Source organism: Sporomusa acidovorans (genome assembly GCF_900101845.1).
Lineage (GTDB): Bacteria > Bacillota > Negativicutes > Sporomusales > Sporomusaceae > Sporomusa > Sporomusa acidovorans.
In genome coordinates, this window is sequence record NZ_FNAM01000006.1 from 57,672 (window position 1) to 157,782 (window position 100,111).

Genomic DNA, 100,111 nt, shown 5'->3' on the forward strand with positions numbered 1-100,111 from the left:
CAAAAACTTCTGGTTAAGCCACGCATCCATGTATTTGAGAACTAATTCCCGCCGATAACAGGAAAGCGGTCCTGACAAGCAGGTGACAGCATCAAAATAGCTTTCAGCCGCCTTCATAATCCGAAAAGCAATATAATAGCGGACAGCCTGCATTTTTGTAAGTGAATTGGTGTAGGTATTGGCCACATCGGTTCTGCCGGAAACGCCTCCCATTTTTGTATCTCTAAAAGGTTGGACGATATTTCTAATGGCAAAAGGATCCAAAAAGCTGTCAGAATCAACAAATACCACCAGTTCATGCTGTGCCAGCTTTGCACCTGTAGCCATGGCTTCCCGTTTGCCTGCGTTCTGCGGCTGCCGGAAATAATGAAGCCGCATTTCCACCTCATAGCGTTTTTCTTTAACCCTTAACTCTTCCACTATTTCTTTAATTTTGGCAAAAGACTTGTCATTCGAACAATCGTCGACAACGATAACTTCCAGTTTATCAATAGGATAATCCTGATTGATGCAACTGATAACCGTTCGCTGTATCCATTTTTCTTCATTAAAACAGGGAATAACAATGCTGACACCGGGAGTAAAGTCATTATCAATAGTGACGGGCCGGTAAAAGGTCGCAAATAAATAGCGGCTTAATAGAAAGGTGGCTGCAATCATACTATACAGGTATAAGATTCTATTAAACTTAAAGTATAGTACGCTTTCCGCCCGCATGAGGATGACACAGGCACAAATGATAAACAGGAAGAATGAGGCTATCGACAGCAAATACCAATTTTTTTTCTTGGTTGCAAACTGCGCCAGCGATTCTGAAAAAGCAACCCCGCAGCGAATCGTTCCCTCGGCAGTTTTTTCAAGCCGGATATATTTTGCCCCAATGTCAACGTTCATTTCATACCCTTCCGGCATTGTGCCGGGCGCAATCGCAAACTGCAGACGAATATGTTTGGCTTGACTCAAATCCTGCGCCACTGCGTGAGAAACCTCCAGCAGCATCCCGCTTGTCGAAATATCCACTCCTTTCCCGGAGCGTTTGATTTTTTTTCTTCCTAAAACATAAATAATAGCAACCTCATAATTAACCAAATATCGCCGGCCTAAATTTTCTGCTTTTATCCGGCTTGTAAAATCATTCTTCTCTTCCTGGCGTCCTGTAAGCCGGCGCCTGTCCACATTGGTACGCAGTTCCTCTTTGTCCGGTACTTTTGAGAGCAGTCTGCGGTCAGGCTTGGCGGCAAGCAGGATATCTTCTTCCGTTTTATTGACTTGTTCCGCTATTGTCTCCATAGCCCACCTCCCTGCAAGTTGATGATAGTGCGGCAGCTACTTCTGAAGATTCCCGGAGCTATGTACAAGCTGTAATGTTTTCTTACGATCTATTTGCGAATAGCCCGCTATTAAATAATCAGACAATCTGCCCACTTTAAATTTCGACGGATCAGAATCCGGTTTGGCTTCATTGGCTGTTAATAAAATATCTAAAGACATTGCCGTATAAGCGGCCCTATCCGTCATATGCATGACCAAAACGGCCCCCTTTTTAACTTCACCGTTTTCTGTATATACACCGTCTTTCATTATTTTCACAAGCTGGGGGACACTTTCGGCCTTATAATCATTGGTGCTGCAGGAACCGGAAACACTATATTCATAACCGTCTGCAAACAACGATTCCAATCCTGTCTTGCTAATTGCCAGCGCCGGCGGACGGAAGAACTTGGTCAAGGCAGGCCTGCCGTTAACGGTTGCATCGCCAACCACAGCCAGCAATTTTTGATAAGCCTCGGCTAGTTCTTGGGTATATTCTTCTTTATCCTGCGTTGCCGTTAATTTGCCTGTACGCGGATCATGAACTACCATTGGTTTATGCAGGTCCGAATGACAGCCAATGTCATGCCCTTGCATAGCAATTGTCCTGAGTAGATTGGGGTTTTGGGCTACATTATGCGTAATGATAAAAAATGTGCCCGCTACCTGATGTTTACGCAACACGTATAATATTTTATTAATGGCTGCGTCTGTCCCCCAATCGTCAAAAGTGAGGAAAATAACATTGTCTTCAGTATGGATGAAACCTTGCTTATCAAGACGGCGGACATCCATTTTGGAAAATCCAAGTATACTTGTTTCGTAAGTAACATCTTCATTGCCGATATAACGCTTTTCGACTTCGCTAAGAAAATTATGCTGATCAATAGGAAAACCACGCCCATTATTGCGTACGCGTTCCGATACATTTGACGGATCGACAGGATATTGATAAATATATTTTTTATTAGTAAGGATTTCGCCTACAGGTTTAAGCCTATATGAGGAATCATTGGCATGGTTTAGCGCAGGACTATCAAAGGATGTTGCATAGGCAATATTATCCACCTTGCGTTGTTTGACCATTTCCAGCAAGTCAGCAACTAATTTGTCATTGGTATAAAAATCCATTCTAAAGTGCACAATCTGTCCGCGCGCTAAGGAAATTTTCGATTTACCAAAGATTTCATTGATCACTTGCTCGGCAGAAGTATAATCTTTATGCTTGCTTTGGATAATATTTAACGATTGTCCAATTAATTGGCATCCCACCGCCGCAACAGCTTCCCTGGTTGTATCTGTCACAACACCCCATGGCTGTTTTACAAGACTGGTTGTCACACCAAACTGTTCTTGCAGTTGCTGACGGCTCAGAATAATACTCTTACAGATTTCATCAAAAGTTTCCCCGTTTTTCGGTACAATGGCAATACCAATTTCATGTCCGTTGGCAATGATCTTCCGGACTGTTTCGGGATACTTTCTCATTTCTGATTCTGCAACAAAAAACGTCGCTTTAATACCAAGATCATTCAACTTATTTAGTACATCGTCTACGACCGCCCTTTTGGCTAATCCTCCGAATGTATAGGAAAGCGCCGGTTCTGTGGTTGAAATCATCTTAATTTCTTGGGACTTATGATCCACCAATTCCGCCGCATAGGCTGTCCGGCAGCTCAATAAGCCCAGAACTTGTTCCTGCAGGAAAGAAGTGGCTTTGCTCAAACTGGCAAAGGCAGTCCTATTCTCCAACCTCTTGGCCGTTGTCTGATTATGGTTTGCAATATCCTCCACATAAACCGTACTATATTTCGCTTTTTGCAGCGCAATCAGCAGGTTTTCCACAGCCCTAACAACTTCTTTTTCCCCTACGCTCGGTTGGGATATTTCCTTTAAGCCCGGTTGTTTGTCAACGGCCGGCTGAACATCTTTTTTCTTTTGCTCATTGGCAAACAGCTCAATCTTGTTTTTTAGTCTGACAGACACAATACTGCCCGGCCTCAGAGACGCAACAACGGCAGCTGCACTTGCAGGGGTGGAAAACTGTTTGACATTAACTAAAACGTCACTCTGAACAACATAAGTAAAGCCAGCGGCTTTTGCGGCCTGCAGCACCTGAGCGGTATACTTGGTGTCATTGCACTTGAGCAGGGCCGGCTCTTGCCGTGTATTTTCCCTGATAATCTTTTTTGTACGGCAAAAATCATAAACTAATTTCTCGATGGGCATAGCTTCCATTTTAGACTGTCCCACAAGTGTATAGCTTTCAATTTTTTGTCCGGCATTTTGAATATCTGTCAACGTCTCCGGATACTCGACCGCCAGTATTCCATCGGCAAAAAAAGTCGCCCTGCCATTATACCTTTGTAATAATGCAATAATCTGTTGTATGGTATTCCGGTCTGTCAGTCCGTCAAAAGTCAAGGCTATCTGCCGGGAGCTACTCTTACTGCCGGTAAGAATCATGGCCGTTTCTGGGTTGTTTTTCAGTTGTTCTAAGGCTTGCGATACTTCTTCATCGGCATTATAAGGATTAGCTACGGTTATCGCACCGCGATGCTCCTGGGCTAACTGTGGTTTAAAAAAGAAAAACGCAACAATCAGGACAGCGGCTGTAAGACAAACCAGTATCATTGCTTTCGTCCAGCCTTTCACAGTACCACCTCCTCTGACTACAGGTACCAGTAATAATAAGATATTGCTAACTCCATTCCAACTCACCTGCTACTAGATTTAAAAATAATGAGTTACCTGGCCCCACAGTGTTTTCCCCTTTTCCCCGGAAACTTTATCAGTTAAATCATAATATTCAACACCCAGGACGAGATTTTGGGCCAACGTATAATTCACTCCTACTCCATAGCCTTTCATGCCCTCCATAGAGCTGCCTTGACCATTCATACCATGGTCAATATAAGTTCCCCGGGCCTGATTGTAATATTTTGCAAACAAATTATAGGTTCTCGGCCTACTGTCACGTTGATCGCCATAATTAAAGCTCAGTACATAGCCGTTGTTATCCCCGTTGCTGTCCTGCAGGCTAGACCGTAAATACATGGCGCCCAAGCTAAAGTTACTAAAATTATAATTTCCGCTAATATTCCAGATGATGTTTTGCTTGTAAGTTCCATCGTCCGGTTGATAATGATAAAATCCGCTTTCCAGATTATAGTCAAAATCATTGTATCGTGCCGCTATTATAAAAGTAGCTTTTGTATCCTTGGTTTCTCCATAACTAAGCGTGTACTTTACCGGGCCGCCAAAATCCACTCTGATCCCGTCAAACCGGCTATCATAAATATTGCCTTCCGCCATTAGATAACCAAACGATCCCGCTTTCACCGTGGATGCTCCTACTTTACCGGCTACATATAGGCGGGAAAGTTCCAATTTATTATTGTAATTGGTTATATTCTTTTGACCTTCCAGCATTGCATAGGCATGCCAATCCTTACTGATCCTGCTGTAGGCATCAAGATAAAGCCGCAGTCCTGTTACGTCTTTATTAAGTCTTGCCGCACCACTATTGGCCGCATAGTGATAACGTATTTCACCATCGATGTTGATCTTGTTATTGATAAACTTGCTGCTACTGTGGCCAACCTCCATCAGATCATCAATAAGGCCTGTGTAGGTGTCCATATCAAGTTGCGCAGCGTCATGTACTTTTGGTTCCGTACTATCATTTTTCTGTAAGACTGCTGGTTTTTCGCCGCTGATAACGCTATCAACATGATTGATTATTTTTGTTGTAAGCTGGGCAAATTCAGCCTTGGCTTTTTTTATATCTAAGTTTTGCTCGTTGATTACGGCTGACGTAATCTGCGCCATTTCATAGGAAAATTCATTTCTTTGTTCACTAGGCAAAAGCGGCATGACTTTTGCCGTAATCGTAGATATGGCATAGGCAAAATCAATTTTGAAAGTTTCGGGATTAGTAATCGGCGCAGCTAAAAACGTCGTTGCAATCTGCGCCATTTCATAGGCGAATTCTTCCTTACCGTTTACTGTGGTTGCCATTCGGCTAGATTTCTCCGGATCATCCGCAGCTAGCGATTGATTGTTTACCGCAAGGAGAGAAGGCTCTTGCGGCTTCGCTGTACTTAACACCTTGGGTTCCATTCGCGAAAAATTATCCTGCACCATATCGTTTTTCGTTCCATTATCTACATTTTTATCATTAGAGTCTAATGCAAGCGCCGCAACGGCTTTACTGCGTCCATACTTACCGGTAATCGCATCCAATGCCTTGCGGGAATTCGGATAATCACCCAGCGCCAGGGCTGTGCGGGCCATGCCGGATAACCCGGCTAATTCCCCCTCTGCTTGGTCAGCCAGTGCTTGATATTGTTTATAGGCTGCGCGATTAAGCTTTTTCTTGGCTAAAACTTCGGCATACTGCTGACGGTAAATAGGCTTGGGATATTTTTTCAGGAGTAATTCAAATAGCGTTTTTCCGGCAACATACTGATCTGTATTAATAAAAGTTTCCGCATCACCAGCCACTTCGTCCGCATGGACTGCCGCTTGGCTGATATATTTATCATAAAGACCCAGGCCTTCCATAGTCCGCCCGTTTAGCATAGCTTGAAACGCCGGCGTCCGCAGGCTGATATCGTCGCCGGGCTGCTGCTTAGCAAGCTGCCGATAAACAGCCGCTGCCTTATCCTGTTCGCCAAGGCGAATATAACTTTCGGCAAGGGACCGCAGGCCCGGCAGCGGTCCCTTATATGCCGGCCACAACCGCTCCCCCTCGCGTACCGCCAATTCGTACTGAGCGCTGTTGACCAGTGCTGTGACATAGTCACTGGCCAGTGAATCCTCAATCGGGATGGTTTTCGTATAGCTGCCCAGCAGTGACGCAGCTTTTTGGTCTTGTCCTAACTGCATGTAGGCAGTGGCCAGCTTATGTTCCACGTTAAGCAGCCTTGCGGCTCTGTCCGGACTGTCAGGCAGCAGCCTGCGCGCCCGTTCCAAATCCCAGACCGCCTGCCGGTAATCTTTTATCTCCATACTCAGCATACCGCGGCTGAGATATACTTCATAATCATTAGGATTTCCGGACAGCAGCCATTCATAGTATAATTGAGCGTTTCGGGAGTCACCGCGGCGAAGATACATCTCCCCCGCCCATAACAGCGCATCCCGTTCACCGCGCAGCACAGCCGGCTGCAGCACATCCATGGCTTTATCATATTCCTTAAGCTCAAAATAAGCCGTACTCACACTTTTTATTACCGGGAAGGGCATGGTTATACCCGTATACTGCTCAAATTGACCATTTTGGGCCATTGCTACAGCTTGGGTATGTAATGATTCCCGCTCGTCTTTAGTCATAACAGAAGTCTGTTGCGTACCGGGTGCGGGTGAATCTGTGCCCGGCGACACTGCGCTATCATCTGCTATCCGATACAGCCGCAAGCTTTTCTGATACAACTGGCGATAATATTGCTGATCAGGACTAAAATCCATGACCATTTTAAACAACGCCTTGCCGCCGCCAATATTGCCCTGAGACAAAAGGGCCACAGCATCTTCCGCCGCTCCTGCCAGCAATCCCCTGTTCTCCGCCAATACCTGGTGATACAGGCTTAAGCCTCTCTCCAACTCACCACCATACAGCAGGGTGTATGCCAACCCGGCACGATAACTTTGTTTTTGTGAATTTCTGGCAATAAGCAATTCAAATCCCTTTTTTGCCGCCTGCACCCGGCCTGCCCGGATAGAACTCTCCGACACGCAATACAATACTCTCTCCGGCATAGCGTCTAATCGTGGCCATGCCGCACTGGCCGTCTCGATAACTTCTTCATATCTGCAATCATCAAACAGCGCAACAACAGCCTCTTCCTCTACCACAGTAGCATGACCGCGAACAGGATTGGCGCGGTCTGTGTCCGTCCCGGCAGCTACTGCGGCTTCACCCGGATGATGCTGTGTAGCGATTAACGCCGAAACCACCGCCAGCCAAAACCGTCTATCCTTCATTTGTTACCCCTCATCTCCCATGTAACGATGTAAGTATTGGTCTGAATTGCAGAATAGCTATCTTATCAAGATATATGTTAAATTAACTAATACCCAAATAGGTGAAAAATAAAAAAACTGTCGGTTTACTCCCAAAATCATTTGTAAGAGCAACCAGGCAGTCATAGGTAAAAGTCCCGTTAGACCCACGGCTTTGCGTCCCCGCCTTTCAGCGGGTATGCCACATGTATTGGCTTGTTTATCTGTATTTTATCTTGGTAACGCGTATATTGTCAATTTAAATTTTAGTTTACAAAAATTTAACATTTGATAATAAAAGATCTCGGCGGCTCCTAGGATTATTACAACCGCAGTCTTTGAGAGAAACAAAAAAAAAAGGCTTTCTCGCGCAATGACAGCCTTCTTTAATAATATTGTCTTAATACATGATTTTTCAAACAGAGACCTCTCTGAACCAACCAAGAGCTAGCAATATCGCGACGCATACCCCTAAAAATTCTTTCTCACTAACATTCCGGCCTTATCTTTATCTATGAATGGCTGTATTTTTGTATTAGATTTCGGGCTTGTGTTCAACTTAATTATTGTTTTAGCCGTGTAGTATCCAATTAATCCTCCTGCAACTACGTCTGATGACCAGTGGCGATTATCATATATTCGTGAAAGTCCGGTAACCGTCGCAAGTCCGTAAGCGACAGATCCGGCATGCTTGTCGTCCTTATACTCATTGGCGATAACAGTGGCTAACGAAAACGCTACAGCCGTATGTGTAGATGGAAATGAATCATGTCCCGTGCCAGACGGTCTTTTACGCGATACAGCATTTTTTAATGTTTCAGTTATAATTAAAGTACTGAATGCACTTTCCAACCCGACTTTAGAAACTTGTTTTTGTTTTTCATTACCCCAGAAATACGTTCCACCCATATAAATTACTCCTGTTAAGGGTAATGCGTTGCCCAATCTTGCTATTCTATTGCCATCATTACTATGCCTATCTTGAAACCAGTTACGAATATGATTGTCGTTTTTATAGATAAGATATGTTCCTCCACCATATAGGAAAAAACTTTTCCATTCGGAATTATCCCAGTGCATAGGTCCCGACAATACATAACCAGTATCTTTACAAAGCTTTCTAAAATTTAGCTGATTATTCTCTGATAATTCACTCTCGGCTTTACTTGATGACAGACTAGAAGCATTTGCTGTGTTCAAATCATTTAGAAGAAGTATACATAAAAAAAGGAAACCACAAACCAGCAGTATAAATTTTTTCAACGTTTCATCTCCTAGGGATGCTTGTAGTATACATCTTCGTTTATTCGGTATACGGATAACAAAAACCTCTGAAATAATAATTTATTTCTGCAATAAAATTAAGGACTTACAGCCGCTTGAATGCTAGCAGCTTTGTCATGTCCTGATGTATTGTAAACATCAACCGAAATAGGTACCATTTGCCCCGGCAGGCATAATTGGGGACATAAAAAAAGAGCCCTACCGGGGACTCACTAACTGTTTACTTTTTCTTGCAAAAGAAAATTCCTTTGCATTTATCAAATTCACGAGCTCAGCACTAATAAAATTATGATAATTTCCCAATTTTGATAACATCCGTAACAGGCTAAAGTATTATACAACCTTGTAAATGAGTCAGGAAACCATTAACCATTCCTTTACTCACAATAGGATACCCCCCCGCTGTGAACAGGAGGGTATTTTTACATTTACTCACACCCGCATTTATGTCCGTGCCAAACATGTTTGGCCTTGCACATCCATTCCTGCACATCATTCAACGTCTCGCCAAAACGTTGGAAATGAACCACTTCCCGTTGCCACAGGAAACGAAGGGTATCTTTCACACACGGGTCATCGGTACAGGCAATCAAATGCTCATACGTACTCCGTGCCTTTTGCTCGGCGGCCATATCTTCAGTAAGGTCTGTTATCGGGTCACCAAGAGCCGCAATATATTTGGCCGACCAAGGTATCCCGTTGGCATCGGTATAAAATAAGGAACAATCATGCTGAACAAACTGTCCTTCCCAGCCTGCCGCTTTAAAATCTTCGCAGTTAGCGCCTTCCGTGAGCTTATGCACGATAGCAGCAATGATTTCCATATGGGCAAGTTCTTCAGTTCCAATATCTGTAAGCACAGCTTTAGCCTTGTCTGTCGGCATGCCGTACCGTTGATTCAAATAGCGCAAAGACGCGGATAATTCCCCGTCAGGACCGCCGTATTGCGTAATAACCATTTTGGCGAATTTCACGTCCGGGCAGGTGACACGTACGGGATGTTCAAGCTTCTTCTCATAAATCCACATATTCTCTGCTCCCCTTTATCAAAAAATTAAAGCTCCCACGGCCAAGGCCCCTGCACCCATTGCCAGGGTTCCCCGGATGTACCGCCAAAACCAAAGTTTAAGAGTGGGCCATATTCACATTCATACTTTTCTTTTAATTTTCTCAGCATATCGGCTGCACAATTAAAGTCATTAAGGGCATCCTGATCACAAGGATGCGTGTCAAGATATAAATTAAGTTCAATGGCGACAAATTCCATCTCTTGAATCTTTCTAAGTAAGGCTAGCTGTTTTTCACATTTCACTGCTGTACACCTCCTAACCTAATCTATTTAGGAATTCTATAGACACCCCAAAGTTCCGGGAATAAGGTACCCTTCATCAGTGCTTCCGGCGGTGTAAATGCTTTCTCATAAGTTTGCCATGGCACATAAGAATGGGCTAATTGAATACATTCCGGAAAAGCGTCACACATATCTTCCATATCGTTCTCCATATCATTCATAGTCCCCATACAGCACGATTTTGAAGATTCCATATCCTCCTCCATGTCTTCTTCCATATCGTCTATGTCACACATATCTTCCATGTCGTGAGAATCCTCTTGCATTTTCATGACTTTACTTTTGTCTGATTTAGTATACATCGCATGTCTGGTCTTTTTACCCACAACAAAGCCTCCTCTCATTGACTTACTGTATTTTATGTGAATCCTAATGCAAATGCCACCTTACCCGCATAAAAAAAATTCGATAGGTGAAAACCTACCGAAGGAAGCATATACATACTATATAAGTCTGTTACGATACAGGCATAATTAAAAAGGCAAGAATATATAAGGCCAGCCCTGCGCCACGGTACAATACCGCCAACGCCCACGCCAATCTGATTAAAGTAACATCCAGTCCGGTATAGGTGCTAAAACCTGCACAGACACCGAAAATCATGCCATGAGCCTGATCAAGGGCTAGATGCCGGTGAAACATAGCCATATCGGCCGGGTTGGCTCCCTGAACAAACTGCCAGATTGCCAAACCGCTAAATAGATAGGCGCCTGCCCGAATAAGCCAAATCATAAGAGAAGGCCTCCCTTAGAAATTAGCTAGTAGCCTAATTTCCTGATAATGAATTACTAAATACAATTTCATTAGTAATTATTACCCTTAAGAGAGACCTTTAAACATCGCCTTTTATACGCTGGCTGGACGTGGCCCCCTTTTGACCAGCTTAAGCCTTGGCCGATCGGAGCCGAAACGTCTTTCGCCCGGCCTAAAGACCTTTGCCGTCATTCGACGTCCGACACTAATTAAAAGACCGATTGCCGCACAATTAACAATCAGCGAAGTACCGCCAAAACTAATAAACGGCAAAGGCACACCCGTGACCGGAATAACTCCGGATACCATGGCAATATTGCCGACGGCCTGTCCGACAATCAAAGCCGTTATCCCGGTCGCCAGCATAAAACCGTAACCGTCTGCCGCCCGGCTGGCAATTTGAATACCGTACCAAGCCAAAGCACCAAACAGCAATAAGACCAGCACAGCCCCAACAAACCCCATCTCCTGGGATAATACCGCAAAAGCAAAATCCGTATGAGCCTCCGGTAAATAATGAAATTTACTGGCACCCATTCCCAGTCCTGAACCCCAAAAACCGCCTGAACCAATTGCAAGTAGCGACTGGACTGTCTGATACCCGGTAGTCTGTTGATAGGACCAGGGATCCAGCCAGGCCCAAATACGTTCCGCCCGGTAGGCTGCCGCATAAACTAAATAGACTGTCATCCCTACGCCTGCCATACCCAGCACATATAATTCACGCCTTGGTATACCGGCTAACACATACAACATCAGGCTTATGCCGACAATGACGGCAGCAGTACCCATATCCGGCTGTTTCAGTACAAAAACGCCGAATATCAGCGTTACAAACAATGGCAGGGAATACAAAGTTATCATTCGCCCCCGGTCCAGTTTTGCCCCCAAATGAGCAGCCGTTACCATAATAGCCGTAAGCTTGGCTATTTCGGAAGGCTGAAACTTAAACCCCGCAATACTAAGCCAGCGCCTTGCCCCGTTAGCATCTGCACCGGCGACATGAACGGCTACCAACAAGCCAACTGTCATTATAATCGCCAGAAACAACCAGCCGCGTTGCAGCTTGCGGTAATCGGTAAAAGCAAATACCAGCATAACAAAAAAGCCGATACTAAAAGAAATCAAATGCCGAATGACAAAGAAATAACTATTTTGAAACAACTGTCCCCCCAATACAAAACTGGCACTAAAAACATTTACCGTTCCAATCAAAAATAATATACCGGCAATAGAAAATACCGCTTCTGCCGGGCTGACCCACAATTTAGGGAAGGTTCTGATCTTCCTCTCACTCACAGGCTGACACTCCCTCCAAAAAACTCATTAACCAAAAAGGATTAAAGCCAATAATATATAGTAGCATGCAAACAAATGATAACCTTCGGGTAAAAAAAAAGAGGTGATCGCATGGGGTAAAGACGTACAAAATACTTGCTGTGGATCTTACCACCCCTGCCATAATCCTTGCAGACGGACCCAGCGGTAAAATTCTTAATGAGTTAAGCTTTCCACCTGAATTAACTCCGACTGAACTTGCCGTTACCCCGGACTATACCAAAGCCTATTTGCCCTGTACCGCTACCAACGGTAAAAACAGCATATTGGCAATCAATCTAACCAATCTGTCTCTCTACAGCCTGCCAATGGCTATTCCCTATCCCGCTCAATTTGTCCTGTCGGAATCTGATCATGCACTTGCCTATCTTGCCGAGCCGGGCGGCAATCTGCACCGAGTCAACCTGACGACAATGTCGCTGGAACTATTGGGTACACCTGCCGTTAAAGCAAGCTGCGTTGGTCTGGCAGCCGACAGTGAGTCTATTTATACGGCTTGGGAACACAAAGCAGGCGGAACCATCATGGAGCTAAAAACAGATGGCACGATCACCTGGCAATATGACATAGCCGGTATCCCGACCAATATTATCTTAGCCGGCAAACGCCTGATTGTGCCGTTTACCAACACAGCTTTTACCGGTGAAGGAATTGCTTTATTTAATTTAAATAAAAAATGCTCTTCTCCAGTCGTAGTTACCATCCAATGCCCCAGTTGCCCCAACGGGCTGGCTACCTATCCATGCCATGCCGCACTGGCGGCGGATAACCGTACCGCCTATATTGTCAATGAAGATGGTGCGTCAATCTTTATTATTGACTTGGAAGCTGCAAAGATAGTTGACCGGTTGACAATCGGACGCTCGTTATCCCGCTTGTACTTAATTCCTGACAGCCAATTAGCCATTGGCACCAGCAATTTATTTGCCGACTTATGCTTAATTGATTTAACCAGCGGCCCCCTGCTGGCCGTCACTAATACCAATCGTCAATTACTGTCAACCATTGCTATCCTACCGTAATAAATTCGCTGCAAAGGCACCAAACCCCTCCCGCAAAAGCGGGCGGGGTTTGGTTTATCCATTGATTATTATTTAATTTTTCCAAGTTGCCGCGGCCAATTGCCGCCCCATTTATATTTGCCCTGTTTCCTCTTTTCCGGCTTAGCAGACGGCTTAGGAGGCAGCATTACCTTTTCGGGTTCTACGACATTAGCCGTAATAGCTACCTCATCCGGCTCCTGTGTTTTTACATTATCTTCAATAGCGACCAGTTCTGCTTCATTGTCCTCCACATTCTCCCATTTCGGGCTAATAGGAGAAACATCACTGTCCGGTAATTCTTCCCGTTGGCTGCTAGGAGTATAGTCAAGCTCCATATCGTCAATCGGCTCATCAACCTGAGGTTCACGTTCGGGGAAAACGAAGCTGTCCGGCAATTCATCACAAAGTTCTTCTTCCATCGTACTCAATGCGGCAATCTGGTTATTTTTAAACGCGGCAACATCCTTTTCCACCTTAACAACGCCTTTTTCCATCATTGCCAGCACCAGTAAAAAGTGATCGGCTTCCCGGCGAAAATGGTCCGCCATCATCGCCGGAATCGTACTTAGCATTCTGTCTTTTTCAATCATATCATACGCTGCTTGTTTAAAGTCACGTAAACGCACGGTAGCTGCCCGGCTATCTTGCAGAAAACGGTCAAAAGCCGGCAAGTCCATCGGCTTATGCTCAAAGAAACTAACATAGTCCCGGCTCTGCTGTGATAAATTATCAAATTCCGTCTCATAATCGCGAACAACCGCCAGCAAACTGCGCTCAGAGGGATCCAGCCTGCTGTCAATAAAATTAGTATGTTCTTCCATAATCCGTAGCCAAAAATCAGCTTCCAGCGCTTTAACCACGGCTAGCTTCTTGCCGGCACGAAACTTCTCCAAAATAGCCAAAAAATATTCGGCTTCGCGGATAATATGATCAAAAAACAGCGGCGGTAATGCACTTCCTAATTGATTGGTCATTGACAAACCTAGTAAAAGCTGTTTATAACGTATGAATTCCTTAACAGAATTGATACTGTCGGCAATAAGTTCAGTGAACTTTTTCTCACCTGAAATCTTCTCAGCCCGCACACGCAAGGCCTTGAATTCCCGTTCAAAAGCAGTAGCTTCTTCAATCAAATCTGGTTTATCGAAAGGTAACCCGTTCTTAATGAACAGTGCATGTTCCTCCATTATATGCAGCCAAAACCGGACCTCCTCCAAGTTAAACGGCGGCACGGGTAGAACATTGCCTGTACCAAGCGGATGACGCGGCATAGCAACACACTCCCATCCAAATAAGGATTTTAGTGTATTGTATGCGCTCTGAGCCTGAGAGTGACATTAAAAATTTACTTCGCAACGGCAGATGGGCTGTCCCAATGAACTGAATTTCGTCTCATACTCTGTCATAACATTTCCTTCAAACCCACTATGCAGCAAATCGTAGGTAACCGAGTTCACCGTAAGGCCAAATTCGTTAAACTGATCTAAAGAAAACTCAAACAACGGACGGTTATCTGTTTTAAACCACAGTTGCCCGCCTGGTTTTAAGATGCATTGATATTTCTTTAAGAATTCAATATGAGTAAGCCGCCGTTTGGCATGCCGGTTTTTAGGCCAGGGATCACAAAAATTAATATAGAGTCTGTCCACTTCTCCCGGTGCAAAGATAGTTAGAATATGATTCACATCAAAAACCAGCAGGCGGACATTAATCAGTTCCTGCTCGCAGACCTTTTGTGCAGCATAATACACAACATCCCGCTGAGCCTCCATACCGACAAAGTTAACCTGCTGCCGGTACTCGTCAGCCATGCCGGCAATAAATCTGCCTTTGCCGGTACCTAATTCAGCATGCACAGGCAAATCGTTGCCAAACAACCCTTTCCATTTTCCTTGTAATTCTTCTCCGGGATTTTGTAGTACGATATCACTAAAGCCGGTTATCGCCTTGGCAATCCATGGCTTTTTTCGCAGTCGCACCAGGCTTCCTCCTCTAGTCTTTGTCCAAGCCGTATTTTTTTAAATAACGGTACAGTGTTACCCGGCTAACGTCAAGCATATTAGCCAGACGACTGATATTGCCGCCGGCAGCTTTCCAAACTTCAATAAACGCCGCCTTGTCCTCTTTCCAGGCCTTACTTAATCCACGCTCGCCCGGCATGACAATATCTGCACGGGTAATTGTCGTGCCCGTCGTACGGAAAAAGGCCTGCTCCATAACTCCCTGAAGCTGCTTAATATTCCCTGGCCAGTCATAGCTCATAATAAGCTCTGCGGCCTCCGGTTCCAGGTATTTGGCGGGTAAATTATGCAATGCGGCCAGTTCTTCAATAATATGATTAGCCAGGCCGGGTACATCGTCTCTTCTCGCCCTAAGCGGCGGAACACGAACAACCGCATGCGAAATAATTTCATAAAATCTGGCCGAGAATACGCCTTTTTCCACAAGTTTCTTCAAATCGCTGTCACAAGCGGCAATAACCCGGACATCAATCGGGCGGGCTACTGTCTCGCCGGAACGGGACATTTCATTGGCCTCCAGGGCATCTGCCAGTTTTTCCTGCAATGCGGCCGACAACTTTTCAACTTCGTCCAGAAACAAAGTACCACCATTGGCGAGTTCCAGCTTACCTGGCCGGCGCTCGGCTTCACTGCCTCCCCGTCCAAACAAGTCCATTTCCAGGACATCTGACGGCGTATCCCCGATCCTAACCGCAATCAGCGGACCGGCCGCCCGTGAACTTGCCTGATGAATGCCGTGAGCCAGTCGCTGTTTGCCTGTTCCTGGTTCTCCCTGCAATAACAGATGATAGTCATGCCTGGCCATCCGGCCGGCCTTATCCAACATAGAAGTAAAAGTATTGCTGACACCCACCAGGCTGGATAAACTGTACCGGGCCGTATAGCCTGCGGTATGGGCTACCAATGTACGCAAATCCTCTATCGGCAATGATACGGCCACAATACTGTCCACATCATTATCATCACCCCGCAGCGGTACCACCGTCGTAATGTCTTCATACGTTTTGCGGGGCGTTATCCACGTTACTTCGCGGTTATAGGACGGTACTCCCAGAAAACCTCTATAAAGCGGAGTATGACGGTAATTTAACAAAACATTGCTTAAATTTGGGCCTTCCTCCCGGTCCTCATTCCCCGGCGGAACAATACCGGATAAACGGCTTTGCCCCAGCTTATTGGCATAGGCCACTTCGCCGCCCGGAAAAATATGATAAACGGCCAGGGGCACAGCATCAAGGATAGTATGTGTGGCCGTAAGGCTGGCCATTACCTTCAGATGCTGCTCCATCGCATATTTAATACTAAGCACCATCGCCACCATAGCGCTGTAAGGCAGCTCATCCTGTTGAACAGACACTACGGTTACCATAAACTTCACTTGATTATCCACAATAATAGGAACTGTGCAGGCATCCCCGCTCTGGCAGTCCCGAATCCACATTTCCGGCCCGAACATCAAAAAGGGAACTCTGTGCTTATAAGCAATGCTTACACTGGAAGTCCCGACATCCTCTTCCCCTAATCGCGCACCTTCAAGCTCGCCGGCGGTTTTTTGATAAAATGGCATGGCATAATTTTTCAGCACATAAATATTCTGATCCAAAAGCAGCATACTGAGATTATACGTAGTGAAATGCTCCTTAATTTCCTCATATAACCCGTCCAGGAAGCTTATCGCTGTGCCGTATTTCTCCCGTCGGCCGGCTAGTTCTTGCTCAGATAACTTCGCCTTCAGGCAAAAAGTCTCTTTCCCTACTCCCAGGTTTTCACTTCGTTGCCAGGACTCGGCGACCCATGGATGAACATTGGGGTCAATCACGCCCTCCTTGACGAATTTATCATAATATACCTTCAATTTTGTTTTATTGCGACGCTCACGAATCATACTGTACCTCCCACTGGTTTCCTAAGAATAATATCACAAATACCGGGGAATTTCATTCTTCTGGCTATCATTGATTTTACACAGACAAGGCGGGGTTTTCCCCCCGCCTTTGCTGTGACTTATTATTTAGGTGCGATAGGTATTAATATCCTCACTAAAATGCTGAATCACTTTCTTGAATTCGGTAATCTTACCCATCATATCATGCAGCTTTTCATTATAGACATGCACCGACGCGCTTACCTCCTCACTGGCCGCTGAATTTTCCTCAGAAATGGCGGCGAGTGATTCAATCTTGCCATATACCTCGTTGAGGCTGGTCATTTCGTGTTCCAGTTTGGTAACCATATCAACAATGTTATCGGCTACCAGATGAATATTATCCACATGCCGGGTATTACCGGTTACCACTTCATTCATTTGCCGGCTCTCGCTGGCAAGAACATCAAACTCAACTTCAATGGCCCGAACAACATTACCAATAATATCAATCAGTATCTTTAAGTCACTTGAGATACTTTCCGAGTGCTGCTGCGATTGCTCCGCCAACTTCCGGACTTCCTCAGCCACCACCGCAAAGCCTCTCCCCTGTTCACCTGCACGGGCCGCTTCAATGGCGGCGTTTAACGCCAGGAGGTTGGTCTGTCCGGCAATAGCGGCTACCATCCCGGTAATTTCATTGATCTTGGAAGCCTGTTCCTGCAAATGTTCGGCCGAACTCTTAACTTCGGCAAACTTGTCCAGGCTGTGCTCCAGCTTAGTGCTTGACGCCTTTATCTCGGCAAACCCTTTATTAATTTCATCCACCGCGGCCTCCAGCCGTTCCTTGTTGCGGCTCTGTTCCGTCACTACCGTTTGCAGTGTCTCCAGATTGCCGTTTAAAATACCGACGGCTGATTCCGTCTCCATGGCTTGATTGGTGGCGGCAGTAGCCACATCATGCACAACCCCTGAGATTTCGTCCGAAGTGTCCTGCATGCGCGCAGCCAGTCCGTTAAAGTCATCGCCATATGTATTCATCTCATCGGTTATCCCTTTAAAACCGATAAATTCGCTTTTTACCCTGAGTTTATATTCGGCCAGCCGATTCATAATATCCTCGAACTCATCATTGGATTCCAGCTTGGTCTCAGTATAATATTTGCGGGCCATGATCTCATTTAGTTCGTCTTTAATGGCGGCAAACGGCCGTAATAACAGCCCGGCACCACCGGCGGCAACCGCACCGTTTAGCAGAGCGGTCCATAAGGGGGCCGGTACACCCACGACAGCCAACAGACCGTTGACGATTAGGGAAATAGCGGCAACCCCTATGCCGATTTTAGCCGGAATGCTTTTTAGTACCCCGAAAGCCAGCAGTTTATTCAGGCGGTAAACGCGGGTATAACTAATCGGTTGGGGGAAAGTAATCAGCATTTTAAGATGCTCTGCGGAAGACTCGATAATCTCAGTCTTTATATCTTCCTTAAAAAATTCGGCCGCCCCGGCGAGCAAACCTTTCATATAACCGAACATACCGCGCTTGGAACGATAACTCAATACCGCTTCATATTCGGCTACCGGCTCAAGCAGCAATTCAGGCGGCTTAGCCCCGGGTATTCGTTTTACCATTACAATATGGACATTATACATCGAGCGCAGAAAAGAATACAAACTCTCCTGACGGAAAAAGGCCGGATAAGCCTGCGAGAACGTTTTAATATTATCCTTACCAATATTTAACCAAATTTCATCTTGGTTTTTACCGGTTCGTTCCGCTAAAGATTTCACAAATAACTTAGGCTTGTTATCATCGATTTCCTCAGTGGGTAAAAACATTTTATCGGGTTCCCAGCCAGCGTTCTGCATAGCCTCTGCTGTTAATGATTCACCCCATATTTTACGGGCTGTGTTGACCCAAGTCCCAACAACTGTCCCTTTCATAAGAATCCACTCCAATATTATAAAAAATTATTGTGTTTTGTTGGAAATCATTCTCCTCGTATATTCTCGCTTATAGTATTATTTTCCTCTATTATTTTTGCAAAGCGTATGACTTTTTACAGATAATACACTCACTAGGTACCCCCGCTGCCGTGAGGTAAATCACGGCCAGAATGACTCAAATCCTTTATACTTAAGAAAACGCTAAGGGAGGATATTATGACGCTTCGCTCTACATTACCCCTCGCCCCCTACCTGCCGGGCGGCCTTGTTGCACCGGCCCAGCTATATCGCATCGCCGAAATTGGTGAAAAATATGGAGCCACCATTAAGCTTGCCGGCAATAGTATTGTCATTCTCGGCCTAAGTCCGGAGGACCGCGCTCTGGCTTTGGCTGAACTCGGCCTTAACGATCAGTCGCTGTCTGCCAAGGCCATACGCAGTGTGGCCATATGTGCCGGTAAACCCTTTTGCCCCCGCGCCCTGCAGGACAGCACCGCGCTTGGGCTGGCTCTGGAAGACAGGCTTTACGGAACAAAGCTTCCCGGTAAATTGCGCATCGGGGTCAGTGGCTGCCCTAATGCCTGTTCAGAAATATTTATTAAAGACATTGGTCTGTACGGAGTTGCTGCCGGCTATACCCTGGTCGTAGGCGGCAGCGCAGGACGCAACGCCCAGGCCGGACGTATGATTGCCAATAAAGTACCGTCAGCCGAAGTCTTGTCCCTAATTGGCCAAATACTTGACTATTATAAAAAATACGGACAACCGGATGAACGGCTGGGAGAACTGATCAGCCGGCGCGGCTTCGAGGATTTTGCCGTACATCTCGGGGCAGACTAACACCATCACATAAGTGGGAGGTGGTAGTTTGTTCAGTAAAGAAGATTGCCCGGTTTATAGCTTTTGGAACGGCAAAAATTTAAATGGAAACAATCAGGTTTTTGATTACCACAGCAGCAGCGAAACCTGTGACCCAAACGAGTTCAAATGTGTTGAAGGCACAGAAACCATCTGTGCCGATGAACTGTAACCATCAAAAAATCCGCACAAGTTGTGCGGATTTTTTGATAGTTGCCTACCGGCCGCCAAGCAGCGAAGTTGTAATAACTACCGGTTCAAGTGACTGAAAACGTGTATTTTCCAGTGTCTGTAAGGCAGTAGTTAGCTTGGCAAGCTCCTCTTTAAGTACTGTTTTGGTATAACCAAATTCATCAAGCTTATGCAAGGCTCCGTTAAGTTCATTGATTTTGTCCACATACTCCTGGTGGCTACGTACAATTTCCATACCCGTTTTTACGTTCATGCTACTCATCACCATTGCTTAGAGATTCTGTATTTACATTATGCCCCATTAGCAATGTACTAACTCAAAAAATTAGATTTTCCGTTAATTATCGTTTTTTAACCCCGGACAACGCCTGGGAAAAGACCTCTTTAAAAGTTATCTTCTGCTGGGGCTTTCTTCTCGCACCGGTCGTGGCGTCGCGCTGGTCACGACTGACAAACTCCATACGATAAACAGGCATTATTTTTGTTATCATCTATGACCGCCCCCCTTTGCTTTAAAACTTCTATTTACTTAATTTATCGAAAAAACAAAGGCAGTTATTAAGTGGCCGTTAAATTTTATTGGCTCTCCATCCAATACTTACTTCGTGTTGCCCTAGTAGATCACGGTTAAACTATCAATTGAGGAGGTGGTGAATATGTTTCATAGAAAAAAACGTAAATCGATGCTGGGCATGGACATGGACATGGATTTTGACATGACTTCGATGCTAAAAGTCGTGGCAGTCGGCGCGGTTATTTACCAGGCCGCCAAATTCATGATTAATGAAATGACCAGCGACTAAAAATCGCCTCCATCTAAAAAGAGGAGGTGAAACAATGGCCAAAAAACAAGAGCAATGCAAAAATTGCAAACAGCAAAAAAATGTCGAGTTTGGCAAAGAAATTTGCCCAGCTGACAAACAAGCCAAAAAACAGGAAAAATGCTGCAAATAGTATCCGGGAGGGTGGAAAAAATTCCACCCTCTTTATTTATTTTTCCTATAAATTGCAATAATTATTATGGTATATTTAGCCAAAATAGGGAATACTAAGTTTGGAGGTGAGTGGAATGGGATTTAAAGATCTACCAGGCGGGGCAGCCGCCCGACAAGGCCAGTCCGCTGCTGACAAAATTACAGCACAACAAAACTCAAATGCTAGTAATACCCTGTCAAAACAGAATTCTCTTACCAGCGCACAATCTCCCAAATAAATCCCCTTTATTATAATAGAGCGGCACCATGCCGCTCTATTATTCTTTGAAACTCTTATTCATTTTCCGGGATTCTGCGTTTGCAACGCATTTTTGCGCCACATAAGTTCACGATAAATCTCAACAATATCGGCATGCAATCCCGCTAAAATGCTGGGGTCGGCATTTGGCGACAGCTTATACCGCTGTTCCATCATGGTCAACAACTCATTCAGCCTGTCTATATTATCATCGGCTCTTTCCATGGCCTCCCGATACCAATTCATTCCGCACATTGGACAATCCCCCTTTTAATTACTACTTCGCGGGGAAAAAACGGATTCCTTTAAAAATAAAAAAACCTCCGGTTTCGCCGAAGGTCAAAAATTTTATCCGAGCAACGGAGCTCCTCCCAATCCGTTAGGCTTTCCCTTAACCTAACAGACCCCCACCACTCCGTTGCACCAATTATGATTATACTACAATTGTAAGAGAAAAAACAAGCAGATTTAACAAATACCATACTGCCTGCAGCCTTCGGCATGGAGAATATATTGCCGGCAAAAATTGTCCATCTAAGTTGGCGGTAGCAGCAAAGGCTTTGCTAGCAACATAAAAATACTCAGTAACCGACCAGTCACTGAGTACTTTTATAAGGAGAGAGATGGAGATCATCTATATTGAATAGAGAGGTTTTTTTCCTCTCTATAATTTTTTCTATGGTTTGCATTATATATTCCTATTTTTAGAATTTGTTTAGAAAAAATTGGCCATTACTGTATTGCTGAGGAATTTATAATAGACATAATGGAAAATACAGAATATAATGAAAATAGAAATAGGAATGGGAGGCTGATAATATGCTTAAAAATTATCCTGCTACTCAATTATTTCTACTAACATTAGCCGTGTTAGCAGTTCTTACCTTTATTTCTCCATTCATAAAGGTCTGGAACGTCTACTTATTTCCTATACTAGACAGCCTAACTTTCGTAGTTAAAGTTATTTGCGGTTTTCTCTTTTACTTTACAATGATAGATATCATTGATGGCATTAATCTTCAAAGGCATAAACACATCCGCTGATTTAATTAGCACAAATTAAAAAGACAGAGCGAATTCAAGAATTCGCCTGTCTTTTCTTTTTTCCGGGCATTGTCTCTCATCGCGGGAACACCCTTGCAAGTTAGCCTGCACCTCCTCAGCTAATTTGAACATTTGCACCTACTAAACATAAAATACAATATAACAATAGGGGGAGGGCTATTATGCTTCTCTGGCTACTTATCGCGATTATAATTCTTTATCTGGTATCAAAACTACTACCGTTCATCATTGTCGCTGTCGCGTTTTGGTTTTTTTTCATAAGGTAGCGGTATAGCCGCCTACCCTTTTTTTGATGCTTACCCAATAAAAAACCGTCCTAGCGGACGGTAATGTGACCTTATTTACTTTCCTGATCCCGCATACAAAAAACTTTTTCTTTGCGCCCCCGGTGAAAATTGATACATTCACAACACTTACCATGCCGCTCACAAGTAGTTTTGGGACAAATACAGTTTTCCTCATTGCAATTAGTATTAGCCATAATTCTTTCCCCCCATTTTCTTATAAGAGGTTATTCGGCTTTATCACATTGAATTCCTGCAAAATTTAGCTGCGTATGGCTTATCATTTCATTGCTGGCTTTAATTCTCAAAAATTCATTGCCGTATTTAATCTTAACTTGGAAATACTAATCGGGGAGGTGTGGATTTTATGAATAGAAAACATCCTGATCGAACCGACGAGTGGCAAAAGCAGCAGCAGATTTTAAAAGAATATAGGAATAAAAAATTATCATCAAAAAATTTGGCTGACCCGGATAAAAAAGCGGACTGATTTCAATCCGCACCAAAATAGGTAGTCAAGGGGGGGCTTGCATGATACAACTATTAATTGCGGCCTTAGTTGTATTGGGCGTATGCCTTATATCTATAGCCTACTTCAAACTAGTATCCTATCCCTGGCAATAACAATAAAACTCACTGGGGGGCTTTAAGCCCCTCATTTTTTTAATTTGACAATTACGCAAATATCCCGGCACCTTACAGGAGAAAGATCTTCAACATCAATGCAGCCACTACTATTAGGTAAGATATTATTATTATTGCCAGCAATACTATCAAATACCTTATTATCTGATTTGTTTGCATAACCATAACACCTTTCCCTCTATATTAGCGTTCTCGCGATCTTATATCGACCATTTATATGTACGGCACAACTTGAATATTCGCAAACCCGGACACTAAACTGCTGTTGCTGGCAGTTATTTTACGAAAGCATAAAAAAAAACCGCACCCCAAAGTGCAGCTACATTCATAGTATTCTCGGCAAACGTTGATGGATAAATATTAGCAAAAAGAAAAGAGCTCCAAGGCTCTATTGGTTAAGCTTTTCATTCAACATTCGCTGATATTCGATTAATAAAACGTCAAGCATCTGACTTGCACGTATAACTTCCGCATCAGTTAATGCCTTGCCTTCCGAAACCTGGTGTAACTTCTCACGCAACTGTTCAATCATATTCTGAATCTCAATTAGATCCGCCATTTCACTCCTCCTAGTTGGAACTAACCATATTGTTTCCAACTGGAGGTGAAAATATAGGGCCCAAAAATGATTATTAGTGTTTTTCCTTGTACCAAAGGATTAGCAGCATAACATAAATGGTAAGCAGAACACCAACCAAAGTATAATTCACATCATCACCTCAGGATTAGAATACCCGGTTAGTGATTAAATAAAAATGGCCGTCCTGTTAAAACAACGTCCTTTCTCTTGCAAAAAAATCCCCGGACTTAAGCCGGGGAATGTCGAAGAACGAAAAAAATGTCCGATAATTTAATTGTAAATCGATTGCTGGACAAAATAAACCGTTTGGTAAATATAGTAAATAAAACAAATTACAATTCTAAAATAAAGCTTTCCTCTCCGGGCCAGCGGCTGAGTCCCAAAAGAAAGGCACCCAGCAGTATGCGTTGCTGGGTGCCTTTCTTCAACTTTTTGACTTTCATTAGAAAAGGTTAGAAAGTTTAACTATCTTAGTTAGTTGGCTTAAGGAAAAATGATGGAATCAGTGTCACTTATTTTCCGATATAGACATATTATGCAATGTAGATATCTAATTCTGTAAAGGAGGTTTATCTATGGACGGTTTTGGGCTATCGTCTATTAGTGGCACACGAAGCATTATTCGTGAATTATGCCAGGAAATAGGGCTTAATGTAGTTCTGTTTACAGCTGACGGTACAACTTTTTTTGGTTTATTACAACGTATAGAAGATGGTCGGTTTGCCAGGTTGACCCCTGCTGGCGGACAGCGACATGTAATCGTTATACCGCCTAATGGCGTAGTCTACCTTGAAGACTTTACACTTATTGACTTATGCACGCTTGTAGCTAAATCAGTAAATGCAAATACCTTTCCATTTGAAGACTTAGAAATTGCCGGAGGAGGATCAATATGACTGACGAGGCTCGCCAAGGAAATGACTTTATAAAACAACTATGTTTTTTCCAAGGACAACAAGGTGTAAATATTAGAACGTGGGGCGGTTTTCAATTTACTTGTGGACGCTTAATGGATATTGACGATTGTCTGGCAACGTTAACCGATGTTTCCGTCGTTATTCCAGGTTCGTCTGAATGCTTTAAGTTCAATTTTGTTACCGTTAATCTTTCCTGGTTGACTTCTTTTGGTATTTCCGATCGTAAGAATTGCCCCGATTGTGATGATTGTTAAAAAAAATAGACTTTCTCGAATAGAATAGTTCGTAAGCGTAAAAAAATGCCGTCACTGATTGATATGATATCAATGTGACGGCATTCTTAGGTAATCGCCTGCTTGCTCATGCCGTAGAATCGTTATGATTTTTGTTGTTATCACCTACCTTAACTTCACTTAACATTTCAACATAATCGTACATAAAATAAATAGGAACCAGAAAAATTTTTGGAGGTATAAAAATGAATTGCTGTAAACCACGGAAGGAGTGTATGCCAACACATGAGTGCATGCCTTCATGTGAGCCTATGCCAAAATCTGGGCAAAGGTGCCTTGGAACCTATTCGATGAAGTATAGGGTTTACGAAAACTGCGATTGTGATTACGACATACGTAGAATATGTGCTTACTGTGGTGGTGAATATGACGATCAACAAGATGAATGCCCAATGTGCGGTGCTCCATCCGATATGGGTTCAATGGATAATCCTAACGACGATCCTCCCTTTAATCCTGATGGATTCGGAAGGCGGAGGTTTAGATTTTTCCCGCGGTTTAGATTCTTCCCATTCTTCCCGTTTTTCTTTCCGTTCTTCCTCTTCCGACGCCGCCGTTTTTAAGATGTACTATAGCAAGTAAGTAAAAATAAAAGCACCCAGCGTATGGCAATTGCTGGGTGCTTTTATTTAGAAATGATGAAATTAGTGTCACTTATTTGCAAATATAAACATATTATGCAATATAGATATTTAAAACTATATATAAAGGAGGTTTATCTGTGGATGTATTTGGGCTATCGTCTGTTAGTGGCACACGCAGCATTATTCGCGAGTTATGCCAAGAAATAGGAGTTAACGTAGTTCTATTTACAACTGACGGTACAACTTTTTTTGGTTTATTACAGCGTATAGAAGATGGTCGGTTTGCCAGATTAACTCCTGCTGGCGGACAGCGACATGTAGTCGTTATACCACCTAACGGCGTAGTCTACCTTGAAGACTTTACACTCATTGACTTATGCACGCTTGTAGCTAAATCAGTAAATGCAAATAGTTTCCCATTTGAAGACTTAGATATTGCCGGAGGAGGATGTATATGACTGACGAGGCTCGCCAAGGAAATAACTTTATAGAACAACTATGTTTTTTCCAAGGACAACAAGGAGTAAATATTAGAACGTGGGGTGGTTTTCAATTTACTTGTGGACGCTTAATGGATATTGATGACTGTCTAGCAACGTTAACCGATGTTTCCGTCGTTATTCCAGGATCACCAGAATGCTTTGAGTTAAACTTTGTTACAGTTAATCTTTCATGGTTAACCTCGTTTGGTATCTCCGATCGTAAGAATTGTCCCGATTGTGATAAGTGTTAAAAAGAAAGAAAGGCACCCCGCAGGCACAAATAAAAAATCCCATTCCCTGAGCTATGGAATAATATCGTTAAAATAAAAGTATCCAGCAGTATGCATTGCTGGCTACTTTTACATAGGAAGAGGAATAGTGTATTAAAAATAAAGCCGCTCACAGTAAACGACCAATTGTTTAGTGATGTAATACAGAATGAGGCATTCTTGTCAGTAATGCCTCATTCTGTGTTTCCTACTATCTTGCTGTGGTTTGGCTTTAAGTAAAATTACTTAACAGGTCGGGCTAAAATCATCTTCAAAACAACAGAACAGTAAGATAATAATAATGATTATTATGATCCAACTGAAACCACCTCGACCCCCACAGCCACCGAATCCTCCAAAGCCCATAAGCTAGCTGGCCTCCTCATTGTATAGAGTAGTGGTACACTATAATCTATGAATCATTGAGCAATTTTGCGACAGATGCTACCTATTTGTTATCATCCTCTTTATCGAATTGCTTCAGTGCTGGTTGTAAATTAGGAAACATGCTCTCCCGCCTGGACTGTATCGCATGTTTTTGTTCAATGTTGGTCAACCAGATGACCACTGCTCTGGAAAAAAATGTAATACTCATCGTGGCAATAAAAGAGTAAAGGTATGTCCAGCCTCCAAGCCATAAAATCCCTGCCCAAACATAGAAAGGCTGAATAACGAAACAAAAAAATAATGACATGGTTGAACCGCTTTTAGTATGGCTAGATATATATAAACTTATTGCATGGAAGTATTACTACGGTTTTCCGATTTATATTGCAATTGGAATAATTGCCAGACTCATAGTTGAAAAAGTTGGATCCATGCAGCGGTAAACTAAAAAAGCGCCCCTTCGACCGCTATGTATTAAGAAACTAGCCCACCATCAAAATGAGGGTGGGCAAAAATAAGAATACCGCTTGGTGAATGTCGAGTACTGTACATTATTGTTAATCTCCAATTGGGTTTTCGATTAAAGTAGCAAAAACAAATTCATGAGCATGATCTTCGTCTACAGTAGTCATACCAGCTACAAAATGCACGTGTTTGCCATTACCTACGCATATGGCAGGACATGATCTAACACAAATTGCATGAAGATGATCTTCATAAAAGTCTGTCCTTGTAATTATGTCGTGTACATGACTATTTCCCATTGGAATGGCTTCACCGGAAATTCCAGCGAAACGGTGATTATGCGGATCCTCTTCTAATTCTGCTAGTTTTGTACTCCCTAAAAATTCGTGTACATGCGTCTGTTTTGGTTTCCCACAATGACCGCAACAAGTTCTATCATCATCGTCCACAGAAACACCTCCTTTATCCTTTTATGTTTCATAATATGTTACATAACATATTATGGTTACATTTTTACTCTGCATATTAATAAAAAAAATGTTTGGTTATGCAGAAAGAATGAGGCATCCTTGACATGTGATGCCTCATTCTTTCGTTTATAATTCTTTGTGGTTTGACTTTAAGTTAAAATTACTTAACAGGTCGGGCTAAAATCATCTTCAAAGCAACAGAACAATAAGATAATAATAATTATTATTATGATCCAACTAAAACCACCTCGACCTCCACAGCCACCGAATCCACCAAAACCCATAAGCTAACTGGCCTCCTCATTGCATAGAGTAAGTGGTACACTATAATCTATGTACCGCCATTGTTTTTTGCTACAGATAGGAAATTGTCCATATCTTTATAAAAAAATAGCCCAGCCAACTAGTGTGCGGCCCAGCTTCGCTGGACGCACGGCATAACAAAAGCGTCCCGAAGGACGCTAAAATTAACAACACCAGTCATACTTAAATTTGGAATATCTTTAAAATGTTATGGCTTTCATAAATTTCTTTTCCTGTATAAAAATCCCCAATTCTGCATATAGTAACTTAGGCGGCAATCTCCCTGTTATATGCCAGGGTAATGTTCGGAATTAATTACCCTGGCGTAACCTCCTTATACTTTTCTAACTATTCCTCACCCTGGCGACATTTGTCGTCTTTTTTATTGTCCCCCGCACAGGTTGCTTTCATGTTATCTTATCTCCCCTTTCGTTAGGTATTAAAACTACATTCTTAGGCTACGCTATTTTTAGGTGGTTAACAGTGTTTTATGTTGTACGGTTCATAATTGTTTGGATCATTTGGTTTGTATATGCGGATAAAAGACGCTGGAAGGAAATACTTCCGGTGTGCGTGTTTGCGTCTTTTCTCGGTGTAATAGCAGACACACTTATTGAATATTACCCGCGTTGGGAGTATGTTGAAGAAAGCATGCATCCCCTTTTTTTGGAATTAGGTGATGAATTTGAGATTTTCCCGGTCGTAACCTATCTGTTTATTCAGTGGGTTCCAGCAAATCAAACTTTGAGAAATATGTTCCTCTACTTTTTTGGTTGGACAGGACTCGCAATTCTTATTGAGTATATTCACTTAGTTACAGACCATATGGAATATTTAAACGGCTGGAGTATATGGCATTCCTATATAGCTGATTGGATACTATTCTGGTTGTTTTATAAGTTTCATAAAGTATTGGGTCTTAGAAAATTATCCAGATAAGAATTATTGCACAAGCATCGAATAATACCCTATCCTGTTTCGCTTATCTTCCATCGCCTTGAAATATGAACCAACAAATTAATTCCAGCATAAACTGTAAAAAAGCCATGGAGCAATAGATATGGAACGGAGAATTAGTCAATTAGAAAAATCTTAGAGTTTATCCCCCAGGCTCAGCAGCTTTAATCTGCAGCGTTAAAATAGATATTTCCCGGCAAACCGGCATGTATCTTATGTCAAAATTCGCATATAATTGGAGTTTTAATTTCGTTACATAATGAAATCCTAAAAGATTCAAATATATGATAAATAAAACCCAGGTATGCAGAAAAATCAACATACTTGGGTTTTATTACATAGTAAAGTTTATTTGGGATTATGAACAAGCTACTTCTACTGGAAGAATCAGTATAACAAAGTCTAGCTGAATTGCTACATCCCCTGCTGTAAGCTGCGCAATAGTTAATGGGAAATCTTCTGGAAGTATAGCATTCGTAACATCCATAATAAGAAATTCTTCTCTTTCACGGACATTAACTGTTCCTAGAACAATTACTTTTTCTGTATCATCTTTTCTTTCTAAGTGTTCGAGTACTGTAATTTTTTTTATTGTTCCAATTAAAGCTAAAGGTGTTTCACCAACATTTACTAAAACAGTGGCAGATCCTATAATAATATGGTCATTATCAGTATGGTTTCTCAAAATTTTCACTCCTTATAAAAATTGGGGTGGTGGGGTTTTATATGATATATTATTCAGATATTATTGCATAGGTGATATGTAAGCAAAAAAAGCTTCATTCAGTCTTCCGTACTTACATAATATCCTGCTGCCCAAAAGTGTCATACCCATGCAAGCCATTTATTGGCCGCTGGTAATGGTGAAGAGGAGTGTTTTTGGGTGGGTTACAGTGCTTTTATTGCGTAACATTTTATTTTCTGGCTACCGTGGAGGACGAGTTGGCGGAAAAACAATAAAAAAACGGGCTGCAGAAATCTGCAAACCCGTGAATTTTCTGGAGCCGATAATAGGATTCGAACCTACGACCCACGCTTTACGAAAGCGTTGCTCTACCAGCTGAGCTATACCGGCGTGTTGGACATTATTATTTTACCCGCTGTCGGCAAAAAAGTCAACATCAATACGATTCTTCTTTGTGCCAATTCATTTGGGAAATTCATCCAACCAAAGTATTGAGCTTATCGCTATCATGAAATAAATCAGCAACCACACTGCTGTCTAACTTACGGTTATTCGCCATATCCTGCATAATCTTTTGGACTTCACTCAATGCCAGCGGCTGGCGATAGGGCCTGTTTTCGCTTAACGCCATAAAGACATCAGCTACACTGACAATGCGTGATCCCAGTTTTAAAGAAGGCTCAGCAATATGAAACGGATAGCCCATACCGTCCAACGTTTCATGGTGAAAAGCGGCCCACTCGGCAACAAGGGAAAAGCCGTCAATTTGTTCAAGAATCCGATAGGTATAGTACGGGTGCTGTTTGATTGTTGAAAACTCCTGATCTGTCAATCGTTCGGGTTTTTCCAGTATTTCATTGGGTACGGACAGCTTCCCTAAGTCATGGAATAACCCGGCAATTTTCATCAGCTTAATTTCATCCTGACTATAGCCTCTGGCCTGCGCCAAAAATGCCGAAACCTCAGCAACCCCACGGGAGTGCAGGCCGGTAAAACGGCTGGTCCGGTCGATGATGGTCGCAAAAATTTCAGCAATATTGACAATATCATCAATGTTAAATACCATGCGCCCGTAGGCATCAATCTGCCGGAAAAAGTTTTGATAATAATGCGGATTCGTCAGATCCAGCCAAAAACTTTCCTGACGGGCAAACTCATGCAATTCCCGGACCAGGTCGGGATCAAAAGTAATGCCGCTTAATTTTCTGATTGCCGATAATACTTCGGGGCGCTGCTCAAATATGTAAACATTATCTCTCAGCAATATTTCCAGACGGTCGGCCAGATTGATAATCCGGCTGCCTATAGGGATATCCCGGCCCGCCAGGCCTGTCGGATTCGATCCATCCCATTTATCATGATGATGACGGATTACGTCTGCCAGCATACCCAGTTGCTGAGAGTCTTTCAACAATTCATACCCGGCCTCGGCATGCCAATAGACGTCCTCTGACACCTTAAACCTTTGCAACTTTCTTTTTTCAGCCCAATTGGACGCTGCTCCGATATCATGCAGCAAGGCGGCGTACACGACAAGCTGCTGCTCACCTTCAGCCATGCCGATATGCTCCGCAATCCGGCCGGAAATTAGCGCTGTTCGCCAGTGATGCTTTGATAAACCATTTGTCGACAATTCCAAGGCAATGGATAATGCACTTACCAAATTACTCGGATGAATCGAAAATAGCATGATTCTCCCGCTCCCTATACGAAAAATTATCCGCGGCATAGCCCTGACAGCCTATGCCGCGGACCTCAATGTGCTACATATGTGCCCATCGGTCAGTCAATTCCGCCTGCTTAGCCGAATTGAAACGGATATGTTTTACACCAAGCTCATGCCAACCGCAAGCGCCTTGAGATTAAGTTCGGCAAATTTAGGCTTGACATTATCGCGGATAATCTTTTCCCAATGAATAGTTTCCAGTCCCATGGATTTAATAATTGTACCCAGCAATATAACATTCATCACCTTGGGGTTGCCAAGCTCGGTGGCATGCTTAGCCGCATTCACTACGGTAGTTGGCACCTTGTTCGCCAATTCTTCCAGAATTCCGTCCGGATAATCAAATTTTCCCGCAAGAATCGGCATGGAGTTGATCTGATAATCATTTACCACAACTTTACCTGTTGGCTTTAGATACTTAAGCCAACGCCAAGCCTCCATCTTTTCAAAAGACACCAAAATATCGGCACCGCCTACCTCAATAACCGGCGCTTCCACCTTGTCACCATAGCGAACTTGCGACGATACGGACCCGCCCCTTTGGGACATTCCGTGAATTTCGCTCATTTTTACATCATAGCCGGCTTCCATAAGACCGGTAGTCAGAAGCTTGCTGGCAAGTATGGTGCCCTGGCCGCCTACGCCTACTAACAGTATGCTCTTCACCATCTCATGCTTCCTCCTTATGAATTGCGTTTTTAGGACAAACCTGAAGGCATACTTCACAGCCCACACAATCTAAGCCAATATTTGCCTTTTTGCCGGTTTTATCAAAAGATACCGCCGGACAGCCTGTTTTTAAGCACATTCTGCAGCCGACACACACCTCCGGATCAACCGCACAGCGCTGCGTAAAGCTGCCTTTAAACTCTTCCTTGTCTTGCGGGGAGAATTTCTTTAACACACAAGGCCATCTTGTGATAATGACCGACGGTTCATTCAGGCTTAACGCCCAGTCCAGAGCCTCTTCCACAGCTTTCAGATCATTGGGATTGATGACTCTAATCTGGTTTATGCCACAAGCCCGTACAAGTTTTTCAATATCTACCTGAATCGTTTCTTTACCCTGTAACGTATAGCCTGAGCCCGGATTTTCCTGATGGCCGGTCATACCGGTAATCCGGTTATCCAGAATTACCGTAATGGTATTGCTTTGATTATAGGTCACATCCAAGAGCGAGGTGACACCGGTGTGGAAGAAGGTAGAGTCGCCAAGAACAGCGACAACCCGCATCGGCGAATCCTTTTGCATGCTGAAGATTTGCTGCGCTCCATGGCCGGCGCTGATGCTGGCCCCCATGCAAATATTGTAATCCATAGCATTGTAGGGCTCGGCAAATCCCAAGGTATAGCAACCGATATCCCCGGAGACCAAAATGTTTTTCCGCTTACCCAGCGTATAGAAAAACCCCCTGTGCGGGCAGCCGGCGCAGAATGTCGGCGGCCGCGGAACAACCTTATCCGCATCATAATCGATCGACGGATTCTCCTTGCCGTAGACAGCTTTCCGGATCACATCGGGCGTCAATTCCCCACAGAAAGGAAATAGATCCTTGCCGCTGCACGCAAATCCTAACAACCGCACCTGCTCTTCTATATACGGATCATTTTCTTCAATCACATAAACCTTTTCGACCTTATGGCAAAATTCCTTGATCTTCTCGGTTGGCAGCGGGTGGGTAAAGCCTAATTTTAAGTAGGAGGCACTGTCTCCGAATACCTCCCTGGCATAATTGCAGCAGCCCCCGGAGGCAATTACGCCGATTTTTGTGCTATTCCACTCTATATAGTTGAGCTCGGTGGTATTGGAGAATTCCTGCAGTTTTTTCAGGCGCTCCTCCACTTTTACCCGCAGCACCCTGGCGTTAGCCGGCACGGTTACATACTTCCTGACATTTTTGACATATTCTTTGATACCGACTTCCTCACGGTCTTTACATTCGACAATTCCCTTGGAGTGGCATACCCTTGTGGTCATGCGCACGAGTACGGGAGTATCGAATCCTTCACTGATCGTAAAAGCGGTTTTGATCATATCCTTGGCTTCCTGGCTGTCAGCTGGCTCCAGCATCGCTATTTTCGCAAATTTAGCGTAATTACGGTTATCCTGCTCATTTTGCGAGGAATGCTGGCCTGGCTCGTCGGCGGTAACCAGAACCATCCCGCCGTTTACACCGGTATAGGCATAGGTAAACAACGGGTCCGCCGCCACATTTACCCCCACATGCTTCATGGAAGCCATGGCGCGCGCTCCCGCAATCGATGCACCAATAACGGCTTCCAGAGCGACCTTTTCATTTGGTGCCCATTCCGCCAGTATATCCTCTTTGTAGGTGGCAATATTCTCGAGTATTTCCGTACTTGGCGTTCCCGGATAGGCGGAGGCAAATTTTACACCTGCTTCATAGGCTCCGCGGGCAATAGCCTCATTTCCGGTTAATAATTTCTTCATCTACAGCTCTCCTTTACCTTTCTGAATGGTTAGCAACAAAATTAAGCACCCGTTGCCGGTATTCATCTTGATGGTTAAAATAGGACATCGCATGAGGAACATTGGGAAAAATTCGTTTTTCTTTATCCCCTTTGGTGGCAGCATACAGTTGTTCACACATGGCCGGCGGCACCAAAGCGTCCGCCCCGCCATGCAGATATAAAACAGGGGTAGTCACTGTCTGGACAGCATGGACAGGTGAAACGTCCTGAAAGCGGAAGCCTGCTTGCCAGTTAGCCGCCAGACTGGCATACCAGAGTAGCAGTTTCACCCAGGCCGGGTTATGCAGCCTGACTGTGGCGTCAATCTGCTGAATCAACAATGTCTCCAGATCGGCATAGGCGCTGTCGGCGATATAAAAACGGACTCTATGCGTGGCTTCATTCATTTCCGCATGCAGCAGCGCCGTTGCCGCCCCCATGGACATACCGTGCACCCCGATAATGCCACCCGGGTTATGCTGTTCTACCCAGTCGACCCACTGATCAAGATCATACCGTTCATAGAATCCCCATGTTACCGAGCTTCCGCCACTGTCGCCGCTGGCGCGCGAATCGTACACTAAAACGTTATAGCCGGCTTTCCAATACATAGGAACATACCAAAGTCCGACCAAACGGGTGCCGGCAATGCCATGCACAAAAATAACCGTATTATTGGTTGGCTTGGGATTCGGCAGATAAGTTCCCTCCAGCCGGTAGCCTAAACGTGATTCAAGACTCACAGCCTGCCAACGCCCGGAATGGATTCCTTCATTCAGAACCTTTTGCAAAGGCTGTAACCGTTCTATGCCAAACCGGGTATGCCTGATACAGAACTCTTGATAAAATGCATTGCCGGCCACAAGCCCCACCGCATTAATGATAACAAAAAGAACCACCAAAACCGCCAGCATCACGACACCGTTCTGCCGCCAGGCCCGCCGCTTTAATGCTCTAAGTTCAGAATCCCGGTACATACAGCTCTCCTCAGACTTATATAAGTAGCAGGAACGCCGGCAGTGTAAGCCAACCTAAGTATTCCTGCAAGGGTTACCCGCGTTACGCGTCAATATCGATTAATCCTTCTTGCTGACGCTTGCCTTTTACAGTTTCTTTCTCCGCTTGCCGGTTATTCGGCCTATTTTTCTTGCGCAGTTCCCTTTCCCCGGGTAAGGGGTTAAAGTAATAAATGGGACGTACAGGTGAGATTTTCCCCAGCTTTTCAACGGGCTCAACAGCCGTCGGTTTTCTGTCCATTAACTCACTCCCTTTACTGCGGTTACTTTAGGCCAACGTGTTTTCCAGGGTACCAATCTTTTCAATGGTAACCGAAATTTTATCCCCGGACGTGAGCCAGTGCTGCTTATCTTCCGGATAACCCAGTATAACTCCGCCCGGAGTTCCGGAAAAGATAAGATCGCCCGGTTTTAGTGTCATATGCTTCGATAAATAACTGATGATTGTCGCACAATCAAAGATCATATCCCGTGTATTTGCCGATTGGCGAACCGTCCCGTTAACCTTGCAGCTGATGTCCAGATTTTGTGGATCCAGCTCATCGGCAGTCGCAAGGTAAGGTCCGATAGGGGCAAACTGATCACAGGTCTTGCCCAGCAGCCATTGCCCTGTGCGGAACTGGAGGTCCCTGGCACTAAGATCATTGCCAACCGTGTAGCCAAATACGTAAGACAAAGCTTCTTTCACTGGCACATTTACAGCTTGTTTACCTATAACAATAACCAATTCTGCCTCATAGTCAAATTTCACCGCCGCTTGGGGAAGGGAAATCGTCTCCTGATGAGCCGCCAAGGCGTTGTTAAACTTACTAAATAATACAGGTGCTTCCGGAACCTCTATATCACACTCATCCCGGTGACTGATATAATTGAGGCCGACACAAATAATCTTTTCGGGACGGGTAACGCAAGGAGCGAATGTAATGTGCTCTTCGGCAATGGATTGGACATTTCTCTTCAATAACTCAGCCAATTGCGCCTGTCCCTTTTTGCCTGTGGCAATAACCTGTTCGATCGTTTCCGGGACTTTAACGGAATAAGCGGCAGCCGCCTCTTTCACGTCAATAACCCCGCAGTCACTTTTAATCCCCAGGCGAATTTGGTCGTCAACTTTAAAATTGACCAACTTCATATCGGTTCCATCTCCTTTATATGAATATGAATAATCCATTTCTGTTTATCCTCACCGGTCTGCAGATTATCATTCGATACAACTGTTCTGTTTTCCTTTATCCGTTCCGCATCACCTTTGATATAGGTTCCTAAAGATTTTACAGGCAAAAAATAAACCCCCAGGCTATCGTGCGGTTGCTGGGGGAAGGCGGCAAGCAGGCCTCAATCACCTGAAGCGGAATCGGTTACCAGCCTGATGGCTGCCTCTGCCGCAAGGGGTTTACTGAAAACATAGCCTTGAATCCGGTCGCATCTGTATTCCGACAATATTTTGAGCTGCTTCTCAGTTTCCACCCCTTCGGCGACTAAAGACAGCCCCAAATTATGACCCAAATTAATCATGGCGCCGACCACATGCAATTGTGCCTGATCACTCACAATCTCGTCAATAAATGATTTATCAATCTTCAATACCCCAACCGGCAAACTTTTCAAGTAGGTCAGCGAGGAATACCCTGTACCGAAATCGTCCAACGAAAGAACAACTCCCAGCTCCCGCAACTGACTTAACTTGAAAATTGCGTCTTCTACCGACTCAATAAAAATACTTTCCGTAATTTCAATCTCAATCTGGCCAGGGCTGATACCGGCAGCCTCAATACAACTGCGCACTGTCGCTACAAAACCGTCGGCTACCAACTGCCGGGGCGAAATATTCACCGCCACATGAATAGCCGCTTTCCCCATATCCGCTAATCGCCTGGCAAAAAGGCAGGCCTCCTTGAATACCCATTCGCCGATTGGAATGATCAGACCGGTTTGCTCAGCCAGCGGAATAAAGCGGTCAGGCGGCATAAAGCCATGTTCGGCACTATTCCACCGCAGCAAAGCCTCAAAGCCGATCAACCGCTTCCCCGCAGCATCATATTGCGGCTGATAATTGAGTAAAAACTCTCCTCGCTCCAATCCACGCCGCAGACCATTTGTCAGTACCATCTTTTCGTTGGTCTCCTGGAGCAGCACCGGTTCATAAAAACGCCAGCAGGCCTTGCCTGCCTTCTTGGCGGCGTACATGGCAATATCGGCCTTCTTAACGAGATCCTCCGCCATATCACTGTCTCCCGGATACATGACGACCCCCACACTGGCCGATAAGTGTACCTGCTCCAAAGCCACTTGGTACTCCCGGCAGAGTTCATCAATAAGGTGATCAGCCATGCCGGCGGCTTGGCCGCGGGTTTTTCCGCCCGGAATTACCACAACAAACTCGTCGCCACCAATGCGGGCGACAAAAGCGGTTTTATCCACTGCCGCCACCAAATACCGGCTTACGGTGACCAGAACATGATCGCCGAAAGAATGTCCGAAATTATCATTTATCTCCTTAAATTCGTCAATATCAATAAACAAAATAATGCCGCTTGCCTGTCCAAGATGACTGCGCTCCATTTCTTCCTTAAGATATAAATTTAAACTCACCCGGTTAGGCAGCCCGGTCAGCGTGTCATGAAATGCAATCTCACTGATTTTCTTCTGGGCCGTGTCCCTTTCCAAAGCGACAGAAGCCAAATCGCCAAACTGGCGCAAACTATCCAAGTCCTCTTTCTTAACCGGCGTAGTGACCTCGCTCCAGCAAATGGTAAGGACGCCGCTGACTTTACCCGCTTGTATCAGCGGAATGGTAATCACACTGCTTGTTGAAGCATCCAACAGTTTGTCAAAAACACGATAGGCATAAACCCGATAGTCGGCAATATAAAACATCTTGCCTGTAGAATACACATGCCGCAGTATCCCGGACTCGCCTGCCTGAGGTGTCCTAATGGTTACCTTATCGATTCCGATACTGTGATGAATATAAAACTTTTTCCCATCCTCACTGAACAAGCCGATATAACCCGCTGCCGCGTTCAGCATTGCAACCGCATTATGGAGAATGGTTTCCAGAATATCTTCCATGCCGGCGGCATGCGGCTGCGTCAACAGGCCGGTGATCGCCCTGTATTGCCGTTCACGGAATAGGAGCTTTTCCTCCGTTTGGCGTCTGGCTGAATTTTCATCATTCAGGCGTTGATTCGTATCCTCCAGGGTTTCATTCATAGCAGTCAATTCTTCGTTCAGAGCCAGCATTTCCTGATTGGCGGCTTCCAGTTGAGAGGTCCGCGCTTCCACCAGGCTTTGCAAACGTTTCCGGTGCTGACGCAGTTCATCAACCATTTGGTTAAAATTTATCGCCAGGATACTATATTCGTTGGCAGACTGAACAGCCAGGCGTACGGCCAAATCGCCTTCCTTGATTTGGTTGGTTGCCTGCACCATATCCTGTAGAGGCCTGGTCAGCCTGCGCGAAAACCATAGCGATAAAAATATCGAAAACACAATCACCAACATTCCTACAAGGGTGGTTTTTACCGTCACATAGTCCATAAACGCCATCACAGTTTTCTTCTCTTGCACGACGATCAGGCTCCAGGGTTTGGTCGTCCCCGGTAAAGCGATCGTCCTGTAGGCACACAGGTACTTCTCGCCGTTTATGCCTGTATATTCCCCTACACCGGCCTCGCCTGCCGTAACCCTGGCGACAAGCGTTTGCAGAGAGGGCGTAAGCGCAAAGGGTACTTCCTCGGTGAAGTGATTTCCTTTGTCATCCTTCAGGGTCTTGCCATTGGCATCCCGCAGCAATACAGTTTTCTTCAGGGTTTTATAATTATATAGTTCGGCAACCTGCTGCCTGTCGGGATGGGCGACCACTACACCTTCTCCATCCAACAAATAGGCATAGCTTTCCCCGCCCGAACTATAATTCTCCACCATCTGCTGCAATTGTCTTACCTCAATATCTGCCAAAAATATTCCACTTAACTCCCCATTGGCATACAGTCCCTGAATGATCGAAGTTACCGGGACGTCGGAAGATATGGAATAATAGCTTCTGGAAATAAACGGCTGCCTGTCCGCAATAAATTTCCTGAACCACCAGCGTTCCGCTCTGTTGGCCGGAGCACCGCTGGTCTTGGCTATCGAATCACCATTTACATTATAAATCGCCAAAACCTGATAAAAAGGATACCGCCGCTTCGTCTCGATCAATAGCTGTAATTGTTTATCGGCATCCAGGTTTTCTAAGTCAGGGTACTCGGCAATTTGCTGATTGACATTGTATGCGTTTTGCATAAACTGGTGAATAGTATAAGCCAAGCTTCCCGCCGTGGCCTGAAGACTATCCTGCATCTTCCGCTGATAGTCTTCTGAGACCAAAGAGTGACTAATCATTAGGGTAGAAACCATAGCAAGTAATATGAGCGAACACATAATTATAGTCAATTGATGGCGAATTGGAAACTGCATTGAATATTACACCCCTAAATGAAACCATACGATTTGTTCTGTTATGAATGATCGGTTATAAAGTTACGTTAAAATTGTATAATAGATATATTCTAACGAAATTCCCTCATCCCTTCGAATAAAATACTTAATTTTCGATAATCTTTTTCTTTTCTCTGCAGCCGCCAGGAAAATAGAAATGCTGTTTGTCATAACGACAAACAGCATTTCTCGTTTTCCGGAACCGATCGGGGTTCTGGTATTACATATTATACTATTTTTATTAGTACTGTTGATCAGCCAAACGTACTGCCCGCAACCTATCGCTGCAGTTTGGCGACCCGCTCAACCTCATTGGCTGATGACGCCAGTTGCTGCAAGGATGCCGATATTTCCTCGGTAGCGGCCGCCTGGCGTTCACCGGCTTCGGAGGTATGAACAACAGTATTGACCAGTACATTGATTTCCTTCTGGATGTTTTGCAAAATTCCCTTGATCGTTGTTACCGCTTCCGCACTGTTTACCGCCATTTTGCGAATTTCCTCGGCTACGACAGCAAATCCTCTCCCCTGTTCACCGGCACGGGCAGCCTCAATGGCGGCATTAAGGCCAAGCAGATTTGAATTGGCCGCAACATCGCTTACAAATCGGAGAATCTCGTCCGTCTTTTGGATATCGGCCAAAACATTTTCCCCATTACTGCGGATGTTGCTCAAATCACCGGCCAGCTTGGCCGCCGTTTCGGCAACTTCCTCCGAACTGGCGGATAGTTGCTCGGTGGTAGCGGCTATCGACTGTGAGGCTTCATGAAGAGTATGCTGAATTTCAACGCTAACGGCACTTGAGATAGCCCCCACCAGTTGATCGCCGTCAAAAATCGGTACACAGTATGCCTTGGCCAGGAATCCATATAACTCCTTGGGGAGCATCTTCTGGACAGCCTGTTTCGTTTTCAGACATTGATCCACCGCTCCGCCACTTGCTATCTTGTCGCCTTTTTGCGTTTGCAAAGTAAAACTATCGGCATTAAGAAAATGAACAATCGTCCCCTCTGCATCGGCAATCAAAATGCTGCAATCAAATGCATTGAGCTTTTGGTACACCTCTGCCGATTGAATAGCAGCTTCTAATTGGTTCATACCCTTCCTCCTTTATAAACAGCTATAATCAATCCCCGCCACCGGCGCCTGCCGGCCATGGTTTGATTGATCCCCACGTTAAACAGCCTGTAAGCACTATCATAGGATCTTCCATGTCAAAACATCGTCAAAAAAATTCGGCCACTTCATCCAGTGACTTCCTTTCCAGGGCCCCGCCCGCCTTATGCAAAATAATTTTTGCCTGTTGATAATACTCCCGGGCCGACAACGTTAAATAGTCCCCAAAAATATCTGCCGCCACCGGATTCTGATCCATAGCCTGTCTGATTTCCGTTTTTGTCTGCAATACCAGTCCATTTTGATAATTGTCATGATACCTGTCTAAAAATTCATCGGCTTTGTGCAAATACATCCGGCCTTCATGATAGCGTTTTTCCCTGACGGCAATAATAGCCAACACACAATACAGGGTACAATAACTGCGGGAACACCAATACCCCCGGTACTCGCCAAAGCCGTCGCCTACCGCCTGGGCGTCTGATAAATATTGGCGCGCTTTATCAATAATTCCCAGTTTAAAGGCGGTATAGCCGGCATTGATGTAAAACACCGCCACCCCTTCGCTAATTCGCTTATGGCCTGCCGTCTTTACCGCCTGCTCATAATAATGCAGCGCTTCCTCCAGCTTAAGCGCCTCGCGCCGTAAGTTGCCAATATAATTATAAGCGGCGGCAATATTTAAAATATAACAATTATTTTGCATATCCATTTTTTTAAATAGGGCAATCGACTGGCGGTAATATTGCTCGGCCTGTTCCGTCTGGCCGCATAGCGCCGCGGCCAGACCCAAAAAGCGCAAAGCAGCCGCTTTTTTCCCCGGCAAATCAGCCTGCTCGGCGATATCGAGCAGTTTCTCGGCAAACCTTTTGATAATACTGGGCCGGCTGACCTGAATACCCAGAAAGATCATTTCCTGATATCCTTTGACCAAATAATCCTGGAACCCCTTGTCGGAGGCCAAGCGCAAGAGCTGATGAATCATCTTGATCCCGGCGGCATGCTCGCCGCGCCAAATATAATAGCGCCCCATCATCTCCCAATAAGCACTCTGATAGATAGCCACCTGACCATCGCCAGCCTGTTCCGCAGCCATGACGGCGAGGAGTTCCCTGATCTTCTCCAGATAAACAACCGTTTGATGGCGGCTTTCCCGAAAACCGCTATAGCCGGCGGGATAGCAATCATTCAGTTCCGGAAACAGCTCATACTGCGGGCAGAAATACTTCTCCGCCAGCTTTACCGTGTAGGCAATCACCTTAATTTTTTCATCAGCCTGCGTATAATGATATAAAATGGCTTCGTAAATGTCCTTAGCCTGCTGGCCGTTGTTGACCTGGCGTTCCAGTTCCAGGCCGACTAATTTATGCAGCAGCTTTCGTCTGGGTATCGACATTTGCTGATAAACAAAACTTTGAATCTGCAAATTGTAAAACGTGTAGACAAGCCCTTTGGGCACAATATGATCAGTTTTGGTGATCAGCCGTTTGCGTTCCAGCTCCTCAATCGCCTCCACCAGGGCAAACTCGTCCACCTTCGAAATAGCCAATAACTCATTATAACTGGAATACTTGAAAAATACGGAGGCTACCTCCAGAATTTTGCGGGCATTGGCCGATAAATTTCCCAGCCGTTCCTTCAAAACACTTTGCAAACGCAAAGAGCCGCTGCCGAGTTCCCGTCCGGCGGCAAGTAAATGCAAACACTCCATTAAAAATAAGGCATTGCCGCCCGTGTACTCATAAAGCTTATGCTTTAGCTCATCATTAATTTTTTCGGCCGGCAATTTCGATTCCAATATTCTGCCCACCGTCTCAAAGTCGAACCGTTCCAGCATGACCTTTTCCAGCATGTCGTCCCGTTCGAAATCCCATAACGACTTTTCGATATGACTGAAATATTCACTATGGCATAAGGCGATACAAAAAATTTCCGAGCCATGCAGACGCAAAACCTGGTGCAGTACGGCCAGACTTTGGCTGTCCATCCAGTGAATATCGTCAATGACAATAATAAGGCGCCGTTGTTTGGCCAGTTTTCCCAGAACACCGCACATAATTTCTTCGACCATTGTCGGATTAAATTCATAAGCGACCATAAAAGATTCCTGGCCGGTAAGGGTATCGCTCCATTCAAGCGCGGGAAAAATATAAGACAGCACCTTATACCATAATGGCGGAATCGCAATTTTATCACGCACCAACAGATTCTTTACCTGGATAAAAATATTACTCCACGATTTATAATCATATCCCGCTTCAGCCTGGTAGCATTGTGTCCGCAGAACACTGCAGTTTTCCGCCGGTATACTGGTAAATAACCGTTCTACCGTTGTGGTTTTGCCAATACCCTGCTCCCCCTGGACAAACATCATGGGATGCTTGTGGCGTTTTAAACAAAAATGCGCCACCGCCGTGCGTAAAACCTGCAATTCCTTATCCCGTCCGAAAAAGCCGTCTTCCTTGGCAGCGTCTGCCACCTTAGCGGTAATCATTCTTTTTTCGCGTACCCGGTTATAGATTTCCCGCGTCTTGGAACTGGGCTGCAATTTCAAATCTTCGGCCAGTCTCTTTTCCAGCTCCTGATAAATTTCGATGACTTTATAAAACGCTTCTTCCCGCTCATAGATCTTCATCAACAACCGGTAAGCGCTTTCATTATATTCATCCAGCTTAATTAACTGCTTAATCGATTGTTTGGCAGCCATATAATCTTTGTCGTTCATCCGCTTAACAATACTCTCGGTAAGCCGGACCGTAACCTTCTCCTTGAAACGCTCACGCTCCAGCATAACCCATTCATCAAAGGCATCCGTATTTTTGCAGTAAAATCCGTCCAGGAAAACCCCCTGGTAGGTATCTAAAAAAGTATGGATTTCCATTATATCTAAAAGAGCCACATCGGTACTGTCAATTAGCTTCGGATTTACGGCAATAGTCGTCCGGGTCGGCGTAATCAGCAGGGAATTCGACATGATCTTTTTTATTAAATAAATCGTATTGCGCAAATTTTTCTTGGCCGAATTTTCATCCATATCGCCCCAAAACATTGTCGCCAGCTTTTCCCGTGTGGTTTCGCCGGCAACCAATAGAAAATATAACATGGCCTCCATTTTTGCAAAAGGGAAATTTAGTTTCTGTTCATTCCAGTAAATCGCGGGGTTTCCAAACATAATCGCACGTAATGTACTCATAAGTTCCACTCCAATAAATGTAATTTATCAAGCAACCGTCCTGCGTTTTCCCAAATTACATCTTCCCTTTTTACAGAAAGCTCCCGGTTTTCCCCCGCCAATCTCTTAATTTTCGGAGGAATAAAACAATTTATCCTATCAATTATCAATTTACGCATCACTAAGTATTATATCATTTTTAGAAAGACAAAGGGGAATCATCTTTTAATTGACGTTATCTTTTGACGATTAGGTAAAATTCGACGTTTTTTTGACAGTTGGCGATTATCATATTCCTTAATTGATAAATCTCTGTCTGTTTAATAAGCTAAAGCAATCATAAATTGCAGGCCGCAACATGCACGGTAACCTTATAACCCTAAACATGGAACGGGTAATTGGACCGTAACCCCCGGACATGCCTTACCGTGCCATTGTGCGGCCATGCAATATTATATAGATACAAAGGAATGAGCATCAAATCTTGCTTAACCACAAAATAAGAAGAAGGAGTGAAAATGGTGACCCAAGCAAAAGACAGCTTGATTGAAACACGTTCTATTGACATGATTCCCGATCACGAGAGGCATGGTAAGCCATTCAACCAGTTCACGCTCTGGTTCGGCGCTAACATGCAGATTACTTCCGTAGTGGACGGCGCTTTGGCCGTAGTATTTGGCGCTGACGCCTTGTGGGCTTTCATCGGTCTGTTGATCGGCAATATCCTGGGAGGCGCGGTTATGGCCCTTCACTCGGCGCAGGGCCCTCGTTTAGGCTTGCCGCAGATGATTTCCAGCCGCGCCCAGTTTGGTGTTCTTGGTGCTATCCTACCCTTAATTTTAGCTGTTGTTATGTACCTTGGCTTTGCCTCGACAGGTACTGTTCTTTCCGGACAAGCCATCAACGGCATTCTCGGCGTCCAAAACCCGGCTATTGGTATCATAATATTCGGTACTCTCACCGCCATCCTGGCACTTCTTGGCTACAAATATATCCATGCTCTGGGCCGAGTGGCAACCGTTACCGGCATCCTCGGCTTTACCTATCTTACGATTATGGCCTTTGTTAAATTTCCCGTTGCTTCCTTATTTGGGGTAAAACCGTTTGAATTGACCACTTTCCTGTTGGCTGTTTCCCTGTCGGCAGGCTGGCAGCTCACCTTCGGCCCTTATGTCGCGGACTACAGCCGGTATCTGCCGCGCAGTACTCCTCAATCGTCTACATTCTGGAATACCTTCCTCGGCAGCGTTATCGGCACCCAATGGGCAATGACCCTTGGCGTCATTATCAGTGCAGCCAGCGCTGCGGGCTTCGGCGGCAGCTTCCTGAAAAATCAGGTAGGCTATCTGGGTGAACTGGGAGGCTTGGGCCTCATTGCCATCCTTATCTATATTGTCATCGTTATCGGTAAATTAACCGTTAATACGCTGAATGCCTATGGGTCCTTCATGTCCCTGCTGACCATCACAACGGCCCTGAGCGGCAAGAAAACGGCTTCAACAACCTTACGGACTTTGTTCATTCTGGGAATGATCGCCGCTTCCGTCTGTGTCGCCCTCTTTGCCAGCAAAGACTTCCTCAATCTGTTTAAAAACTTCATCCTGGTGCTGCTCATGGTCTTCACCCCGTGGAGTTCGGTCAACCTTATCGACTTTTACTGTATTTCCAAGGAAAATATTGACGTTCCCGGCTTATATGATCCCAAAGGCCGCTACGGCGCGTGGAACATACCTGCCCTTGTCTCCTATTTTGCCGGCGTAATTGCCCAAATTCCGTTTATGGCACAGGCCCTGTACACCGGCCCCATTACGAAGATGCTGGGCGGTACCGATATTTCCTGGATTGTCGGCTTAGTAGTAACAGCGGCCATCTACTATCCTTGGGCCAAGAGCCACAACGTGGCTCCTGACGATATGATTTATCCCGAAGAATATCTGCTTGCCGCTGAAAAAGAAAAGACAAACAACTAGCAAGCACCAGCCAAAGTTTACAAACGAGCAACCAGTAAAAAATACCTGTTACCTAAAAAAGCTTCAAGAGCTGCCCGCTCTTGAAGCTTTTTTGTTAACACCATCATTGTTATAATGCCTTATTGCACTTCAACCTGCACAACCGCCTCTTTGGCCAGCGCCATAATTTGCGCAGGAGTCAGATCAGCGGAACCTCTTTTGCGGGGAAGACGGACCGGGTCGGCAAGCGTATAGACAAGATTATCCACATAATTAATTTTCATGGCGAAATTAACATTCTGCGGAAAAGTCCCCGTCAGCAGCAGCGCTTTATAGGGATTTACACTCGCCGTAACAACGCCCACAACCTGCCCTTTCGTATTGAACAGCGGACCGCCGCTGTTTCCGGGTTGGATGGGAATGCTGATCTGCAATACCCTGGCATCATCCTGAATGCCGGTTATGCTGTTAATGATTCCCTCGCTTAATTTGGGTTTGGCACCCAGTAAATTAGGCAAAGGAAACCCTACCGTATAGACCGAATCCCCGTCCTTGGGAGTCCCGTAACTTGCCATCGGCAACGGTTTTACCGGTGCCGCAAGCTTACTCACCTTCAGCAGTGCCAAATCATTAGCCGGATCTTTTGCCACTACCGTCGCTGCCGTTTTCAGGCCGTTGGTATTTTTAATTTCGATTGTTTTCGCATTATCGACGACATGGTTACTGGTTACCACTAAATCCTGGGTGATAAAAAAACCCGTACCGATCCGGTTTGGAGCCTGAACGGCAGCGTCATTCCCCGGGTAGATCCTAAAAAGCAGCTTCCTTTCTTTCCTTTCCCCGAAGTATTCCATAATCTGATTCGTTGCCAGCCGGAACGTAGTCCCTAACGCTTGTCCGTCGGTAACCGTAAGATAGCCATTTGCCTTTTTGTGGACTAAGCCGGTAAACACCTTGGGTACTGCGGTTACCTTCAACTGCAGTTTTATTTTACCCTTTTCCCAGGCGGAATCTGTAGATTGAACAATAAATCCAAGATAATCATAGCCCTCACATACGGAAAAATCATTCTTAACAATTGCGATTTCATACTTATTATCATCGGTGATCCAAATGCCCTCCAGCAGATCGTCGGGTTTGTCCTTGAAAAAAGTATCAATGGCCTGCTGCCTGTCCAAATCCCCGCCTGGCAGCGGCATAGCAAAACCCGGTTTTGCGACAAAACATACTACTAAAAACGCCAAAAAGAAATACCACAACTTTTTCATCATAGAAAAGCCTCCCTGGCACTGCTAAATTAAACCAAATCAATTTTACCATAAATCACAGCCAATAGCTCTTCGAAAATAAATTTTCCGGAAAAACCGGCACCGTTTCCTGTCCCGGAGTAGACAACAGTTTATTTTCCATACAAGCTGCAAATCCAGTCTGATCACCATAGTATGTAATAACCTGTTAGTAAAGGAGGGCATACTTATGAGTTTTGGATTTGGAGGATGCGGTGGTCGGAATGGCTCTGGGATAATAATTATCATTATTATTATTATCCTGGTGTTATGCTGCTTCGACAATGACTGCAGCCCTACCTGTTAAAAACCCATAGGCTAGCTGACAACCACAACGAGATTAGCACAATAGAAAACCGCCTGCCAAAATAGCAGACGGTATTTCTATTTTCCGGCCGTAGTGCCGTTTTTGTGGTTGGCATTCGTTATGTTTCATCACTGCCTCACTCTCAGTGTCAGATCGGTGTAGCAAGGTCAATCATTTCCAAATAAATCTTCTTACACTTTTGAAAATCGGCATTTTTGATAGTTTCCACAATTTGCTTATGATAATAGGTACTATTTTGCATGAATTCTATTATAGACCGCCCTTCATTCTCAATAATTTGACAGCGATGTACATTTATCGATTTTAAGTATTGGTAAATGGACTCTCTTGCTGCAATAAAGGCCAAAACAAAAAGCGAATTCTTGGATGCTTTACAGATTTGGTAATGAAATTCCAAATCCGCTTCTATAAGGCGATCAATGTCGATATTGTCTGCTTCTTTCACCTCATTGGTTACCCGTTCATATTCATCAAAAGCTTTCTCGAGCTCTAAAATGCATTCACTAGTTGCTCGCTCAATAGCTAACCGGACACACTCTATTTCAATACATTTTCTGAACTCGCAGACATCATTCAACATTTCCGGTTTCATAAACAACTCAGTAACTTCGCTTACATATTTGCGAAAACTGAACTTTTTTACGAAAGTACCCTCTCCCGCTTTTGTTTCAACAATTCCCAAAGTATTAAGCTTTTGCAGCGCCATTCTTATCGTTAGCCTATTGACTCCAAAATTGTTTGCTAACTCCTGTTCAGAGGGAATTTTAAATCCAGCTTCCCACTGTTTTGACGTAATATTTTCTTTAATCTTATCACAAACTTGATCTACAAGGCTGACTTTGACTAACTTTGCCACACTATTCTCCTTTATAATATTACTTTTTATTATTAGAATCTGTTTCAAAAACAAGCCATACTATTATATAATGTTTTCTCTAGTTAGCAATATCATATAGTATAGACGCACGAAATATGAGACATATCTATTATGACATTTTATAATTCATCTGCAACAAGGTAAATTCCAATTAATATTATAACTGGAATTGACTGTAACCGCAATGTATTGATACGTGTTTATCAATGCATTTTGTTCACTATTTCTGCCTATTCTTTGCTTCAATGTATATTGCCAGCTACTCTGCGATAGCACTTCCAAGAGGGCATCATCAGTCAGCGCATGAGACATGCCCTTGCACTTCGTTCACTCTCGATGAGCGTTACTTTACAGTATCCTTAAAGGGATTTGCTGAAATATAAATCAAAGTAACTAGCCTGAAACAACTCAAGCTAGTCACTCCTGTAGCACAAAAAACTTTAGTTGAATAGGAAAACTCTGCTACACAATTCGATTCACAAGCTGACCTTAGTACCATTAGGGTTGCTTAGAATTAAAAAGGCAAAAAATTGTTTGGCCCCACTACATACAACAGGGATCGTCCAACAAAGGAACCAAATAAGATAAAAATAAAGCTGAGAAGGCAAACCCGAAAATTGACAGTATTGATCTTGCCTGACCAATATGTAAAAGCCAAGCCCATAGGCAACACGCAGGCAAAGAGTACATAGACCAATAGCCATAGCAAATACTCGCTGGTTACTACTGTAAAAACGTGTTGAAGCTTGGCGACTGCATATTGATCTCCGGTAACCTGCCCCAGCATGGACAGCATCCACAATACGGAAATAAACAGAACAAGTCCGCACATTCCCATGATCAGTAGCGCACTCTTAGCCATAGGTTGGGTATCCGTTGAGGTGTTAAGAAAAAATACCGTAAAAGAACCAAATAATAAAGTGGTAGCAAAAAAGGACAGCGGCACCCAGCCAGAATTCCATATTATTTGTGCGGGAATCAGGTACACCATAGCACTGGCCGCGACAGCATAAAGGCCCAGCAAGCTGGTGATGATACCCAATGGAGTCTGATAACTCTCTTCGTGCTTCCACCAAGTAAAACTGTATAAACAAGCAGCACCGGCAAAGGCCCCACTCAAAAGATTTTCCCGGCTCAGCCAGGAACTACCAATATTCATCAGGGCATATGCACCATTGATCGGTTGGCCTAAATGAAGCATGGCTACCAGCATGCCGCAGGCTACCACGGGAAAAATTGTCATGGCAGCAATTCTAACTTGGGGCTTGTGGGCTGTGTTACGCTGCAACCAAGTTGTAGCCAGGCTTAAACCGCAGGCTAGCTGCAGCAGAACGGTAAAGATAACTAATGACCATTCCATTTATGCATACCCTCCTTTTCTGGCTTCCGGTTTTACCTTATAACGGGAAGATGGTTTCGTAATCTCAGGAGACGGAATATTGCGGATGGAAATAGTAACGCCTGGAAGACTAGCAAAATCAGAGAGTTTACCAACTTCGATGGCCCTCATGGGACAAGCTGCTACACAGGCAGGCTGCTCACCGTCTTTTACATTTTTCAGACACATATTGCACTTTTTTACCTTGCCGCTAGCGGCACTAAATTGAGGTGCGCCATAAGGGCAGGCCCAGGTACAGTATTTACACCCAATGCACCGCTCCGGGTTATGAATCACAAGGCCGTCTTCCGTTCTTTTCGTATAGGCCTTGGCCGGACAAACCTTGGCGCAGACCGGGTCATCACAGTGATTGCAGGACATGGAAACATTATATACATAAACCTTGGGAAACTCGCCGCCTTCAATGGAACGTACTTTTCTTAGCCTTTGACCGGGCTCTGCTTGGTTAATATCCTTGCAGGCGATTTCGCAGGTTTTACAATTAATGCACTTAGTTGTATCGACGTAAAAGGCCAATTGATTACTATTCATTGCAAAATCTCCTTCCCTTATTGCTTGGCTACTTGAACCAAGATAGTATGCTGGGCGTTGCCATGGGCTAACGGAGTCGGTCGCTGGCTAGTCAGAATGTTGATGCAGCCACGCTGGCAAACACCTTCTGCATTCGGGGTATACCAAGCCCCTTGCGGAATAGCCACAACACCAGGACGAATACGTTGCGTAAGCCGAACAGGTATAACAAGGGCACCGCGATCATTAAAGACCTTAGCTTTGCATCCGTCACCAATACCCCGGCCAGCAGCATCATCGGGATGCATCCACATAGTCTGACCTTCGGCTTCTTCCAGCCAAGGCGTTTCATCAAAGATAGAGTGAGTCCGCCGTTTAATATGGGGCCCGATACACTGCAGCGGATATTTCTCTATCAGCGGATCTGACGGTCCCTCCCACGCGGCAATATATTTAGGCACACCGGGAATTTCCGGATGATTCATAGCGTGCAGAGTTTTAGAAAAGATCTCAATTTTCCCTGAGGGAGTTTTAAAGGGATATCTTTCCCGATCACTGATCTCCTTAGCATAGGCGACATGAAGGTTAGCTTCTTTTTTGAAGCAACCTGTTTGTTTCAATTCTTCCCAGGCGGGAAAACCCGGCTCATTCTTCTGGGCATCAGCCACAATTTCCTTTAGCCAGTCTACATCACTTTTGCCTTCGGTAAACTTGGCTCCCATACCTAGTTTTTCAGCCACCTGGCTGATCCACCAATAATCACGCTTGCACTCGCCTGGTGCTTCCACAGCTTTACTGCCCAGGAGTACATACTGATCGCCAGACCAGGGATAGCCAAGATCATCCCGTTCAAAGGCATGGTCAGAAGGCAAAATAACATCGGCAAATTTGAGGCTGGGGGTAATAAAATGGTCGGAGGCCACAATAAACTGCACCAAATTCTCATCCTGCAGGATCTTTTTTGTTTTATTAATATCTGAATGCTGGTTTATTAACGTATTGCTGGCCAAATTCCAGATAAATTTAATATTGCTTTTGAGGGGGCCATTTTTCACCCCGTCGGCCGCCGTCATTTCCGTGCCCCGTACAATAGCATCTGTCCACAAGAACACCGGAATAGATGTTTTGACGGCATTGGTACCAATCGGCAAGATCGGTTTAATTTTCAAGCTATTATTTCTGTAACCCTCGCCAGTGCCGCTACCGCCGCCAAGTTTACCAATATTTCCGGTCATAGCTGCCAAAACCGCCCCCATCCGTACGGATAGCTCACCCTGAGCATGACGCTGCGGTCCAAGCCCCTGCATCAATTGGGCCGGCTTGGTTGTAGCATAATCAATGGCCAGTTGACGGATAGTTAAGGCATCTATTCCGGTAATCGCTTCAGCCCATTCGGGGGTTTTGGGCTGACCATCCCCTTCTCCTAAAACATAGCTTTTAAAAGAATTGCCTGCAGGGACGCCTTCTGGCATATGAGCTTCATCAAAGCCTATGCAATATTTATCCAAGAAGACTTGGTCCTGAAGATTTTCCTGAATAATGACATAAGCCATAGCTACAAAAAGAGCTGTATCGGTGGTAGGCTTTAAAGGAATCCATTGATCGGCAAAAGTAGCGGCCGTCTCCGAATAGCGGGGATCAATGACAACGATCTTTGCGCCGGCTGCTTTAGCCTTTGCCAGCCAATAGTTGGAGTTCGTTTCAAAAATGGTTTCGGCCGAGTTAAAACCGTTTAAAATAATCAGCTTGGAGTGTACTAAAGTATCATAGCTATTATTATCAGCTGCACTACCCAGTATAAAGGGAGCAGCATAGGCAGCGCAGGCAGAACTATAGCTACCATAATAACTCAAGTATCCACCCAGTAAATTCATCAACCGAAACGCACTAAACCGACCGGAAACAGCCCCCCGGTCACCGGTGCCATATTGGATATATACGGCGTCATTTCCATACTTATTAAGTACATCCTTTAGGTTTTGCGCAATAAGACTAGTGGCTTCATCCCAGGAAATGCGCTGAAACTTGCCTTCCCCTCGCTTACCCACACGTTTCATCGGGTATTTGAGCCGATCAGGATGGGTTAGCCGATTAGTCGTAGAGCGCCCCCTAAGACAAGCCCGCAGCTGTGGCATTTTTTCCGTATCCGGCGAATCATCAGTAATAAGTCTTGTGATTTTCCCGTTTCTTACATAGGCTTTTAGCTGACAGCGACCGCCGCAATTGTGGTTGCAGACAACTGGCACAATACGGGTTCCATCGTCCACTTGGGCAAAAGCTGTTGACTTTAGGGAAAAATATCCTATTGGCCCCATTAAAATCGCAGCACTGGCTACTGTGCCTGATAGTTTTAAAAAATTTCTTCTGGTAATTTGATGCATCATATCAACCTCCCATATTCGTAACTACAAGAGGCGGATTTGAAATGGTATGGATTGCCTCCATATCTGCATCTCTCATCCGCCTTGAGTAAGTTGAGCGATATCTTAAATATAGTATAGGAAATTAATCAGGGGTAGAGGTCCTATCCCCGTATGATATTGTAGAAGGGATTTTATTTATAGATAAATTGTTTGCAATCCCGGACCATGCTTCACTGCCCCGGGCTATCTATAATTCCTCAATCTTAATAGAAGAAATCAATCTTTGTGTGGTAATATTTACCTAAATTACTTACGCCCCCGGTAAGCTTGCTATCCTTGATCTTCAGGTCTTGAAGTTCAGTGGTCCAAACTACATTCTTGGCAATAGTTTTTGCCACCGCCAGGAATACGCCTTTGATATTGTCAGTACCTTTAAGAAATACCGGATAGGCTCCTGACATATAGCTGAGTGCCTGACCGTCAAAGCCGCTGGCACCATACGGCGTAGCACCGGCTTCAATGCTGCGATAAGAAACAGCCCAGCCAAAGTCGTTAACTTTCGTGTAGTCCGTCAGTGGTTTACCCTCAAAGAAGGCTGGCCGAAATTTAGTGGCGCTAGTCAGTTCTATAGCCCAGCCTTTCGGACTATCGGACAGGTGGCTTCCTGAAACATTATTGAGTTTAGTAGAAACATAGTCGCCAATAAGCAGCAGTTTATCACCCAACTTGGCATCAAAACCCACTGCCCAGCCTTTCGAGTTCGCAAAACTGTCGCCGGTAGTGATATTCATCGTTCCGCCGACTCCGTTAGTACTGCTGAAACCAGAAACGTCAGACCAATAATATCCGCCCATCACATTAACATTTTTGCTTGCCTTAAAGTTAATTTGTGCAGTCGTAAGGGTTTTAGCATCCCCGGTGACACTATCTTTATAAGCATTTGCTGCCGTACCGTTGCCTACGACATTATTCACCGAACCGGTAAACTGAGCAGCCCCGATTGTTTTATCAAAGCGAACACCATCAACACCTATGGATTTACCCAAAATACCATGCGAAAAGGCATCATAGGGGAAACGGCCGGCGCGAATGCTATCGAAACCAAGGGCATTTTTGGCTGTCACCGCAAAGATATCAAAGGTTACCGTTGAACCATTGCTATTATCATAGTTGCCCATTTTGCCACTAGCATTCACCCGCGCGGTCACGGACATATTATCATTGATATTGGCATTAATCTTAATGCGCTGACGATAATCAAACTTATCAGATCCATGAAGTTTTGATACGCCCGGAGCATTGGAAGTATTCCCCATATAACGAAACCTTGTTTCGCCGCTTATCCAGGTATTGGTCTTTGTTTCTACTTTAGCTACCCGGGCGCCTAACTTGTTGAGTTCGCTGGCAAACTCAGCAGACAGCTTATCAATTAGCTGCTTGTTCGTATCGTTGGCTGTGTCATACTTGTCCATTGCTTTTGCCACAATAATCGCCATTTCATAGCGGGTTATAGTTTTGTCGCCTTTATAGTACCTGTCGCTGTAGCCATCAACAATGCCGGCTTGTGTCAATTTCGTCACGGCGTCATAGGCCCAGTGGTTAACCGGAACATCGCTAAAAGACTGAGCAACCGCAGCCTGAGCAGTACTGGGAATAATCGCAGTTCCGCTCGCGGTAATCGTCATAAGTGCTACCGATACAATTGTTAACCATTTGCTTATTTTGTGTCTCTTTTTCATAATACCTCTCCCCTATTACAGTTCTAAAAGTCCTCTACCTAACCTATTTTATTTATAGTTGCAATAATCACATTGCGGCATCGGCTAACCCTATATAGTGGCAATAGGTAATGCCTCCAGCCAGCAAAAAACTTGGGGTACTACCATCATTTGATTATGATGGGTGGGAACGCCTTCATCGTTTCTTCGGAAAGCTCTTGTCCAATTCCAGGCAAGTCAGGCACGTCAAAGTAGCCATTGACTGGTTGATAATCATATTTACACGTTTTGATATTATAATCCAGCAAGGCAAAAGAATGCTGTTCGTGAATCAGGAAATTAGGGATTGCCGCTTCCACTTGCAGAGCAGCCGCTGTCGAGATAGGTCCGCCACAAACATGAACTTGTACGTGCATATCATATACATGCGCCATATCACATATTTTCTTGCCTTCACCAATCCCGCCGCAAGTACACAAGTCCGGTTGAATAACATCTAAAGACCGATCCTCAAAGAAAGGCCGATATCCCCATCTGCTATAGATTCTTTCTCCGCTTGCGATCGGGATGTTGACATTGTCCTTTACTTTTTTCATTAGCTTCGGATTAAGGGGCGCAACCGGTTCTTCATAGTAAAAGACATTGTATGGCTCTAACGCTTTGCCCAACTGAATGGCTGCCATAGCATCAGTAAAACTATGAACCTCAATAATAATATCCAAACCATCTCCGCCAACTTTACGCATGGCTTCAATTCTTTCACAGGCATTCTTAAGTAGTCTTTGGGATAACGGACCTTTGTTTTTCCAGCCATGAGGGATGCCTTCTTCATCAAACATAATTGGATCGACCTTGATACAATCATATCCTTCATCCATGGCCTTTCGAGTCACGTCGGCATATTCACTTGCTTTGTAAAGGATTTCTTCTTCTTCTGTATGCCAATTGAACTGGAGCTGGGACGCATATGCTCTTAATTTTTCATTCGACTTTCCTCCTAGCAATTGGTAAACAGGTACCCCTAACGCCTTTCCTTTAATATCCCATAGTGCGATATCAATGGCACTCATGCCGGCAAAAATTACACCACCGCCACCTTGCCCCCAGAAAGTCGACGTCAACAGTTTATTCCAAATCAGTTCCGACTTCATTGGATCCGCCCCTAGTAAGTGTCTTGCATAATCTCTCAAAATTCCCACGCCAGCCTTGCTCGCATCCCCATAAGCAAGACCTACTTCTCCAAAGCCGCTGATGTTTTCATCCGTATTTATTTTCATTACTACCGGATTCCAAGATTGTCCACCAGCAATTTTTCTATTAAAATCAATATCAAAAATTTCTATACTTGTTATCTTCATATCTATCAATCCTTTTCTACAATATTGGAGTTGCATTGCAAAGTAATTCCATCTTCCCCCCTTCTTTTAACTCTTAAGCCTTGCAAAACAATCATTGTTAGTTAAGAGCTTCGTCCTTAGACTCGGCAGCCATTTTTCTCTCCGAGCGCATAGTTACCATTAACAAAAACGAAAGTATGCATAAGGCAGCTTCAAAGATAAAGACACCGCTTGTCCCCCATGACGACTGCGCAATATAACCGATGATATAGTTAGATCCGAACGTACCGATACTGGAGCCCGCATTAATCATGGCAATGCCTACAGCGATAATTCGCGGATCCAGGAGCGATGGGACACAAGCCCAAAAGGGTCCATAATAGCACATACTTATCGCACCAAATAGTATTACCCCTAGTATTTTGAGTGTTAAATTATCAGTTGCCATGATAAGCAAAAACGCTAAACCTTCAACCAGCATAGGCAGGGAAGCATGATACTTTCTTTCCCCTGTTTTATCGGAGTGGCCAGCCCAAAGCGGCATCGCAATCGCCGCGATCACATAGGGCACCGCCATAATGATGCCCACCTGAGTATCTGAAAATGATTTTGAAAAGCCCTTGACAAGACCCGGCATCCAGAACCCAGCCGCTTGTGAAGCTGCCTGCACAAATGTATAAATAGCAATTAGCCTCCACAGTATTCCATTTTTGAGTATGCTAGTTAACCCTATAGACTCTGTAAAGGTTTTGCCGGCCTGGTCTTTTTGCAGCTCACCGGTCAGCCAGGTCTTTTCTTTTTCAGAAAGCCATTTAGCATCTTTCGGCTTATCTGCCAGTATCACAAAGGCCAACATACCGAAAAGAACTGTTGGGAGGCCTTCTACTGCAAATAGCCATCTCCAACCGGCAAAGTCTAACCAATGCATATGTTGAACAATCCAGCCTGAAATCGGTGATGCAATTGCAAACGATACCGGCAGTGACAGCATGAATAAGGCTGTAACCTTTGCCCGCTCTCTGGCAGGAAACCACATGGTGAAATAATAGATCATCCCCGGAAAGAAACCGGCTTCGAACACGCCGAGCAATAGGCGTAATAACATAACCTGCGTAATAGTATGCGCGTAGAACATAGCTGCCGTAGCCAGGCCCCAGCCAATTACGATTGCGCCAATCCACCTTCTCGCCCCAATTTTCTCTACTAAAATGTTGCTTGGCACTTGTAACAAAAAATAAGACACGAAGAAAATAGATGCTATTCTGCCAAAATCCAAACTGGTGATACCCAGTTCCTGATTCATCTGCAGCGCTGCAAAACCGATATTTACTCGATCCATGCCATTGAAAAAATAGAGCAAAAAACAAAATGGGATAATGCGCCACTTAATTTTCTGTAAAATCTGGGTTCCAAATTGTTCTTCTTCAGTATCCGCTAAAGCCATATTTAAACTCTCCTTCACCCATGAGCATTGGCTCATCGAGCATTTCGTTTATCCCTTTGTAATCTTCACCCAAAACAGCAACTTGGGGTTACCCTGCTTCACCTCCTTAACCCGGTAATGTCACACCGGACTTTCCCATGATATGAACTTCATCAAAATCCTTGTTTCAATCACCCCGCTTCCTCTATTTTTATCATTTCACGTATATAGGAGATAGATGCCCTAAGAAATAAAACCCTAACCAACTTCGTTATCGGCTTGCGCCATTTGCAAAATCATTTTGTTACTTACTCGCTTGTTCACTTGTTCGCTATGTTGGTTAAATTATATTTATTTTTCACATAAATGTCAAGATGCGAAAAATTCGTTTTTTTCTTTTTTTACTGGCTATTTAACTAGAATGGCTGTTTTATGAGCTAAAGGGTTTCGTTTTTTTCCATAATAAAAGGCAGAAATACTAATTTCCCAACGTATTTCTGCCACATATAACCACCTGTTCAATAAATTGCCTGGCCCATTCCCTTAGCCACTCTCAAAATAAGAGGCCCACAGCTTTTACCATGGGCCTCCGCATCATAAGCAGAACAAACACCAAAATCCATAATCCTGTTTATAAAAAAAAATCCAATAACGCTTTATCCTTTATCCGAAGCAGTCAGCATGTCAATAAAAGCCTCGGTAAGCTTCGGGTCAAACTGCGTGCCCGCACAGCGGCGCAATTCCGCGATTGCCGCCTGATCGTCCAGGGCCTTGCGGTAAGGACGGTCATTGGTCATGGCATCATAGGCATCCGCGATCGCCAGGATGCGGCAGGCCAAGGGAATCTCCTCACCGGCAAGATAAAGGGGATACCCTTTTCCGTTCCACCACTCCTGATGCTTCAAAATCCAGTCGGCAATCGGCGCTAAGTCCGGCACTGATTTCGCTATCCGAAAGCCGATCTCGCAATGGCGGCGCATGACAATAATTTCTTCAGGCGTGAGTTTACCAGGTTTAAACAAGATATTGTCAGGAATGCCCACCTTCCCGATATCATGGAATTTCGCCAGCAGCTTCAAATCCGCAATCATCGGCGCGGAAAGCTGTATTCTTTGCGCAAACTTCTCAATCAGGCTTTCCAGCCGCTCGGCATGCCCTTCGGTAATATAATCCCGGGCTTCCAACGCCTGCATCATGGCTTGTACGATGGTATTGCGCGTACTTTGGCCCTTATGCATTTTCTCCCGGTACATATTATTATCCGCTTCTCTAAACAGGGCGTCGATATCGCCATAACCGATTGCCCAGCCGATCGAAAGACTCAGCAGCAGCTTGGGATTGGTCTTGTTATAATCCTCCACCAACAGCCGAATGGTTTTCGATAGCTCATTCATTTTTTTCGTCTCAGGCTGCGACACCAAGACAGCAAACTCATCGCCGCCAATCCGGGCAATCACATCCGGATAAGCCACACAGCCGCGCAGAATCTTAGCAGCCGCCCGCAGCAGCTCATCCCCGGCGAAATGGCCCAACGTATCATTGATCAATTTCAGTCCGTCAACATCGCAAATAATAATACCGGCATTTTTGCCGCCCTGACCACGCAGCTTAAGCATTTGCTCTTCAAAATAGGCGCGGTTGTAAACTTCCGTTAGGGAATCCTTTAAGCTCAGGAATTCCAGTCTTTGCTCAATCTGTTTTTTATACGTAATATCCCGGATGATAGCCATTACCTCAAAATCACCGCTTTTGACAAACCGGGCCTCATAGTAATGTGCCTGATTATGGATCACTAGTTCGTACTCCATCAGCTGAATACTCTCATTACGGATAGTTTGGTATATACAGCCAATCGCCCGCTGGGCTATTTCCCCAGGCATGATATCCATAACGTTTTTTCCTAAAAATTGTTCGGGAGAAGCATATAAAGCAAAGTTAGCCGGCTGATTATAGCCCAAAAATCTTCCCTGGCTGTCCATACGCAAAATTAAGTCCGGTATAGCCTGCAAAATCTCCTGCTGCACCTGGCCGGCTTGCGCCAACTGCTGATAATCCTGTCTTCTTTTACAAAATAACCTATATTTTTTACCGTACTGACATTCTTCTTACTATATGTTATTTCTCGCTAGTATCCTTATCGACATTTTCTTGCCAGTGTTTCGCCTAACTACTCTATATACCGACAAAAAACCTTCTGGGCATTCCCGGAAGGTTTTTTGTTAATCGGTTTTATCGATCATCTGCATTTAAACTATCAATTTTACAGGTGACCACTACCATGCTAACCTTAGTTAAAATCAGGAATACAGAAAGAAGGTTGATTCTCGTGAAACGTAAACTATCCCTGTTCCTCATTCCCATTCTAATTCTTTGGGGATCTCTCAGTTATGCCGCTGAGAATTCAAATGACGGCATTGCCGGGGCCGGAGCCCAATACAGCGGAGCGGCAAGCAACCGGCAGTAAGGCCCTATAGCTGACTGACAATATCCGTCCTGCCAAGTTTTCTAAGCTTATCCTTGGCTTCCGTTACTGTCTGTCCCAGCGGGGTTTCCTGTGACGTCCCGGCCTTTCGCAACACATATTCGCCGTTGTCGTCAAGAATTTGCTCCAGCATATTGTTACTCATCCAGATCACAGATCGCATAGCTGCCTCCCGTCGTTTTACCTTAGCATTTCCAGCCTTCACTGTCCTCATACCTGGTAAGACACCCGCTATCGTTTAAACGTTAAATTGCCGAACAGCGGCTTTCATTTCTGCCGCCATCCCTGCCAGCCTTTGGCTCGCCGCGGCAATCGCCTGCATCGACGCCGACTGTTCTTCGGTTGCCGCCGACACAGACTGCGTTTCCCCTGCCGTTCTTCTGCTAAGCTCATCGATAACCCGCACGGAAGATTCGATTTGCTGACTGCCAGTATCCATCTGCCGCAGGGCAACAGACATTTCCGTTACCTGCTCCGACACTTGCACGACCAGCGTCTCAATCTCCCGAAATGACCTGCCGGCCATACTGATTACCTCAGTCCCCCTGCAAACTTCCCGCGTGCCATTCTCCATAGCCGCAACGGCTTTTGCCGTATCCCCCTGAATTTTGCTGATCAGACCGGCAATTTTTTTGGCTGCCGCTTGTGACTGCTCCGCCAACTTACGAACCTCTTCGGCTACCACCGCAAATCCCCGGCCTTGTTCCCCGGCCCGCGCAGCCTCAATAGCCGCATTGAGCGCCAATAAATTGGTCTGTCCGGCTATCCCGGCTATGGCATCCACAATTTGTCCAATTTCCTGGGAACGCTCTCCTAATGTATGAATCACCTCGGCTGAGGTGGTCACCGTTTTTTCAATAAGCCCCATCTGCGCAACCGCCTTGTCAAGGTCAACACCGCTCTCCTTGGCTTTATTCGCAGCTTGCGAGGATGCCGCCATCGTTTGCCGGACACCGTCGCTCACTTGCTGAATACTTGCCAGCATTTTGTGCACGATCCCCGCAGTCCGGCCTACGGCCGCCAGTTGTTTCTCCGCTCCCCCGGCGATTGCCGCCGCCGCAGCGGCCACTTGGTTAGACGCCTGCGCCGATTCCTGGACACCGGCGGTAAGCTCTTTCGACGAGGCCGCCACCTGCTCGGCACTGGTATGCACCTGCAAGATCAAGTTGCGTAAATTGTGGACCATTTTATTAAAGTCTTCTGCCAGGGTGGCGATCTCATCCCGGCCCGCAACGTGCGCCTGGATCGTAAGGTCCCCGCCTGCCACCAAATTTACCTGGCCTGCCAGCGTTTCCAGCGGCCTGGTTAGCCGCTTTACGGTGATCAAGGTAATGGCAATGACGATCATAACCGCCATACCGGCTACCAGCAGCAACAGCCCTTGCAATTGCGCCAACGGCTTAAAAACAACTGCTTCCGGTACGGTTATGGCCAACAGCCAGCCCGTTGCCGGCAGTTTCTGATAAACGGTCAACATGGTCTTCCCATTTTCCTTGCTCCGGCTAAAGCCTTGGTCTGTATCCATTGCTTTTTGAAAGGAAGTGGCCATGTCTGTCAGTTTTTCCTCTTCAAACATATTCTTAGACATGATAGCCTCATCAGGATGAGCCAGGATAACCCCTCTGGCGTCAAGCAAATACGCATAGCCTTCACCGTACAAATTAATGTTTTGCACCTGATCAACAAGCGTTTGCAGCATGATATCCTGCGCCAGCACGCCGCGTACTTCGCCTATCGGGTTCCTGTAAGGCATCGCTGCCGACACCACCATTTGTTTGGTCACTTCATCCAAATAGGGATCTGTAAAAACAAGTTTTCCTTGTTCCATGGCCGCTTTATACCAATCGCGGGTACGCGGGTCATAACCCGCAGGCGTCTCATCCCCGCTGCCGTCCACCATCTTCCCTGCTGTCGAACCAAAATAGACACTGAGTATCTCGGTATCCATGGTTTTATAGCCGGCTAACATGGGCACCGTGATTTCACTAGTACCCACTGAACTTTGCAGCGTGCCGGCAGTGACTGCCAACATTTTTGTCTTACTAACCAGCCAGCCATTCAGTTGGTTGACATGCGCACTAACAACCGCCTTCATTTCGGCCTGAATTTTCGTCTGTACCTGCTCTTTCGTAAATAGATAGCCGACCATTGACGACACCAGGAGAGTCGCTACCGACACTATCGAAAAAATCAGCATCAGCTTCTTTTTTAAACTCATTCGCTTTACCCCTTTATTCTCGCTTTCACTTACCGTCGCCATAGCCGGTGAAACGCCGCCAGCACCCTCACCGCCGTTTCCGGTGAGCGGACTGTCACAAACACCGTATCCTGCCCAGCGAGAAAACCGGTCACATCCGGGCAGGGAACGCCAGCCAGCAGCCTGGCCACCAGTTTGGCCGCGCCGGGCAGCACCTTGCAGACAATCACTGCTTCGCTAACGTCAAAGGAACGGATAAAATCCGTAAGCAGACGCTGCCGCGTCTGGGGATCAAATCGCTGTTCTGCCGTCGGTACGGCATACCTGCGGCCGCCGACATTAGTAGTCGGCACTTTCTGCAGTTCCAGTTCCCAGGCATCGCGCGACACCGTGGCCTGGGTCACCGTGAGACCATCTTGCCGCAGCGCGGCCACTAACTCGGCCTGGGTGATAAGGCACTGGCTTTCTACAAGCTGCCGCAGCTTGGCCTGCCGCCGCTTTTTCATGTTCTCCTTCCCCCTTTGTTTTTCTCGTTACACCAGATAGTGCAGGGACCCGTCGGCAACAAGCGTGCTTGTTCCCGGCGGGTCCCCTGTCTCTACTAATCTTTATCTGTTTCCCTTACGGCACAATGCGGGTACCGCTTGTTCCTGTTAATGCTTCTCCGGCTTTTTCCAGCGAGGTAATAATCGCCAGCCTCCCGGGCTGGGAGGTTACGAACTTGACCCCGGCCCGTACCTTGGGCAGCATACTGCCGTCGGCAAATTGCCCGTCTTCGATATACTGTTGGGCGTTTTCGACCGTCAGCCGGTCCAGATTTCTTTGCTCCGGCTTGCCGTAATCCAGGGCCACCTTTTCCACCGCCGTCAGGATCAGGAGCCCGTCGGCTCTCAGATCCTCGGCCAGCCGTTCGGCGGCCAGATCTTTGTCAATCACGGCGGCGATTCCCTCTAGCATTTGGTCTTCGGCTTCAATCACCGGAATGCCGCCCCCGCCCACGGTGATGACAACATGGTCCTGGCTGACCAGCTTTTGAACGGTCTCCAATTCCACAATCCGTTTCGGCGCCGGTGATGCCACCACCCGGCGGTAGCCGCGCCCGGCATCCTCCCGCAGGACATATCCCTGTTCATTTTGGAGAATTTCGGCTTCCTCTTTCGTGTAAAACGGACCTATCGGTTTGGTGGGGTTCCGGAAACCTTCGTCCTCCGGGTCGACAACGACCTGGGTGAGCAGCGTGACCACCGGTTTATGAATGTGTCGTTTATGCAGTTCTTCCTGCAAAGCCTGCTGGATGTGATAACCAATCATGCCCTGACTCATGGCGCCGCACACGTCAAACGGCATGGGCGGCGTAACGGGTTTGGCGTACTCGTTTTGCAGCACCAGCCGCCCCACCTGCGGGCCATTGCCATGCACGATGACAATCTGATGCCCGCTTGCGATCAAATCGGCCAGATGCACTACCGTCGCTTTCACGGTGCCAAGCTGCGCCTGGGCCGTGGCCGGCTTATTGGCAGCCTGCAGCGCATTGCCTCCAAGGGCAACCACCAATTTCATGGCTTATTCGCCTCGCTTTCTTTTCTCATTGCTTCTTGCTTTTTTGCATTTATGAATGATTAACCCAACTGCCCTGTCGCCAGCAGTCCTACTGCCACAATACCGGCGGCGAACAAGACCAGGGCAATGATTTTCTCATAGCCATTGAAGACTTGTCCCTGTTTTTCCTGCCGGACCTTGGCGTAGACGCCGATACCGACCGCGTATAGGATGGTGACCAGCAGGACGTAGGTCAGCCCGGCGGCATAAATCAGCCAGGCCGCATACACACTGGACAGGGCCGCACAAATGAAGTCTTTCGTCCTCCCGCCTGGATTGGTGTCATAGGTCTCACCGGTAGCCGCCAGCTTCCAGGCATACAGACCGCTGAACAAATAGGGAATCAAAATCGCCGAACTGGCGATAGAGTACAGCATCTGGTAGGTGCTGCTGGACACCAGCGTGATAATCAGCGCGGTCTGCACCAGCACATTGGTTAAGGTAAGGGAAATGACGGGCGAGCCCTGCTGATTCTCTTTAGCAAAACACTGAGGCATCACCCCGTCCTTAGCGGCGACAAACGGAATTTCCGCCGCCAGGATGGACCAGCCCAATAGGGCGCCAAACAGAGAAATAACCAGACCGGCGTTAATAACCACCGCGCCCCAGGGGCCGACAAGGGCCTCCAGGACATAGGCCGTCGAGGGCGTATCCAGTCCTGCAAGGTCCGCCTGATTCATGACGCCGAGCGACAGGACCGACACCAGGACATAGATAATTAGCGTGCCGCCAAGCCCGATCACCGTGGCTTTGCCCACATCCCGCCGCTCTTTGGCCCGGCCGGAGATTACTACGGCGCCTTCAATGCCGATGAAGACCCATAAGGTAACCAGCATGGTGCTTTTTACCTGGTCGGCGACACTGCCGAGTGAGATATCGGCCTGTCCCCAGATATCCAGCGTAAAGATATCGACGTTAAAGGATACCAGCACAATAATCAAAAACAGGAATATCGGCACCAGCTTGGCCACGGTTGTGAGGATGTTGACGAACGCGGCCTGTTTCACACCGCGCAGGATCAGCACCTGGATGGTCCAGACCAAAACCGAAGCGCAGACAATGGCTACGAAGTTATTCCCCTTGCCGAAGACGGGGAAAAAATAGCCCAGGGCGCCGAATAGCATGACGGCATAGGACACATTGCCGAGCAAGGCGCTCAGCCAGTAGCCCCAGGCGGCGTTAAAGCCGATGTAATCGCCGAAACCCGCTTTGGCATAACTGTACACGCCGCCGTTCAAATCGGGTTTGCGCACCGCCAGATTCTGATAAACGAAGGCCAGCGCAATCATGCCGATCCCGGTAATCAGCCAGCCAACGAGGATGGCGCCGGCCCCTGCCCCTTTAGCCATGTCGGCCGGCAGCGAAAAGACGCCGCCGCCGATCATGGAGCCGATGACAAGACCGATCAGCGCGATAAGGCCCAGTTTTTTATCATTTTCCATACCCAACCCTCCTATCTCTTTATCCGAAGATTTAGTGCGGATTGCTTGTAGGGCAAAAGGAGTTAGCAGTCCGTAACTAGCCGCAATGGCTCTGTGGGTTCCGGCCGCTAGGCGCCTAAGGTGGCGACCATAACGGCTTTAATGGTATGCAGACGGTTTTCGGCTTCGTCAAAGACGACGGAATGGCTGCCTTCGAAGACTTCATCGGTCACTTCCATGGCGGTTAAGCCGAATTTCTGATAGATGGCCTGTCCAATCGTGGTCTTGAGGTCATGAAAAGCGGGCAGGCAGTGTTCAAAGATCACACTGCCGTTGCCGGTCAGAGCCAGCATGTCCGCATTTACCTGATAGGGCTTAAGCAGTTTGATCCGTTCTGCCCAGGCGGCCTCCGGCTCGCCCATGGACACCCAGACATCGGTATAGAGCACATCAGCCTGAGCCACACCGGCGGCGATATCGTCAGTAATGGTAATCCTGGCACCGCTGACAGCCGCCACTGCGCGGCACCTTTCCACCAGATCAGCCGCCGGGAACAGCGCTTGGGGCGATACGATACGGAAATCCATGCCCAGCTTGGCCGCCCCGATCATCAGCGCATTAGCCACATTGTTGCGGCCATCGCCGACGTAGGCGAACACCATATTGCCAAACGGCTTGTTGAGATGTTCCTGCGCCGTCAGAAAGTCGGCCAGCACCTGGGTCGGATGATCGGCGTCAGTGAGGCCGTTCCATACCGGCACGCCCGAATAGGCGGCCAGTTCCTCGACAATGCCTTGGTCAAAACCCCGGTATTCAATACCGTCATACATTCGGCCCAGCACCCGGGCAGTGTCGGCGATGGACTCCTTTTTCCCCATCTGGCTGCCGGTCGGCCCCAGGTAGGTGACATGCGCCCCCTGGTCCAGCGCCGCCACTTCAAACGAGCAGCGCGTCCGGGTGGAATCTTTTTCAAACAGGATGACGATGTTTTTGCCCTTGAGACGGGGCTGTTCGGTCCCGGTGTATTTGACCCGTTTGAGTTCTTTGGCCAGGTTCAATAAGTACGTAATTTCTTTGGGTGAAAAATCCTGCAAGGTTAAAAAATTGCGGTTGCGCAAGTTAAAAGCCACGATTTTTTTCTCTCCTCTATCTTTTTTGTGTTTATAAGTCGGCCCGCACCAGCGGCATGCTCATGCAGCGCGGGCCGCCCCGCCCCCGCGACAGTTCCGACGAGGGAATGACATGGAGCTTGATGCCATACTCTTCTAAGATCCGGTTGGTGACATGGTTGCGGGCGTACACGACCACTTCGCCCGGCGCAATCGCCAAAGTATTGGCGCCGTCATTCCACTGCTCCCGGGCGGCGTGAATCTGATCGCCGCTGCCGCAGCGGATAAGGGTGACCTGGCGCTCCAGATATTTTTCCAGGATGTCTTCCAGCTTCAGGTTAAGTTTCTCAATCCTAATCCGTACATTCCCACCCCGTTCGGGGCATGGGCGCATTTCATACACGGTTAATGGACCCTCAATCTCGGAATGAATGGTAAATTTGTCGGTATCCACCATGGTGAACACGGTGTCCAGGTGCATAAACGCCCGGGAAGCCGGGATGTGAAAGGCCAGGACAGTCGCAAAAGAGGTATGGGCCGTGAACAGTTTGCGGCAGACCTTTTCCACCGACGCCGAGTCGGTCCGCTGGGATATGCCGATCGCCAGTACCTTGTCGCTTAAAATAAGTTCGTCGCCGCCTTCGAGGGCGGTCGTCTCGTACCGGTCAAACCACAGTGGAATGTTGGCCGCCGCAAAGTGCGGATGATGCTTAAAAATATACTCGGCAAAGAGGGTTTCCCGGTTGCGCGTCTGGGTGCGCATATGGTTAAGGGTGATGCCGCCGCCAATGGTGGCAAACGGGTCGCGGGTAAAATACAGGTTGGGCATAGGGTCGCAGACAAAGGGATAGGAATCATTGACCTGCTCAAACAACGACTGCCCCTGGTAACAGGCCAGTTCCTCCCGCCGGACCCCGGCCATCATCTTGTCAATCATGGCCTGAGCGGGCAGTCCCAGAAGATAGTCGGTAAGCGCGTAGCTGAGGTTCTCATTTTCAACCCCGGCTTCCCGAATAAACTCACGGATGAACGCTTCTTTAACCTGCGCATCAGTCAGCGCCTCAGCGGCCAGTTGTTCCAGATACAGCACTTCCACGCCGTTGTCGGTTAACACCTGGGCAAAAGTATCGTGCTCCTGTCTCGCCACTTCCAGATAGGGAATATCGTCAAACAGCAGCCGTTCCAGCAAGTCCGGCGTTAAATTCTCCACTTCCTGCCCCGGCCGGTGCAGCAGCACCGATCGCAAGCGGCCGATTTCGGATGTGACGTGAAGACAGCTTGGGGCTGTCTCGCTTTTTCTTAGGGTATTATCCATAGGGGTCCTCTCCTTTCAATATGGGGTATAATTGTTAAGGTTCGTTTGTGAAGGGGGTTGGGCATGGGGTATTCTCTTACATTTTGTCGGAATAAAGTTGAAGATTATGGAAATCATTATTGGTATAATTTAGGTATCAGGTTCTTCATACGTAGGAGAATCGCGCTGTTTCACTTGCTTCATTTTGAAGCCGTCAAGGTCAAAAAAATGCTCTCCGGAGATACCTTAAGGGCTTTAGCTATTCGTTTAGCCAGTCCGTAGTCAGGGTTTCTTACTCCATTTTCAATTAACCCGTAAAAACTACGGGAAATTCCTAATATCTTGGCAATTTCAACTTGCGTAAGTCCAATATTCTCACGCGCAATAGCTAATTCTTTTCTCAATTGAACACCTCCTTTGCTTCCCTTTGAAGCATATCCATATCTAAATTATAATGCTTCATTTTGTAGCTGTCAATCATATCTGCAACATTTAGAAGCAAATTATTCTATTGCTACTGTCTGTAGCATATAATTATAGGTAGGAGTTGATTTTATGTCTCTTGGTAAACGGCTCGCCGCTCTGCGCGATAGCAAGGACCTTACACAAAAACAATTAGCACAACTCACAAAAATCTCTCGCTCCCGCCTATCTCTATATGAAACAGATAAACGCGAACCGGATTTACAAACATTAAAACAACTTGCAGGTTTTTTTAACGTGTCTATTGACTATCTCGTTATTGGATATGATTCCACTTCTCCCATACTTCAATTTGATACTATACCTAACGATTTGCTGGAATTTCTTAAACTAAAAAATGTCCGGTTCGGCAATAAAATACTGACTGAAGAAGACAAAGCCAAAATAAAGGCTTCGCTTGACATTATATTTTGGGATACAAAACAAAAAACAGACGAAAAATATCTTAAATGATTTTTTTCGTCTGTTTTTTATTATCCGAACCTGTTAAGCCAAGTAGATGGGACTGTATTCCTAAAATTTCTCTAACGGTTACAGGTTATAAATCGTCAATAGTCTTTTGAAACTATTTGTCTCTTTTGTTGTTTGAAACGTTTAGTTTCTTTTATAATGAAAGCGAGGTGTTTATTTTGGATAATAATAAATCGCATAGAAGATACAACGGGACGGTTCTACTGTTTCCTACGCTTTAGCTACTACATTAAAAGTGATCCCAGTTATTCTTGCTATTTGTCTAACTGATATCCCGCCATTTTCTTTAAATTGCCTTAAATAATCGTCTCTTTTTTCTTTTTCCATAGTTAGTAATTCATTAGTTGATAAATTACCCAACACTTGCTTCACAATTTGTTTTGCTTCTTCATCAGTTAATCTGCATCTTCTTTTCAATTCAAGAATATCTTCTCCGTTCTCATCCATATATTCTGCAAATAATTCTCTTGCTTTTTTAGGGTTTGATGAGAATATCTCGAGAACAAAGTTTATATCTGTTATAGTAGGATGCCCTATATATTCAGCATAACTGCTCCATGGGTACTTGCCCATGGAAGTTGTGATATTTGCTTTAATAGGATTTTGGTGTATGTATCGTATTACCGACAATAAATAACTATCATCTTCAATAACTTGACTTTTATATCGATCTTGAAATAAATGGCCAGTACGTTTGTATTTCAGATTATACCAATAAACATAGCTTACTCCGATTCGCTTCATTAGCTTTTCTATTGGCTCATCGTTTTCTTTTAAAATTAGATGGACATGATTATCCATTAGACAATAGGCAAAAATGTTAAATCCGCATTTTTGCTTATAATTCTTTACAGTATCTATAAATTTAATTCTATCTTCATCGTCCTCAAAAATTGTTTGTCTATTTATTCCTCTTATCATTATATGGTATATTCCGCTATTACTTTTCTTCCGGGCAGTTCGTGGCATTTTTCTCACCTGCTTTATGTCTTTTTCATATAATAGCATTTATTTACAGGAAACAAAAGAACCGTCCCTCTGTTTCAGAACTTTTTTAATTGATTCCAGGTAAATAATGGTATAAAATTCAAAGTGTTTAATCAAAAAATATATGAAGAAGGTATTATTTAATGCAATTACTCGGTTTTAACAAGAATGCTATATGCAAGCAGCGCTATTGGGCTAAATGGTCTAAGTTACTGGACTGTGTTTTCGCGACTGTTACGAGTGGATTATCTTTCTTCCTATCCGTAGAGTCTTGGTATTTTTCGTGGATTGCATTATTTATACTCTGTATATATTCATTGAGAAAATCAGTGTTTCTTACGTTTATTGTTGGATTTACATCGTATATGTTGGGAGCGGCGAATCCTCATGCCGTACTGCCTATATTTATATACTGGCCGTTTATTACTTTTAACGCAATTGCAGTTGCAAGTGTACTTGTTGTTTTTCGCCTTATTGCGGATAAATGGAAAGGGTGGGATACGAGTGTCATTTTTGCAAGTGGCTTAACTGCACAAGAATTTATTTTCTCCTTATTCTCTCCACATGGAACAGTAAGCAGTATTGCTTATACGCAGGTATCTAACTTGCCAATTATCCAAATTGCTTCCATCACAGGTATTTGGGGTATTACTTTTTTGATGGCCATTACTACTGCAAATATAGCTTTATTTTATCGTTACCCGCAAAATCGCAGAATAAAAGCAAATTTGATTCCAATAAGTCTATTGATAGTAACAGTTTTATTTGGATTTTACCGTTTGAATATGCCATTGGAAGGGGAAAAAATAAAGATTGGGATTGCTGCGATATCAACTAATTTAGAACAATATTTGGCAGTATCGGCAAACAAGGATAAACAGCAAGTTAACCAAACTATTGAACGGTATATTCAAAAAGTTAATTTGCTTGCGCAGTCTGGAGCTGAAGTTGTTTTGTTGCCGGAAAAAATTATTAATTTAGATGGTCATGATAAAAATTTACAATACTTTAGTGATATGGTCCAGAAGAATAAAATTAGTTTAATTTTGGGAGTAACTAGTAAAGACGGTAATAAACTATATAATTCTGCCTACGTTTTTTCTCATGAAGGAGAAGAGATTTTTCAATATAATAAAAAACATCTTCAACCTACTTATGAAAGTAGGTATACTCCGGGGAATTCATTAGGAGTTATGAATAAATGGGGCATTGAAATTTGCAAAGATATGGATTTTATTCAACCAACATTAGAGTATAGTCAACGGGGTGTAAATATTGTTTTCATTCCTGCCCTGGATTTCCATGATGATAGTTGGAGTCATGCACGTGTTGCAATAATGCGTGGAGTTGAGGGGGATTTTGCAGTAGCCCGAGCCGGGCAGTGGGGATTATTAACTCTAAGCGATAGTAGAGGGCGTATTCTAAAGAGCGTATCTTGTGATATAGGGCAGGACAAAGCAGATATCATGGGGGAAGTACCGCTGGGGACAGGAAATTCAATTTACAGTAAAATTGGTTACAGTTTTGGCTGGATGTGCGGACTAACTTTTATTATATTAAGTACGGTATTATTGTTTGTAAAACCTACTAAAAATTAATTTGGAACTTTATCACAAAAAATGGCTCGAGTCTCCCGGGCGCACCATTTAGAGCAGGGAGACTCAAGGGTAGTAGAGGGTTTGAAGATACTGCTAGACCCGGTCACGTCTTTACTGCTAGCGCCATTGGTTTTATCTCTATTTCGTCAATTGCCACTTCACACTTCCACTTTTATCAATATACCCGAAACTAATACCTTGATAGTTATCTTCGCTAAATCCTGGGCTCTGATCGCATATTCGCGCAAGACCATTTCTAAAATCATCAGCATAATCAAATACTGGCTCAATCACCATTTTTCCCGCCTTGTCGATAAATCCATATTTCCCCTTTTCAATCACTTTGAAAGGATTAAGTTGAATTTTTTCTCCGACTTCTACTCGGGCAAGACCTTCCGAAAAGCTATATGTCCAACTATATTGGGGCGGAATGGCAAAATTACCCTGATGGTCAATAAAGCCGCTTTGCCCTAAAGCGATTGTGACCGGAGCCAGCCCTTCGGAAAATTCCCTAGCAGTAAAATATTTTGCTGCAATCACATATTGACCTGTTTTATCAATGTATCCCCAGCGCGAGCCCGTTGCCGCAGAAGATACGGGAGCCACCCCCTCCTTGAAGTTCCCTGCTGACTTGAATTGACAATCAATAACTACATTTCCGGCTTTATCGATATAGCCGTATTTGACATTATGCAATTTTTCCAAGAATGTGTTGCCTTCACGTATTGCGACAACCGCCAAGTCTTCGGAAAAATTTTCAGCGGCATCGAACTTGAGCGGAATTACCAGTTGATTTTTGTCAATATAACCGTATTTGGCTCTCTGCCTCACGACAGCCAGCCCCTCCGAGAATTCATTAATTTCATCAACATTTTTCCATGTACCGATTACTTTCCCTTTTGTGTTTATAATGCCCCAAATCCCCTCCTGAATCTTAACAGGGGCCACCCCTTCTGCAAATTGCTTTGCTTGCAGGTAAATAGGTTTTATGACAACATTACCATTTCCATCAATATATCCGTATTTGCCATCTTGTTTGATAATGTAAAGCTTATCGGAATCAGTTGCATTTGTCGAGACATTGCTGGCATGTGCATTTGCCAAGAACAAAATTGCCAAAAATAGTGAAAATAAAGCGCTATAGTATTGCCTTTTTCTTTTTCTGAACGAACTGAAAGTTGTAAACAATTCACAGTCCTCCTTCTTTTTCCCTTGTTACAAAAATTAGCTAAATACTTTCTTTATCCTGCAATACTAATTAGAAGACTCTTGGGGACGATTCGAAACCACTGAAAAAGTACCTATTTTTAATTTTTCTGGGGTACTAAAAGGTTATATCGAAGCAAAAAACAGCCGTTATATGCCGTTTAAATGGCTCAAAAGCCTTTGCTTTGCTTATAAATTTTTGGGGGCTGATTTTTTCAGTGGTTTCGGACGTTATTTTTGCTTCTCTTTACTTACACCTGAAGGGACAGGGGACGAAGTTACTGACATTTTAGCAATGATTAATTTGGGAATGGCTTTTTACGAACGAAAAAGATGCTGCTCTGCACCGTCGTCACTCAAAGTCCCTCATGGTGATATCAGGGGCATGATACCGCCGGTAGTAGTGGGTATGTGATAGTTTGGTCAAAGCCCATCGAAAAGCCTTCATCCTCAACAACGTATGCAAAAACCAATAGGGCTAAAAATGAATATTTTATCAAAATTACGGATTATGTAATCACTTATTCTCAGTGTAATGAATATTATGTTAATAAAGGAGGGGTACTATTGAGTGAAGAAAATCAAAGGCAAAATTATTATGTAGTACCTGCTTACGAAAGCACAGATCACAATCATGCATTTATCACGATCGCGGATGCAGCCCGTAATCACCAACACGGAATTCTGGGAACAACTAGTCCGGCAATCTATTCAGGCTGTAGCCACATTCATAGTATCTGCGTTCTAACTACTTCTGATCCGAAAGACGGACCCATTCATTGGCACGTAGTTGATGTGGTAACAGGGCCAGCGATTGAAGTGAAAGGCGATGAGCATACCCATCAATTCTACGGCGAAACAAAGATTACTCTTGAGCATGCACACCGGTTTAACAGTACGACAGTCACTGCGCCAGATCAAGAGAAAAATGATCACAACCATAAGGACTGTAAGTGCAAAAATGGTTAGTGACAAAGCTCCTTTTTTGGGAGCTTATCATCTGTCTAGTAGTCAAATCGCAGACTCAAAGAGTCCCTGTTTTTTAGTCTAAGACTCGTGGGGACGGCTCTTTAAAAGCTCATCTTCTGCCTGGCAACTCTGTTTATAGTACCAATCGCGAACCATTTTTTCGATTTCTGTGTCACTCCCAGTAGCTTTTAAAGGGTAGACCGCGATTAATTTTTTTGAAGCCTTGTCTCTCAGGCCAATTTTTTCTGCATCCTCAAATTTCCCCATTTTAAATCCCTCCCAATAATGTACTATCCAACAGCAATACTTGATAAATTTATTGCCAATTCTTTGAAAGCCAGCTTCAAACGGTTTGAGCCTAGGCTTGCATAAAAAGGACTTCAACATTCCCTGCACGTCAGAGCATCGTAAGGAAAAATGAAGCCATTTGTCACGTTTTATGACTAAATGCTGCTAACGCATTACATGGACTGAGCAAATTCTATAGCACCAGCGAGTACACTCTCCAGCTCAGTATTGGTCGATAATTCTGCATAGATACGGATAATGGGCTCTGTCCCCGATGCCCGGAAAATCAACCAGCCGCTTTCAAGTTCCAGCTTACAGCCATCGGTACATTGCACAGACAGTACTTTGCTGGTACCAATCGACGCCGGTGGCGTTAGCGCTAAGCTCGCCAGCAGTGCTCTCTTCTGCCGGTCAGCTAAATGCAAATCCCGCCGGCCAGGAAAAGCCAGGGGACGGTGGTATTGTCTTCCTTTCCCTGTGTTCTCCACTTACAAAAATAGTGACTACTCATGGATGGGTGGTTACACATTTACCTTTGTCCACCCCTTCGAGCAGGTTAGGCTTTACTAATACTCTATCGCCAGGCTGAACAAACTGCGACATCCCGCCAAATTCAGTCATTATTTCTGCCATTGCCTGCTCGACGACTTGTGGATCGTAGGAATCGGCTTTTACTACCGCTACTTTTGTCATATAATCACTTCCCATTCGTTACTACATCACAATTCTTCCCAATTCCCATACTCCATATATTTCGCCGTTTTATCAGCAACTTCTTTTCCATACAACTTTGCCACTACATAAAGTGACAATTCAATGCCCGCAGAAATCCCAGCAGAGGTTAGTATCTTTCCATTATCAACAAATCTTGCTCTTTTTTTAATAACTGCTGTTGGAGCAATTTCTTGCATATCGGAGATCACTTCATGATGAGTAATTATATTTAAATTGTCAAGCAGTCCCATTTTTCCAAGCAATCTTGTTCCAGAACAAATTGACATTGTAATTTGAGAATGATTATTTTGTTCTTTCAACCATTGCAATATCTCATCTTTATTCATTTCTGCTTTAGTTCCATTTCCACCGGGAACAATAAATACATCAATATGTGGATGATTTTTAAAATCGTAATCTGGTATAACTCGCAATCCATTTACTGATCGAATATCCGCTCCATTCTCGGTAATAGTAAAGACATTAAATAATTGATAATTATTTAACTCTGTGGCAACTGAAAATACCTCATAAGGTCCGGCAAAATCTAGAAGTTCTATTCCATTGAAAAGAAAAATTCCGACATTTAGCATAATATACCACCTATCTATTTACTTTTTTAGCATAAAAGAAGCAAGGGGACGTTCGAAGCCACTGAAAAAGTACCTAGTTTTAATTTTTCTGGGGTCTAAAAGGTATATCGAAGCAAAAAACGACCGTTATATGCCGTTTAAATGACTCAAAAGCCTTTGCTTTGTTTATAAATTTTGGGGAACTGAGTTTTTCAGTAATTTCGAACCTCCTCTTTGTGTCATTATTTTAAAATATCCACAATTTTTACAACCAATTTATAATACTTTCGGCGAGATCCTTCCTTTTAGATTTACTATCTTTATTTGGGTATCCAACAGATATAACTGCCATAAGTTGCAATTCATTGGGAATTCCTATTAATTTTTTGACTTTATCTTCATTCTTTAATATCTCGCCAATCCAGCAAGTTCCTAAACCAAGTTCATGTGCTGTGAGCAACATGTTTTGTATTGCTGCCCCGAATTCATTGCTTTCTCCCCCTATAAAAACGCAGTAGTGGTTCTCCCGTTTCCCTGTTTAGGGTCCCCTCCTTTCATCTTACCATGATTCACTATTTATTTGCTTCTCAATGATCACTTTAAGTGTTTCATTAAAATAAGTGCCTAGCAACTCGCTGACAAGGGGTGTCAAGGGGACTCGGATTCTTTACTCTTACATTGTAAAGTCATAATTGCCAGTTAATACTTTATTTACCAATAAAATATAAAAATCCTGCAATAATGGATTTATTTTGCAGGATTCATCAATTGAAAGTGATAATCGGGGATATTTTTTTGAGAGCAAGGGGAATTCCGGTAATGAAGGTATTCGCCAATCCCCAACGCTAGATTAGCGTAGTACCCAATTTCCCTTATTTTTTTTGCGTCGAATCATCAGTACCGTCCTCACAAGTAAATATGGCTTTTGCCAATGCCTGGCGGTCCGAGAAACAGTAAGTTGAATACTTTTCCAACCAGCGCATATCCATAAGTTCCTGGATTTGACGCCGGGATGCTGAGGTTTGAAACTCGAAATCAAGATCTTCTATTTAGCTTAGCGGATTGCATTTTGGGTCATATGAACGTCTTGAGATAGTTGCTGTTGTGGCGAAGCGTAAGGCTTATACCATTCCTTATGTATTAGCATATCTGAAAGTCTTTGATGCATTTGAACGGAAGATGTGAGTTGTTTAGCTAAAGTCGTTCTCACTTCTGGATTCGATATTTCAGTTACCATCATTGCAAGTGACGTAACCGCGAATTTTGAATCTTTAAGCATGTCTGAGGCAATATCTTTGTCTCCAAGGGTAGCATTAGTAACATTGTTATCACCGAATAATTCGTCTAATAAACCCATTTATAACCACCTTCCTATTGAAGCCGATTGTGTTGTCCTTTGAAGTATAGCTGCTCAAGTTCAGTAAGAGCTGTAGTCTTAGTTTTCAAAGAATCATGCATAAAATTTCTTAATTCTTCATCTTGGGCCATATTCATGCTTGCCTGAATTTTTTTTACACATACTACTTCGCTTCGAATTAACTCATGGAGTTCGAGGGCTTCATGCGGTGCTAAACTCATTTTTGTGAAACCTCCTTCGATCTATCTTGATTGACCAGTGGTGGCAGTAATCTGCTGAGCTCGAGAAAGATCAGCCTGAAGCTGTTGAGAAATATTAGTAGGATTGTACCAACCTTTACTTATCAGTAAATCTGATAATTGGAAATGTTCTTGAACACATTGATCAAGATTGGTAGCAAGCATAGTCCGAAGTTCAGTGTTTGCTGCTTCAGTAGATAGTTTTGCATGGCTTATAATACCAAATTTTGAATCCTTAAGCATATCAAAAGCTATCGTCTGATCCTGTATATTTTGTTTTTGACTGCTTGGCATTTTTATTTCCCCCTATTGCATTACTGTATCAGTAGCATTAGCAACTATTTGAGACATTTGGGCAATTCTGTTCTGCTTGGCAATTAAGCAAGTTTGCATGAATGACTTTAATTCATTATCGTTAACCATGCTTATTCTGGCTTGAAGTTTTTCGGCAGTGGTGACTTCTGCAGAGAGTAATTCGTGCAAATCCAGCAATTCATGAGGAGCAAAAGTATTTGGACGCATGTTAAAGCACCCCCTTCCAGGGCTAGTGTAATCATTGTAACTAAAATGTATACATGGGAATTCTTGATATAGTGAGAATGTTCACTTATTGTTAGGCAAGAACTCTTAATGTTGATTTAATGCGAATAAACATTAATAAAGTTAAAGATACAGATTCTACCTTGTATTAATCAATTTTATCAGAAAAATAATAGTAATATATATAGTTGATACTTCTTGGATAAAGATAAAGGATAATCAAGGGGGCGTAGTATAGTGGAGTATGTGAATATAACGATTGACGGACAACAAGTACAAATGCCGCAAGGGACAACTGTTTTAGAAGCCGCAAGAAGTATTGGTGTAAAGATTCCTACTTTATGCTACCATCCCGAGTACAAACCGGAAGGCTCTTGCCGAATATGTTTAGTTGAGGTCGTAGGTGCAAGAAGTCTGGTAGCTTCTTGCGTTTTTCCCGTAAGCGAAGGGATGGTTGTTAATACTAATACAACCGATGTACGTGAAGCCCGTAGAGCAGTAGTTGAGTTGTTGCTGGCTAACCATCCGGAGGATTGCCTCTCTTGCCAACGAAACTTACATTGCGAGCTACAAAAAATTGCGGCTGATTGTGGTATCAGAAAAATTAGATTTGAAGGAGAAAAGAAGGATTATCCGGTTGATAACGATAATCCTGCGCTAGTTCGAAATCAAAATAAGTGCATTCTCTGCGGAAGATGTATCCGTGCTTGTAGCGAACTTCAGGGAGTTAACGTATATACCTTTGCCAATAGAGGCTTTAATACTACCGTATCGCCCGCTTTTAATGTTGGTCTGCATAATGCAGCCTGTACCTTTTGTGGACAATGCGCTAATGTGTGTCCGACTGCTGCTATTGTTGAGAAAGATGATACTAAAGAGGTGTGGGAGGCGCTTCACAATCCAACGAAACATGTTGTTGTACAGACCGCGCCGGCAGTTCGGGTTGCTTTAGGTGAAGACTTTGGGTTACCAAGTGGTCGTATTGTAACTGGCCAAATGGTTGCGGCTTTAAGACGTATTGGTTTTGATAAGATATTTGATACTGGTTTTACAGCCGATGTGACCATTATGGAAGAGGGTTCTGAATTTATTGAGCGGCTGACTAAGGGTGGAACACTACCGATGATTACTTCATGCAGCCCTGGCTGGATTAATTTCGTCGAACTTATGTATCCAGACTTACTCGATCATTTATCGACAACAAAATCACCACAACAGATATTTGGTGTGCTTGTTAAAACCTATTATGCTGAAAAATTTAAAATCGATCCTCAAGATATAGTGTCTGTATCAGTAATGCCATGTACCGCCAAAAAGGTAGAGGCCCGTCGGGAAGAAATGAAATCCAGCGGATACCAGGATGTTGATTACGTACTTACAACGCGTGAAATAGCCCGGATGATCAAAGAGGCTGGAGTTGATTTTGGTAACTTAAAATCAGAAGAATTTGATGCTCCTTTAGGTATTTCTACCGGTGCGGCTGTAATATTTGGTACTACTGGTGGCGTGATGGAGGCAGCTCTAAGGACGGTATCCGAGGTAATGACAGGTAAAACGTTAGATTGTCTTGAGTTCCACAATGTACGGGGGCTTACAGGTATGAAGGAAGCTGAAGTTACCATTGGTGAGAATAAGATAAAAGTTGCTGTTGCTCATACGTTGGCTAACGCACGAATCATTATGGAAAATATACGTAAGCGAGAAAGCGATTATCATTTTATTGAGGTTATGGCTTGTCCTGGAGGTTGCATTGGGGGTGGAGGGCAGCCATTGTCTACATCACCTGATATTCGCAAACAACGGGCGGAGGCTATTTATGAATGCGATAAGTCCGCGGCTATTCGAAAAGCCCACGAAAATCCGGCAGTTCAGGAACTGTATGCTACCTGGTTAGGAAAACCGTTAGGTGAAAAATCACATCATCTATTGCATACGCATTATCATGCACAAAAACGTAATTATTTAAAAATGAAAAAAGATTAAATTTCAGATAAATATCCAAATATTCTTCTTCCCATTCAACGGCAAAATATTTTAATGTGTTATATAAACGATAATTATGTATACGAGTCTTCCGAGTCTTTAATTCAGTTACCTTTGTTATAAAATTTTTTCCTCCCTTTTGTATTCTGATAATAAATATGCCTTTTCCAATATTACTACCTCGTGTGCCCCTTGCGGCTTTTCCAGCGTTAATTCCAGCCGTGAAACGGAATTGTCACGCATGACGCTGCGCCAGTAAACTCCTGTTTTTTCAGAAGTTTTTATACCATTAATTGTGATAATTTTATCTCCCACATGAATATGTGCCCAATCGGCAGGTGATCCCTCCCACACGCCAGTAACAACAAAAATCCCCTGCTCATTTTGCTCCATTCCTAAACCTAGACTATATTCATCTTTAGGTAATTCAATCTTTCCATTAGGAACTAACCATGATTTTTCCTCCGGATAATCAAGAACTACCGTAAATTGTGATAAAAAGTCGTGACCCACTACGGGCGTTTCCGATGAAGTAACAACCGCCTCTTTAAAATCGTAATTTCCAACTGTAACATGCGCCAGCGCTACAATATTCTTTGCAGCATTTATCAACATACTCTGCTTTTGCCATTTGGGTATATTGCAAAATAAAATCCGACTTAGCTGCTGTATATCCATCCCGATCGTGCTCATATTTTTCTAACAATCTTAATTTTAGCTGACCATATTGATCGGCAACTTCTTTATGCTCCATAAGATAGTCCCTGAAATACAATTCACCCCAGTTATCATAATAACGGACATGTAAATGATATACCTTTTCTGCAAATCCCTCTTTGGTATATCCTTTATTAAATATTCGTTTCATACATGGATTGTCAGTAGATGACATCAATATCCAATCATTATGTGATAGAATATCTGTTAATTTTTCAATATTAGTTGCATTATCTATTTCCAATAAAATATCCACTGTTGGCTTAGCAATTAATCCTTCAACCGCAGTACTTCCTATATGGTTAATGCGAATTATATCTTGTTCATCAATACAGTTTAGCAGCCGCTGTTTCTCAATTTCATACCAATTTTTGTATTCTTTATTATGCTCTTTTAAGATTATAGGAAATAGCTCCCACAACTCTACCAATGTCATGTCCGACAATTCTTTCCCCATATAGTTATCTTTCCTTTGTATCATCATAATTACCGTTATTATTTTATTTATCATTGCAACATAAAAAATCCTGCAATAATGAATTATTTTGCAGGGATGTCAATAAAGCATGAAAACAATCGGTATTATGTGCCTTTGCTGTATAACTGACTTTTTGTCTGCGCATTAAGGGCAATATAACGCTTTCAATTTATTATATTCGTCTTTTAGGATACCCATAAAAATAGTATCTGTATAATGACCGTTAATATAAAAGGCTTGCCTGGAACGCCCTTCCTCTACAAAACCACAATTCAAATAACACTTATATGCTCGTTTATTATAATCGTGCAAATGTAATTCCAATTTGTTTAAATTTAATCTATCAAATACAAAATTTTGCAACAGCTTAATGGCTTCGGTTCCAAACCCTTTCCCTAGCAAATCTTTTTTACCAATAACAATACCCATTTCAGCAATACGGTTTTTCCAATCAATTCTAATAATATCTATCTGACCGATAAATTTCTCTGTCTGTCTATCAGCAATAACAAAATGCTTTTGCGTTTCTGACTCGCCTTCAAGAACCGTATGCAAAAATCTTTCTGTCTCATTTAAAGAATGAGCATGCAAGAATATATCGGACAAATTATCAACGATTTCCGGATCATTAACCCATTCACGCATGCAAGCCAAATCCTCTTTTTTATATTCCCGCAGCATTATCCTGGAACCGAATATTCTTGGCATAAGAAGCGCCCCCCTTTTTCATATTTTGGAAAATGAAATTAATGATCATTATATCACTACAAAAATTAGTACGTCAAATTAGTTTAATCGCTTCGCATAGCGTGTTCCGCAGGGGACGTTTTTCTATTTAATTTTGCTGATAGAAATAGTTATCTGGTAATTTCCGAATGCCAAAACTGAATCTAAAAAATAATTCAAATCCTCTTGAGATTTGACCTGGACTTTTAGCAGATATCAGCCTTCGCCGCTGATTCGGTTAGCTTCTACCACTGCTTCGGTATTATGTAAAAATGTCCAATGTTTTTATTTTGTGTAAAAATAGGTTGCCGAAAATGAATATGAAGTTGCTTCCCCACGTCAGTTTTACCCAACAGGTTCGATAGATCATCCGTTTCTTTCTCCATATAAGTAAACGAGGTGTCAATTGATTCGTATAAAACAACCGCGCCGTCAAGGAAACGATATCTGAATTCCTCAATTTCATTCGCGCATTTCGTAACTGCATAGATAAACGCCATAGTAAAGAACCAATTTCTTTCCTTAACCAGCTTTTTAAAGCGCGTCACGTCAAGTTCAAAGCTGACACAATATTGAGGCTGTACCGCATTCCTATATATCTGGCAATACTCTTTTCCATGTTTCTAAATCTATGACATTGTACTTGTTTCCCATAAACGCACCTTCCTTGATTATATCTTCTAGGAGGACTCAGCGGAAAGAGGGAAGCAAAGGGACATTTTTTGCTTCCTATATCCGCATCTGACATCACAATACCTTCATTCTATAGAAATTTGCCCCAGTACCTCGCCGACGCTGGCCTGAATTAAAAGATTAGCTCTCGCATCAGTAGCGGTTGACGCCCGGTTAATTAGAGTTAAATTATTGCCGCGATAATAATCAATTAGTCCGGCAGCAGGATAAACTACTAAGGAAGTTCCTGCAACAATCAGTACGTCGGCTTTTGCTATAAATGATCTAGCCCGCTGCATGGTGTCCCAATCCAACCCCTCTTCATATAAAACCACATCAGGTTTTACTTCGCCGCCGCAGGAACAAGTTGGAATTCCTGAGCTTTGCAATATAAATTTTTCATCAAAAAAAGCGTGGCAGCGTCTGCAATAATTTCTCTTTACGGAACCGTGAAGTTCTAACACGGTCTTACTTCCCGCCATTTGATGTAATCCATCAATATTTTGCGTTATCACTGCTTTCAATTTACCCGCCTGTTCCAGTTCGGCCAGCTTATAATGGGCCTTATTCGGTTTGGCTTTAGAAAAAATCATCTTATCGCGGTAAAAATCAAAAAATTCGGCTGTGTGCTCAACATAAAATGTATGGCTCAGCATCACTTCCGGCGGATACTGATAATGTTGATTGTATAGCCCATCAACACTCCGGAAATCAGGGATTCCACTTTCAGTCGATACCCCCGCCCCACCGAAAAATACGATATTATCGGTGTTTGCAATAATTTTTTGTAACTGTTCGATCTGATTCATTTTCACCCTTCCTTTCCAATACATAAGATACTGCTAGGAATGGTACTGTGTATTAAAGAATGTTTTTAATTCCTGTTTAGTATCAGGAGATAGATGCTTATCCGGGATGCCAAGAATAGCGCCCTGTATTCCGTACAACATGTGCAGGCAGGCGCCGGGATCACGTTGGAGACGGATACGTTGAAATGCCTCCTTCGCGCCAATAGCTCTAAGCTGCTCCGGCGTCTCAATGCCGACAGCCACCAGATTTGCTTCTAGCACCTTGCCTATGTTGGGCAGTGTGGTCAATTTGCTCATACCAACACCTCTCTTTTAATCCAGTTCGTTTTTTCTCAAAGACTTTTAAGTCAAATGTGGGATTATCCTTTCCCGCATTTGACGTCTTTAACGCCGTCTACAATTTATTATTTAAGTACCTATTCCCACAAAAATATAAAAATCCTGCAAGATTTTATTGGCTTGCAGGGGAAGCGTGAAAGTTGAGTATTATGCAGCTAGATGATATCCTTAGTTCTTGCTTGGTTGCTGCAGCTAACAAAATATCCTGTAACTGTGCTTGCTGTCTCTCACGCCCTATTGAGGCGTTTTTCTATTGCCCCGAAATATAACATGCTCGAGCAATAAAGACACAATAACCCCCATGACGAAACCATTCGCCAGTATGGGACGCAGTCTGGCCGGGAAGGAAGCTACCACTTCCGCTGGCAGGAAAGCTACCATGATTCCGATTAGTATCGGTAACCCGATTAAGAGTGCATAATCAAAATAGGGTTGTTCCATTGCTGTGAAGGCCGTCGTCAGACCGGCAGCTACCTGAGTACACATAATAAACAATAAAATACAACCAATAACGACCTCCGGTATAAAGGATAGATAGAATAAGACTTTGGGCAAAAAGGCCAAGGCCAGCATGGTTATCCCTGCGGGTATAAAGGTAGAACGCGCTGCACAACCGGTAGACGCAATAACACCCGGACTGAATGAAAAGTTGACCGGGCCGATGACACCCATAAACCCTGCCAGAGCATTGCTCAGACCGGTAAAGGTAATGCCGCGTGTAATCCGCTTTGGCATCTCATCAGCCTGTAATACGGAACCTACCGCCTGAATCGAGCCCAGGTCATTAATAGAGAGCCCCAGGAAGCAAAGTAAAAACGCGATGATGAGTCCGGGATCAATAACCATACTCGTTGTCAATTGATCGAAAAATCCCGCCAGTAGTGGCAGATCGGCTGCATTAGCTACCTGGATCCAGGTGGGGTTTAGTAAAAAATAGGCTAAACTGCCGAAAATTATTGCCCATAAGATGAGGGTTGCCTTCCATAAACCCGTAAGTAGACGTTGGCCGGTAAACATCAGCAGAATCAGTACTAAAGCAAAACCCAGATGCATGCTGGAAGCACTCTCACCTGAACTGCTGCTGATTAGCTTCATGATCGTAGGCATCATCGTAAATGCAATCAATAGCAGGATAACGGCGACTACCCGCGGCGTGAAGAGTCGGCGCAGGGATGCAAACAGGCCGCTGGCAGCTAAAAGAGTTAACACTAACCCGCAGATCATGATACTGGAGTAGATCGCTCCTGACGAGTTGGTCTGGGAAGCGAGAATGCCGATAAGCAGTACGGTTGCCGGCCCAATGACCAGCGGCAGCCGATGTCCCCAGAAGATTTGCAGTAAAATGCTAACCGCCGTAACGGCAAAGGATTTTTGCATGTAGAGCAATCCGGCTGCTATTGTCCCTTGCATACCCCCTAAAAGCTTTCCGAAAATGATTACTGCCGGAATCGTAATAGCTAACCACTGCAGACCATAGATTAGATTCTCTTTCAGGGGTGGCCGCTCTTCTAAATCATATTTAACTTTCATGTCTAACCTCCTACTGTAATAAACAAGGCCTATCTCCTGCTAGAGTTGCTATTTCGCTATGATAAGCTTCGGCCTTGGCGCAGTACGTTCCGGCCAAATATAACCCATAATTTTATATTCAGTATCTGACTGGTACGTAATCATTTTTTGCTGTACTTGCTTGTTATGTGCGAGCGTATCAAACCGGATACCCGTATCCTTGACGTCGCGGACAATACCGACCATCATTTTGTTTGCTTGGTCAGAAAGAATAACGATTGATCCCAGCTTGGCGTCGGCGGCAGAATTTTTAACCGCCCAACCGTTCCGGCGAGCCTGATCCAGCCAGGTTTCAGTCGAACCACTCCAATTAATCCCCGGAGCAGGAGCCATTTTGTCGAATTCTTGCGCAACAAACCCTTCCGGGGATGAGGCTGTAAAACCCTTATACAAAGGGCCATCACTGCAGTCTCAAGCCATAGCGGCTGATGGGGCAATGACCAAAAATACAATAGCAGCAACCAGTGCAAAGACCAATTTCTTCATGTGAACCTCCCGCTAAATTGTTTTGGTAAAGAGCCGAACGCTCGATTATTGAGTTATCCTTATAACAATGTCACGTAGCTTCGGGGTAGTGTCCGGGTTATTTGGGAAGAACGATATCATATTCCTTAAATTTTCTATATAACGTAGTTTTACCTATTTCTAAAATATCTGCGGTATCTGCGACGTTATAGCCAGTATGCTTCAGGGTGTTTTTTATTGCTCTCTTTTCTATTTCCACCATAGATAGCAAATGGTCAGAAATCGAATCCATATCGCTGTCGTGATAATCATTAATTATCTCATCTGGTAAGTTATTCATTGTTATTAACCCGTCCTGGGCCATATTGACAGCATAAACCATAGCATTTTCCAATTGTCTAATATTACCCGGCCAGCTATAATTCTTGATCTTTGTTAGCACATCTTTACTTAGCCTGGGAACTATCAGGCCCATTCGTTGGCTTATTTGCTCAATGAAATATTGGGTTAATAAAATTATATCGTCATCTCTAGACCGTAACGGAGGAATCATTATCTTAAAAACAGCTAAACGGAAATAAAGGTCCTCGCGGAATTGTTTTTCCTGAACCATATGATAGAGATCTTTATTGGTGGCCGCAATCACTCTGAAATCAACCGGAATATAATGATTGCCGCCAAGTCTTAGAACCTTTTTATCTTGTAAACAGCGTAGTAAAACAGGTTGAATCTCAATCGGCATATCGCCAATTTCATCTAAAAAAAGCGTTCCTCCGTTAGCCAATTCAATTTTCCCCGGACGCCCCCTCCTCTCCGCTCCGGTAAAAGAACCGGCCTCATAGCCAAACAATTCACTCTCTATTAGATTTCTGGGAATAGAAGCGCAATTTAGCGCAACAAAAGGACCTTCGGGGCGAGAGTTATTATGAATTGCTTGTGCAAATAATTCCTTTCCTGTGCCACTTTCTCCCATAAGAAGTGTACATGCAGGGATCTGCGAAACTTTTATCGCATCCTTTATCGTCTTTTTAATTGCCGTGCTTTCTCCGATTATGCTATTAAATGTATAAGTTGCTTCCGTACCTCCCCTATGAGTAACTAACCGGTTTATCTTTTCCGAGCGTGAGAAACGCATAACGGCGCCTGCCAAAAATTCTCCGGTTTCATTCAAGATAGGTTCAATCGTAATTAAATACTGAACCTCCGATTTATCGTTAACTATGGTTGCTTCATAATCATGTATAGGTTTACCTGTCTCCAGCACTTTGTCTACGGGAATTTGCTTTGACATCAATTCAGTGAAATGTTTATTTTCTATATCCGGAGTTAATTTCCCAAATATTTTTGCAGCTTCTTTGTTGATATGCGTAATTATACCTTCATTGTTTAGAGTAATAAAACCCTCATCAACGGCTGACAATATTGCTTGTAAAGTATCATTCAGTTCATTTAAATCATGATTGCGGTTCCTTAACTGTAATTCATTTTCAATTGCATAGCCCATAGATATTACCCAGCCCAAAGAATGTATTTGGGTTTTATTAATGTTTCTGTTAGCTGTCATTTGCACTACGACTAATGTTCCAATAATGTCCCCGGTTTCATCGACTATTGGTGTTGACGAACTAATATTATCTTGTAAAACCATGCAATAATTATATGGGCCAGCCAACTGCACAGGTTTGCAAAGTTGAATGCTTAAAGCATGGGCAGTGGTACCTATAGTCTGCTCACTCCAAATTGCTCCGGGTCGTGCATTTATTGCATAAAATGCATTCGCCTCACCTTGCTCTCCCAGCGTAAACAATATAGTCCCCGTTTCGTCGGTTAGGATCATGTAATAATCTGAATTGGCTAATACATGATAATATTTTTTGATAAAAGGTACGGCTGTCTCAATTAACATTTTTTTGTTATTTATTCGGTCTCGAAACTCTTGGGGGTTCATGTTGGAACCTAGTGCTTGCATATAGGGATCTACCCCGTATTTTTTAGAACGGCTCCAGGATTTTGCTACATCAAGATTCATAAAGGACATTTTTTTCGGATCTTCATTGCTGCTTATAAATCGCGTTTTAAAGTTTTTTATTTTATTCCATGTTTCTAAATTCATCTCAATAAGCGGATCATTATTATCTGTTGTAGTTGAAATTTGTACGCCATTAGAATAATTTGCTTTAGTCCGGTCCATAGCCATCACTCCTATGCAACTACAATACTTATCTAATTATATATTATCATATTTTTCCATCAGGTAGTATCTTGATCCTGCGTATCTGTATTTATCGTTAATAAATTTTCGTAATTTAAAAGAAGATGTTGTACCATTAAATCATTTTTGTTGATGGCTATGGTGATTTGGGGAAGGAGCTGATTCTCCAGTAATTGTTACTTATTCTGTTTTGGAACTGAATTTCCCATTTCGGAAGTTTTTTTTTGTGTAAGCATCCGGTTTTATAGCTATTCTCTAGCAAATCGGAGTTGGCATGAAATATGCATTTTGTCAGAAGCGAGCAGAAAGTACAGTATAGAATACTTCCCTTTTTACACTATACTGTTAATTATTCAAAAAAACAGGAGGATTTTTACATGTGTTTTCGACCACCAACAGTAAAGAAACCAAAGAAGTGTCCGGCATGCGGCACGCTTAACCCCGCAGCTATTAAGGTATGTAATAAATGCGGTGCGGAACTGCCTGGAGATACGCTGCCCTGCCCGCACTGTGGCGTTCAACAGCCTGCCGCCAACAAAGTATGCAAAAACTGTGGATTTAATGGAAAACCCGGTTCCGGTGACCCGGCGAAACATAAATAAGGTAAGCTGATCGTCTTTAAAACGCTTTAACAGTATTTCTAGCGGCAATTTATTATCAAATAATGAAAATTTTCTTAAATGTTTTTATATATAGACATTTTTAGAAAATAGGCGTGTGGCGGGCGGGAATGATGTATTTTACAAACAAGAAGGGAGCGGTATAGTCTCTAAGTATTTTGGATTGACCGGCAGACTTTTAGACTTTAAATTTAAGGAGAGGTGAACATGGTGAACCAAAAAAACAAGGGTAGTAATGGGGAAAAGACTTGCCTCAAGGGTATTGGCTGGCTTGGTTTTGGACTAGGAGCTAATACTGCAGCAGTGGATGTGAAAGACGGCAAAATTATAAGAATCCGTCCCTTTCACTATGAGGATAAGTACAAACGCGAACATATGAAACCATGGAAAATTAAGGCGCGCGGCAAGACTTTTGAGCCTACTATGAGGTCTTTGATACCTCCATTCAGCATAGTTTACAAGCAAAGAGTTTACTCTAAAAACCGTATTTTGTATCCTCTTAAACGTGTCGATTGGGATCCCGCCGGCGAACGGAACACCCAAAATCGTGGCAAAAGTAAATATGCACGCATTTCTTGGGATGAGGCGGCTACATTGATAGCCGAAGAGCTCCAAAGGGTGCAAAAGAAATATGGTCCTTATTCGGTGCTGGCTGCTGCCGATGGGCATGGTGAAGGCAAATGCATTCACGGTCCTCACGGCTGCCAAACACATCTTCTCGATCTGCTGGGTGGCTATACCTTACAGGCACGTAATCCGGATAGCTGGGAAGGCTGGTACTGGGGCGCCAAACATGTTTGGGGAACTGACCCTGTAGGCCAGGGAATTCAAAACAACCTCTGGCTGGATTGCTCAGAGAATACTGAAATGATGCTGTTCTGGGGCTGCGATCCGGAGACAACACCCTGGGGTTGGTCAGGCCAGGCAGCTAGCCGCCTATGCTATTGGTTTAATGAAATCGGCATTGAAACAATTTATGTCTGCCCCGACTTTAACTACGGCGCTGCCGCCCATGCCGACAAGTGGATTCCGGTAAGGCCGAATACGGATTCAGCTCTGCAATTTGCTATTGCCTATACTTGGATCACGGAAGACCTCTATGATAAAGAATATGTCGCTACCCATGTTCATGGGTTTGAAGAATTCAAAAAAGAGGTCATGGGTGAAACCGATAAGATTCCCAAGACCCCGAAATGGGCAGAAGATATCTGTGGCGTTCCGGCCAGAATAATCAAAGCGCTGGCGCGAAAATGGCATAAACAGGCCACTTCTACAGCGCATTGCAACGGCGGTTCCTATATCCGCTCGACCTATTCGCATGAACCCGGACGCTTGGAAGTATGCCTGCTGGGTATGCAAGGCTTGGGAAAACCGGGCCGCAATCAGTTAAAAATGATCGAATGGCAGTTCTTTGCCCTTAACGAACAAATGCCCGGTCCCCGCAGCGAGGTTATCCCCAATGTGGCCGGAGCCTATCATGGCTGGGCGTTTACCGGCAATGAAAGCCTGATCCCGAAAACCTTGATTCCCCAGGCCATTACCACGGAAGAACCGTTTACCTGGTATGGGTCTTCCATTGCCGGGTTCCCCAAAGAGGATCAATTTGTGCAGTATAAATTTCCGATTGACGATAAAAACAGCACCCTGCATATGATATGGTCGGACGAGCCCTGCTGGACCACGTGCTGGAACGGCGGAAACAGAATGATCGAAGCGCTGAGAAGCCCGAAAATGGAGTGTATCGTTTGTCAGCAGCCCTGGATGGAGAACGATTGCCTGTTTGCCGACATTGTCCTTCCCATTAACACCAAGCTAGAAGAAGAAGATATCTCTACCGATGTTTATGCCGGCGAATTCAACCTGGTATATCATGAAGGCCAGTGCATTGAGCCACTGGGGGAATCCAAGAGTGACTATGAGGCCGTCGGTGAAGTTGCCAAAAAACTGGGCCTCTATGAAGAGTATACCAAGGGTAAATCCATTGAAGAATGGGTTAAAGAGGGCTTTGACCATTCGGGTATTGAGAACATGATCAGTTATGAAGAATTTAGAGAAAAAGATTATTATGTAATCCCGACCGCTGATGGCTGGGAAAATGACCCCAGAGGATTCGGTCCCTTCGCTGAAGATCCTGTAGTCCATCCGCTTGATACACCAACAGGGAAATTGGAATTCTTCTCCACAGATTTAGCCAAGTATTTCCCTGATGACAAAGAACGTAAACCAGTTCCCCAATGGATTCCTTTCGGTGAATCTCACTCCGAAAGTCTGCTCCATCCCCGAGCAAAAAAATATCCGTACCTGATTGTTTCCAACCATCCCCGTTGGCGAGTTCATGCTAATCTGGACGATTGCGCCTGGTTGCGGGAAATTCCTACCTGCAAGGTTAAGGGTCCTGATGGCTATCTGTACGAACCATTATGGATCAATCCAATTGATGCCAAAAACCTTGGCATTAAATACGGCGATGTTGTAAGAATTCACAATGACCGTGGCTGGACTTTAGGCGGAGCATATGTTACCGAACGGATCATGCCGGGGGTTATTTATCAGGATCATGGCTCCAGATTAGATCCGATTGTTGCTGGTGAGAGTGACCGCGGCGGTGATAATAACCTGATTTGCCCGGGCATGATTACATCCAAGAATTGTGCCGGTGAGGTAACCAGCGGCTTCCTGGTTGGCATTGAAAAAGTTGATGTTAATGAATTACGTGCTCAGTATCCTGATGCCTTTAATAGAGCATATGACGCTAAATCAGGACTAATCATCGACGCTTGGCTTGAGGAGGGGAAATAACATGAAAGTATTTGTCATTGATGTTGCCAAGTGCAACGGTTGTTATGGCTGCCAGGTTTCATGTAAGGATGAGCATTGTGATAATGAATGGCTCCCATATGCGAAAACTCAGCCAGAGACGGGCCATTTCTGGATGAAGATGAACGAAAAAGTATTGGGCAGTGTGCCGAAAGTTAAAATGTCCTATGTAGCAACGCCATGCATGCATTGCGAGAATGCACCTTGTAAAGAAGCAACAAAAAATGGCAGTGTTTATACACGCGAAGACGGCCTGGTAATTATTGATCCGGAAAAAGCCAAGGGGCAGAAACAACTAGTTGATGCTTGTCCTTATGGTGCAATCTACTGGAATGAAAAGCTGCAATTGCCGCAAAAATGCACCGGCTGCGCTCACCTTGTTGACGAGGGAAAACTTCCGCGCTGCGTGGATGCATGTCCGACTGACGCAATCCGGTTTGGGGAAGAAGCTGAGCTTAAAGAGCTGATCGGTAAAGCCGAGGTCATGAAGCCGGAGTTAGGCTTAATGCCGAAGGTTTATTACTTGAATCTACCGAAAAACTTCGTAGCTGGTGCCGTATTTGATCCAATTGATGATGAATGTTTGGAAGGTGTCAAAGTAACTCTTACTGCTGTAGGGCAGAGTAAAAATTATATTGCAACAACTGATGGCTTTGGTGACTTTTGGTTTAAGAGGCTAGATGCAGGCACCTATGCTCTCAGGCTAGAAAAAGAAGGGTTCTACCCGTTTAGTATGAAGAGTTTTGAAGTCGCTGAAAGTGTTAATGTTGGTGATATTGCGCTAAATAAAAAGCTAGATTGATACTAATTGGGTATCTCTGAAATTGTCCCGAAGTTAGTTAGCTTCGGGACAATTTCATTAATTGAGAAAATATGTATGCTATCTACGTCCCATTTCCATTATTTCATGAATTGCTCTTTCGTGACGCTGAATTTCACGCTTTTGGCGCTCATGCCAATGTTGCTTTGACTCAAACGGACGCCGCTTCATTTCCTTTTCATGCCGCTCGTTTTCCTCGCGAATTCTACGCTGTTTTTCTCTCTCCAGATCCCGATGATGGTGTTCATCCCGCTGCTCAAACCCCGAAGGATCATTTGGTCTAGGCGGGGCTGCTGCCGCTACCGAAGCAAACATACCAACTTGCATTAACCCTACCATGGAAAATATAATTAGTTTTTTAGCTAACTTTTTCATACAAGCACTCCCTCTAGTTTGATTGAATCCATGCTTTAATCATAATCACCATTATTTAGAATTTCCTTAGATGGGCTTAAAAACAAAAAAGCCTCTCTCCCATCATGCTTTTGAGACAGGCCGCAATCGTCAAAGAATTACGCTTAATTAAGCTCTTACCGCTTAATTATGTACTTTCTGAATGCCTTCAAACGCGTATTTTATTAAAACTCTTATAAACGCTTCATCTATGCTCTCACCGGTTACTAATAAACGATAGAATAGTGGACCATAGATTAAGTCAATGCACAATTCAAGATCCAGGTCCTTGTTTAACTCTCCTCTTTGCACCCCTCGCTCTAGAATTCGCCGTGAATCGAGTCTGCGGGGATTAAAGTATCTAAGACGGTATTCTTCCGCCAGCTTTAGATCAAATTGTCCTTCGGCAATTAATTCAGTAATTACCTTACCTTCCCGGCTCAATAAAAAATTGGCTAAGTTGCTGACCTGAATGGCGATATCTTCCATTACGGAACCGGTATCAGGCACAGGAAGCCTAGACATAGCCGCAGAAAGAAATCCGTCCATAACAACCGCAGCTTTGTTTGGCCACCATTTATAAATGGTGGCTTTACTCACTCTGGCCCGTTCGGCAATTTTCTCAACCGTTACATTTCCGAAGCCCTGCTCCAGCAACAAATCATACGAAGCTTCCAGAATAGCTTTTTCCGTTGCGGCGTTACGTGGACGCCCTTTTTTCTTTTCCAAAAAAAATCCTCCCGTAAGAATAAACTATACGTACATTATACTAAATAATTTTAGTAAAAGAAAATAAAATTACCTCTTTACAGTACTAAACGTTTAGTATATAATTTAACCAATATCTAAACTGTACGTTTAGTATTATATTACTATGATGCTAAACGCGAAAATGAAAGAAGGTAATTATATGAACACTGTAGAGATTAAAACCAGGAAAGCTCCCAACTGGATTCCTTCTCTGTTAGCCGTCGCATGTGGTGTATTTGTTGCTAACCTTTATTATGCGCAGCCCTTAGTAGGCCCTATCAGTAGCGACACCCATCTTCCATTGGCATCCTCAGGGTTAATTGTGACGTTAACACAAATCGGCTACGTTATAGGCTTATTATTCATTGTCCCCCTTTGCGACCTCATCGAAAATCGACGGTTAGTTTCCAGTATATTAGTAGTTGGGGTTTGCGCATTGATTGCGGCAGCCTTAACACACAACGCGACAATTTTCCTGATAACATCCATGTTTATCGGCCTAGGTTCCGTAGCTACCCAAATACTTGTGCCCTACGCAGCTCATTTAGCACCTGAGGAAAAACGCGGCCAAATGGTAGGCAATGTAATGAGCGGCCTGTTGCTGGGAATCATGCTTGCCCGGCCGATGGCCAGTTTCGTTACTGACCTTTGGGGGTGGCAGATGATCTTCATTTTCTCAGCTATTATTACGGCAATACTGACTGCTTTGTTGGCTTGTGTACTTCCCGAGCACAATCCTTCGCCTTCTATGAGTTATGTTGATTTAATTAGCTCCTTGTGGTCTCTTTTTACAAAAACGGCTGTTTTACGCCGCCGTGCGTTCTATCAAGCTTGCCTGTTTGGGGCATTCAGTCTGTTCTGGACAGTAATTCCACTATGGCTGGCCAGCCATTTCCATTTATCACAGCAGGGTATTGCTTTATTCGCCCTTGCCGGTGTGGCCGGTGCAGCAGCTGCTCCAATAGCAGGAAGATTGGCTGATAGAGGCTGGACCAAAAGGTTGACGGGTTTGGCCATTTGCGTGGCAATCCTATCTTTTTTACTTACTCATTTATTTCAAGATTCATCAGACTACTCGTTAGCAATCCTTGTCATTGCCGCCATCATTTTAGATATGGCGGTTTCCGGCAATCTAGTTCTGAGTCAACGGGCGATATATTCTTTAGGCGGGAAAATCCGCGGGCGAGTGAACGGCGTATTTATGGCTGTATTCTTTATCGGTGGAGCAATTGGGTCTGCATTAGGCGGCTGGGCATATGCCTATGGGGGCTGGGTGTTGGCTTCCAATCTCGGGCTAAGCATGGGAGTTGTTGCATCATTATATTATCTCACCGAAAAAAGCAGTTCGTGATGGACTCAATCCGGCTTCCATGCGAACTAAAGCCACAAACGCCTGCACTATGTTTCCTTTATGCGCATGGCACTTTTGACACATATGATAACCATAAATAAAAGCTCACACATTATACGCAAATAATGCTGCAAATTTATAATTTCGTACAATCCCTTTTTTTTGAAAACATAATATATTCATCGCCCCAATCCTTTAGTGATTTTATAACGGGTTTAAACTTTTCCCCCATATCGCTTAACGAATATTCTACTTTGGGCGGTATTTGATTATATACCGTTCTTATTATCAATCCATCCTTTTCTAACGTCCTAAGCTGCTTAGTCAGCGTAGCCTGAGTAAGTCTTGGAATTTCCCTTTGCAATTCACTAAATCTCATGGTCTTTTTCGCTAAAAGAAATAAAATAATCAATGTCCATTTCCCCGAAAGCAGTTTCTGCACCGTAACATAGGGGCATATACCAAAGTCCTCTTCTCTCATGTTATCCTCCCATAGTATCTTCTAGTATACTTAGTATTGTACAAAATCGTACTTGAATATATTTGTTGTACACATTAGAATAATATTAGATAGAACATCAAAGGTCAAGTAAATAAATACCAAGGGGGTTTTTTTATGCAAGAAGTATACGATTTTTTGAAAAAATGCAATACCTATTACCTTGCTACAGTTGACGGTGACCAGGCCAGGGTCCGTCCTTTCGGAACTGTAGATATTTTTGAAAATAAGCTCTATATTCAAACAGGCAAAGTCAAAAATGTTTCCCGGCAAATGCAGGCAAATCCCAAAATTGAAATTTGTGCTTTTAATGGCGGCGAATGGATTCGGCTCTCCGCAACCGCGGTACGAGATGATCGGTTAGAAGCCAAACAACATATGCTGGCTGCCTATCCAAGTTTACAGGATAGATATAAAGCGGATGATGATAATACCGAAGTACTATATCTGAAAGATGCCACTGCCACGGTTTATTCCTTCACGGGCGAACCCCGCGTAATACTTAAACCCTGAGTCAATTAACGATTCTCTACTCATTGTTACTAAGCTTACCCATTATAACAAGCAGTCCTACCAGAAATTGTTCCGTCTTCTGATAGGACTGTTTCTTTTATGCAGGGAACCCGAATGACTGATACCAAAAAAGAGCCCAAAGGCTCTTTATGTCATTAGCAGCTTATTTTTATTGAACAAGCCATTGGTACATTACATAAGCGTCTACAAACCCTTTTTCCTTGTGATTGAAAGCCTTGGGCAACGTACCTACTATAGTAAAACCACACTTTTTCCAAAGTTCAACGGCCACTTTATTCGTTGATACTACAAAATTATATTGCATTCCCTTAAATCCCAATCGTACTGCTTCTTTAAGGGAATGTTCACACAAGGCTCTGCCTATGCCTTCTCCGCGAAATTTTGCGCTAATTACATAGCCGGCATTGCAAATATGCGATCCTAAACCTGGTTGATTGGGCTTTATAAAATAGGTACCCGCAATTTGCCCATTATGTATGGCTACGTAGGAAGCCGACGGCGTCTCCATCCATATATGGAATCCCTCTTCCCTTGAAGTGTCAGGTGAAAAAGAATACGTGTCTCCCTTAGAGAAGGTTTCGTGTAAGATAGGCCAGATTCCAGCAAAATCCTGATTCGTTGCCTGCCTTATTTCAACCATTTTCTTTACCTCCTTTAGGCAATGCATTTTTAAACGCACGCCGCAGTTGAGAATAAATTAGTGCCCACGCTGCATTTGCCGCTTCCTCCGGGCCAAAATGAGTAAAAGCATGACAGCAGCCGGAAAATTTCCTGAATACCACTTCTATCCCGGCATCCGCCAGACGCTCGGCATAGAGTCTGTCTTCTTCGTACAGCGGGTCAAATTCTGCCGCAATGATAAGGGCCGGTGGCAGTTCCTGAAGGTTTTTCTCCAGAAGCGGCGAGACAAAGGGATTTTTGGTGTCCTCTTCGCTGCGGATGTAACAGGCAGTAAAAAGATTAACCAATTTAGGTGTCAGCATCGTTTCCTCCGGATGGAGATGTTTATTGTAAGCGTCAATGGAATTGTCCAGTACCGCATAATCTAATATTTGGTAAATGATTGGAAATTCCCGTCGGTCCCGGGCCAATAAGCAGATCGCCGCGGCTAGATTACCACCGGCGCTGTGCCCGCCCACGGCAATCCGCCCGGAATCGATTCCCAGTTCTTCCGCATGGTCATGTACCCATTTAACGACGGCATAGCTTTCTTCTAATGGTATCGGGAACTTACATTCCGGCGCAAGCGGGTAGTCGATGTTGACGACGACACAGTTAACAGCATTGGCTATCTTTCTGCACCATACGTCATCATCTTCCGCACTCCCGAGGATAAACCCGCCGCCGTGCAGACTGACAAAAACAGGGTATCGCACCTGGGTCTGCTGTTTCGGCGTATAGATAAGAATACGCGTCCTTCCGGCATCCGTTATTACTGTGCGGTCAATAAAATGTCCTACCGGCACAGCTTCTTTCGGCAATTTGTCTTGATAAGAAGACTGGGCCTTTCTGATTTGCACCGCAATCTTAAGCATTTTCTCTGAATCTTCTAGCATAACCAGCACCTCTATTTAGTCAGCAAAATTCTTTTGGGGGAAGCTTCTTTCATAAATACCTGAAAAGCGTTACTGACCAATAATTTATTGTCCCATTTTGCCGATCCTCCCATTGTAAATTTGTTACTTTGCGCTGGTAAAGAACATTCCAAACAAGCTATTTCGTTAGGTAGTTTTCGTAAGTTTTTTTGTAAATACTTGTATTTTTCCATGTCGAGCTTTCCTTATCCTTCCGCCAGTAAACCCCTTATTCAATAATTCCTGCTGGATATATATCATAAGGAAGCCATGTGTAACTATTAGAATATCGCTGTTGCCCGCTTCCAGGATGCCCGCAATAAATCGTTGTATCCTCCACTTTGTCTGTCTCATCGTTTCGGGTTGAGACTGATGTGAGCAATACCAGGCTAGCCTTCCTGCTGCAAGCCAGAATGGGTAAGGCAATTTCAAATTCGTTTCTATAACTGGTGCAATTGGCACTTCCCGTAGTAATCCAGTTTTTATAATTTCCCCTTGATAGATATGCTGCGCCGTCTCAACCGCTCTGGGTAAATCACTGCAATAGCACTTATCCCAATTGTCTGTCCCTGCCGGTAAAGCAATAGGTTTTGTGGGTGAGCAGTCATATTGGTTAACCCACTCTCTGAACTTTGCTGCATTCATCAGAAATTCATGAGGACAGTTCACCTCAAAATGCCGCACTAAGCCTATTTTCATAAACTTTTCCACTCCGTCAGTAATTTAAAAAAACTTACAGTTTATACTTCATTCGCCGCTTTCCGGTTATCCCCTCTACATATAAAAAAACGGCACAATCTCAAATTGTACCGTTCTGAATGAGTCAAGTGACGATTCTCCATCTCATCTTAACTGGTTTTTACTTGCAGCACTTTTCTTATTTTTTCTCTCATTCCATTTTAGTCCTTATCTAAATTGTGTATCATTTGTAAACTTCCGTTATAAAAGGATGAGTCGCGGAACCGTCCCTTGACTCACCCTTTTGTTTACTTTTCTTCAATTTTTACTGGAACAAATAGTGTTTTACCATCTCTATGAATTAATACGACCACGTCTTCTCCAATTTTGGCATTCGCTACTTCTTTTTTTAAGGCATCCGGGTCTTTCACTTTTTTCTTATTATATTCAAGAACAATATCGCCCCGCTTAAGGCCGGCCTTTTGGGCAGGAGAGCCGTCTACAACCGCACTTACCAATACTCCTTCCGGCTCTTGTAAGCCAAAGTAATTGGCAAGCTCCTTCGTCATGGGCTGCATGTAAATTCCCAACCATGGTCTAATCACTTTACCGTTATTCATAAGCTGATCCAATACCTGGGTAACGGTTGAACTCGGAATGGCAAATCCAATTCCCTGGGCCTGCGCACTAATCGCCGTATTAATACCAATTACTTCCCCTTGGAGGTTTATCAACGGACCGCCGCTATTGCCCGGATTAATCGAGGCATCTGTTTGCAAAAGATCGGTAAACTGACTCCCATTAATGGTAAGCGGTCTGCCTTTTGCGCTGATAACACCAACGGTAACTGTATGATCAAGTCCATACGGGTTACCAATCGCTATGACCCAGCTGCCTACTTCCAGTTTGTTTGAATCCCCAAACTCCAGAGAGGGAAGATTATCACCGGCATCAATCTTTAATACCGCCAAATCCAATTGTTCATCGGAACCAATTAATTTAGCAGCATAGGGTTCCTTCCTGCTGGTTAAATAAACATCTATTTTGGTAGCATTGGCAATTACATGATTATTCGTTATGATGTACCCATCTTTCGAGGTAATAAAGCCTGAACCCAATGATTTGGCTACGCCCGGTTGTCTTTTAAACTGTTCGCCAAAGAATTCTCTAAAAAAGGGATCATTGAGAAACGGATTTCCTTGATTTTGCACTTGCATTTCAGTCTCAATTTTAACTACAGCCGGTCCTGTTTGTTTTACAATAGTCTGGATGGTGTCAGGCCCCAAAAATACACTGGGCGAGGCTATCCCCATATTTTGAGCTGCCTCAGCAGATGAAACTCCGGCTCCAAGAACCAAACCGGCCGTAAAAAATCCAGTTAAAACCATAAGCAAAACGATACTTACTAAAGATTTCTTATTATGCTTCATACATTCTACCTCCTCAGCGAGTCAGACGACAGCAGTGAGTCAGGTGACGGTTCTTTGACTCACAGTAATGAGTCATTGGTGATTTAGTCACTGCCATCCTGGCTTTTGTTCGAACTAAATTCATACTTTGATTATGTATTAATACTCTATTTAGCATGATCATGCAAAATTCCTGCAAGGTTTGCTTATCGGCAGACGAAAATAATGATCATGTCAGTTAACCGAAAGCCTCCTGTCAGCTTAGATTAACAGGAGGCTTTCGATATGCGCTGCTTAAAGCTCAAAAATCTTGGTCGCGATATTTTTGCAAAACTCCCTGTCATGTTCCACAAAGAGAATCGTTGGCGAGTATGCAAGCAGTAATTCTTCTATTTGCATGCGCGAGATCACATCGATGAAGTTAAGCGGTTCATCCCAGATATATAAATGAGCTTGCTCACAAAGACTTTTGGCAATCAGTACTTTTTTCTTTTGGCCACCGCTAAAAGCAGACAGATCTTTGTCAAATTGAATTCTGGAGAAATCGAGTTTTCTTAAAATAGCCTTAAAGAGACTTTCATCTATATCATTCTCTCTGGCATAGCCGGTTAGATTGCCTCGAAGGTGGGAGGTATCCTGCGAAACATAGGAGATCGTAAGCTGACTTGCCTTTCTGAAAGTACCTGTATAGGTGATGTTTTCTCCGCCAATCAGCTTCATAATGCTCGACTTGCCTGAGCCGTTCTTCCCGTAAAGTGCGATTCTGTCACCCTGCTCAATGATAAAGCTCACACCCGCACAAGCTGTCTTTTCGCCATAGAATATGGAAACCTTCTCCAGCTCTATGAGACGGTCTGCATGAAAACTCAAGGGAGAGATTTTCAACCGCTCCGAGTTTTCAATATTCTTGAGCAGCTTCGACTTTTCTTCCATAGCGGATTGTTGTCTTGCTTCGACGGCCTTCGCGCGTTTCATCATCTTGGCGGACTTGTGGCCGATATAACCTCTATCCGGCCTCAAGCCGGAATTTTTTGTGCCCAACTTCGTTTTTTCCACTTTATCCGACCAATTAGCTGTACGTTTGGCGGCAGTTGACAGACGGGTAATATCTTTGCGGAGTTTTTCGTTTTCTGCAAGTTCAAACTGGTCCTGCATTTTCTTGTTTTCCCACCAGGAGGAAAAGTTCCCTTTTTGAATTTCAATATTCGTTTTGTTGATGGAAAGGATATGGTCAACACAGTTATCAAGAAAGGCCCGGTCGTGAGATACCAAAATAAAGCCGCGCTTAGAACGAAGATAATCACTGACAATTTTTCTGGCGTTCATGTCAAGGTGGTTCGTCGGTTCATCAATCAGCAAGAAGCTATTTTCTTTAAGAAACAAGGCAGCAAGCAACACCTTGGTTTGCTCTCCCTTAGACAGGGTAGCAAAAGGGCGATACAAAACGTCCGCCAAGACTCGCAGCAGCGAAAGCTCACGCATCATCTGCCAATGAAGATAATCCGGATAAATGCTTTCAATTACTTCTATGGTGTTGCTTTGTTCATCCGTTACTTCGAAAGGAAAATATTCAAAGTTTACCGTTGCTGAAATCGTACCGCGGTATTCATATTTGCCAAGCAATAAATTGAGGAAGGTAGTTTTGCCTCTGCCATTTCTCCCGGTGAAGCCTAATTTCCAGTCTGTATCTATTTGAAAACTGACGGTTTCAAATATGTTATCATAGCTGCCGTCATAGCTAAAGGTCAAATTGGTCACGTTTATTAAAGACATGTATCGTATCCTCCTGTATAAAATTGAAAGCTGCAAGAAAGTCAATTCTTGCAGCTCATAAATACAGCAATGTCAAGCCCCTGATAGGGCAGGACGAGGATATATTAAATGAGTGAAAAGAATGTTAACTTTCTTGCATAAGCACAACAAAACAAGAGGCATTTCCGCTTCATAATTTTATTATGCTTTTAAAATTAGCAAGAAAGAATAATCATCTTTTCAACTCCAATCATTTTATTTAGATAGTATTATATCATATTGTCTTTTGCCATTCAACAGGCATACCTTGCCTGTCCCGACTTTTACAGTTTAAAAAACGCGAGAAGCCCCTAGCCGTTGAAACTATGGGCTTCTTTGTAGTTGATTCATGTGTAAATTCTGTTATGCTACAGTAATATTTTTTAGAAATTTATTGAATACCTCCTGCCTTGGATAAACATTGTAAAAATTCGTGCCGAACGTTTCCTGAATTAACTTGTAGTCCAGCGCGATTTCGTCTTTATCCGAATAGACCAGCGTATCCACTATCTCGCCTTTTTTGTTTCGCACCTTTTGAAATGCAATCGCACCGCCGACATCGTCGAGGTGAATGATACCACCCTTCAAAACCTGACATGTCGCGGTACCCAGTGCTCTT

General features: G+C 44.1%; 99 protein-coding genes, 1 tRNA gene, 1 pseudogene and 1 riboswitch (1 of these 102 running past the window's edge). Of the genes and pseudogenes, 24 read left to right on the plus strand and 77 right to left on the minus strand.

The window, feature by feature from the left end; translation table 11 throughout:
- From BLR65_RS06465 to BLR65_RS06505, 9 genes are all read right to left on the minus strand, one after another.
- Positions 1 to 1,290: the 5' portion of a glycosyltransferase family 2 protein gene (locus BLR65_RS06465; RefSeq protein WP_093793376.1), read on the minus strand. Its footprint begins 543 nt before the window's first position; only the first 1,290 of its 1,833 coding nucleotides appear in the window; its start codon is at positions 1,288 to 1,290; its stop codon lies off the left edge, out of view.
- Positions 1,291 to 1,326: 36 nt separating this feature from the next.
- Positions 1,327 to 3,966, minus strand: coding sequence for a polysaccharide deacetylase family protein (locus BLR65_RS06470; protein ID WP_245692515.1), 2,640 nt, complete (start codon positions 3,964 to 3,966; stop codon positions 1,327 to 1,329).
- Positions 3,967 to 4,044: 78 nt separating this feature from the next.
- Positions 4,045 to 7,299 carry a tetratricopeptide repeat protein gene (locus tag BLR65_RS06475; RefSeq protein ID WP_093793377.1) on the minus strand — a complete coding sequence of 1,085 codons (3,255 nt, stop codon included), beginning with the start codon at positions 7,297 to 7,299 and terminating at the stop codon, positions 4,045 to 4,047.
- A 145-nt stretch (positions 7,300 to 7,444) separates the two neighbouring features.
- Positions 7,445 to 7,531, minus strand: a riboswitch (cyclic di-GMP riboswitch).
- Between the two features lie 257 nt (positions 7,532 to 7,788).
- Positions 7,789 to 8,580 carry a phosphatase PAP2 family protein gene (locus BLR65_RS06480; protein WP_093793378.1) on the minus strand — a complete coding sequence of 264 codons (792 nt, stop codon included), beginning with the start codon at positions 8,578 to 8,580 and terminating at the stop codon, positions 7,789 to 7,791.
- Between the two features lie 449 nt (positions 8,581 to 9,029).
- A complete protein-coding gene (locus tag BLR65_RS06485) occupies positions 9,030 to 9,629 on the minus strand; it encodes a manganese catalase family protein (protein WP_093793379.1) in 600 nt (199 codons plus the stop codon).
- Between the two features lie 26 nt (positions 9,630 to 9,655).
- Positions 9,656 to 9,913 carry a spore coat protein CotJB gene (locus BLR65_RS06490; RefSeq protein ID WP_093793380.1) on the minus strand — a complete coding sequence of 86 codons (258 nt, stop codon included), beginning with the start codon at positions 9,911 to 9,913 and terminating at the stop codon, positions 9,656 to 9,658.
- Positions 9,914 to 9,936: 23 nt separating this feature from the next.
- Positions 9,937 to 10,278, minus strand: a complete 342-nt coding sequence (locus BLR65_RS06495; RefSeq protein ID WP_245692517.1) for a spore coat associated protein CotJA — start codon at positions 10,276 to 10,278, stop codon at positions 9,937 to 9,939.
- 130 nt (positions 10,279 to 10,408) lie between these two features.
- Positions 10,409 to 10,684, minus strand: a complete 276-nt coding sequence (locus BLR65_RS06500; protein WP_093793381.1) for a PspC domain-containing protein — start codon at positions 10,682 to 10,684, stop codon at positions 10,409 to 10,411.
- A gap of 114 nt (positions 10,685 to 10,798) precedes the next feature.
- Positions 10,799 to 12,004, minus strand: coding sequence for an FtsW/RodA/SpoVE family cell cycle protein (locus BLR65_RS06505; protein WP_245692519.1), 1,206 nt, complete (start codon positions 12,002 to 12,004; stop codon positions 10,799 to 10,801).
- Positions 12,005 to 12,144: 140 nt separating this feature from the next.
- Here BLR65_RS06505 and BLR65_RS06510 point away from each other — a divergent pair, with 140 nt between their 5' ends.
- Positions 12,145 to 13,065 (plus strand): YncE family protein, encoded by a 921-nt coding sequence (locus tag BLR65_RS06510; protein WP_093793382.1) that lies wholly within the window; start codon positions 12,145 to 12,147, stop codon positions 13,063 to 13,065.
- Positions 13,066 to 13,133: 68 nt separating this feature from the next.
- On the opposite strand, the gene BLR65_RS06515 is transcribed toward BLR65_RS06510, so the two are convergent.
- The 4 genes from BLR65_RS06515 to BLR65_RS06530 form a co-directional block, all read right to left on the minus strand.
- Positions 13,134 to 14,357: a DUF2935 domain-containing protein gene (locus tag BLR65_RS06515; RefSeq protein ID WP_093793383.1), complete on the minus strand. Its 1,224-nt coding sequence runs from the start codon at positions 14,355 to 14,357 to the stop codon at positions 13,134 to 13,136.
- Between the two features lie 66 nt (positions 14,358 to 14,423).
- Positions 14,424 to 15,065 carry a tRNA (guanosine(46)-N7)-methyltransferase TrmB gene (trmB, locus tag BLR65_RS06520; RefSeq protein ID WP_093793384.1) on the minus strand — a complete coding sequence of 214 codons (642 nt, stop codon included), beginning with the start codon at positions 15,063 to 15,065 and terminating at the stop codon, positions 14,424 to 14,426.
- Positions 15,066 to 15,078: 13 nt separating this feature from the next.
- Positions 15,079 to 16,992, minus strand: a complete 1,914-nt coding sequence (locus BLR65_RS06525) for a sigma 54-interacting transcriptional regulator (protein WP_093793385.1) — start codon at positions 16,990 to 16,992, stop codon at positions 15,079 to 15,081.
- A gap of 126 nt (positions 16,993 to 17,118) precedes the next feature.
- A complete protein-coding gene (locus BLR65_RS06530) occupies positions 17,119 to 18,915 on the minus strand; it encodes a heme NO-binding domain-containing protein (RefSeq protein WP_093793386.1) in 1,797 nt (598 codons plus the stop codon).
- 219 nt (positions 18,916 to 19,134) lie between these two features.
- Here BLR65_RS06530 and BLR65_RS06535 point away from each other — a divergent pair, with 219 nt between their 5' ends.
- Positions 19,135 to 19,758, plus strand: a complete 624-nt coding sequence (locus tag BLR65_RS06535; protein ID WP_093793387.1) for an NAD(P)/FAD-dependent oxidoreductase — start codon at positions 19,135 to 19,137, stop codon at positions 19,756 to 19,758.
- Between the two features lie 28 nt (positions 19,759 to 19,786).
- The gene (locus BLR65_RS29565; protein ID WP_169717077.1) at positions 19,787 to 19,948 is read left to right on the plus strand and encodes a hypothetical protein; all 162 of its coding nucleotides are present in this window, start codon (positions 19,787 to 19,789) and stop codon (positions 19,946 to 19,948) included.
- A gap of 45 nt (positions 19,949 to 19,993) precedes the next feature.
- Here BLR65_RS29565 and BLR65_RS06540 read toward each other — a convergent pair whose 3' ends face one another.
- Both BLR65_RS06540 and BLR65_RS29570 read right to left on the minus strand, forming a co-directional pair.
- The gene (locus BLR65_RS06540) at positions 19,994 to 20,221 is read right to left on the minus strand and encodes a hypothetical protein (RefSeq protein WP_093793388.1); all 228 of its coding nucleotides are present in this window, start codon (positions 20,219 to 20,221) and stop codon (positions 19,994 to 19,996) included.
- Between the two features lie 88 nt (positions 20,222 to 20,309).
- A complete protein-coding gene (locus BLR65_RS29570; protein ID WP_169717076.1) occupies positions 20,310 to 20,459 on the minus strand; it encodes a hypothetical protein in 150 nt (49 codons plus the stop codon).
- A gap of 165 nt (positions 20,460 to 20,624) precedes the next feature.
- Between BLR65_RS29570 and BLR65_RS29575 the strand changes: the two genes are divergently transcribed.
- Entirely contained in the window at positions 20,625 to 20,771 is a 147-nt protein-coding gene (locus BLR65_RS29575; RefSeq protein WP_169717075.1) for a hypothetical protein, read from the plus strand.
- A 266-nt stretch (positions 20,772 to 21,037) separates the two neighbouring features.
- The gene (locus tag BLR65_RS29580; RefSeq protein WP_169717074.1) at positions 21,038 to 21,181 is read left to right on the plus strand and encodes a hypothetical protein; all 144 of its coding nucleotides are present in this window, start codon (positions 21,038 to 21,040) and stop codon (positions 21,179 to 21,181) included.
- Positions 21,182 to 21,240: 59 nt separating this feature from the next.
- On the opposite strand, the gene BLR65_RS06545 is transcribed toward BLR65_RS29580, so the two are convergent.
- Positions 21,241 to 21,456, minus strand: a complete 216-nt coding sequence (locus BLR65_RS06545; protein WP_093793389.1) for a hypothetical protein — start codon at positions 21,454 to 21,456, stop codon at positions 21,241 to 21,243.
- A 1,147-nt stretch (positions 21,457 to 22,603) separates the two neighbouring features.
- Positions 22,604 to 22,747, minus strand: a complete 144-nt coding sequence (locus tag BLR65_RS29585; protein ID WP_169717073.1) for a hypothetical protein — start codon at positions 22,745 to 22,747, stop codon at positions 22,604 to 22,606.
- Between the two features lie 170 nt (positions 22,748 to 22,917).
- On the opposite strand from BLR65_RS29585, the gene BLR65_RS31345 reads away from it, so the two are divergent.
- Positions 22,918 to 23,040, plus strand: coding sequence for a hypothetical protein (locus tag BLR65_RS31345; RefSeq protein WP_281241501.1), 123 nt, complete (start codon positions 22,918 to 22,920; stop codon positions 23,038 to 23,040).
- Between the two features lie 543 nt (positions 23,041 to 23,583).
- Here BLR65_RS31345 and BLR65_RS06555 read toward each other — a convergent pair.
- Positions 23,584 to 23,754 (minus strand): aspartyl-phosphate phosphatase Spo0E family protein, encoded by a 171-nt coding sequence (locus BLR65_RS06555; RefSeq protein WP_093793391.1) that lies wholly within the window; start codon positions 23,752 to 23,754, stop codon positions 23,584 to 23,586.
- Positions 23,755 to 24,350: 596 nt separating this feature from the next.
- Here BLR65_RS06555 and BLR65_RS06560 point away from each other — a divergent pair.
- The 5 genes from BLR65_RS06560 to BLR65_RS06575 all read left to right on the plus strand — a co-directional run bounded on the left by BLR65_RS06560 (position 24,351) and on the right by BLR65_RS06575 (position 26,302).
- Positions 24,351 to 24,671, plus strand: coding sequence for a hypothetical protein (locus BLR65_RS06560; RefSeq protein WP_093793392.1), 321 nt, complete (start codon positions 24,351 to 24,353; stop codon positions 24,669 to 24,671).
- A complete protein-coding gene (locus tag BLR65_RS06565; RefSeq protein WP_093793393.1) occupies positions 24,668 to 24,946 on the plus strand; it encodes a hypothetical protein in 279 nt (92 codons plus the stop codon). The genes BLR65_RS06560 and BLR65_RS06565 overlap by 4 nt, the downstream gene beginning before the upstream one ends.
- A 360-nt stretch (positions 24,947 to 25,306) precedes the next feature.
- Positions 25,307 to 25,567, plus strand: coding sequence for a hypothetical protein (locus BLR65_RS28970; RefSeq protein ID WP_143122515.1), 261 nt, complete (start codon positions 25,307 to 25,309; stop codon positions 25,565 to 25,567).
- Positions 25,568 to 25,706: 139 nt separating this feature from the next.
- Positions 25,707 to 26,027 (plus strand): hypothetical protein, encoded by a 321-nt coding sequence (locus BLR65_RS06570; RefSeq protein WP_093793394.1) that lies wholly within the window; start codon positions 25,707 to 25,709, stop codon positions 26,025 to 26,027.
- A complete protein-coding gene (locus BLR65_RS06575) occupies positions 26,024 to 26,302 on the plus strand; it encodes a hypothetical protein (protein WP_093793395.1) in 279 nt (92 codons plus the stop codon). The genes BLR65_RS06570 and BLR65_RS06575 overlap by 4 nt, the downstream gene beginning before the upstream one ends.
- 962 nt (positions 26,303 to 27,264) lie before the next feature.
- Here the strand turns inward: BLR65_RS06575 and BLR65_RS06585 are convergent.
- On the minus strand, positions 27,265 to 27,621 hold the full coding sequence (locus BLR65_RS06585) for a YmaF family protein (protein ID WP_093793397.1): 357 nt from the start codon (positions 27,619 to 27,621) through the stop codon (positions 27,265 to 27,267).
- A gap of 807 nt (positions 27,622 to 28,428) precedes the next feature.
- Here BLR65_RS06585 and BLR65_RS06590 point away from each other — a divergent pair.
- Entirely contained in the window at positions 28,429 to 28,884 is a 456-nt protein-coding gene (locus BLR65_RS06590) for a CBO0543 family protein (protein ID WP_093793398.1), read from the plus strand.
- 376 nt (positions 28,885 to 29,260) lie between these two features.
- Here the strand turns inward: BLR65_RS06590 and BLR65_RS06595 are convergent, their stop codons facing one another.
- From BLR65_RS06595 to BLR65_RS06645, 12 genes are all read right to left on the minus strand, one after another.
- A complete protein-coding gene (locus BLR65_RS06595) occupies positions 29,261 to 29,587 on the minus strand; it encodes a hypothetical protein (protein WP_093793399.1) in 327 nt (108 codons plus the stop codon).
- Positions 29,588 to 29,901: 314 nt separating this feature from the next.
- A tRNA-Thr gene (locus tag BLR65_RS06600) sits at positions 29,902 to 29,977 on the minus strand.
- An 85-nt stretch (positions 29,978 to 30,062) separates the two neighbouring features.
- Complete coding sequence (locus tag BLR65_RS06605) at positions 30,063 to 31,277, minus strand: HD-GYP domain-containing protein (protein WP_093793400.1); 1,215 nt, start codon at positions 31,275 to 31,277, stop codon at positions 30,063 to 30,065.
- A 135-nt stretch (positions 31,278 to 31,412) separates the two neighbouring features.
- Complete coding sequence (locus BLR65_RS06610; protein WP_093793401.1) at positions 31,413 to 31,982, minus strand: indolepyruvate oxidoreductase subunit beta; 570 nt, start codon at positions 31,980 to 31,982, stop codon at positions 31,413 to 31,415.
- Between the two features lies 1 nt (position 31,983).
- Positions 31,984 to 33,765, minus strand: a complete 1,782-nt coding sequence (iorA, locus tag BLR65_RS06615; RefSeq protein ID WP_093793402.1) for an indolepyruvate ferredoxin oxidoreductase subunit alpha — start codon at positions 33,763 to 33,765, stop codon at positions 31,984 to 31,986.
- 13 nt (positions 33,766 to 33,778) lie between these two features.
- Positions 33,779 to 34,762: an alpha/beta hydrolase gene (locus BLR65_RS06620; RefSeq protein WP_093793403.1), complete on the minus strand. Its 984-nt coding sequence runs from the start codon at positions 34,760 to 34,762 to the stop codon at positions 33,779 to 33,781.
- Positions 34,763 to 34,844: 82 nt separating this feature from the next.
- On the minus strand, positions 34,845 to 35,042 hold the full coding sequence (locus BLR65_RS06625; RefSeq protein WP_093793404.1) for a hypothetical protein: 198 nt from the start codon (positions 35,040 to 35,042) through the stop codon (positions 34,845 to 34,847).
- A 27-nt stretch (positions 35,043 to 35,069) separates the two neighbouring features.
- Positions 35,070 to 35,933: a fumarylacetoacetate hydrolase family protein gene (locus tag BLR65_RS06630; RefSeq protein ID WP_093793405.1), complete on the minus strand. Its 864-nt coding sequence runs from the start codon at positions 35,931 to 35,933 to the stop codon at positions 35,070 to 35,072.
- Complete coding sequence (locus BLR65_RS29590) at positions 35,930 to 36,082, minus strand: hypothetical protein (protein WP_169717072.1); 153 nt, start codon at positions 36,080 to 36,082, stop codon at positions 35,930 to 35,932. The genes BLR65_RS06630 and BLR65_RS29590 overlap by 4 nt, the downstream gene beginning before the upstream one ends.
- A gap of 54 nt (positions 36,083 to 36,136) precedes the next feature.
- Positions 36,137 to 39,262 (minus strand): EAL domain-containing protein, encoded by a 3,126-nt coding sequence (locus BLR65_RS06635; RefSeq protein WP_093793406.1) that lies wholly within the window; start codon positions 39,260 to 39,262, stop codon positions 36,137 to 36,139.
- Between the two features lie 299 nt (positions 39,263 to 39,561).
- The gene (locus tag BLR65_RS06640) at positions 39,562 to 40,380 is read right to left on the minus strand and encodes a methyl-accepting chemotaxis protein (protein WP_093793407.1); all 819 of its coding nucleotides are present in this window, start codon (positions 40,378 to 40,380) and stop codon (positions 39,562 to 39,564) included.
- A gap of 127 nt (positions 40,381 to 40,507) precedes the next feature.
- Positions 40,508 to 43,591 carry an AAA family ATPase gene (locus BLR65_RS06645; protein ID WP_093793408.1) on the minus strand — a complete coding sequence of 1,028 codons (3,084 nt, stop codon included), beginning with the start codon at positions 43,589 to 43,591 and terminating at the stop codon, positions 40,508 to 40,510.
- A 497-nt stretch (positions 43,592 to 44,088) separates the two neighbouring features.
- Here BLR65_RS06645 and BLR65_RS06650 point away from each other — a divergent pair, with 497 nt between their 5' ends.
- On the plus strand, positions 44,089 to 45,540 hold the full coding sequence (locus BLR65_RS06650) for a purine-cytosine permease family protein (protein WP_093793409.1): 1,452 nt from the start codon (positions 44,089 to 44,091) through the stop codon (positions 45,538 to 45,540).
- A 119-nt stretch (positions 45,541 to 45,659) separates the two neighbouring features.
- Here the strand turns inward: BLR65_RS06650 and BLR65_RS06655 are convergent, their stop codons facing one another.
- The 9 genes from BLR65_RS06655 to BLR65_RS06695 form a co-directional block, all read right to left on the minus strand.
- On the minus strand, positions 45,660 to 46,790 hold the full coding sequence (locus tag BLR65_RS06655) for a S1C family serine protease (RefSeq protein ID WP_093793410.1): 1,131 nt from the start codon (positions 46,788 to 46,790) through the stop codon (positions 45,660 to 45,662).
- 470 nt (positions 46,791 to 47,260) lie between these two features.
- Entirely contained in the window at positions 47,261 to 47,989 is a 729-nt protein-coding gene (locus tag BLR65_RS06660; RefSeq protein ID WP_169717071.1) for a FadR/GntR family transcriptional regulator, read from the minus strand.
- A gap of 535 nt (positions 47,990 to 48,524) precedes the next feature.
- On the minus strand, positions 48,525 to 49,370 hold the full coding sequence (locus BLR65_RS06665) for a dimethyl sulfoxide reductase anchor subunit family protein (RefSeq protein WP_093793412.1): 846 nt from the start codon (positions 49,368 to 49,370) through the stop codon (positions 48,525 to 48,527).
- The gene (locus BLR65_RS06670; RefSeq protein ID WP_093793413.1) at positions 49,371 to 49,940 is read right to left on the minus strand and encodes a 4Fe-4S dicluster domain-containing protein; all 570 of its coding nucleotides are present in this window, start codon (positions 49,938 to 49,940) and stop codon (positions 49,371 to 49,373) included.
- Positions 49,941 to 49,957: 17 nt separating this feature from the next.
- A complete protein-coding gene (locus BLR65_RS06675; protein WP_093793414.1) occupies positions 49,958 to 52,303 on the minus strand; it encodes a DMSO/selenate family reductase complex A subunit in 2,346 nt (781 codons plus the stop codon).
- Between the two features lie 242 nt (positions 52,304 to 52,545).
- Positions 52,546 to 54,021: an S-layer homology domain-containing protein gene (locus BLR65_RS06680; RefSeq protein ID WP_093793415.1), complete on the minus strand. Its 1,476-nt coding sequence runs from the start codon at positions 54,019 to 54,021 to the stop codon at positions 52,546 to 52,548.
- A 146-nt stretch (positions 54,022 to 54,167) separates the two neighbouring features.
- Positions 54,168 to 55,358, minus strand: coding sequence for a mandelate racemase/muconate lactonizing enzyme family protein (locus BLR65_RS06685; protein ID WP_093793416.1), 1,191 nt, complete (start codon positions 55,356 to 55,358; stop codon positions 54,168 to 54,170).
- Between the two features lie 97 nt (positions 55,359 to 55,455).
- Complete coding sequence (locus BLR65_RS06690; protein ID WP_093793417.1) at positions 55,456 to 56,781, minus strand: MFS transporter; 1,326 nt, start codon at positions 56,779 to 56,781, stop codon at positions 55,456 to 55,458.
- 635 nt (positions 56,782 to 57,416) lie between these two features.
- Positions 57,417 to 58,802, minus strand: a complete 1,386-nt coding sequence (locus tag BLR65_RS06695) for a sensor domain-containing diguanylate cyclase/phosphohydrolase (RefSeq protein ID WP_093793418.1) — start codon at positions 58,800 to 58,802, stop codon at positions 57,417 to 57,419.
- 284 nt (positions 58,803 to 59,086) lie between these two features.
- Between BLR65_RS06695 and BLR65_RS29595 the strand changes: the two genes are divergently transcribed.
- Positions 59,087 to 59,224: a hypothetical protein gene (locus BLR65_RS29595; RefSeq protein ID WP_169717070.1), complete on the plus strand. Its 138-nt coding sequence runs from the start codon at positions 59,087 to 59,089 to the stop codon at positions 59,222 to 59,224.
- A 4-nt stretch (positions 59,225 to 59,228) separates the two neighbouring features.
- Here the strand turns inward: BLR65_RS29595 and BLR65_RS29600 are convergent, their stop codons facing one another.
- The 8 genes from BLR65_RS29600 to BLR65_RS06730 all read right to left on the minus strand — a co-directional run bounded on the left by BLR65_RS29600 (position 59,229) and on the right by BLR65_RS06730 (position 67,266).
- A complete protein-coding gene (locus tag BLR65_RS29600; RefSeq protein WP_169717069.1) occupies positions 59,229 to 59,405 on the minus strand; it encodes a hypothetical protein in 177 nt (58 codons plus the stop codon).
- A 75-nt stretch (positions 59,406 to 59,480) separates the two neighbouring features.
- A complete protein-coding gene (locus BLR65_RS06700; RefSeq protein ID WP_169717068.1) occupies positions 59,481 to 61,460 on the minus strand; it encodes a methyl-accepting chemotaxis protein in 1,980 nt (659 codons plus the stop codon).
- Between the two features lie 29 nt (positions 61,461 to 61,489).
- On the minus strand, positions 61,490 to 61,945 hold the full coding sequence (locus BLR65_RS06705) for an arginine repressor (RefSeq protein WP_093793420.1): 456 nt from the start codon (positions 61,943 to 61,945) through the stop codon (positions 61,490 to 61,492).
- A gap of 115 nt (positions 61,946 to 62,060) precedes the next feature.
- Positions 62,061 to 62,999 carry a carbamate kinase gene (arcC, locus tag BLR65_RS06710; protein ID WP_093793421.1) on the minus strand — a complete coding sequence of 313 codons (939 nt, stop codon included), beginning with the start codon at positions 62,997 to 62,999 and terminating at the stop codon, positions 62,061 to 62,063.
- A gap of 59 nt (positions 63,000 to 63,058) precedes the next feature.
- Positions 63,059 to 64,480 (minus strand): arginine-ornithine antiporter, encoded by a 1,422-nt coding sequence (gene arcD / locus BLR65_RS06715; RefSeq protein WP_093793422.1) that lies wholly within the window; start codon positions 64,478 to 64,480, stop codon positions 63,059 to 63,061.
- Between the two features lie 107 nt (positions 64,481 to 64,587).
- A complete protein-coding gene (argF, locus tag BLR65_RS06720; protein ID WP_093793423.1) occupies positions 64,588 to 65,589 on the minus strand; it encodes an ornithine carbamoyltransferase in 1,002 nt (333 codons plus the stop codon).
- 31 nt (positions 65,590 to 65,620) lie between these two features.
- The gene (arcA, locus tag BLR65_RS06725) at positions 65,621 to 66,883 is read right to left on the minus strand and encodes an arginine deiminase (protein ID WP_093793424.1); all 1,263 of its coding nucleotides are present in this window, start codon (positions 66,881 to 66,883) and stop codon (positions 65,621 to 65,623) included.
- Between the two features lie 179 nt (positions 66,884 to 67,062).
- Positions 67,063 to 67,266: a helix-turn-helix transcriptional regulator gene (locus tag BLR65_RS06730; protein WP_245692522.1), complete on the minus strand. Its 204-nt coding sequence runs from the start codon at positions 67,264 to 67,266 to the stop codon at positions 67,063 to 67,065.
- Between the two features lie 151 nt (positions 67,267 to 67,417).
- Between BLR65_RS06730 and BLR65_RS06735 the strand changes: the two genes are divergently transcribed.
- Positions 67,418 to 67,798, plus strand: a complete 381-nt coding sequence (locus BLR65_RS06735) for a helix-turn-helix domain-containing protein (RefSeq protein ID WP_093793425.1) — start codon at positions 67,418 to 67,420, stop codon at positions 67,796 to 67,798.
- A 228-nt stretch (positions 67,799 to 68,026) separates the two neighbouring features.
- Here the strand turns inward: BLR65_RS06735 and BLR65_RS06740 are convergent, their stop codons facing one another.
- Entirely contained in the window at positions 68,027 to 68,824 is a 798-nt protein-coding gene (locus tag BLR65_RS06740) for an REP-associated tyrosine transposase (RefSeq protein WP_245692524.1), read from the minus strand.
- 122 nt (positions 68,825 to 68,946) lie between these two features.
- Between BLR65_RS06740 and BLR65_RS06745 the strand changes: the two genes are divergently transcribed.
- On the plus strand, positions 68,947 to 70,401 hold the full coding sequence (locus tag BLR65_RS06745; protein ID WP_093793427.1) for a nitrilase-related carbon-nitrogen hydrolase: 1,455 nt from the start codon (positions 68,947 to 68,949) through the stop codon (positions 70,399 to 70,401).
- A gap of 138 nt (positions 70,402 to 70,539) precedes the next feature.
- On the opposite strand, the gene BLR65_RS06750 is transcribed toward BLR65_RS06745, so the two are convergent.
- A complete protein-coding gene (locus BLR65_RS06750) occupies positions 70,540 to 71,589 on the minus strand; it encodes a WG repeat-containing protein (protein ID WP_093793428.1) in 1,050 nt (349 codons plus the stop codon).
- Positions 71,590 to 71,761: 172 nt separating this feature from the next.
- Here BLR65_RS06750 and BLR65_RS28975 point away from each other — a divergent pair, with 172 nt between their 5' ends.
- Positions 71,762 to 72,022 (plus strand): hypothetical protein, encoded by a 261-nt coding sequence (locus BLR65_RS28975; protein ID WP_143122516.1) that lies wholly within the window; start codon positions 71,762 to 71,764, stop codon positions 72,020 to 72,022.
- 152 nt (positions 72,023 to 72,174) lie between these two features.
- Positions 72,175 to 72,576, plus strand: coding sequence for a YmaF family protein (locus BLR65_RS06755; protein ID WP_169717067.1), 402 nt, complete (start codon positions 72,175 to 72,177; stop codon positions 72,574 to 72,576).
- A gap of 78 nt (positions 72,577 to 72,654) precedes the next feature.
- Here the strand turns inward: BLR65_RS06755 and BLR65_RS06760 are convergent, their stop codons facing one another.
- The 9 genes from BLR65_RS06760 to BLR65_RS06800 all read right to left on the minus strand — a co-directional run bounded on the left by BLR65_RS06760 (position 72,655) and on the right by BLR65_RS06800 (position 76,268).
- The gene (locus BLR65_RS06760) at positions 72,655 to 72,843 is read right to left on the minus strand and encodes a hypothetical protein (RefSeq protein ID WP_093793430.1); all 189 of its coding nucleotides are present in this window, start codon (positions 72,841 to 72,843) and stop codon (positions 72,655 to 72,657) included.
- A gap of 194 nt (positions 72,844 to 73,037) precedes the next feature.
- Positions 73,038 to 73,352, minus strand: coding sequence for a hypothetical protein (locus BLR65_RS06765; RefSeq protein ID WP_093793431.1), 315 nt, complete (start codon positions 73,350 to 73,352; stop codon positions 73,038 to 73,040).
- A gap of 19 nt (positions 73,353 to 73,371) precedes the next feature.
- Entirely contained in the window at positions 73,372 to 73,557 is a 186-nt protein-coding gene (locus BLR65_RS06770; protein WP_093793432.1) for a hypothetical protein, read from the minus strand.
- A 26-nt stretch (positions 73,558 to 73,583) separates the two neighbouring features.
- The gene (locus tag BLR65_RS06775; RefSeq protein WP_093793433.1) at positions 73,584 to 74,171 is read right to left on the minus strand and encodes a DJ-1/PfpI family protein; all 588 of its coding nucleotides are present in this window, start codon (positions 74,169 to 74,171) and stop codon (positions 73,584 to 73,586) included.
- A 244-nt stretch (positions 74,172 to 74,415) separates the two neighbouring features.
- Complete coding sequence (locus BLR65_RS06780) at positions 74,416 to 74,655, minus strand: nitroreductase family protein (protein ID WP_093793434.1); 240 nt, start codon at positions 74,653 to 74,655, stop codon at positions 74,416 to 74,418.
- Between the two features lie 549 nt (positions 74,656 to 75,204).
- Positions 75,205 to 75,507: a spore coat protein gene (locus BLR65_RS06785; RefSeq protein ID WP_093793435.1), complete on the minus strand. Its 303-nt coding sequence runs from the start codon at positions 75,505 to 75,507 to the stop codon at positions 75,205 to 75,207.
- 14 nt (positions 75,508 to 75,521) lie between these two features.
- Positions 75,522 to 75,728, minus strand: coding sequence for a hypothetical protein (locus BLR65_RS06790; protein WP_093793436.1), 207 nt, complete (start codon positions 75,726 to 75,728; stop codon positions 75,522 to 75,524).
- A 21-nt stretch (positions 75,729 to 75,749) separates the two neighbouring features.
- Positions 75,750 to 76,040 carry a spore coat protein gene (locus BLR65_RS06795; RefSeq protein ID WP_093793437.1) on the minus strand — a complete coding sequence of 97 codons (291 nt, stop codon included), beginning with the start codon at positions 76,038 to 76,040 and terminating at the stop codon, positions 75,750 to 75,752.
- Between the two features lie 12 nt (positions 76,041 to 76,052).
- Positions 76,053 to 76,268: a hypothetical protein gene (locus tag BLR65_RS06800; RefSeq protein ID WP_093793438.1), complete on the minus strand. Its 216-nt coding sequence runs from the start codon at positions 76,266 to 76,268 to the stop codon at positions 76,053 to 76,055.
- A 255-nt stretch (positions 76,269 to 76,523) separates the two neighbouring features.
- Here BLR65_RS06800 and BLR65_RS06805 point away from each other — a divergent pair, with 255 nt between their 5' ends.
- Positions 76,524 to 78,269: an NADH-dependent [FeFe] hydrogenase, group A6 gene (locus tag BLR65_RS06805; protein WP_093793439.1), complete on the plus strand. Its 1,746-nt coding sequence runs from the start codon at positions 76,524 to 76,526 to the stop codon at positions 78,267 to 78,269.
- A gap of 117 nt (positions 78,270 to 78,386) precedes the next feature.
- On the opposite strand, the gene BLR65_RS06810 is transcribed toward BLR65_RS06805, so the two are convergent.
- The 9 genes and pseudogenes from BLR65_RS06810 to BLR65_RS06850 all read right to left on the minus strand — a co-directional run bounded on the left by BLR65_RS06810 (position 78,387) and on the right by BLR65_RS06850 (position 86,235).
- Entirely contained in the window at positions 78,387 to 78,884 is a 498-nt protein-coding gene (locus BLR65_RS06810; RefSeq protein ID WP_169717066.1) for a PDZ domain-containing protein, read from the minus strand.
- Positions 78,817 to 79,497 (minus strand): GrpB family protein, encoded by a 681-nt coding sequence (locus BLR65_RS06815; protein WP_218130623.1) that lies wholly within the window; start codon positions 79,495 to 79,497, stop codon positions 78,817 to 78,819. Before BLR65_RS06815 ends, BLR65_RS06810 begins: the two co-directional genes overlap by 68 nt.
- Before the next feature lie 111 nt (positions 79,498 to 79,608).
- On the minus strand, positions 79,609 to 80,172 hold the full coding sequence (locus tag BLR65_RS06820; protein ID WP_093793442.1) for a GNAT family N-acetyltransferase: 564 nt from the start codon (positions 80,170 to 80,172) through the stop codon (positions 79,609 to 79,611).
- A 263-nt stretch (positions 80,173 to 80,435) separates the two neighbouring features.
- A pseudogene (locus BLR65_RS06825) lies at positions 80,436 to 80,798 on the minus strand (CatA-like O-acetyltransferase); the annotation flags it as partial.
- A gap of 150 nt (positions 80,799 to 80,948) precedes the next feature.
- A complete protein-coding gene (locus BLR65_RS06830) occupies positions 80,949 to 81,671 on the minus strand; it encodes an NAD-dependent protein deacylase (protein WP_093793443.1) in 723 nt (240 codons plus the stop codon).
- Positions 81,672 to 81,704: 33 nt separating this feature from the next.
- Positions 81,705 to 81,968, minus strand: a complete 264-nt coding sequence (locus BLR65_RS06835; protein WP_093793444.1) for a TfoX/Sxy family protein — start codon at positions 81,966 to 81,968, stop codon at positions 81,705 to 81,707.
- Positions 81,969 to 82,244: 276 nt separating this feature from the next.
- Positions 82,245 to 83,540: a uracil-xanthine permease family protein gene (locus BLR65_RS06840; protein ID WP_093793445.1), complete on the minus strand. Its 1,296-nt coding sequence runs from the start codon at positions 83,538 to 83,540 to the stop codon at positions 82,245 to 82,247.
- A 48-nt stretch (positions 83,541 to 83,588) separates the two neighbouring features.
- Entirely contained in the window at positions 83,589 to 83,972 is a 384-nt protein-coding gene (locus BLR65_RS06845; protein WP_093793446.1) for a hypothetical protein, read from the minus strand.
- A gap of 190 nt (positions 83,973 to 84,162) precedes the next feature.
- Positions 84,163 to 86,235, minus strand: a complete 2,073-nt coding sequence (locus BLR65_RS06850) for a sigma 54-interacting transcriptional regulator (protein ID WP_211285287.1) — start codon at positions 86,233 to 86,235, stop codon at positions 84,163 to 84,165.
- A gap of 398 nt (positions 86,236 to 86,633) precedes the next feature.
- Between BLR65_RS06850 and BLR65_RS06855 the strand changes: the two genes are divergently transcribed.
- The 3 genes from BLR65_RS06855 (at position 86,634) to BLR65_RS06865 (ending at position 90,495) form a co-directional block, all read left to right on the plus strand.
- Complete coding sequence (locus BLR65_RS06855) at positions 86,634 to 86,858, plus strand: double zinc ribbon domain-containing protein (RefSeq protein ID WP_093793447.1); 225 nt, start codon at positions 86,634 to 86,636, stop codon at positions 86,856 to 86,858.
- Positions 86,859 to 87,083: 225 nt separating this feature from the next.
- A complete protein-coding gene (locus tag BLR65_RS06860; protein WP_093793448.1) occupies positions 87,084 to 89,675 on the plus strand; it encodes a molybdopterin-dependent oxidoreductase in 2,592 nt (863 codons plus the stop codon).
- 1 nt (position 89,676) lies between these two features.
- Complete coding sequence (locus BLR65_RS06865; RefSeq protein ID WP_093793449.1) at positions 89,677 to 90,495, plus strand: 4Fe-4S dicluster domain-containing protein; 819 nt, start codon at positions 89,677 to 89,679, stop codon at positions 90,493 to 90,495.
- 78 nt (positions 90,496 to 90,573) lie between these two features.
- Here BLR65_RS06865 and BLR65_RS06870 read toward each other — a convergent pair whose 3' ends face one another.
- Together BLR65_RS06870 and BLR65_RS06875 are read right to left on the minus strand one after the other, a co-directional pair.
- Complete coding sequence (locus BLR65_RS06870) at positions 90,574 to 90,888, minus strand: hypothetical protein (RefSeq protein ID WP_093793450.1); 315 nt, start codon at positions 90,886 to 90,888, stop codon at positions 90,574 to 90,576.
- A 162-nt stretch (positions 90,889 to 91,050) separates the two neighbouring features.
- The gene (locus BLR65_RS06875; protein ID WP_093793451.1) at positions 91,051 to 91,635 is read right to left on the minus strand and encodes a TetR/AcrR family transcriptional regulator; all 585 of its coding nucleotides are present in this window, start codon (positions 91,633 to 91,635) and stop codon (positions 91,051 to 91,053) included.
- A gap of 181 nt (positions 91,636 to 91,816) precedes the next feature.
- On the opposite strand from BLR65_RS06875, the gene BLR65_RS06880 reads away from it, so the two are divergent.
- A complete protein-coding gene (locus BLR65_RS06880; RefSeq protein WP_093793452.1) occupies positions 91,817 to 93,007 on the plus strand; it encodes an MFS transporter in 1,191 nt (396 codons plus the stop codon).
- A 136-nt stretch (positions 93,008 to 93,143) separates the two neighbouring features.
- Here BLR65_RS06880 and BLR65_RS06885 read toward each other — a convergent pair whose 3' ends face one another.
- The gene (locus tag BLR65_RS06885; protein ID WP_093793453.1) at positions 93,144 to 93,488 is read right to left on the minus strand and encodes a winged helix-turn-helix transcriptional regulator; all 345 of its coding nucleotides are present in this window, start codon (positions 93,486 to 93,488) and stop codon (positions 93,144 to 93,146) included.
- 135 nt (positions 93,489 to 93,623) lie between these two features.
- Here BLR65_RS06885 and BLR65_RS06890 point away from each other — a divergent pair, with 135 nt between their 5' ends.
- The gene (locus BLR65_RS06890) at positions 93,624 to 94,019 is read left to right on the plus strand and encodes a pyridoxamine 5'-phosphate oxidase family protein (RefSeq protein ID WP_093793454.1); all 396 of its coding nucleotides are present in this window, start codon (positions 93,624 to 93,626) and stop codon (positions 94,017 to 94,019) included.
- Positions 94,020 to 94,188: 169 nt separating this feature from the next.
- Here BLR65_RS06890 and BLR65_RS06895 read toward each other — a convergent pair whose 3' ends face one another.
- The 6 genes from BLR65_RS06895 to BLR65_RS06920 all read right to left on the minus strand — a co-directional run.
- Positions 94,189 to 94,680, minus strand: coding sequence for a GNAT family N-acetyltransferase (locus BLR65_RS06895; RefSeq protein ID WP_093793455.1), 492 nt, complete (start codon positions 94,678 to 94,680; stop codon positions 94,189 to 94,191).
- Positions 94,673 to 95,596, minus strand: a complete 924-nt coding sequence (locus BLR65_RS06900) for an alpha/beta hydrolase (protein ID WP_093793456.1) — start codon at positions 95,594 to 95,596, stop codon at positions 94,673 to 94,675. Before BLR65_RS06900 ends, BLR65_RS06895 begins: the two co-directional genes overlap by 8 nt.
- A 165-nt stretch (positions 95,597 to 95,761) precedes the next feature.
- Positions 95,762 to 96,313 carry a histidine phosphatase family protein gene (locus tag BLR65_RS06905; RefSeq protein WP_093793457.1) on the minus strand — a complete coding sequence of 184 codons (552 nt, stop codon included), beginning with the start codon at positions 96,311 to 96,313 and terminating at the stop codon, positions 95,762 to 95,764.
- A 287-nt stretch (positions 96,314 to 96,600) separates the two neighbouring features.
- On the minus strand, positions 96,601 to 97,722 hold the full coding sequence (locus BLR65_RS06910) for a trypsin-like peptidase domain-containing protein (protein ID WP_093793458.1): 1,122 nt from the start codon (positions 97,720 to 97,722) through the stop codon (positions 96,601 to 96,603).
- Positions 97,723 to 97,995: 273 nt separating this feature from the next.
- Entirely contained in the window at positions 97,996 to 99,474 is a 1,479-nt protein-coding gene (locus BLR65_RS06915) for an Lsa family ABC-F type ribosomal protection protein (RefSeq protein WP_093793459.1), read from the minus strand.
- A 381-nt stretch (positions 99,475 to 99,855) separates the two neighbouring features.
- Positions 99,856 to 100,111, minus strand: a 256-nt coding sequence (locus tag BLR65_RS06920) for a hypothetical protein (protein WP_218130624.1), incomplete at its 5' end; no start/stop codon positions are given.

What these genes read in the sequence shown, in the direction of transcription:
- BLR65_RS06605 (WP_093793400.1), bottom strand. Translation starts at nt 31,277, where the DNA reads ATGCTATTTTCGATTCATCCGAGTAATTTGGTAAGTGCATTATCCATT.
- BLR65_RS06530 (WP_093793386.1), bottom strand. Translation starts at nt 18,915, where the DNA reads ATGAAAGGGACAGTTGTTGGGACTTGGGTCAACACAGCCCGTAAAATA.
- BLR65_RS06895 (WP_093793455.1), bottom strand. Translation starts at nt 94,680, where the DNA reads ATGGTTGAAATAAGGCAGGCAACGAATCAGGATTTTGCTGGAATCTGG.
- BLR65_RS06735 (WP_093793425.1), top strand. Translation starts at nt 67,418, where the DNA reads ATGTCTCTTGGTAAACGGCTCGCCGCTCTGCGCGATAGCAAGGACCTT.
- BLR65_RS06860 (WP_093793448.1), top strand. Translation starts at nt 87,084, where the DNA reads ATGGTGAACCAAAAAAACAAGGGTAGTAATGGGGAAAAGACTTGCCTC.
- BLR65_RS06760 (WP_093793430.1), bottom strand. Translation starts at nt 72,843, where the DNA reads ATGGGGAAATTTGAGGATGCAGAAAAAATTGGCCTGAGAGACAAGGCT.
- BLR65_RS29570 (WP_169717076.1), bottom strand. Translation starts at nt 20,459, where the DNA reads ATGATAACAAAAATAATGCCTGTTTATCGTATGGAGTTTGTCAGTCGT.
- BLR65_RS06665 (WP_093793412.1), bottom strand. Translation starts at nt 49,370, where the DNA reads ATGGAATGGTCATTAGTTATCTTTACCGTTCTGCTGCAGCTAGCCTGC.
- BLR65_RS06680 (WP_093793415.1), bottom strand. Translation starts at nt 54,021, where the DNA reads ATGAAAAAGAGACACAAAATAAGCAAATGGTTAACAATTGTATCGGTA.
- BLR65_RS06620 (WP_093793403.1), bottom strand. Translation starts at nt 34,762, where the DNA reads ATGTACCGGGATTCTGAACTTAGAGCATTAAAGCGGCGGGCCTGGCGG.
- BLR65_RS06740 (WP_245692524.1), bottom strand. Translation starts at nt 68,824, where the DNA reads ATGCTATTATATGAAAAAGACATAAAGCAGGTGAGAAAAATGCCACGA.
- BLR65_RS06675 (WP_093793414.1), bottom strand. Translation starts at nt 52,303, where the DNA reads ATGATGCATCAAATTACCAGAAGAAATTTTTTAAAACTATCAGGCACA.
- BLR65_RS06700 (WP_169717068.1), bottom strand. Translation starts at nt 61,460, where the DNA reads ATGAGTTTAAAAAAGAAGCTGATGCTGATTTTTTCGATAGTGTCGGTA.
- BLR65_RS29580 (WP_169717074.1), top strand. Translation starts at nt 21,038, where the DNA reads ATGGGATTTAAAGATCTACCAGGCGGGGCAGCCGCCCGACAAGGCCAG.
- BLR65_RS06560 (WP_093793392.1), top strand. Translation starts at nt 24,351, where the DNA reads ATGGACGGTTTTGGGCTATCGTCTATTAGTGGCACACGAAGCATTATT.
- BLR65_RS06815 (WP_218130623.1), bottom strand. Translation starts at nt 79,497, where the DNA reads ATGATAAATAAAATAATAACGGTAATTATGATGATACAAAGGAAAGAT.
- BLR65_RS06485 (WP_093793379.1), bottom strand. Translation starts at nt 9,629, where the DNA reads ATGTGGATTTATGAGAAGAAGCTTGAACATCCCGTACGTGTCACCTGC.
- BLR65_RS06630 (WP_093793405.1), bottom strand. Translation starts at nt 35,933, where the DNA reads ATGAAGTTGGTCAATTTTAAAGTTGACGACCAAATTCGCCTGGGGATT.
- BLR65_RS06870 (WP_093793450.1), bottom strand. Translation starts at nt 90,888, where the DNA reads ATGAAAAAGTTAGCTAAAAAACTAATTATATTTTCCATGGTAGGGTTA.
- BLR65_RS06775 (WP_093793433.1), bottom strand. Translation starts at nt 74,171, where the DNA reads ATGCTAAATGTCGGAATTTTTCTTTTCAATGGAATAGAACTTCTAGAT.
- BLR65_RS31345 (WP_281241501.1), top strand. Translation starts at nt 22,918, where the DNA reads ATGAATAGAAAACATCCTGATCGAACCGACGAGTGGCAAAAGCAGCAG.
- BLR65_RS06610 (WP_093793401.1), bottom strand. Translation starts at nt 31,982, where the DNA reads ATGGTGAAGAGCATACTGTTAGTAGGCGTAGGCGGCCAGGGCACCATA.
- BLR65_RS28975 (WP_143122516.1), top strand. Translation starts at nt 71,762, where the DNA reads ATGCCGTTTAAATGGCTCAAAAGCCTTTGCTTTGCTTATAAATTTTTG.
- BLR65_RS06905 (WP_093793457.1), bottom strand. Translation starts at nt 96,313, where the DNA reads ATGAAAATAGGCTTAGTGCGGCATTTTGAGGTGAACTGTCCTCATGAA.
- arcD (WP_093793422.1), bottom strand. Translation starts at nt 64,480, where the DNA reads ATGGAAAATGATAAAAAACTGGGCCTTATCGCGCTGATCGGTCTTGTC.
- BLR65_RS06685 (WP_093793416.1), bottom strand. Translation starts at nt 55,358, where the DNA reads ATGAAGATAACAAGTATAGAAATTTTTGATATTGATTTTAATAGAAAA.
- BLR65_RS06840 (WP_093793445.1), bottom strand. Translation starts at nt 83,540, where the DNA reads ATGAAAGTTAAATATGATTTAGAAGAGCGGCCACCCCTGAAAGAGAAT.
- arcC (WP_093793421.1), bottom strand. Translation starts at nt 62,999, where the DNA reads ATGAAATTGGTGGTTGCCCTTGGAGGCAATGCGCTGCAGGCTGCCAAT.
- BLR65_RS06830 (WP_093793443.1), bottom strand. Translation starts at nt 81,671, where the DNA reads ATGAATCAGATCGAACAGTTACAAAAAATTATTGCAAACACCGATAAT.
- BLR65_RS06635 (WP_093793406.1), bottom strand. Translation starts at nt 39,262, where the DNA reads ATGCAGTTTCCAATTCGCCATCAATTGACTATAATTATGTGTTCGCTC.
- BLR65_RS06855 (WP_093793447.1), top strand. Translation starts at nt 86,634, where the DNA reads ATGTGTTTTCGACCACCAACAGTAAAGAAACCAAAGAAGTGTCCGGCA.
- BLR65_RS06885 (WP_093793453.1), bottom strand. Translation starts at nt 93,488, where the DNA reads ATGAGAGAAGAGGACTTTGGTATATGCCCCTATGTTACGGTGCAGAAA.
- BLR65_RS06705 (WP_093793420.1), bottom strand. Translation starts at nt 61,945, where the DNA reads ATGAAAAAGCGGCGGCAGGCCAAGCTGCGGCAGCTTGTAGAAAGCCAG.
- BLR65_RS06625 (WP_093793404.1), bottom strand. Translation starts at nt 35,042, where the DNA reads ATGGACAGAAAACCGACGGCTGTTGAGCCCGTTGAAAAGCTGGGGAAA.
- BLR65_RS06785 (WP_093793435.1), bottom strand. Translation starts at nt 75,507, where the DNA reads ATGGGTTTATTAGACGAATTATTCGGTGATAACAATGTTACTAATGCT.
- BLR65_RS06890 (WP_093793454.1), top strand. Translation starts at nt 93,624, where the DNA reads ATGCAAGAAGTATACGATTTTTTGAAAAAATGCAATACCTATTACCTT.
- BLR65_RS06850 (WP_211285287.1), bottom strand. Translation starts at nt 86,235, where the DNA reads ATGGACCGGACTAAAGCAAATTATTCTAATGGCGTACAAATTTCAACT.
- BLR65_RS29585 (WP_169717073.1), bottom strand. Translation starts at nt 22,747, where the DNA reads ATGGCTAATACTAATTGCAATGAGGAAAACTGTATTTGTCCCAAAACT.
- BLR65_RS06690 (WP_093793417.1), bottom strand. Translation starts at nt 56,781, where the DNA reads ATGGCTTTAGCGGATACTGAAGAAGAACAATTTGGAACCCAGATTTTA.
- BLR65_RS06820 (WP_093793442.1), bottom strand. Translation starts at nt 80,172, where the DNA reads ATGCCAAGAATATTCGGTTCCAGGATAATGCTGCGGGAATATAAAAAA.
- BLR65_RS06670 (WP_093793413.1), bottom strand. Translation starts at nt 49,940, where the DNA reads ATGAATAGTAATCAATTGGCCTTTTACGTCGATACAACTAAGTGCATT.
- BLR65_RS06910 (WP_093793458.1), bottom strand. Translation starts at nt 97,722, where the DNA reads ATGAAGCATAATAAGAAATCTTTAGTAAGTATCGTTTTGCTTATGGTT.
- BLR65_RS06865 (WP_093793449.1), top strand. Translation starts at nt 89,677, where the DNA reads ATGAAAGTATTTGTCATTGATGTTGCCAAGTGCAACGGTTGTTATGGC.
- BLR65_RS06880 (WP_093793452.1), top strand. Translation starts at nt 91,817, where the DNA reads ATGAACACTGTAGAGATTAAAACCAGGAAAGCTCCCAACTGGATTCCT.
- BLR65_RS06535 (WP_093793387.1), top strand. Translation starts at nt 19,135, where the DNA reads ATGACGCTTCGCTCTACATTACCCCTCGCCCCCTACCTGCCGGGCGGC.
- iorA (WP_093793402.1), bottom strand. Translation starts at nt 33,765, where the DNA reads ATGAAGAAATTATTAACCGGAAATGAGGCTATTGCCCGCGGAGCCTAT.
- BLR65_RS06790 (WP_093793436.1), bottom strand. Translation starts at nt 75,728, where the DNA reads ATGAGTTTAGCACCGCATGAAGCCCTCGAACTCCATGAGTTAATTCGA.
- BLR65_RS06650 (WP_093793409.1), top strand. Translation starts at nt 44,089, where the DNA reads ATGGTGACCCAAGCAAAAGACAGCTTGATTGAAACACGTTCTATTGAC.
- BLR65_RS06545 (WP_093793389.1), bottom strand. Translation starts at nt 21,456, where the DNA reads ATGTGCGGAATGAATTGGTATCGGGAGGCCATGGAAAGAGCCGATGAT.
- BLR65_RS06745 (WP_093793427.1), top strand. Translation starts at nt 68,947, where the DNA reads ATGCAATTACTCGGTTTTAACAAGAATGCTATATGCAAGCAGCGCTAT.
- BLR65_RS06915 (WP_093793459.1), bottom strand. Translation starts at nt 99,474, where the DNA reads ATGTCTTTAATAAACGTGACCAATTTGACCTTTAGCTATGACGGCAGC.
- BLR65_RS06900 (WP_093793456.1), bottom strand. Translation starts at nt 95,596, where the DNA reads ATGCTAGAAGATTCAGAGAAAATGCTTAAGATTGCGGTGCAAATCAGA.
- BLR65_RS06645 (WP_093793408.1), bottom strand. Translation starts at nt 43,591, where the DNA reads ATGAGTACATTACGTGCGATTATGTTTGGAAACCCCGCGATTTACTGG.
- BLR65_RS06800 (WP_093793438.1), bottom strand. Translation starts at nt 76,268, where the DNA reads ATGCGTCCAAATACTTTTGCTCCTCATGAATTGCTGGATTTGCACGAA.
- BLR65_RS06810 (WP_169717066.1), bottom strand. Translation starts at nt 78,884, where the DNA reads ATGTTGATAAATGCTGCAAAGAATATTGTAGCGCTGGCGCATGTTACA.
- BLR65_RS06540 (WP_093793388.1), bottom strand. Translation starts at nt 20,221, where the DNA reads ATGAACGTAAAAACGGGTATGGAAATTGTACGTAGCCACCAGGAGTAT.
- BLR65_RS06655 (WP_093793410.1), bottom strand. Translation starts at nt 46,790, where the DNA reads ATGATGAAAAAGTTGTGGTATTTCTTTTTGGCGTTTTTAGTAGTATGT.
- BLR65_RS06835 (WP_093793444.1), bottom strand. Translation starts at nt 81,968, where the DNA reads ATGAGCAAATTGACCACACTGCCCAACATAGGCAAGGTGCTAGAAGCA.
- arcA (WP_093793424.1), bottom strand. Translation starts at nt 66,883, where the DNA reads ATGGATAATACCCTAAGAAAAAGCGAGACAGCCCCAAGCTGTCTTCAC.
- BLR65_RS06795 (WP_093793437.1), bottom strand. Translation starts at nt 76,040, where the DNA reads ATGCCAAGCAGTCAAAAACAAAATATACAGGATCAGACGATAGCTTTT.
- BLR65_RS06515 (WP_093793383.1), bottom strand. Translation starts at nt 14,357, where the DNA reads ATGCCGCGTCATCCGCTTGGTACAGGCAATGTTCTACCCGTGCCGCCG.
- BLR65_RS06565 (WP_093793393.1), top strand. Translation starts at nt 24,668, where the DNA reads ATGACTGACGAGGCTCGCCAAGGAAATGACTTTATAAAACAACTATGT.
- BLR65_RS06555 (WP_093793391.1), bottom strand. Translation starts at nt 23,754, where the DNA reads ATGGCGGATCTAATTGAGATTCAGAATATGATTGAACAGTTGCGTGAG.
- BLR65_RS06475 (WP_093793377.1), bottom strand. Translation starts at nt 7,299, where the DNA reads ATGAAGGATAGACGGTTTTGGCTGGCGGTGGTTTCGGCGTTAATCGCT.
- BLR65_RS29575 (WP_169717075.1), top strand. Translation starts at nt 20,625, where the DNA reads ATGTTTCATAGAAAAAAACGTAAATCGATGCTGGGCATGGACATGGAC.
- BLR65_RS06640 (WP_093793407.1), bottom strand. Translation starts at nt 40,380, where the DNA reads ATGAACCAATTAGAAGCTGCTATTCAATCGGCAGAGGTGTACCAAAAG.
- BLR65_RS06575 (WP_093793395.1), top strand. Translation starts at nt 26,024, where the DNA reads ATGACTGACGAGGCTCGCCAAGGAAATAACTTTATAGAACAACTATGT.
- BLR65_RS06525 (WP_093793385.1), bottom strand. Translation starts at nt 16,992, where the DNA reads ATGATTCGTGAGCGTCGCAATAAAACAAAATTGAAGGTATATTATGAT.
- BLR65_RS29600 (WP_169717069.1), bottom strand. Translation starts at nt 59,405, where the DNA reads ATGCGATCTGTGATCTGGATGAGTAACAATATGCTGGAGCAAATTCTT.
- BLR65_RS06500 (WP_093793381.1), bottom strand. Translation starts at nt 10,684, where the DNA reads ATGATTTGGCTTATTCGGGCAGGCGCCTATCTATTTAGCGGTTTGGCA.
- BLR65_RS06770 (WP_093793432.1), bottom strand. Translation starts at nt 73,557, where the DNA reads ATGACAAAAGTAGCGGTAGTAAAAGCCGATTCCTACGATCCACAAGTC.